This is a genomic window from Streptomyces sp. NPDC104106, from assembly GCF_055584345.1.
The window spans coordinates 173,015-287,096 of the sequence record NZ_JBVJMF010000012.1; the positions used below are offsets into that span (position 1 = coordinate 173,015).

A 114,082-nucleotide genomic window follows, 5' to 3' on the forward strand; every position below is an offset into this window, starting at 1 on the left:
GGTGCCGTCGGCGCCGGCGAGTTCGACGGCGGTGCCGAGCAGCGGGTGGTCGGCGGGCGGGCGCGGCAGGCCGGCGTCGGCGGTCATCCAGTAGCGGCCGCGCTGGAAGGCGTAGGTGGGCAGGTCCGAGCCGTCGCGGCCTGGCAGCAGTGCCGTCCAGTCGACGGCACCGCCGTGCACGTGCAGGGCGGCGAGCCCGGTGAGCAGGGCCTCGGTCTCCTCGCGGTCCTTGCGCAGCAGCGGTACGACGGCCGCGGCCCCCTCGGGCAGGCACTCGCCCGCGGCGGCGGTCAGCGCGCTGCCCGGGCCGACCTCCGCGAAGTGCCGTACGCCCGCCTCGTGCAGGGCGGTGACGGCGTCGGCGAAGCGGACGGCCTCGCGGGCGTGCCGTACCCAGTAATCGGGCGTGGACAGCTCGTCGGGGGCGGCCGGGGCGCCGGTGAGGGTGGACACCAGCGGGATGCGCAGGGTGCCGTAGGAGAGCGCGGCGGCGGTGGCGCGGAACTCCGCCAGCATCGGCTCCATCAGGGCCGAGTGGAAGGCGTGGCTGACGGCCAGCTCCTTGGTGCGCGGGAAGCGGGCGGCCAGCGCGCGGGCCGGTCCGGCCGGGCCGGAGACGACCACGGACGCCGGCCCGTTGACGGCGGCGATGCCGACGCCGTCGCCGAGCAGCGGTGCGACCTCGTCCTCGGAGGCCTGTACGGCGATCATCGCGCCGCCCTCGGGCAGGGCCTGCATCAGCCGGCCCCGGGCGGCGACGAGGGTGCATGCGTCCTTCAGGTCGAGCACGCCCGCGACATGGGCGGCGGCGAACTCGCCGACGGAGTGCCCGGCGAGCAGGTCGGGCCGGACGCCGAGGGACTCCAGCAGCCGGAAGAGGGCCACTTCGACGGCGAACAGCGCGGGCTGGGTGTACTCCGTGCGCTCCAGCAGCTCGGCGGAGTCCAGGACGTCGGCGAGCGGCCGGTCCAGCAGCGGGTCGAGGTGGGCGCGGACCTCGTCGAAGGCCTCGGCGAAGGCGGGGAAGGCGGCCGCGAGGCGGGTGCCCATGCCCGGCAGCTGCGAGCCCTGGCCGGAGAACAGGAGGGCGAGGCGGCCGTCGGTGGCGGTGCCGCGCACGCCGGAGCGCGGGGTGCGGCCCTGCGCCAACGCCCGGAGGCCCTCGGCCAGTTCGTCGCGGGTGCGGCCGAGGACGGCGGCCCGGTGGCCGAGCCGGGTGCGGGCGTGGGCGAGCGCGCCGGCGAGATGGTGCGGGTCGGTGTCGGGCGCCGCGGCCAGGTGCTCCAGCAGGCGGGCCGCCTGGGCGCGCAGGGCGTCCGGGGTGTGGCCGGACAGCAGCCACGCCGCGGTGTCGACCGGCGGGGCCGGGGTCGGGACCGCCGGCTCCTCGGCGGGCGCGGCCTCGACGATCACATGGGCGTTGGTGCCGGAGATGCCGAAGGAGGAGACGCCGGCGCGGCGCGGGCGGCCAGGGTCGGGCCAGGGCCGGTTCTCGGTCAGCAGCCGGACGCCCGCGCCCTCCCACTCCACGTGCCGGGAGGGCCGGTCGACGCCGAGGCTGGCCGGCAGCGTCTCGTGCCGCATGGCCTGGACCATCTTGATGACCCCGGCGACACCGGCGGCGGCCTGGGTGTGTCCCAGGTTGGACTTGACCGAGCCGAGCCACAGCGGGCTGTCGTCGGTGTGCTCGGCGCCGTAGGTGGCGATCAGCGCCTGGGCCTCGATGGGGTCGCCGAGGGTGGTGCCGGTGCCGTGCGCCTCGACCACGTCGACCTCGGCCGGCGCCACGCCGGCCGCCGCCAGGGCGCGGCGGATGACGCGCTGCTGGGCGGGGCCGTTGGGGGCGCTGATGCCGTTGGAGGCGCCGTCCTGGTTGACGGCGGTGCCGCGCAGTACGGCGAGGACCTTCCGGCCGTTGCGGCGGGCGTCGGAGAGCCGCTCCAGCAGCAGCACGCCCGCGCCCTCGCCGAAGCCGGTGCCGTCCGCCGCGTCCGCGAAGGGCTTGCAGCGGCCGTCCCGGGCGAGGCCGCGGTGCCGGCTGAACTCCACGAAGGTGCCCGGGGTGGCCATGACGGTCACTCCCCCGGCCAGCGCCAGCGAGCAGTCCCCCTGTCGCAGCGACTGCGCGGCCAGGTGCAGCGCCACCAGTGACGAGGAGCAGGCCGTGTCGACGGAAAGGGTGGGACCCTCCAGGCCCAGGGTGTAGGCGACGCGCCCGGAGACGACGCTGCCGGAGCCGAAGCTGCCGAAGTAGTCGTGGTACATCACGCCCGCGAACACGCCGGTGTCCGAGCCGCGCAGGCCAGCCGGGTCGATGGAGGCGCGCTCCAGCGCCTCCCAGGAGGTCTCCAGCAGCAGCCGCTGCTGGGGATCGGTGACCAGGGCCTCCTCCTCGTCCATGGCGAAGAACGCCGGGTCGAAGTCGCCCGCGCCGTACAGGAAGGCGCCGTGCCGGGTGTAGCTGGTGCCGGGCCGGTCCAGGGTCGGGTCGTAGAGGGAATCGACGTCCCAGCCGCGGTCGTCCGGGAAGTCGCCGACGGCGTCCCGGCCTTCGGCGACCAGCCGCCACAGGTCCTCCGGTGAGCCGATGCCGCCGGGGAAGCGGCAGGCCATGCCGATGACGGCGATCGGTTCGTCGGCGCCGGCGCTCCGGGGGGTGGTGCGGACGGCCGCCTCGGCGAGGGTGCCGGTGAGTTCGCCGAGCAGATGGCGGGCGAGTTCGGCGGGCGTGGGGTGGTCGAAGACGAGGGTGGCCGGGAGCCGGAGTCCGGTCGCCGCGGTGAGCCGGTTGCGCAGTTCCACGGCCGCGAGGGAGTCGAAACCGAGTTCCCGGAAGGCCAGGGTGCGGCCGACGTCCTGGGCGGAGCGGTAGCCGAGGAGGGTGGCCACGTGGTTCTGGACGAGTTCGGTGAGGAGCGGTTCGCGCTCCCCCTCCAGCAGTCCGGCGAGCCGCTCCCGCAAGGCGTCGGCGCCACCGGTCGTGCTCTGCGCGGTGGCCGCGCCGGCCCGGCGCACGGGCACCAGGGCGCGGAACAGCGGGGACAGGCCCTCGCCCTGTGCGCGCAAGGAGGCCATGTCGAGCTTCACCGGCAGGACGGCGGGATCGGCGGCGCACAGCGCGGCGTCGAAGAGGGCGACGCCCTCCTCGGTCTCCAGCGGGGCGACACCGCCCCGCGCGATGCGGGTGAGGTCCGCCTCGTCGAGGGTGCCGGTCATGCCGCCGGCCTGCGCCCACAGCCCCCAGGCGAGGGAGTGCGCGGGCAGCCCGAGGGCCCGGCGGTGCACGGCGAGCGCGTCGAGGTAGGCGTTGGCGGCGGCGTAGTTGGCCTGACCCGGCGAGCCGAGCGTGGCGGCGGAGGAGGAGAACAGCACGAACGCCGTCAGGTCCAGGTCCGCGGTGAGTTCGTGCAGGTTCCAGGCGGCCTCGACCTTGGGCCGGAACACCGTGTCGATCCGCTCCGGGGTCAGGGAGCCGAGGACGCCGTCGGCGAGGACGCCGGCCGCGTGGATGACGGCCGTCAGCGGACGGTCGGCCGGTACGGCGGCCAGTACGGCGGCGAGCGCGTCCCGGTCGGCGACGTCACCGGCGATGTCCGTCAACTCGGCGCCCAGCGAGGTGAGTTCGGTGACGAGTTCGTCGGTGGCGCCGCTGCGGCTGAGCAGCAGCAGATGCCGTACGCCGTGTTCGGCGACCAGATGGCGGGCGACGACGCGGCCGAGGGCGCCGGTGGCGCCGGTGAGCAGGACGGTGCCGGCGCTCAGGTCCGGCGTCCCGCCGGGTGCCGGCCGGTGGTCGGTGGCGCGGGCCAGCCGCGGTGCCAGCAAGGCGCCGTCGCGGAAGGCCAGGTGCGGCTCGCCCGTGGCCATGGCCTCGGCGAGGCGCTCGGCGTCCGGCCCCTGCTCCGCCTCGGTCTCGATCAGCACGATGCGGCCGGGGTTCTCCGACTGGGCCGAGCGGACCAGGCCGCCGACGGCGGCGCCCGCCGGATCGGTGCCGGTGACGACGGCGAACGCGGCCCCCTCGTCGTCGGCGAGCCGGGTGCGCAGCTCGTCCAGGACGCTGTCGACGGCCGCCCGGGTCTCGGCGGCGCTCACTCCGGCCGGGGCGCGCACCACGTCCGGCGCGTCGGCCGTGGCGGTGGCGGACGTGGCCGGCACCCACTCGACCCGGTACAGCGCGCCCGCGCGGGCCGAGCGGGCCGCGGTGGCCAGCGCCTCGGCCCTCAGGGGGCGCAGGGTGAGGGAGTCGACGGTGGCGACGGGCTCGCCGGCGGGGTCGGCGAGGGTGAGGGAGACGGTGCCCTCGCCGGTGGGCCGGACGCGGACGCGCAGGGCGGTCGCCCCGGTGGTGTGCAGCCGTACCCCGGACCAGGCGAACGGCAGCAGGGCCTCCTCGCCTGCGGCGCCGGTGAGGCCGACGGTGTGCAGGGCGGCGTCGGACAGGGCCGGGTGCAGCCCGAAGCCGTCGGGGGCGGCGTCGGTGGCGACCTCCGCGTACAGGCCGTCCTCGGCGCGCCAGGCGGTGCGCAGGCCCTGGAACAGGGGCCCGTAGCCGAGGCCGAGTGCGGCGAGTTCGTCGTACAGGCCGTCCAGGCCGATGGGCTCGGCGCCCTGCGGGGGCCAGGCGGTGAGCGGCTCGGCGGGGACCGGGAGGCTGCCGGTGGGGGCGAGCAGGCCGTCGGCGTGCCGGGTCCACGGCAGGTCCTCGTCGGGGCTCTCCGGGCGCGACCAGATGGCGACCGGGCGGGTCCGTCCCTCGGGCGCGCCGACGACGACCTGGAGCTGCACGGCTCCGTGCTCGGGCAGGACCAGCGGCGCGTGCAGGGTGAGTTCGGCGATGTCGCCGCAGCCGACCTGGTCACCGGCGCGCAGCGCCAGCTCCAGGTGCCCGGTGCCGGGGAACAGCAGCCGGCCGCCGACCCGGTGGTCCGCCAGCCAGGGCTGGACGCCGGGCGAGAGGCGGCCGGTGAGGACGGCGCCCTCGCTGTCGGCGCGGACCATGGCGGCGCCGAGCAGCGCGTGGTCGGTCGGGGCGAGGCCGGCGGAGGTGACGTCGGCGCCGCTCGCGGTGCTGTCGAGCCAGTACCACTCGCGCTGGAAGGCGTAGCCGGGCAGCGGGACACGGCGCGGGCGGCGGCCCTCGGCGACGGCGGCCCAGTCGACGCCGGCGCCGTGGGTGAACGCGGCGCCCAGCGCGCTCAGCAGCCGGTCCCGGCCGCCCTCGTCGCGGCGCAGGGAGCCCACGGCGGCCACGGCGTCGTCGGTCTCCTGGATGCCGACGGTCAGCACCGGGTGCGGGCTGGACTCGATGAACAGCTGGTGCCCGTCGGCGACGGCGGCACGCACGGCGTCCTCGAACAGCACGGTGCCGCGCAGGTTGGTGAACCAGTACCCGGCGTCCAGCTCCGTGGTGTCGATCGGGCCGCCGGTGACGGTCGAGTAGAAGGGCACCTGGGCGGGGCGGGGCTCGATGCCGTCGAGGACGTCCGCCAGCCGTTCGCGCAGGGTCTCCACGTGGGCGCTGTGGGAGGCGTAGTCCACGGGCAGCCGTTTGGCGCGGACCTTCTCCGCCCGGAGCCGGGCGAGGAGTTCGTCGAGGGCGTCGGGGTCGCCGGACACCACCGTGGATGCGGCCCCGTTGACGGCGGCGACCGAGAGCCGGCCGCCGACGGAGGTGAGCCGGGCGCGGACCGCGTCGGCGCCCTCGCCCACGGACATCATGCCGCCCGAGCCGGACAGCAGCTCGGCGATGGCCTGGGAGCGCAGGGCGACGACGCGGGCGCCGTCCTGGAGCGACAGGGCGCCGACCGCGCAGGCGGCCGCGATCTCGCCCTGGGAGTGCCCGATGACGGCGGCCGGGGCGACGCCGTACGCGCTCCAGGTGTGGGCAAGGGACACCATGACCGCCCACAGCAGCGGCTGGACGACGTCGACCCGGTCGAGGTCGCCGCGCAGCTCGGTGTGGAAGTCCCAGTCGGTGTACGGCGCGAGGGCGGCGGCGCACTCGGCCATGCGGGCGGCGAACACCGGGGACTCGTCGAGGAGCTGGGTGCCCATGCCGGACCACTGGGAGCCCTGGCCGGGGAAGACGAACACGGGCCGGGCGCGACCGGGGGCGGTGGCCTCGACCAGGGTGCGGGCGGTGGTGCCGTCGGCCAGCGCGGCGAGCGCGCCGCGCAGTTCGGCGGTGTCGGCTCCGGTGATCGCGGCCCGGTGCGGGAAGCGGGCGCGGGTGGTGGCGAGGGTCCAGCCGACGGCGGACGGGTCGAGGCCGGGGTGGGTGTCGAGGTGGCCGAGGAGCGTGGCGGCCTGCCCGGCGAGCGCGGCGGGCGTCTTCGCGGAGAGCAGCCACGGGACGGCGAGGCCCTGGGGTCCGCTGGGCTCGGGTTCCGCGGGGGCGGGTGGGGCCTGTTCGAGGATGACGTGGGCGTTGGTGCCGGAGATGCCGAACGAGGACACCCCGGCCCGGCGCGGACGGCCCTGCTCGGGCCACTCGCGCTGCTGCGTCAGCAGCCGTACCTGTCCGGCGTCCCAGTCGACCTTCGTGGACGGCCGGTCCACGTGCAGCGTGCGGGGCAGCACCCCGTGCCGCATGGCCATCACCATCTTGATGACCCCGGCGACGCCGGCCGCGGCCTGGGTGTGTCCGATGTTGGACTTGACGGACCCGAGCCACAGCGGCGTGTCCGCGTCGCGGCCCTGGCCGTACGTGGCCAGCAGGGCCTGCGCCTCGATCGGGTCGCCCAGCGTCGTGCCCGTGCCGTGCGCCTCCACGACGTCCACGTCGGCGGTGGTGAGGCGGGCGTTGTCCAGGGCTTCGAGGATGACGCGTTCCTGGGAGGGCCCGTTGGGGGCGGTGAGGCCGTTGGAGGCGCCGTCCTGGTTGACGGCGGTGCCGCGGACGACGGCCAGGATCTCGTGCCCGTTGCGCCGGGCGTCGGAGAGCCGTTCGACGACCAGGACGCCCACGCCCTCGCCCCACACGGTGCCGCCCGCCGCGTCGGCGAAGGCACGGGTACGGGCGTCGGGGGCGAGCGCGCCCTGGCGGCTGAACTCGATGAAGGTCTCCGGGGTGGCCATGACGGCGACGCCGCCGACGAGCGCGAGGCTGGACTCGCCCTGCCGGAGCGACTGGGCGGCCAGGTGCAGCGCGACCAGGGAGGAGGAGCAGGCGGTGTCGACGGACAGCGACGGGCCCTCCAGGCCCAGGGTGTAGGCGATGCGGCCGGAGATGATGCTGCCGGAGCCGAAGCTGCCGAAGTAGTCGTGGTACTGGACGCCGGCGAACACGCCGGTGCGGCTGCCCTTGAGGGTGTGCGGGTCGATGCCCGCGCTCTCCAGCGCCTGCCAGGACGCCTCCAGCAGCAGCCGCTGCTGCGGGTCCATGACGAGGGCTTCCTTGGGGCTGATGCCGAAGAACGCGGCGTCGAACTCGCCCGCGTCGTGCAGGAAACCGCCCTCGCCGACGTAGGACGTGTCGGGCCGCTGCCGGCCGGGGTCGACGATGCGGTCCACGTCCCAGCCGCGGTTCGCGGGGAACGCGGTGATGGCGTCGGTGCCGTCGGCGACCAGCCGCCACAGGTCCTCGGGGCCGCGCACGTCGCCGGGGTAGCGGCAGGCCAGGCCGACGATCGCCAGCGGCTCGTCCGCCCGCGCCGTGACGGTACGGCGGTCCCGGCGCGCCGTGCCGCGGGCGCCGCCGACCAGGGTGGCCAGGTGCGCGGCGAGCGCTTCGGGGGACGGATGGTCGAAGACGAGGGTGGCGGACAGCCGCCGGCCCAGCTCGGCGGACAGGGAGTTGCGCAGCTCGATCGCGGCGAGCGAGTCGAAACCGAGGTCCTTGAAGGCCCGGTCGGTCTCCACGCTGCCGGGGTCGGCGTGCCCGAGCACGGCGGCGACATGGGCGCGGACCGTGCCGAGCAGTGCCTCGGCACGTTCCTCGTCGCCCAGGGCCGCCATGCGCTCGGCGAAGCCGGTGCCGGCGTCCTCGGCGGCCGCCTCCCGGCGCACCGGCCGGCCGGCGAGCGCGCGGAAGACGGGCGCGAGGGCGCTGCCCTGGGCGCGCAGCGCCGGCAGGCTGAGCCGCACCGGGGCCAGGGCGGGCCGGCCGGTGCGGACGGCCAGGTCGAACAGGGCGGTGCCCTCCTCGGCCGACAGGGCGGTCATGCCACCGCGGGCGATGCGGGCCCGGTCCCCGTCGTCCAGGGAGCTGGTCATACCGCCGGAGGGGGCCCACGGTCCCCACGCCAGCGACAGGGCGGGCGCGCCCTGGGCCCGCCGGTGCGCCGCGAGGGCGTCCAGCAGGGCGTTGGCGGCGGCGTAGTTGCCCTGGCCCGGGGCGCCGACCGTACCGGCGACGGAGGAGAACAGCACGAACGCCCGCAGGCCGCCGGTCAGTTCGTGCAGGTGCAGGGCGCCGAGGGCCTTCGGGGCGAGGACCGTGTCGATCCGCTCGGCGGTGAGCGAGGAGACCACGCCGTCGTCGAGGACGCCGGCCGCGTGCACGACCGCGGTGAGGGGGTGCTCGGCGGGGATGCCGGCCAGGACGGCGGCGAGCGCGTCCCGGTCGGCGACGTCGCAGGCGTGGGCGGTCGCGGTGGCGCCCAGCTCGGCGAGTTCGGCGATCAGCTCGCCGGCGTCGCCCGAGCGGCTGAGCAGCGCGAGGTGGCGTACGCCGTGCGCGGTGACCAGGTGGCGGGCGAGCACCGGGCCGAGGCCGCCGGTGGCGCCGGTCAGCAGGACCGTTCCCGCGGGGTCGAGGGCCGACTCCGGGGAGTCGGCGGGGACTTGCGCACGCACCAGCCGGGCGGCGCGGGCGGTGCCGGCGCGCAGCGCGACCTGCGGTTCACCGGAGGCGAGGACGGCGGGCAGGACGGAGGCGGCGTCCGTGCCCGGTTCGAGGTCGAGCAGCACGAACCGGTCCGGGTTCTCCGACTGCGCGGAGCGCACCAGGCCCCATACGGCGGCGCCGGCCAGGTCGGGCACGTCCTCGTCCCCGACGGCGACGGCGCCGTGGGTGACGACGGCCAGCGGGCGGGGGTCGTCGTCCTTCAGGGCCGCGAGCGCGGTGTGCAGGGCCGCGCGTACGGCGGCGGCGTCGGCGCCCGCAGTGCTGTGCAGGACCCGGTGCTCGGTGTCGGGGGCGTCGGTCTCCAGGGGCAGTGGCTGCCAGTCGAGGGCGAACAGGGCGTCGGCGGTGGTGTCGCGGGCGGCGCGCAGGTGGGTGAGCGGGCGTGCGGCGAGGGAGGTGACCGTGGCGACCGGGGCGCCGGTGGCGTCGGCGAGGTCGACGGCGAAGGCGTCCGGCCCCGTGGGCACGAGGCGGGCGCGCAGCACGCAGGCTCCGACGGCGTGCAGGGTGACCCCCGCGAACATGAAGGGCAGCCGGGCCGTGTCGTCGGCGGATCCGTCGCCGAGCAGGGCCAGGGAGTGCAGGGCGGCGTCGAAGGCGGCCGGGTGGAGGCCGAAGCGGGGCGCGTCGGCGGCGGGCCGCTCCGGCAGCCGTACCTCGGCGAACACCTCGTCGCCGCGCCGCCAGGCGGCCGTCAGCGCCTGGAAGACGGGGCCGTACTCCAGGCCGGCGGCCGCGTGGCGCTCGTACAGGCCGGCCGTGTCGAGGCGTTCGGCGTCCTCGGGGGGCCAGACGTCCAGGCGGGTGCCGGGGGTACCGGTCCGCGTGGCGAGGAGGCCGGAGGCGTGCTGTGTCCACGGCTCGTCGGCGGGCAGGCTCTCGGCGCGGGCGTACACCTGGACCGTGCGCGCGCCGGCGGCGTCGGGCGCCCCGACGGCGACCTGGACGCGCACGCCGTCGTCCGGGGGCAGCACCAGCGGTGTCTCCAGGGCGAGTTCGTCCAGGTGACCGCAGCCGACCTGGTCGCCGGCGCGGACGGCGAGTTCGACCATGGCGGTGCCGGGGACGACGACCGAGCCGCCGACGACGTGGTCGGCGAGCCAGGGATGGGTGCGCACGGAGAGCCGGCCGGTGAGCACGGCGCCGTCGGAGTCGGCGAGGACGGTGGCGGCGCCGAGCAGCGGGTGGTCGGCGGCGTCGAGTCCGGCGGAGCCGACGTCGCCGACGGTGCCGGCCGTCTCGGGCCAGAACCGCTCGCGCTGGAAGGCGGTGGTGGGCAGGTCGACGGTGCGGGCGCCGGTGAACAGCGCGGTCCAGTCGACGGCCGCCCCGCCGGTGAACATCCGGGCCACGGCGGTGAGCAGGGTCTCGGTCTCGTCGCGCTCGCGGCGGGAGGCGGCGGCGAGCACGGCTTGGGTGTCCGTGCCGTCGGCGGCCAGGCATTCGCGGGCCATGGCGGTCAGCACGGCGTCCGGACCGATTTCGAGGAAGCGGCTGACGCCCTCGGCGGCGAGGGCGCGGATGCCGTCGTGGAAGCGGACGGCCTCGCGGACGTGCCGCACCCAGTAGTCGGGGGTGGCGAGGTCCTGGCCGGCGAGGGCGCCGGTGACGTTGGAGACGACGGGCACGGTGGGCCGGTGGTAGGTCAGGGACGCGGCGACCGCCCGGAACTCGGCCAGCATCGGCTCCATGAGCGGCGAGTGGAAGGCGTGCGAGACCTTCAGGCGCCGGCTCTTGTCGAAGTGGGCCGCGACCGCCCCGGCCTCGTCGGCGTCGCCGGAGATCACCACGGAGCCGGGCCCGTTGACGGCGGCGATGCCGATCCGCCCGGTGAGCAGCGGGCGGACCTCGTCCTCGGTGGCGCGTACGGCGATCATGGCGCCGCCCTCGGGCAGCTCCTGCATGAGCCGGCCGCGCGCGGCCACCAGGGTGGTCGCGTCCTTCAGGTCCAGCACGCCCGCCACGTGGGCGGCGGCGATCTCGCCGACGGAGTGCCCGGCGAGGTAGTCGGGGGTGAGCCCCCAGGACTCGACCAGCCGGTACAGCGCGACCTCGAAGGTGAACAGCGCGGTCTGGGTGCGGGCGGTGCGGTGCAGCGGCTCGGGGTCGTCGCCGAACATCAGGTCCCGCAGGTCGTCGCCGAACAGCGCGCAGATCCCGTCGACGGCGCGGGCGAAGACCGGGAAGTGCGCGTACAACTCCCGCCCCATCCCCGCCCGTTGTGAGCCTTGCCCGGTGAACAGGAAGGCGGTCTGCCCCTTGCGGACCCGGCCGGCGGCGGCGCCCCGGCCGCCGTCGGCGACCAGGGTCATGGCCGCGGTGAGCGTGTCGCGGTCGGGGCCCAGCACCACCGCGCGGTACTGGTGCGCGGTGCGGGTGGCGGCCAGGGAGTGCGCCACGTCCACCGGGTCCAGCGCACCGGCGGCGGCGACCAGGCGGGCGGCCTGCTCGCGCAGGGCGCGCTCGGTGCGGCCGGAGACCACCCACGGCACCAGGGGCGGCGCCGTACGCGGTGCGGGCTCGGCCGGCTCCTCGGCGGGCGCCTCCTCCAGGATGGTGTGTGCGTTGGTGCCGCTGGCGCCGAAGGAGGAGACGGCGGCCCGGCGCGGGCGGCCGGGATCGGTCCAGGGCCGGTTCTCGGTCAGCAGCCGGACCTGCCCCTGGCCCCAGTCGACCTTGCCGGACGGCTCGTCGGCGTGCAGCGACCTGGGCAGGACCCGGTGCCGTATCGCCATGACGGCCTTGATGATGCCGGCGACGCCGGCCGCGGCCTGGGTGTGCCCGATGTTGGACTTGACCGAGCCGAGCCACAGCGGGGTCCGCGCGGGCCGGTCCTGGCCGTAGGTGGCGAGCAGGGCCTGGGCCTCGATGGGGTCGCCGAGGGTGGTGCCGGTGCCGTGTGCCTCCAGCAGGTCGACGTCGGCGGGGCCGAGCCGCGCCCCGGCCAGCGCGGCCCGGATGACGCGTTGCTGGGACGGCCCGTTGGGCGCGGTCAGGCCGTTGGAGGCGCCGTCCTGGTTGACGGCGGAACCACGGACGACCGCGAGCACCTCGTGCCCGTTGCGGCGGGCGTCGGAGAGCCGTTCCAGGACGAGCATCCCGGCGCCCTCGCTCCAGCCGGTGCCGTCCGCCGTGTCGGCGAAGGACTTGCAGCGGCCGTCCGGGGCGAGTCCGCGCTGGCGCGAGAAGGCGATGAAGTTGCCCGGCGTGGACATCACGGTGGCGCCGCCCGCGAGCGCGAGGGTGCACTCCTTGTTGCGCAGGGCCTGTACCGCGAGGTGCACCGCGACGAGCGCCGAGGAGCAGGCGGTGTCGATGGTGACGGCCGGGCCTTCCAGGCCGAGGGTGTAGGAGACGCGCCCGGAGATGACGGCGGCCAGTACGCCGGTGCCGAGCGCCGCCTCGCTGTCCTGCGGCGTCTTCGCGAGCAGGTCCTTGTAGTCCTGGCCGTTGGTGCCCGCGAACACCCCGATCCGGGCGCCGTGCGCCGAGCCGGGGGCGATCCGGGCGCGTTCCAGGGCTTCCCACGACACCTCCAGCAGCAGCCGCTGCTGGGGGTCCATCGCGACCGCCTCGCGGGGGCTGATGCCGAAGAAGTCCGGCTCGAACCCGGCCGCGTCGGTGAGGAAGCCGCCGCGCCTGACGTAGGTCTTGCCGGTGGCGTCCGGGTCGGGGTCGTAGAGCGCGTCGACGTCCCAGCCGCGGTCCTCGGGGAAGTCGCCGATGGCGTCGGTGCCGTCGTGGACGAGCCGCCAGAACTCCTCCGGGCTGCTCACGCCGCCGGGAAAGCGGCAGCTCATCCCGACGATGGCGATGGGTTCCCGGTCCTGGGTCTCCACCTCGCGCAGCCGCTGACGGGTCTGGGCCAGGTCGGCGGAGACCCGCTTGAGGTAGGAGAGCAGCTTTTCGTCGTTGGTCATCGGGTGTCGCCACTCCTGTGCGAAGAGGTGGACCGTGGTGGGGCCGGGGTGTCGTGGGGGGACCGCCTCACGGGCGGGTCCGTGAGGCGGGCCGGGCTCGGGTCAGGCCGAGCCGAGTTCGTTGTCGATGAAGGCGAAGACGTCGTCGGCGGAGGCCTCCTCCAGCCGCCCGGCGACGGCGGCCGCGTCCTGGCCGAGCGTCTTGTTCAGCTCGCCGAGCAGGGACTGCAGGCGGGTGGTGATCCGGCCCTGCTCGATGTCCTCGGCGGTGAGGCCGCCGAGCCGGGCCGCGACGCGTTCCAGTTCGGCGACGACGGAGTCGACGGAGGTGTCGGCGCCCGCGAGTTCCGTTCCCAGGTGCTTGGCGAGGGCGGCCGGGGTGGCGTAGTCGAAGATGAGCGTGGCCGGCAGCGGCACCCCGGCGGCGCCGCTGATCCGGTTGCGCAGGTCGACGGAGGTCAGCGAGTCGAAGCCGAGGTCGCGGAAGGCGGTGGTCGGTTCCACCGCGTCGGCACCGGCGTAGCCGAGGACGGCGGCGGCCTGCCCGCACACCAGTTCCTGCAGGGCACGCTCGCGTTCGCCGCCGGTGAGGCCGGCGAGCTTCTCGGCGAAGCCGTCGGCCGCGCCCGCCCCGGCGGCGCCGGCCGCAGCGCGCCGGACCTCGGGCAGCGCGGACAGCAGGGCGCTGGGGCGGCTGGAGGTGAACGCGGGCGCGAACACCGTCCAGTCGACGTCGGCGACGGTGACGGTGGTGTCGCCGCCGTCCAGGGCGCGTCGCAGGGCGATGAGGGCGCGCTCGGGGTCGAGGAGGGACATGCCCATCGCGCGGGCGGCGGAGCGGACCGTGCCGTGGGCGGCCATGCCGTCGCCGCCCCAGGGTCCCCAGGCCACCGAGGTGGCGGGCAGTCCGACGGCGCGCCGGTGCTCGGCGAGGGCGTCGAGGCAGGCGTTGGCGGCGGCGTAGTTGGCCTGTCCGGCGCCGCCGACGGTGGCGGTCAGGGACGAGAACAGCACGAACGCCGACAGGTCCCGGTCCGCGGTCAGTTCGTGCAGGTGGCGGGCGGAGTCGGCCTTGGCGGCCAGCACGCCGGCGAACCGCTCGGGGGTGAGCGCGTCCAGGACGCCGTCGTCGAGGACGCCGGCCAGGTGCATGACGGCGGTGAGCGGGTGCTCCTCGGGGACGGAGTCCAGCAGCGCGGCCAGCGCCTCGCGGTCGGCGACGTCACAGGCGGCGAGGGTCACCTGGGCACCCGTGCGGGTGAGTTCGGCGACGAGGTCGGCGGCCCCGGGCGCGTCCGTGCCGCGCCGGGAGGTCAGCAGCAGGTGGTCGGCGCCCTGCGCGGCGAGCCACCGGGCGACGGCCGTACCGACAGCGCCCGTCGCCCCGGTGACCAGGACCGTGCCGGACGGCTTCCAGGGAGCGCCGGCGCGGGCCGGGGCGTGCTCCAGACGGCGGCCGTAGGAGCCGGAGGCGCGGATGACGACCTGGTCCTCGCCGCCGGCGTCCCCGAGCAGCGCGGCCAGCCGGGCGACGGTCTGCGGGCCGATCTCGGCGGGCAGGTCGACCAGGCCGCCCCACCGGTCGGGGTGCTCCAGTGCGGCGACCCGGCCGAGGCCCCACACCTGGGCCTGGGCGAACCCGGTGACGGTGGCGGCCGCCCCGTGGGCGACGGCGTCGCGGGTGACGCACCACAGCGGGGCCGTGACCGCGGCGTCCCCAAGTGCCTGGACCAGGGCGGCCGTCGAGGCCGGCTCGGTGACCGGAGCCAGGAGGGACAGCACGCCGTCGACGCCGCCTCGGCCGGCGAGCAGCCCGGCCAGTTCGGTGCGGTCGGCCGCCTCCGGGACCCTGAGGGTGTCGAGGGTGAGGCCCCGGTCGGCGAGCCCGGTCAGGACCGCGAGCGTCCACGGGTCGTCGGCGGCGGGGACGACGGCCAGCCAGTTGCCGCCGGGCGCCGGGGTGGCGGCGGGGGCCAGCGGCTCCCAGGCGACCCGGTAACGCCAGCCGTCCGCGGCGGCGTTGGCCCGGCGCTGCTCGTGCCAGGCGGCCAGGGCCGGTACGACGGCGGCGACGGACGTCTCGTCGGCGACGCCGAGCGTGGCCGCGACGGCGGTCACGTCCTGGTCCCGGACCAGCTCCCAGAAGGGGTCGTTCGCGTCCCCGCCCGCGCGGGCCGCCGCCGAGCGCTCGGCCTGCAGGATGGGGGCGTCCTCCCAGTGCCGGTCGCGGCGGAAGGGGTAGGTGGGCAGGTCGACCTTGCGGCCCCCGGGGAACACGGCCCGCCAGTCGGGTCCGGTGCCGGTCAGGTGCAGCCGGCAGACGGCCTCGACGAGCGCGGTGTCCTCGTCCCGGTCGCGGCGCTGGGTGCCGATGACGTCGGGCACCACGTCCTGGGCCATGTTGGTGAGGACCGCGTCGGGGCCGACCTCCAGGAAGCGGGTGACGCCCTCGGCGGCGAGCGTGGTGACGCCGTCGTGGAAGCGGACGGCCTCGCGGACGTGCCGTACCCAGTAGTCGGGCGAGGCGAGTTCGCCGGCCAGGTGCCCGGTGACGTTGGAGACGACCGGCAGGGCGGGCTCGTGGAAGGTGAGCCCGGCCAGCACCTCGCGGAAGGCGTCGAGCATGGGGTCCATGCGGCGGGAGTGGAAGGCGTGCGACACCTTCAGCCGGGTGGTCTTCTCCACCCGTGCGGCGACCGCGAGCACGGCGTCCTCGTCGCCGGAGACCACCACCGAGCGCGGGCCGTTGACGGCCGCGATGTCGACGCCGTCGGTGAGCAGCGGGACGACGTCGGCCTCGGCGGCGAGCAGGGACACCATCGCGCCGCCGGCCGGCAGGTCCTGCATCAGCCGGCCGCGGGCGGCGACCAGGGTGACCGCGTCCTGCAGGTCCAGGACACCGGCCACGTGCGCGGCGACGACCTCGCCGATGGAGTGCCCGGCGAGCAGGTCGGGGCGGACACCCCAGTGCGCCAGCAGCCGGTACAGGGCGGTCTCGAAGGTGAACAGGGCGGCCTGGGTGTAGACGGTCTGGTGGAGCGGCGAGGCGGCCGGGTCGTCGGTCTCCTCGAACATCACCTCGCGCAGCGGCCGCTCCAGGTGGGCGTCGAAGGCGGCGCAGACCTCGTCGAAGGCGGCGGCGAACACCGGGAACGCGGCGTGCAGGGTGCGGCCCATGCCGGGCCGCTGGGAGCCCTGCCCGGAGAACAGCACGGCGAGCCGGCCGGGTTCGGGGGTGACGACGGCCGCCCGGCTGCCGTCGGCGACGGCGCGCAGAGAGGCCAGCAGCTCGCCTCGGTCCCGGCCGGTGACGGCGGCGCCGTGGGTGAACCGGGCGCGGGTGGTGGTGAGCGAGTACCCGACGTCGTACGGGTCGAGGTCGCCGGCGACGGCGAGCAGCCGCTCCGCCTGGCGCTGGACGGCGTCGGCGCCCTTGCCGGACAGCACCCACGGGACGACGGGCAGGGCGGCGCGCTCGGCGGCGGGTTCCGCGGTCCCGGCGCGGGGTGCCTCCTCCAGGATGGTGTGCGCGTTGGTGCCGGAGATGCCGAAGGAGGACACGCCGGCGCGGCGGGGGCGGCCGTCGGGGGTGTCCCAGGGCTGCGGTTCGGTGAGCAGCTGGACGTCGCCCGCGCTCCAGTCGACGGCGGTGCTGGGCTTCGCCACGTGCAGGGTGCGCGGCAGGGTGCCGTGGCGCATCGCCATGACCATCTTGATGACGGCGCCGACGCCGGCCGCGGCCTGCGGGTGGCCCATGTTGGACTTGATGGAGCCGAGCCGGATCGGCCGCCCTTCCGGCCGGTCCTGTCCGTAGGCGGCGATGACGGCCTGGGCCTCGATGGGGTCGCCGAGGGTGGTGCCGGTGCCGTGCGCCTCGACGGCGTCGATGTGGTGCGGGGCGAGCTGGGCGTCGGCGAGGGCCTGCCGGATGACGCGGATCTGTGCCGGGCCACTGGGGGCGGTCAGTCCGTTGGAGGCGCCGTCCTGGTTGACGGCGCTGCCCCGGACCACGGCGAGCACCTCGTGCCCGTTGCGGCGGGCGTCGGAGAGCCGCTCCACGAGCAGCATGCCGGCGCCCTCGGCCCAGGCGGCGCCCGCGGCGTCGTCGGAGAAGGAGTGGCAGCGGCCGTCGGGGGACAGCGCGCGGCGCTCGCTGAACTCGATGAACATCTCGGGGCTGGCCATGACGGCGGCGCCGCCGGCGAGCGCCAGGGAGCACTCGCCCTTGCGCAGCGACTGGATGGCCGAGTGCAGCGCCACGAGGGAGGAGGAGCAGGCGGTGTCCATGGTGACCGCGGGGCCCTCCAGGCCCAGGGTGTAGGCGATGCGGCCGGAGACGATGCTGCCGGAGATGGTGCCGCCGACGTAGTCGTGGTGCATCAGGCCGACGAAGACACCCGTCGAGGAGCCCTTGACCGTGGCCGGGTCGATGCCGGCGCGTTCGAAGGCCTCCCAGGTGACCTCCAGCAGCAGCCGCTGCTGCGGGTCGGTGCCGGGCGCGTCCTTGGGGCTGATGCCGAAGAAGGCGGGGTCGCACTCGGCGGCGTCGTGCAGGAAGCCGCCGTGGCGGACGTAGGACTTGCCGGGGGCGCCGGGCTCGGGGTCGTAGATCGCCTCGACGTCCCAGCCGCGGTCGGTGGGGAACTCGGTGACGACGTCGATGCCCTCGTCGACGACACGCCACAGGTCTTCCGGGGTGCGCACGCCGCCGGGGTAGCGGCAGCCCATGCCGATGATGGCGACGGGCTCGCGGTCCTGCTCCTCCAGCTCCCGTACGCGGCGGCGGCTGCGCTCCAGCTCGGTCGTGGCCCGCTTGAGGTACTCGCGGAGCTTGCCGGCCGTGGCCGAGTCTTCCATCACTGGGCTCCCAGTTCGTTGTCGATCCTGGCGAAGAGTTCTTCGTCGCTGGCTTCCCGGAAGTCCTCCGGTGCCGCGGGCACGCTGTGGCGTCCGTGCGTGTCCTGCCAGCCGCGCAGCAGCGCTTCGAGGCGGGTGGCGACGCGGGCGTGGCTGCCGCCCTCGTCGGGCAGGTCGTGCAGGGCGGCTTCGAGGCGGTCCAGCTCGGCGAGCGCGGACCGGGTCAGGTCGGCCGGTCCGGGCACGAGCGCGCCCTTGAGGTGGGCGGCGAGGGTCGTGGGGGTGGGCTGGTCGAAGACGAGCGTGGCGGGCAGGGTCAGTCCGGTGGCGCTCGCGAGGAGGTTGCGCAGTTCGACGGCGGCGAGCGAGTCGAAGCCCATCTCCTGGAAGGCGCGCCCCGGGTCGACCGACTCGGGCGAGGGGTGGCCGAGTACACCGGCGACGTGGGTGCGGACCAGCTCCAGCAGGGCGCGGTCGCGTTCGGCGTCGGGCAGCGGGGCCAGCCGGTCGCGCCAGGAGCCTGCGGGGGCGCCCGCGGCGGACTCGGCTCCGTGCCGCCGGGCGGGCCGGACCAGGCCGCGCAGCAGTGCCGGTACGCCGTCCGGCCGGGCGCGCAGTGCGGCGGCGTCCAGCCGTACGGGCACCAGCACGGCGTCCTCGGCGGTGAGCCCGGCGTCGAAGGCGCGCAGTCCTTGGGCAGGGGTCAGCGGTGGCAGTCCGAGCCGGCGCAGCCGCTCCAGGTCGGCGGCGTCGATGTCCGCGCTCATGCCGCCGGACCCGGACCACAGGCCGTAGGCGAGGGAGACGGCGGGCAGGCCGAGCGCGTGGCGGTGGGCGGCGAGGCCGTCGAGGAAGGTGTTGGCGGCGGCGTAGTTGGCCTGGCCGGCGCCGACCAGCAGACCGGCGGTGGAGGACAGCAGGACGAAGGCGCTCAGCTCCTTGTCGCGGGTCAGTTCGTGCAGGTTCCAGGCGGCGTCCGCCTTGGGCCGCAGCACCCGGTCGACCCGGTCGGCGTCGAGGGTGGCCAGCACGCCGTTGTCGACGACACCGGCGGCGTGCACCACGGCCCGTACGTCGTGTGCGTCCAGCAGTGCGGCCAGGTCCGCACGGTCGGCGGCGTCGCACCGGGCGAGGATCACCTCGGCGCCCAACCCGCCCAGCTCGTCGCGCAGTTCGACGGCGCCGGGGGCGTCGGCGCCGCGCCGCCCGGCCAGCAGCAGGCGCCGTACGCCGTGTTCGGTGACCAGGTGGCGGGCGAGCTGCGCGCCGAGGCCGCCGGTGCCGCCGGTGATCAGTACGGTGCCGTCCGGGTCCCAGGCGAGCGGGCCGCCGGGCTTGGCGCGGGTCAGCCGGGGCAGCCGTACCTCACCGTCGCGCACCGCGACCTCCGGCTCGTCGGAGGCGAGCGCGGTGGCGAGGGCGGCGTCCGGGGCGGCGCTGCCGTCGCTGTCGATCAGCAGGAACCGGCCGGGGTTCTCGGCCTGGGCCGCGCGGACGAGGCCGTACAGCGGGGCGTGTCCGAGGTCGCCGGTGCGCAGGAGCACGGCGAGGCGCCGGTCGGCGCACCGCGCGTCGTCCAGCCAGGTGCGCAGGGTGTCCAGGGCCGCGTTCACCCGGTCCCGTACGAGCGCGGGCGGGTCCGCCACGGTGTCGGGCGCGCCGGTCACGGTCAGGACCACCAGGTCGGGCACCGGTCCTGCGGCGAGGAGCGTGCTCAGATCGGGGTGCCGGGGAGCGTCGAGACCGGCGTCGCCGCCACCGCAGACGGCCGTCTCGGGTACGGTCACCGTCCCCGGACCGGGCGCGGGGACGAGGTCGATCCGGTACAGCGGGTCGTCGCCGTCCCCGGCGAGTTGCTCGGCGGAGACGGGGCGGGCCACCAGGCTGCGCACGGTGGCGACGGGCGCGCCGCCGGCGTCGGCGAGGGTGAGGGTGACGGCGTCGGGGCCGGACGGTGCCAGGCGCAGGCGCAGGGTGTCGGCGCCCGGCGCGTGCAGCGTGACACCGCCCCAGGCGAACGGCAGTACGGCCTGTCCGCCGGGCAGGTCCAGCAGGTTGACGTGCAAGGCGGCGTCGAGCAGGGCCGGGTGCAGGCCGTACGCCGCGGCCGTGGCGCGGGCGCTCTCCGGCAGGGCGGCCTCGCCGAAGAGTTCGTCACCGCGGCGCCACATGGCGCGCAGGCCCTGGAAGACCCCGCCGTAGCCGTAGCCGGTGCCGGCCAGCGCGGGGTAGAGGCCGTCGAGGTCGACCGGTTCGGCGCCCTCGGGCGGCCAGGCCGCCGGCTCGGCCGGGCGTGCCGCGTCGGCGGGCGTGGCGCCGAGTACACCGGCGGCGTTGCGCGTCCACGGGGCGTCCGGGCTGTCGGCGCGCCGGGACCAGATGGTCAGCTCCCGCCGCCCGTCCCGTTCGCCGCCGACGGCCACCTGGACGGCGACGGCGCCCTGCTCGGGCAGGGTCAGCGGGGCGTGCAGGGTGAGTTCGTCGACGGTGGCGCAGCCGGTGCGCTCTGCGGCCTGCAGCGCCATCTCGACGAAGCCGGTGCCGGGCAGCAGCACGGTGCCGTGCACCGCGTGGTCGGCGAGCCACGGCTGCGCGGCGCGGGAGAGCCGGCCGGTGAGCACCGCTCCCCCGGTGTCGGGCAGGTCGGTCGCGGCGCCGAGCAGCGGGTGCCCGGTGGTGCTCTGCCCCAGCCCGGTGGCGTCGCCGCCGGCCGTGCCCGCCTCCAGCCAGAGGCGCTCGCGCTGGAAGGCGTAGGTGGGCAGCGGGGCCGGCCGGGCTCCGTGCGGGGCGAAGAACGCGGCCCAGTCCACGGCGGTTCCGGCCGCGTGCAGCCGGGCGACGGCGGTGACCAGGTCGCGCTCCTCGTCGCCGTCGCGGCGCAGCCCGGCGACGGTCACGCTGTCCTCGGGCACGCAGTCCGCGGCGAGGGCGGTGAGGGCGGCGTCGGGGCCGACTTCGAGGAACACGCGGACGCCCAGCTCGTGCAGGGCGGTCATGGCGGGGGCGAAGCGGACGGGACGGCGGACGTGGTCGGCCCAGTAGCCGGGAGTGGTCAGCAGGCCGGGGCCGGCGAGGGCGCCGGTGAGCGTGGAGACGATGGGGATGCGGGGCTCCTCGAAGGCGCAGTCGGCGGCGACCTCGGCGAAGCCGGCCAGCATCGGCTCCATCAGCGGCGAGTGGAAGGCGTGCGACACCGTGAGCCGCTTGCTCTTCCCGAAGCGCGCGGCAAGGGCCTCGACGGCGTCCTCGGCGCCCGAGATCACCACGGACCGGGGCCCGTTGACGGCGGCGAGGCCGACCCGGTCGTCCAGGTGGGGGGCGACCTCGTCCTCGGTGGCGCGCAGCGCGGCCATGGCGCCGCCCGCGGGCAGCGCCGCCATCAGGGCGCCGCGCGCGACGACGAGGCGGACGGCGTCCGGCAGGGAGAGGACGCCGGCGACGTGGGCGGCGGCGATCTCACCGACGGAGTGCCCGGCCAGGTAGTCGGGGGTCACGCCCCAGGACTCCAGGAGGCGGTAGAGGGCCACTTCGGTGGCGAAGAGGGCGATCTGCGCGTAGTCGGTGCGGGTGAGCAGGCCGGCGTCGGTGTCGATGACGTCGGCGAGCGGCCGCTCGAGGCTCCGGTCGGCGAGGGCGCACACCGCGTCGAAGGCCTCCGCGTACACCGGGAAGGTCCGGCGCAGGGACCGGCCCATGCCGACCCGCTGCGCCCCCTGACCGGTGAAGAGGAAGGCGGTCCTGCCGCCGGCCGGCGTGAGCGGGGTGGCGGCGGCGAGCCGGTCGAGCAGTTCGCCGGTGGTACGGCCGACGGCGACGGAGCGGTGCGCGAAGTGGCCGCGGGTGGTGGCCAGTGCCAGGCCGGTGTCCGCGGGGCGTGTGCCGGGGTGCGCGCCGAGGTGCTCGCGCAGCCGCGCGATCTGGGCGGCGAGGGCGCGCGGGGTGCGCCCGGTCACCGTCCAGGGAACCCACCTCCCTTCTCGTGCCTGCGGGTCGTCCCTGTCCGCGTTCTCGTCGTCGGCCGGGGGCGCGTCGGCGGGCGCCTGTTCCAGCACGACGTGCGCGTTGGTGCCACTGATACCGAAGGAGGAGACGGCGGCGCGACGGGGCCGTCCGGCGTCAGGCCAGGGGCGGCGCTCCAGGGCCAGTTGGACGGCGCCCGCGCTCCAGTCGACCTGGTCGGTGGGGGCGTCGACGTGGAGGGTGGGCGGCACCTCGCCGTGCCGCATGGCCAGCACCATCTTGATGACACCGGCGACGCCCGCGGCGGCCTGGGTGTGCCCGAGGTTGGACTTGACCGAGCCCAGCAGCAGCGGCCGGTCGGCGGGGCGTTCCCTGCCGTACGTGGCGAGCAGGGCCTGTGCCTCGATGGGGTCGCCGAGGGAGGTGCCGGTGCCGTGCGCCTCGACCACGTCGACGTCGGCGGTGGTGAGTCCGGCGCCGGCCAGCGCCTGGCGGATGACCCGCTGCTGGGAGGGGCCGTTGGGGGCGGTCAACCGGCTGCTGGCGCCGTCGGAGTTGACCGCGCTGCCCCGGATGACGGCGAGCACCGGGTGGCCGTGGCGCTGGGCGTCGGCGAGCCGTTCCAGCAGCAGCATGCCGGCGCCCTCGCCCCAGCCGGTGCCGTCGGCCGCCGCCGCGAACGCCTTGCAGCGGCCGTCCGGGGCGAGGCCGCGCTGCCGGCTGAAGTCGACGAACGTCTCCGGTGTGGACATCACGGTGACGCCGCCGGCCAGGGCGAGCGAGCACTCGTCCGCCTGCAGGGCCCGCACCGCCCAGTGCAGGGCGACCAGCGAGGAGGAGCAGGCGGTGTCGACCGTGACCACCGGGCCTTCGAGCCCGAAGGTGTAGGCGACGCGTCCGGAGGCGATGCTGGCGGCGCTTCCGTTGGCGAGGTAGCCGTCGAGATCGTCGGGGACGGAGGTGAGCCGGGTCGCGTAGTCGTTGTACATCACCCCGGCGAACACACCGGTACGGCTGCCGCGCAGCGAGGCCGGGACGATGCCCGCCCGTTCGAAGGCCTCGTGGGAGGTCTCCAGCAGCAGCCGCTGCTGGGGGTCCATGGCGAGGGCCTCGCGGGGACTGATGCCGAAGAAGTCGTGGTCGAAGTCGGCGGCGTCGTGGAGGAATCCGCCGGTGCGGGCGTAGGTCTTGCCGGTGGCGTCCGGGTCGGGGTCGTACAGGGCGTCCACGTCCCAGCCGCGGTCGGCCGGGAACTCCGACACCGCGTCGGTCCCGGAGGCGACCAGGTCCCACAGCTCCTCGGGTGTGGTGACGCCGCCCGGGTAGCGGCACCCGATGCCGACGACGGCGACCGGGCCGTGTGCGCGTTGCTCGTTCTCGCGCAGCCGCCGCCGCGCCTCCCGCAGGTCCGCGGTCGTCCGCCTGAGATAGTCGAGCAGTTGCTCTTCGTTAGTCACCAGCGCGCCATCCGATCGAGATCGACGTGAGGGCTCGGCCGTGCGGACAGCCTCCGGACGGTCTGGGGTCCGCTTCCCCCTCCGCTGTCGGAGGCTAGGCAGGGGGCCCTGACGCAGGACACCCCTACGGGCCCCAGGGGCCCCTGCCGGGGGTAAGGGGGTCCGCACGGCAAGGCAGGCGCGCGGCCCCGGCCCACGGCGCGGCGACGCCGGTGCGCGGCCAGGGAACCGCGGCTCGGCGGGGAGCGTCCTGGGGGCGTGAGGACTACTCAGGTGTTCCTGCGCACCGCGCGGCCCGACGACGTCGGCGCCCTCACCGACCTGCACACGCGGGCCCGCGCGGCGTACTACAGGGCGGGTGGGGTGCCGGAGGCCGACCTCACGTCCGCCGAGGCGCGCGCGAGCCGCCGGCAGGCATGGGCACGGGCGGTCGGCTCCCCGGACCGGACCGTGCTGTGCGCGTGGCGCGGGGGCGAGCCCGCCGGAGTCCTGGCGATGGGCACCTGCTACGCACCCGACGTCGACGCGTCCGTCGGCCAGTTGCACCAGATCCATGTCCGGCCGGACCTGTGGGGACAGGGCATCGGCGGCCGGCTGCACGCGGCCTTCGTCCAGTTCCTCCACGGCGCCTCCCTGCGGGAAGGCGTCCTGGAGGCGTGGCAACGCAACGGCCGGGCCCTGGCCTTCTACACCCGGTACGGCTGGACCCCGGACGGGCACCGGCGGCCCGGACCGGGCGGCGCCGACTACGTCCGCATGCGCCTCGCTGTCGCGGACACCGGCGTGAGGGCTCCAGGGTGCGGTGTGCGCACCGAGCGCCCGTGACCGGAGCACCGCCGGGCGGTCTGCGCCACCGGCCGGCTGAGCCGGACCGGTGGCCAGGCCCTGCGCCGCCCGCCCCTTCCGGTACCCCGGCACGCGCCCGGCGCCCGGCCCCGCTGCGCGTCCGGCTCGCGGGCGGCGGCTGTCAGCCCTGGCGCGTGCGGCGGCCGCGGGCCGGCGTACTCGGCGTCGGTGACGTGCTCCAGCCAGGTGACGTCGTCGGTCTCCACAGGGCGATGCGGGTCAACGGACCGCCGTGGGCCCCGCGGGCGCCGTCTTGCGCGGGCACGGGCCGTTCACTCGGTGCGCAGCACCCGGGCGATGGTCTGCCGTGCCGCCGCGCGTGCCGGTATCACCGCGCCCACCGCGGCGATCGCCACGCCGGCCTGCCTCGGTGCCGGCCTCGGCTGATGGGCGAGGGGATCATCCCGGCCGACCGGAGACGGCCTTCGCCCAGCCCCGGGCGACCGTTCCCTTCGCGCTCTCCAGTTGCGCGTCTGTCGGGAACCGCGGCGTTCCCTCGACCGTCGGCAGCCGTGCAGCGGCCGCCCTGTCGAGGGTGCCGTCCTGCCCCATGGCGTCCATGAGTACCGGGCGGGCGTAGGCGCGCAGCCGGAGGTTCTGTCCCTCCGGGCTGAAGAGATACTCCTGCCACAGGCGCGCAGCGGCCGGGTGGGGGGCGTTCTTGTTGACCGCCAGCGCGTAGTACTGGGCGAAGCTGCCGTCGAAGGGGATCGCGACCTGCCAGTTCACTCCCTTGTCGCGTAGCTGGTCGGCGTAGTCGAGATTGATGTAGTCCCAGTTGATGCTGATCGGGGTCCGGCCGCTCGCGACCGTCGCCGAGTCGGACTCGAGAGGGTTGAGGTTGCCGCGCTTGTCGAGTTCGGCGAAGAAGTCGAGACCGGGCTGGATGTCGTCGAACGACCCGTTGTTCGCCAGCGCGGCCGCATAGACACTTGCGAAGGCGGTGGCCGACCGACGCGGGTCGCCTTCGAGCGCGACCTTGTAACCGGGCTTCAGGAGATCCGCGAAGGTCCCCGGGCAGGGCCTGACCCGCTTTGCGTCGCAGCCGATGGAGATGTAGCCCCCGTAGTTGTTGGACCAGCGGGCCTGCGAATCCTTCTGATTGTCGGGGATCGAGTCGTAAGCGGCGACCTTGTACGGTGCCAGGAGATTCTGCGCCGCCGCTTTCCGTGCGAACGTGTCCCCCACATCGATCACGTCGGGCGCTGTCGGCCGATGCCCCCTCTTCCTGAGGGCGTCGACCTCGTCCTCGCTGTGGCCCAGCGGATTCTCGACGGTGACCTTGATCCCGTACTTCTTCTGGAAGCCGTTGATCAGGCCGCCGTAGTTGGCCCAGTCACGCGGCAGCGCGATCGCTCTGAGGGTGCCCTCGCGTTTCGCCGCGGCGATCAGTGCGCGCATGCCGCCCATGCTCTCGGCGGACATGGCCGCCGACGGCTTCGCGGTGCCGGCGGGCGGTGCGTTCTCGCAAGCGCTCAGGCCTACTGCCGCGAGAGCGAAGCAGCCGAGGACCACCGTTGCTCGGGCACACGATGTGGTCACGGCTGCTCCCGTACGCGCCTCCGGGCTTCCTCGGCTCCGTGGCGCCGACGAAGAGGTCATCTAGGCCAGGGTACCCGGCGGCGTCGATCGTGGAATGTCGCCCGGAAGGCCCGCGATCACCGTCTGTCCCCGGTACCCGGCTTCCGCGTACGCCTCACAGAGCGGTGTCGTCCCACTGGTCGAGCAGGAGCTCGTCGAGCCCTTCAGTCTCCGGTGCGGTGTCGTGGTGCAGCAACTGTTCGGCCCAGATGACCTTGCCGGTGGTCGTGTAGCGGGTCCCCCAGCGTTCGGCGAAGCGTGCGACCAGGAAGAGTCCGCGGCCGCCTTCGTCGGTGTTCTTCGCCCGGCGCAGCCGCGGTGAGGTGCTGCTGCCGTCGGCGACCTCGAAGATCAGGCTGCCCGCATCGGGGCTGTCGGTCGGCTGAGTGCGCAGCAGCCGGACGGCGATGGGCTCGGCGCCGTAGCGGATGGCGTTGGTGATCAGCTCGCTGAGGATGAGTTCGGCGGTGAAAGCGGCCTGCTCCAGCCCCCACTCCGCCAGCCGACGGGCGCAGGCGGTGCGCACGGGGGCCACCGCCGCCGGGTCACGGGGCACGTCCCACTCCGCGACCTGATCCGGTCCCAGCCGGCACGTGCGGGCCACCAGCAGCGCGATGTCATCCCGGGGGCGGTCGGACAGCATGGCCTCCATCACCGCCGCGCAGGTGGCCTCCGGTGTGCGACCCGGGCCTGTCAGAGCGTCGCGCAGGGCATCCAGGCCGGCGCCCAGGTCCCGGGCACGGCCCTCGAGCAGCCCGTCGGTGTAGAGCACCAGCCGGGAGTCCTCGGGCACGGTGAACTCGGCGGTCTCGACAGGCAGACCGGCTCCGAGTCCCAGGGGCGGGGAGACGGGCAGCTGAGGGAAGTCGACGGTCCCGTCGGGCCGGACCAACGCCGGTCCCGGGTGGCCGGCGGTGGCGATGACCAGTCGCCCGGAGGTGGGGTCGTAGACGGCGTACTGGCAGGTCGCTCCTGTGATCATCTCCTGCCAGTGCTCCGCTGCGGTGACCTCCTCGGCGTCGATCTGCGCCACCAGCTCGTCCAGTCGGGCCAGCAGCTCCTCCACGGGCATGTCCAGGCCGGCGAAGTTGTGCACGGCGGTGCGCAGCCGGCCCATCGTCGCCGCGGCGTGCAGACCGTGGCCGACGACATCGCCCACGACCAGCGCCACCCGGGTACCGGACAGCGGGATGACGTCGAACCAGTCCCCGCCCACCCCGGCCTGGGCCGGCAGATAGCGGTAGGCGATCTCGAGGGCGGACTGCGCGGGCAGCGCGCGGGGCAGCAGGCGGTGCTGCAGGGCGACGGCCATCGAGTGTTCGCGGGTGTAGCGGCGGGCGTTGTCGATGCACACCGCTGCACGGGCGGCCAGCTCCTCGGCGAAGGACATGTCCTCGTCGTCGAACGGCGGGGTGTCCCTCGTGCGCCAGAAGCCCACCACGCCCAGCACCGCGCCGCGGGCGCGAAGGGGGGCCACGAGCATGGATTGGATGCCGTGAGCGAGGATCCGCAGGGCGGCTTCGCGCTGCTGGGCCCGCCAGGCCTCCGAGCGGCTCAGGTCCCCGACCAGAACCGGACGGCCCTCGGCCATCGCCGCAGAGACGGGATGGGCCGGGACGAGCCGGACCAGCTCGCGGACGGGGTGGAGGGGATGGCCCGCGTCGAGGCCGGCCACGGCGGTGCGGCGCAGCTCGGTGATCCCGGCGGGCGCGCCGGAGGTCTCCTCGCCGCGCAGGACCGGCTCCAGCAGATCGACGGTGACGACGTCGGCGAACCGGGTGACCGCCACCTCGGCCAGCTCCTCGGCCGTGCGCTTCACATCGAGCGTGGTGCCGATCCGCAGTCCGGCGTCGTAGAGCGACTGCAACCGTTCGCGTGCCACCTCCGCCCGGCCGGACAGTGCCCGCAGCTCGGTGGTGTCCCGCAGGGTGACCACGCTGCCGACCGGTCCGTGAGGTGCGGTGAGCCGCTTGCTGACGGCGAGCAGCCGGTCGGCCGCCAGGTACACCTCGTCGGTGGCGGGGCGGTCGGAGACCAGCAGCCCGGCGAGGTCCTCGTCCAGTCCCAGATCGGTGACGGGCCGCCGCTCCGCGTCCGCCGGTAGGCCCAGCAACCGTCGCGCCTCGTCGTTGGCCAGCAGCAGCCGGCCGTCATCGCCGACGATCAGCACTCCTTCCCGCACCGCGTGCAGCACCGCGTCGTGGTGCTCGTACATCCGGGTCATCTCGGTCGGTCCCAGGCCGTGGGTCTGCCGCCGCAACCGCCGGCTCACCAGACCCGACCCGCCGGCGGCGACGAGCAGGGCCGTGGCGGCGCCGCCGAGGAGGACGGGCAGCTGCCGGTTCACCCGGTGCTGCACCCTCTCGACCGTGACGGGCACGGAGACGATGGCCCTGACCGAACCGTCGGGACGCCTGACGGGCACCGCCGAGACCACGGAGAGCCCCAGTGAGCCCTTGAACGTACTTGTGAACGGCTTGCCGGTCGCCGCTGCCGCGTAGGGCCCGATGACACGTTTCCCCACCTGACCCGGGTCGCTGTGGGCGAGGGTGATGCCGTCCAGCCCGTAGACGATGACGGCGTCGACGCCTGCGGCCTTCCGGGCCGCCTCGGCGTCCGGCTGCAGCGCCGCGGTCGGGTTCGTGCTGTCCAGCGCCGCCACCACCCCCGGGGAGTTCGCGAAGGTCTGCGCCACGGCGAGCGTACGGTGGCGGGCGTCCGCCGTCACGTCACGTTGAGCCTGCACGACGAGCGCCACCAGGGCGGCGGCGACGAGCAGCATCACGACCGCCAGTTGGAGCAGGAAGACCTGGCCTGCGAGGCTGTGCACGCTCAGCAGCGAACGCGAGCGCCATGCCCCTCCCGCGTGACGTGGCCGACCGGGTCGATGAGTCCTCATGGACGCATCAGGCACGTCATGCCCAGATTGACCAGAAACTCCGCCCATATACCCTTTCTATCGTTTCTTGGTGTCCGACCACGAAGTGACCGGGCGGACTGCTCCACTCAGGTGCGGCGACCGGCTCGCGGGTCATGCCCGGTGCCCGCGGCGGGAAGCTCCGCGATCCGGTTCCGGGGCCGGAGCAGACCCCGGGGTGCGACGTCGGCCGGGCTGCGCCCGCTCGTCTCCTCGGCCCCGGCCGCCGCCGTCAGCGGGCCGAGGAGAGCGAGGGCGGCCCACGTCACGAAGACCGTGCCGAGCACACCGCCCGCGTAGCCCGTCCCCACCAGATCGGGCCGCGGATCACGCCCAGGCGGTTCATGGCGCCGTCCACGCCGGCGCAACACGGCGGTCCTGGCGTCGCTCTCCCGCACGAGCAGGCCGTCCTTCCACGAGCCGGTCCAGGCGCATGGGCACCCCGCCGAGGAGATCAGCCCCGAGGCGGCGGGCCACCCGGCGGTGAGCCGGTACCGGTGCACCGGTCCGGCGCAGCAACTGAGCACGTCGATGGACCGAGCCTCATTGATCACACAGATCGTGGTCCGGGCGAGGAGTTCGGACCGGCGGGGCGGTCCCGGTCGATGCCCTGGCCCCGGGGACCGCCCTCGCCCCGCGAGGCGGTCAGGCGCCGCGTGCTCAGACGGCGCTCAGCCCTCCGTCGACCACCAGGCTCTGTCCGGTGATGCAGGAGGCGCGGTCGGAGAGCAGGAAGGCGACGGCTTCGGCCGCCTCCCAGGCGGTGCCCTGGCGCCCGAGCGGTATGCGCGTGAACGAGGTGGTACGCGACGCCCGCCGGGCCGATGCCTCGCGGCCCACCGGTGTCCTCCATGTTCTCCATGGGTACTTTGACCCAGGCGCCCGGCCACCCCGGGCGGCGCGGGGTGCTCCGTGCCGGTCACGCCCGGGAGGCGAGGCGCCGCCATTCGTTCCATGTGTGGAGCCGCTCCCGGTAGGCCGCCTCGACCACCGGATAGGGGTAGGTGCCGAGGAAGAGCCGCAGGGGTGGTGCGTCGGTGTCGACGAGTTCGAGGACAACGGCGGCGGTGCCTCGCGCGTCCTGGGGGGTGCGGGCGGAGGCACCGGCCCGGCGCGCGGCGCGGACGCGTTCGTAGGCGGGCAGCGGCTCGGTGTGCACTGCGGAGGCCCCGGACCAGTCGGTGCCGTAGGGGCCGGGTTCAACGAGGGTCACGTGGATTCCGAAGGGGGCGATCTCCTGGGCCAGGGCCTCGCTCATCCCCTCCATGGCCCACTTGGAGGCGTTGTACAGCCCGAGCGTGGGGAAGGCGGCGAGACCACCGAGGCTGGAGACCTGCAGGATGTGACCACTGCCCTGGGCCCGCAGGTACGGCAGGGCCGCCTGCGTCACCCACAGCGCGCCGAACAGGTTGGTGTCGAGCTGGGCGCGGGCCTGTTCCTCGGTGGTTTCCTCGACCATGCCGAACAGGCCGTAGCCCGCGTTGTTGACGACCACGTCCAGGCGACCGAAGGTCTCGGCGGCCCGCCGCACCGCAGCGGTAACGGCGGTGCGGTCGGTCACGTCGAGTCTCATGGGGAGGACATCGTCCCCGTGGGCGTCCAGGAGAGGCCGCAGCGTCTCGGGATCGCGTGCCGTGGCGGCGACGCGGTCGCCGCGGTCGAGAGCGGCTTCGGCCCAGATACGGCCGAAGCCGCGGGAGGCGCCGGTGATGAACCAGGTCTTCATGGCATCGAGCCTGCGTCGTTTGCACCTCGGCAGCCAGCACCCTTGCAGGGTTACCCTCGCGGCATGGTGGCCGACAATCTTCTGGGAGATTTCCTCAAGGCCCGGCGCGGACGGGTCGCTCCGGCGGACGTGGCGGTGCCCGCCGGCGGGCGTCGCCGGGTGGCAGGACTGCGCCGGGAGGAACTGGCCCGGCTCGCCGGAATCAGCGAGCCGTACCTGGTCCGACTCGAACAGGGCGTCGACCGGCACCCTTCGCCCCAGGTGCTGCGCTCCCTCGCGCGGGCACTGAAGCTGGACGCCGACGCCTCCGCCCACCTGCACGCCCTCGCCGGTCCCGCCCCCGGGCCGCCGTCCCGGACCGAGGTCTCCGCGGACGTGCACCGGCTGCTCGACGCGTGGACGGACCGCCCTGCGTACGTGCGAAACCGATACTTCGACGTGCTCGCGGCGAACAAGCAGGCCCGTGCGCTCGCCCCGATGTACGAGCCCGGGAGCAACCTGGTCCGAGCGGTGTTCCTCGACCCGGCGTCCCGCCGGCTCTTCCCCGACTGGGCGGAGATAGCCGCGCAGACCGCAGCAGCCCTGCGTGCCGAAGCAGACCCACGCGACCCCAAAGCCGTCCGCCTCGTAGCCGAGTTGGAGGCGGATGAGGAGTTCCGTCGTCTGTGGATGCGGCACGAGACGCGGCCCGCCCGTGACGAACTCAAGCGCTTCGCGCACCCGGTCGTCGGCAGCCTCGCCCTGCGAAGGCAGGCGCTCACCGTCGGCGGCGCCGAGCAACAGGTGATCATCGTGTATCAGGCGACGGCCGGCAGCCCGTCCGAAGCAGCCCTGGCGCGTCTTCCAACGGTCGCTGACCCGGCCGCCGCGAGGAACGCGTCGTGAGCAGTGTGAGAGACGTGCGGTACGGCGGGCGTTCGCGCAGGCGGTGGGTGGCCGCGGGCGGCCTCGTCGTTCCGCCGGGACTGTACGGCGATGCCGCCGAGGACGAATTGCCAGGCGGCATCCGCGACAACGTCGGCGAAGCCGCCTCGGCCGTCATGCCGGCACCCGCCTGGCGCCGCGCCGCACCCCGGCGCGTCAGGGCCGCGTTGCCCACCGCCCGCCGACTCATGTCCGGCAGCCGCGACGAGCGCCACGCATCCGGCCCCGGACCTCTTCGACCCGCGCCGCGCCCAGGGTGGCCATCCGGCCTTCTCCCAGGGCAATCCACCTGTGGCGGAGGCACCACTGGCCAGGCGTTCGGCGTACCACAGCAGGCCGTCCAGCAGGCCGTCGGCCGGTTCAACGTAGCGCCGACCGTGCTGCGCGCCAGGGGACGCCACCGCAGCCCCGGCTTCGGGTACGCCCGTCGTCGTTGGCAAGTTCGCTCCACAGCCACAGACCGGGTCGTCCGGTGTGCGCACTTCTGCCGGACGGAGCATGACGACCGGGCAAGCAAAAGCGAAGTTTGTGGACTTCGGCGGAAAAAGGGGTGTGCAGCAACCGGGCAGCCCGGAAACCTTGTGGAACGCCGGCCGGCGCCAGAGAGAGAGCTTCGCCGTTCCGGTCGGCCACCCACTACACGCACAGGCACGAAGGGAACCCACATGTCCAAGCCCACCGCCCGGACGTCTCTACGGCAGCTTCTCGTGGCCGCTGGGGTGCTCATCGCCGTGGCGCTGTCCACAGCCCCTTCCCACGCAGCGCAGCCGTCCTTACGGTCCGCGCCGGCCGACTGCCCCAAGGGCTACTTCTGCGGCTACAAGAAGTCCAACTTCCAGTCGCTCGGGTTCCGGTACAAGGACTGTTACCAGCAGGAGATTCCCGACGGCATGGGCAGTGGAGGCTCCTGGTACAACAACCAGACCGCGGGCACGCAGACAGGGATGTACGGGAAGGACGGGGGATGGCTCTACACGACTCCCGGCGCCCCCTCCTCGGACCCCTACGCCAGCTGGGGCCCTGTCTGGTCTGTCTGGAACTACTGCTGAGGCACGTAACCGCTCGCCAGCCGAAGCGGCTGCGCACCACCATCGCCCAGCGAGGTGACTGAGACGCAAGGCCAGCGGCGCACCACACCTCGGCCCGGGCCACCGCACGGCGCCCGGGCCGTCTCTCTTCGCTCAGCGGTCGCGCAGACAGGGCGGCCGCTCATGGTCGGCGTTGGGGGCGTACATCCCAGCGGTGGGTGGCCCACGCCCGGCGGACCAGGCGACGCACGGTGATAATGGTATCGGCGAGGTCGAAGAAGGCTTCGATGACCGTGCTCCGGCGTTCGCAACAGCGGGCGAGCCGGTGGAAGGCGTTCTGCCAGGCGTGGGCGCGCCCGAATTGGTCCGAGAGCGGTTCGATCAGCCATGGAGGCAGGGCAGTCACAGAGTTCTGCAGTGCTCGCAGAGCATCTCAATTCCCTGATCACGGCAGCTGGGTCTGTCCCGTTCACGCCCAGTCTCCCCGCCACTTCAAAGCGTCGACCACACCGTTCAGCCGATCCGCGTGCGCAGGTGCTCCAGCGCCGCTTTCAGCGCGTCCCCGGCCGCGACTGCCAGGTCGGGCTCACCACCGACGCCTTCCCAGTTGGTGCCGGTGATCGGGTTGATCGAGCGGGCGGCGGGAACGGTCACGGTGACGTGCGGGGTGACCGGAATACGGTCCGTGGGGTGGGCGCCACCGCTGGTGGTCTGGCCGACCAAGGTGGCGCTCCCCCGCACCTTCAGGTTGTGCACCGGTTCCTCTCCGCCGGAGAAGGTGAGGTCACTGGTCAGTACGGTGACCGGGCGGTCCAGGTAGCGCGGTACGGCGAGGTGCCCGAGGGTCCAGTACTGAAGTGGTCGCGCGGACCGCGTGGCGCGTTGCAGTCCACCTGGCTCCGTCCTTCGCAGGCGACGCCGGCGCGGTCGGCCCGCCGGGGCGAGCCGCGCGGAGGGCGCGTGCGGAGACCGGCCAAATATCTGCGGGTACCCGGTTCAACATCCGCTATTCCTGTCCAATATGGATGAACCCCACGATCGTCGGAGGGGTGTCCGATTGCTTTGTGTGAGCCCGGCAGGCTGGGTTAGCCTGCGGCGTATTTTCTCATCGGGCGGATCCGTGAACTGCGGTGACGCCTACGCCGATCGCCGGGTCAGGCCGCGTGCCCGGCGCGGGTTCCGAGTCCTCCGCGTGAGGGCTCAAGGGGAGCGGAACGAGGGTGCGCATGACTGGCAAAGCGACCGCGACGACTCGCGCGGTCCACGGTGACGAGGAACTGAGAAGGCTGCTCGCGGGGCTGACAGCGGTGCGGGACGGGGACTTCGGCACCCGGCTGCCGGAAGAATCCCCGGGGCTCCTGGGCGACATCGCCACCGTCTTCAACGGTATGGTCGACCAGTTGTCCGTTTTCACCTCCGAGGTGACCCGCGTGGCGCGCGAGGTCGGCACCGAGGGCACCCTGGGCGGCCAGGCTCAAGTACCCGGCGTCTCCGGCACCTGGGCCGATCTCACCGACTCCGTCAACGCGATGGCGGGCAACCTCACCACCCAGGTCCGGGACATCGCCCAGGTGGCCACCGCGGTGGCCAAGGGAGATCTGTCGCAGAAGATCGACGTGCCGGCGCACGGTGAGATCCTTCAGTTGAAGGAGACCGTCAACACGATGGTCGACCAGCTCTCCGCCTTCGCCGACGAGGTCACGCGGGTGGCACGCGAGGTCGGCACCGAGGGCAGGCTCGGTGGCCAGGCCCAGGTACCGGGCGTTGCGGGTGTCTGGCGGGACTTGACGGATTCGGTCAATTTCATGGCCGGGAATCTGACCGCTCAGGTGCGCAATGTCGCCCAGGTGACGACGGCGGTGGCGCAGGGTGATCTCTCGCAGAAGATCACGGTGGACGCCAGGGGTGAGATCCTCGAACTGAAGAACACCATCAACACGATGGTGGACCAGTTGTCGGCGTTCGCCGACGAGGTCACGCGGGTGGCACGCGAGGTCGGCACCGACGGCCGGCTCGGCGGCCAGGCGGACGTCAAGGGCGTCAAGGGCACCTGGCGGGACTTGACGGATTCGGTCAATTTCATGGCCGGGAATCTGACCGCTCAGGTGCGCAATGTCGCCCAGGTGGCCACGGCGGTGGCGCAGGGTGATCTCTCGCAGAAGATCACGGTGGACGCCAGGGGTGAGATCCTCGAACTGAAGAACACCATCAACACGATGGTGGACCAGTTGTCGGCGTTCGCCGACGAGGTCACGCGGGTGGCACGCGAGGTCGGCACCGAGGGCCGGCTCGGCGGCCAGGCCCAGGTGCGCGGGGTCGCCGGCACCTGGAAGGACCTCACGGACAACGTCAACGTGATGGCCTCCAACCTCACCGGCCAGGTGCGCTCCATCGCCGAGGTCGCCGAGGCCGTCGCCAGGGGTGATCTCTCGCAGAAGATCACTGTGGAGGCCAAGGGCGAGGTCGCCGCGCTCGCCGACGTCATCAACACCATGGTCGACACCCTGTCGGCGTTCGCGGGCGAGGTCACGCGCGTGGCCCGCGAAGTGGGCACCGAGGGGCGGCTCGGCGGCCAGGCGCATGTGCCCAACGTGGCCGGCACCTGGAAGGACCTCACCGACAACGTCAACTCCATGGCCAACAACCTCACCGGCCAGGTGCGCAACATCGCCCTGGTCACGACAGCCGTGGCCAAGGGCGACCTGTCGAAGAAGATCGACGTCGACGCGCGCGGCGAGATCCTCGAACTGAAGACGACCATCAACACGATGGTGGATCAGCTGTCGGCGTTCGCGGACGAGGTCACGCGGGTGGCCCGCGAGGTCGGCACCGAGGGCCGGCTCGGCGGGCAGGCCGAGGTCGAAGGGGTCTCCGGCACCTGGAAACGGCTCACCGAGAACGTCAACGAACTCGCCGGGAACCTGACCCGGCAGGTCCGTGCGATCGCCGACGTGGCCAGCGCCGTCGCCAAGGGCGATCTGACCCGTTCCATCACCGTGGAGGCCTCCGGCGAGGTCGCAGACCTCAAGGACAACATCAATTCCATGGTGGAGTCGCTGCGCGAGAGCACTCTGGCCAACCAGGAACAAGACTGGCTCAAGACCAACCTCGCCCTGATCTCCGGCCTGATGCAGGGCCACCGTGACCTGTCCGTCGTAGCCGAGCTGATCATGGACGAGCTGGTGCCCCAGGTTTCCGCGCAGTACGGTGCCTTCTACCTCGCCGAGGACGGCGAGGCGGGACCCGAGCTGCGGCTCGTCGGCTCCTACGGCCGCCCCGAGGGGGACGACCGGCCGGACCGGATCCCCTTCGGCCGCTCCCTGGTCGGCCAGGCCGCGCGCAGCCGCCGTACGATCGCCGTGGACGAGCTGCCGGCCGGATACATCACCATCTCGTCCGGACTGGGGCAGACCCAACCCACCGCGCTGTTGCTGCTGCCCATCCTCTTCGAAGAGCAGGTGCTCGGCGTCATCGAACTGGCCTCCGTCACCCGGTTCACGGCGATCCAGCGGGACTTCCTCCAGCAGCTCGTCGACACCATCGGCGTCAACGTCAACACGATCGTCGCCAACGCCCGCACCGACGAACTCCTCGAAGAGTCCCAGCGGCTCACCAGCGAACTTCAGGCCCGCTCGGCCGAGTTGCAGATCCGGCAGGAGGAGCTGCAGCAGTCCAACGCGGAACTGGAGGAGAAGGCCTCGCTGCTCGCCGAGCAGAACCGCGACATCGAAGCGAAGAACCTGCAGATCGAGCAAGCCCGGCAGGAACTGGAGGCGCGCGCCCAGCAGTTGTCTCTGGCCTCGAAGTACAAATCCGAGTTCCTGGCCAACATGAGCCACGAGCTGCGCACTCCGCTCAACAGCCTGCTCATCCTCGCCCAGTTGCTCGCTCAGAACCCCTCCCGCAACCTCACCCCGAAGCAGGTCGAGTACGCGGGCATCATCCACTCGGCGGGCTCCGACCTGCTCCAGCTGATCAACGACATCCTGGACTTGTCCAAGGTCGAGGCCGGCAAGATGGACGTGACGCCCGAGCGCGTCTCGCTGCGTCGGCTCATCGAGTACGTCGAGGCCACGTTCCGGCCGATGACCTCGCAGAAGAGCCTCGAGTTCACCGTCACCACATCAGCGGGCGCACCCGCCGACCTCCTCACCGACGACTCCCGGCTCCGCCAGATCCTGCGCAATCTGCTGTCCAACGCGGTGAAGTTCACCGAACAGGGCGCGGTCGAACTGCGTGTCGAACCCGTCGGCGACGACGAGGTGCCCGCGGGCGTGGTGCGCGGCGGCGCGGTGGTCGCGTTCCGGGTGAAGGACACCGGCATCGGCATCCCGGAGCAGCAGCTGGAGACGATCTTCGGTGCGTTCCAGCAGGCGGACGGCACCACCAGCCGCAAATACGGCGGCACCGGACTCGGCCTCTCCATCACCCGGGAGATCGCCCACCTGCTCGGCGGCGCCGTCACCGTCGACAGCACCCCGGGCAAGGGCAGCACCTTCACGCTGTTCCTGCCCGTGGCCCGCCCCGACTTCGACGAACACCTCCGCGGCGCGCGTGACACCGCCACGTCGGCCGAACAGGACCGGGAGGACGGCACGACCTCGTCCACACCGCCCGGAGCCGCAACCCCCGTGCTGTCGAGAGGACAGCGAGCGCGCAGGCTGCTCGTCGTGGAGGAACGCCCGCGCGGTCTGTTGACCCTCGTCGCGGAGAGTGTCGTCGGCGACCTGGAACACGGCCACGGCGACGGCACGCCCGTCGACATCATCACCGCGATCGGCGCCCAGGAAGCGGCCGGCGCCCTCGCCGCCGAGCCCTGCCACTGCGTCGTCGTGGAACTCGGCCGGCCCGACGGGGAGTCGGCACGGTTCCTGGACGCGCTGCGCGGCGACTCCGCTCTCGCCGGCGTCCCCGTGCTGGTGCACAGCTCGCGCGGGGGGCACCACGAGACCGAACCGGGCGGCTCGCTGGAGTACCTGTCCAGCCTGGACGAGCTGCGGGAGCGAATCGCCCTGCACCTGTCCGCCGAGGAGCCCGGCGAGGTGCTCGCCCTGGTCCGCGGCGACGAAGTCCCGCACACGTCACAAGCCCCGGCAGGACGGTACGGCCGCGGCCGTACCGTCCTGGTCGTGGATGACGACGCGCGGAACCTGTTCGCGCTCAGCGGCATCCTCGAACTGCACGGCTTCCGCGTCCTGCACGCGGAGAACGGCCGCAAGGGCATCGAGACGCTGATGAGCAACCCGGATGTCGAACTGGTCCTGATGGACGTGATGATGCCCGAGATGGACGGGTACGCGGCCACCGCCGAGATCCGCAGCCTGCCGCAGTACGCCGACCTGCCGGTGATCGCCGTGACGGCCAAGGCGATGCAGGGCGACCGGGAGAAGAGCCTCACCTCCGGGGCCAGCGACTACGTCACGAAGCCGGTGGACACCGATGACCTCATCGCCTGCGTCCGACGCTGGTTGCCCGCATGACGACGGCCACGGCATCGCGCATCCGACCGACCGCAGGCCGAGGAGCAGCCATCCGATGACCACCCACGAACCGCCCGCCGAACCGGCCACGCCGAACGCCGTGCCCGGCCCGCGCCCGGCGGTGGACGCCACGTCGGCCGAGATGCCCGAGATCCCTCCGGTGGGCAGGCTCGCCGCCACCGTGGACCGGTTGCGCCGAGAGGTACGGGCCGCACAGGCGGAGGCCGAGGGCCGGGCCCTGATCGAACTGGCCAAGGGCATCCTGGTCGAGCGGCTGGGCTGCGGCCCCGCCCAGGCCGCCCGGCAGCTCGCCGAACTGACCGAGCAGGCGCAGGTGACACCACTGGAACTCGCCGTGGACATCATCAACCAGGCGGCCAAGGACCGGGTCGCGGAGGTGACCGAGGCGTTCCTGGCCGCGACCGCCGACCACTCCGGCCCCGTCGAGGCCTCCGCCGCCGTACGGTTGCGCGCGGCCGAGAGCGGCGTCCTGGCCGCCCCCGACACCCAGGCGATGGCCGACTCGCTACTCGAGCACGCCCTGCGCCCGCTCGGTGCCGTCGCCGTGGCCATCTGGGCGGCCGGCTCGGAGGGCTCGCTCGTCCTCGCCGGCAACGCCGGTTTCCCCCCGGCCGAGGCGACCCGCTGGCGCTACGTCCCGCCTGACGTGGTCACGGTGGCCCGGCGCGGACTGACCGAGCCCGGCGGGCAGTGGCTGCCCTCGCTCGCCGCCTCCGGACTTCCGACGATCGGCCGGCGCGACTACGCCGACGGCGCCCGGATCGCCGTGCCCGCCGGAGCGGGGGGACGGATCCACGGCGTCCTGGAGATCGCCTGGCCCAAGCCCCAGAGCCCGCTGCCGCGCCCGGTGATACGGCAGGTGGAGACTCTCGCCGAACTGTGTGCGCACACCCTGGAGGCCTTCGTGTCCTCCGTCGGGGCCGCGCACGAATCCCGGGCGGTGCCGGAGCTGATCGACCTGGCGGACGGCCTGCACGATCCGGCCCTGGTCCTCGTGCCGCACCTCGACGAGGCCGGGCGACTCGTCGACTTCCGGATCCAGCACGTCAACAGCCGCTTCCGTGACCCGGCGGGCCGACCGCGGGCCGTTGTCAGCGGCGCACTGCTGCTGGAGGCCTACCCGATGGCCGCCGACGTCAGCGACCTGTTCCAGCGCGTCGAGCGGGTCTACGCCACCGGAGAGCCGTTCCGCGCCCAGCGCATGCGGCTCACCGCCCTCGTCGACCAGGTTCCGCTCTGCGCGGTCGCCGACATCAGCATCAGCCGCCACGGCTCCTGCGTGCTGCTCATCTGGCGCATCGAGGACGAGACAGCCCGCCTGGCCAGTCTCCTCCAGCACGCCCAGCGGCTCGGCCGGATCGGCGGTTTCGAGGAGAACCTGCTGACCGGCGAGATCACCTGGAACAGCCAGCTGTTCAGCCTCTACGGTCGTCCGCCCACGAGCCTCCCTGTCGCCCTGGAAGACCTGCCCGCGTACTCCCACCCGGACGACACCGTATCGATCGGACGGTTCCTGCGCACGCTGCTGCACCACCGCAGGCCGGCGTCGGCCGCCTTTCGGCTGCAGCGCCCGGACGGGGTGACCCGGCACATGCGCGTGGTTGCCGAACCGCTCCTCGACACAGAGGGTCAGCTGTGCGGCGTCCGCGGCGCCTACCAGGACATCTCCGCTCAGCATTGGACCGAGGTGGCGCTCGCCGCGACCCGCGACCAGCTCGCTCACACCGAACAGCAGGCCGTCGAGCGCAACCGGCTCGCCCTCCAGCTCCAGCACGCGATCATGCCTCCCGCCCAGGCTCCGCTGCGCGTGCCCGGCCTGCAGGTGGCAGTGCGCTACCGGCCGGCCGAGACGGAGCATCTGGTCGGCGGTGACTGGTACGACGCCGTCGTGCTGCCCTCAGGACTGGTACTGCTGTGCGTCGGAGACGTCGCCGGACACGGGATCGACGCGGCCACCAACATGGTCGTACTGCGCAACGCGCTCCGTGGTCTCGCCGTCACGGGAGCCGGCCCGGGGCAGCTGCTGTCCTGGCTGAACATCGTCGCCCACCATCTGACGGGCGCCGTCACCGCGACCGCCGTGTGCGGGCTGTACGACGGTGAACGGCGAATCCTGCGCTGGGCGCGAGCCGGGCATCCGCCGCCGGTGCTGGTGCGCCAGGCCGAGGCCACCGTGCTGCCCACCCTCAGGGGTCTGCTGCTGGGTGCCCTGCCGGAGGCGGTGTACGAGGAGACGGAGATGCAACTGGCCGAGGGAGACACCCTCCTTATGTACACCGACGGGCTGATCGAGCGCCGGGACCGCTCGGTGGAGGAATCCCTGGCCCATCTGCTGGACACGGCGCGTCCGGGGTCCGGGACCCTGGACCAGCAACTCGACCGGCTGCTCACCTACAGCAGGTCGGACACCGACGACGACACCTGCATCGTGGGCATCAGGGTCGACTGACCTTCGCTTCGTGGCGAAGACCTCTCGATCGCAGAAGAGTTTCCGGCGCCGGCCCATCGCACGGTCCGGACCGCCGTCGCAGGGCCGCGTGCGGGCGCGGGCGTCCGCTCTGCATGCCGCGCCGCAACCATCCCGTCTTCCGCCGGTGACGGTTCTTCGAGGACGTCCGGCTCACGGCAGCCCCAGCGAGGCGAAGGACATCGCCTGGTTCACCCCCGCCGGACGGGAGATGACCGACACCGACTGGGACACGGGCTTCGCCAGGTCCCTGATGGTCCACCTCAACGGCAAGGCCATCACGGAACCGGACCTGAGGGGCCTGCCCGCGGTGGACGGCTCGTTCCTTCTCCTCTTCAACGCCCACAGCCAGCCGCTTGCCTTCACCGTCCCCGAGGAGCTCGGCCCATGGTGGGCGGTGGAGGTGGACACGGCCATCCCCTGCGCCGAGTACCGGCCGCTGATCAACAGCGGCAGCGAGGTGGAGGTGGAGGCGCGCTCCATGCTCGTGCTCCGCGCTCACCGGGACGGCTGACTTCAGCCGGCGCTGAACCGCTGCTGGTAGGGCAGCGGTTCATGGTGCCCGGCCGGCATTCTCCCCCCGGTTGGGCTCAGTTCGGCTCTCCATGGCTGCGTACGACCTCTTTGACCTTGGCCAGTGCGAATCCCCAGCCCTGCTCGACGGTCGGCTTGGCCGGGACGGCGATCTCGTCGGGGTTGGTGAGGACGTCGAGCAGGACCGGGCCCGGGGCCTGGAGAGCGCGGCGCACGGCGCCCTCCACCTCGGCCGGGTCCGTCACGCGGATGCCGGTGATGCCCATGGCCTCGGCGACGGCGGCGAAGTCGGGATTGTCGAGCACGGTGCCGAACTCGGGCAGTCCTGCCTGCTCCTGTTCGAGTTTCACCATGCCCAGCCGGCGGTTGTCGAAGACGACGAGCTTGACGGGCAGGCAGTACGTCTTCAGGGTCATGAGGTCGCCGAGGAGCATGCTCAGTCCGCCGTCGCCGCAGAAGGCCACCACCTGGCGTTCACGGTCCAGGCACTGGGCGCCCAGTGCCTGCGGCATCGCGTTGGCCATCGAGCCGAGGTTGTAGGAGCCGATCAGAAGCCGGTCGCCGCGCATGTCGACGAAGCGCGAGAGCCACACGGTGGCCATGCCCGTGTCGGAGGTGAAGACGGCGTCGTCGGCCGCGATCCGGTCGACGGCCGCGGCCAGCGCCTCGGGCCGGATGGCGTGGTGGCGGTTGTCCAGCGCAGAGCGGACGCGGCCCACGAGGCCCTTGTCGTGGGCGGGGTCGGCGAGCCGGGCCTGCCCGGCCCGCCACTGGTCGAAGTGCTCACGCGCCTTCTCCAGGTGGGAGCGGTCGCGTGCGCCCTCGGCACCCGCGGGTGGGGCGGTGAGATGGTCCAGCAGGTCGCGTACGGTGGCGCCGGTGTCCCCCACGAGGCCGACGTCGACCGGTACGCGGCGTCCGATGTGGGTGGCCTCGGTGTCCACCTGAATCACGGTCCGGCCCTCGGGATACCAGTCCCGGTAGGGGAAGTCGGTGCCGAGCAGGAGAAGGGTGTCCGCGTCCTGGAGGGCCACCGCGGCGGCGGGGTTGCCGATCAGGCCCGTCTGGCCGACCTGGAAGGGGTTGGCCTCGCCCTCGAAGCCCGCCTTGGCCTTCAGGGTGAGCACCATCGGTGCGGCCAGGCGGTGGGCGAGGGCGAGGACGTCGTCGCGGGCGGCGCGGGCGCCCGCCCCGACCAGCAGGGTGGTCCGTTCGGAGCGGTCGAGGAGTTCCGCGGCGCGGCGTACGGCCGGCTCATCCGGCCGGCTCACCGGAGGGTTCAGGGAGAACCGGGCGGGCCGGTCAGCGGTCAGCTCCCGATCGCCCAGGTCGCCCGGCACGGTGAGGACGGCGACGCCCCTGCGGCCCCGTGCGTGGCGCACCGCCGTCTCCAGCATCTGCGGCAGCTGGTCGGGCGAGGTGACGGTAGCGCGGAAGACGGCCACGTCGCTGAAGAGTGCGTCGTTGTCGACTTCCTGGAAGTAGTCGCTGCCGAGTTCGGCGAGCGGTACCTGGCCGGCGATGGCCAGGACCGGAGCGTGGCTCTTGGCCGCGTCGTACAGGCCGTTGAGGAGGTGGACGGAACCGGGTCCGACGGTGCCCATGCACACGCCGAGGATCCCGGTGAGCTGCGACTGGGCGCTCGCGGCGAAGGCCGCCGCCTCCTCGTGCCGGCACCCCACCCATTCCAGGCCCTCGGTGGTGCGGATGGCGTCGGTCAGGGGGTTGAGCGCGTCTCCCACGACGCCGAACACCTGGCGTACGCCGAGCTCGCTCAGCGCGTCCACGATGACGCGGGCAACAGTACGGGCCACGTGATTCCTCCAGGTCACACGGTGAATCGGTCGGGGTCGGCGGCCTTCCAGTCGGCCGCCCAGGAGTCCGGCGGCTCGGCGAGCAGCTGCCCGGGCTCAAGCCACTCGTACAGCTCCTCGTAGGAGCGTTCGGTGAAGGGGTCCACGCGCCGGCGGAGCATGTGCGGACGCAGCTGCGCGGGGTCGGTGACGCCCATCGACGCCATGAGCTGCAAGGCGCTGGCCACCGTCGCCTGTTGGAAGCGCTGGACGCGCGCGGTCTTGCCGGGGACGTCGAGGGCGCGGGCGCGGCGGGGGTCCTGGGTGGTGACGCCGGTGGGGCAGGTGTTGGTGTGGCACCGCTGGGCCTGGATGCAGCCGACGGCGAACATCATGGCCCGTGCGGCGTTGCCGTAGTCGGCGCCCTGCACCATGCGCTTTACGAGGTCGGTGCCGGTGGCGATCTTGCCGCTGGCGCCGATCCTGATCCGGTCGCGCAGGCCAGTTCCCACGAGGGAGTTGTGCACGGTGAGCAGGCCTTCGGTGAGTGGGGTCCCCACGTGGTCGGCGAACTCCAGCGGCGCCGCGCCGGTTCCGCCCTCGGCGCCGTCCACCACGATGAAGTCGGGTGCCGTGCCCTCCTCCAGCATGGCCTTGCACACGGCCAGGAACTGCCGTCGCGAGCCCACGCACAGCTTGAACCCGGCGGGCTTGCCACCGGACAGCTCGCGCATGCGGGCGATGAAGCGGACCAGTTCGCGCGGGGTGGAGAAGACGCGGTGGTACGGCGGGGAGACGACGGTCCGTCCTTCGGGCACGTCGCGGACCCGGGCGATCTCGGCGTTCACCTTGGCTCCCGGCAGGACACCGCCGATGCCGGGCTTGGCGCCTTGCGACAGTTTCAGGGACACGCACTTGACGTGGTCGTGCGCGGCCTTGTCGGCGAACTCGGCCGCGTCGAAGTCCCCGTCGCGGGTGCGGCAGCCGAAGTACCCGGTGCCGATCTCCCACACGAGGTCGCCCCCGGGCCGCAGGTGGTACTCGGACAGTCCGCCCTCACCGGTGTCCTGGGCGAAACCCCCAGCCGCGGCACCCCCGTTGAGCGCGAGGACGGCGTTGGCGGACAGCGAGCCGAAGCTCATCGCCGACACGTTCAGCAGAGCCATGTCGTAGGGGCGGGTGCAGTCCGGGCCGCCGATCCGTACGCGCGGCGCGGTCTCGGGCACGGGGCACGGCGCCATCGAGGGGACCAGATACTCGTAACCGGGCTGGTACACGTCCCGTTCCGTGCCGTACGGCTCCTCCGCGTCCGTGCCCTTGGCGCGCTCGTAGACGATGCTGCGTACGTCCCGGTCGAAGGGGCGCCCGTCGTAGTTCCGCTCGATGAAGTACTGCTGCAGCTCCGGGCGGATCCTCTCCATGAGGAAGCGGAGATGGCCGAGGACGGGGTAGTTGCGGAGCACCGAGTGCCGGCGCTGCAGCAGGTCCCGGGCGCCGAGCGCGCCCAGGAACGTCAGCGGCAGGGCCACGAACCACCAGGCGGGTGAGCCGGCGACCGCCACGGCGAGGGAGCCGAGAGCGGCCAGCAGAGTCAGGACGATGATGACGATGCGTGTCACAGTGTCGCGCATTACCCGGTTGCCGCCTGACATGCACGCCGGGACGGCACCAGCCTCCCTCACCGATGTCTGGGCCCGGCCGGGGGCCGGGCAGGAAGCCCGCCGCCCGGGGCGCCGAACCGGGCCGACAGTGCGGCAGGCGTGCAACGCCCTTGCCAGGGGCAACCGGATAGCCAGGGACATGCACACCGCGCGACGGCCCGGGTCACGAGGAATGCGAGGAGGTCGGCGATGGAATGTAATGGACCAGGACCAGCAGGGCGGGCCTGGGTGCCAGGTGGTCGGGCACGTAGAGGTACGTGTTGAGGTGGGTGGGGTTGTTCCCGAAACCGGTGATCTGGGTCAGGCTCGCCGCGGCCGCGGGTTGGGGCAGCAGGAACGTGAAGGCTGCGGCCAGTGGCAGCAGCACCATCGCCAACCGCGCGCAGAGTGCGTCTCACGAATGAAGCTCGTTTCCGGTGATCGGTATGGGCTTGTGGTACGCCGCCGGCCCTGGCCCCCGGGGACGCCGGGCGGGCGCCGCAGGGTCCGGCGCCCGTCCGGGACGGGTGGTCAGCCGATGGCTGTGGCGAAGATGTGCATGGCCACTTGGCCCGACACGGCGTCGGAGCCTGCGTTCGGCAGGGTCAGGTAGGCAACGGTCTTGCCTGCCTGGAGCGGCACGGTGGCGGCGTACACGCTGACTTTCTGCTGGACCTTGCCGCTGCTGCCGTTGATGTAGTCGGTGGTGGCGAGGATGTCGCTGCCGTCGGCCGCACTGTTGCTCCACCAGTCGGCGAAGGCCAGGGTGTAGCTCTGGGTGGTGCCGTCGGTGTAGGTGATCAGGCCGGTGCCGGAGGCGTTGCCGTAGTCGGCGGTGCCGAGGAAGCCGAGCTTGGTGCCGATTGCGGTGAAGGGGACGGTCTGGCCGCCGGCCACGATGTTGTCCGGCTTGCCGGTGCCGGTGGTCGGCCAGGTGAAGGTCAGTCCGTCGTGGGTGATGGTGCCGCCGGACGTGATCCCCTGGGCGGCGAGGGCTTGCTGGGACAGGCTCTGACCACCGCCGTCGAGATCGCCGCCGCCGGGCGTGGCATCGTCGCTGATGCCGATGTTCTTGGTGATGTCGCTGATGGAGGAGTAGGGGACGAAGAGTTGGCCCGCCGCGTCGTCGCTGGCCCGGGCGCCGCGGTAGTCGGCCGACGCGGCGAGGGTGTAGGTGCCGGGCTTGACGCCGGCCGGCGGCGTGACCATCCAGGTGGTCTTGACCGAGACGCCGGCCGGGATGCTCCGGAAGGTGGCCGGTGAGGTCGGGGCGGCCCTCCAGCGGTCGGGCACGTGCAGAGTGACCGAGGCGTTCGGCAGGGCGGTCGGGCCGGTGTTGGTGTAGGTGGTGGTCGCCGCGAGGGAGGCGCCGGACTTGACGATCGGTGCGGCGGAGAGGGCCAGGGTGTGGTGGACGCGGATCACCGCGGAACCGGTGACGCCGTGCACGGTCGCACGAATGGTGGCCACGCCGTTGCCCACTGCGGTGACCAGCCCCTTACTGCTGACGGTGGCGACGGAGGGGTCGCTGCTGCTGTAGCGGACCTTGGTCCTGGACAGGTCCAGGAAGGAGCCGTCGTCGTTGACCGCCTCCACGACGTGCTCGGCGGTGACCTTCAGGTTGCGCCCGGGCTGGGCCGTGCGGTCGGTGTCGTCCTTGATCCACCGGTTGCGGGCGGTGAGGTCCATGGTGTCGCCCGCACGGTAGACCACGGCCTCGGGCTGTACGGTCACGTACTTCACATGCGGGGTGAGACTGCCGTGCACGGTGACCCGGGCGGATCCGGCGGTGGCGGCGGAGTCGGCGCCCACCTCGAAGCGGTAGGTGCCGTCGTGGACGACCTGCCTGGCCTTCCGGCCGTCGTGGAAGGCGAGGTCGGGGACCCGGACGCGCAGGGTGACGTGCTGGGTGGCGCCGGGCCGGAGGACCTGGGTCTTCTTGAAGCCGACGAGGCGCTTCCTCGGCAGTTCGCGGTCCCTGACCGTGAAGTCGGTGGCCGCGTAGAGCTGGGCGACGGTGGTCCCGGGCACGGTGCCGGTGTTGGTGACGTCGAAGCGGACGTTGACCGTCCCGTCGGCGTTCACGGAGGAGCGGTCGGCGCGGATGTGGGAGTAGGCGAAGGTGGTGTAGCTCAGGCCGTAGCCGAAGGGGTAGGTCGGCTTGCCCGTGAAGTACTGGTAGGTGCGGCCCAGACCGCCGGTCGCGCTGGGCTCGAGGTCGTAGTCGGAGATGGCGGGCAGCTGGGAGTCGTCCTTGTACCAGGTGAAGTTCAGGTGCCCGCCCGGGTTCTGCTTGCCGAACAGGACGTCGGCGAGGGCGTCGCCCTGGCTCTCGCCGTTGTAGCCGGCGAAGACGATCGAGGACACCTTGGCGCGGTAGGGCTCGATGGCGACCGGCCCGTCGGACTGGATGTCCAGCACCGTCTTCGGGTTGCCCAGGGCGGTGACCTGGTCGATGAGGCTGCCGTAGTTGCCGGGCAGGACCAGCCCCCCGCGGTCCTTCCCCTCGCCTGCCGTGGCGTCGTCGGTGCCGACCGCGACGACCACCAGGTCGGCACTCTTGATGTCGGCCTGGGTCCGGGCGCTCAGCGTCGCCGCACCGGTCGCGGTGCTGGAGGTGCCGGCGGCGTCGTGGACGACCTGCGCGTCGGGGTTGGCCGCCTTGACCTGGGCCGTGATGCCCTGGACGGCGTCCACCTTCCTGGTGGGATCGCCCGAGTAGCCGCCGAGAGTAACCTTCCCGGCCTGGTCGCCGACGATGACCACCTTGTTCAGCTTGGCCGGGTCGGCGGGCAACAGCGGCCTGCCGGTGGCCGCGACCTTCTTGTTCTGCAGCAGGACGAGGGCGTTGTCGGCGACGGTCCGTGCCAGGGCCTGGTGGGCCGGTGACTCGATGACGTCTTTGGTGATCTTCGTGTACGGCTGCCGGTCCACCGGGTCGAACTCACCGGTTCGCATCCGGACGGTGAACAGGTGCACCAGCGCGCTGTCGATGACGCCTTCGCTGAGGACACCGGCCTTGATCGCCTGCTCGAGGTTGGGTGAGGTGGCCTCCGCACCCGTGCAGTTGACGTTGGTTCCCGCGCGCAGGGCGTAGGCCTGGCCGCCGGCCGCCCCGGACACCTTCTGACCGGTCGCGGTATTGGTCCAGGTCGAGTTGGCGCCGTTGTGGTCGGTGCTCCAGCCGGGCGGCGCCCAGTCGTGGCCGGCGGGGAAGGACTGGTACGTGGTGCCGACCGCGCCGCAGTCGGAGGTGATGTACCCGCCGAAGCCGTACGTGCGCTGCGCGATCTGGTTGGTGGTGTACGTGTTGGCCGCCGACGGTGTGCCGTTGATCGCGTTGTACGACGTCATCAGGCCCGCGACATGCGACTTCTCGATCAGGCTCTTGAACTGTGCGGTGTAGTAGTCGTACAGGTCGTCGTCCGGGACGTTCGAACTGATGCCGGTGCGGTCCTGCTCGACGTTGTTGAGCGCGTAGTGCTTCGCGGTCGAGGCGACCTTCAGGTACGTGCTCTGCGGGCTGCCGTCGGGATTCTGGCCCTGGTAGCCGTTCACGAACGCGTCCGCCATCTGCCCCGTGAGGTACGGGTCCTCGCCGAACGCCTCGTCGGTGCGGCCCCACCGCGGGTCACGGTCGAGGTTGACCGTCGGCGCCCAGTAGGTGAGCATTCCGTAGTCGTCCTTCGAGGGCCCGAGGTTGTTCTGCCCGGTTCCCCACAGCGACTTGTCCAGCAGTCCTCGGGCCTCGTCCGAGATCGCCGTCGTCTCCCTGTACATCAGGTCCTCGTCCCAGGACATGGATGCGGCGAAGTTGGTGGGGAAGCTGGTGGCGTGCACGCCGCCGGTCACCGAGCCGTGGTGGGTGTTGGCGAACAGGGCGTTGATGCCGTGCTGTCCCTCGCTCCAGTACGTGTACTGCTGCACGCCGAGCCGTGGGACGGCCGGCGCGCTGTTGGTGTGCAGCTGCTGGATCTTCTCGTCCAGCGACATCCGCGAGACCAGGTCCGCGGCCCGCTCCGGGAACGAGTAGGAGGTGTCGAGATAGATGGGCGGGGATGCCCGGACCGCGGACCGCGGACCGGCATGGGCCGTGTCGCCGACCGCGCCGAGCAGGCCGAGGGAGCACACGGCCGCCATCGCCGCGCGTAGTAAGGGTGTGTGGGTTCTGGGCATCGCACTCTCCTTGCGCCTCGTCGGGGAGCAGCCGCTCGGAGCCGCGCCCCGAGGGGGCGGCTCCGAGCGGCTGCGGTTGGCACTTCGGTTCGTCTGCGGGGCCAGGCCCGCACGGTGCCGTGCGTGGCCCCGGTGTGTCAGTTCTGCAGGTGCCAGTGCTGGTTGGCTCCGCCCGTGCAGGTCCACAGCTGGACCTTCGTCCCGTTGCCGGTCCCCTGGCCGTCGGCGTCCAGACAGAGCCCCGACTGCACCGCTGTGATCGTGCCGTCGGGATTGACGTTCCATTGCTGGTCCGCCTGCCCGCTGCAGTCCCAGATCGCCGCCGGGGTGCCGCTGCCGGCGGACTGGCCGACGCCCAGGCACTTGTTGCCGTAGACCACCAGTTGCTTGCCGGCGGAGTAGGTCCACCGCTGGTTGGAGCCGCCGTTGCAGTCCCACAGTTGTGCCTGTGTGCCGTTGGCGGTCGTGGAGTTGTTGATGTCGAGGCAGCGCCCCGACTGCTGGCCGACGATCTCCTGGTTGCCGGAGGGCGGTGGCGGTGGCGGCGGCTGGTTCGAGTCGAACTGGGTGAAGAACTGCCACACCGCTGCCGACGTCCAGGTGCGCCAGCCGTCACCGGTGGAGCCGTCGATGGGACCGGGGTCGTGGCCCGCTCCGTCGAACGCGGCCCAGACGACCGGGTAGCCGGACCTGCATCCGGAGTAGGTGGTGATGATGTGCGTCAGGCTTCCGTAGGCCGGCTCGGGCGGGTTCTGGGGGGTGCAGCCGTTGTTCCGGACGAAGGTGTCGCGCAGTTGCCGTCCCGACGAGATGGGCAGCACGTTGTCCCTGATGCCGTGCAGACCCATGTAGGCGATGGGCTGAGAGCCGCCGCTGCACCCGCTGAGGTTCGCGCCGGAGTAGACCGCGACGGCGCGGAAGACCGTCGCCCGGGAGCAGGCGAGGGCGTACGACATCGCGCCCCCGTAACTGAAACCGGCCGAGAACAACTGGGTCGTGTCGACGCACAGACCTGCCTCGATCTGGCTGACCATGGCGTCCACGAAGGCCACGTCCTGGCCGCCGGGGTTGGCCCAGCCGTTGCCATTGCCCTGGGGAGCGACGAAGATCGTGCCGTTGTTCGCGTCCGCCAGGCGCCGCAGCCCGTAGTAGGACCAGTTGTACCCGTCCGTTCCGCCCGAGTCGACGTCGCCCGCCGTGCCACCCCGCCAGTGGAAACCGAAGACCAGCCGGTAGGGGTGGTTGTTGTCGTAGCCGGCAGGGACCCGGAGGATGTAACTGCGGGTCTGGCCGCCGCTCTGAATCGTGTGGGTGCCGCTCGTCAGTGCCGGCGCCTTGCCGCATCCGGCGGTCGCCGCCGCGGCGGTCTTCGTGGCGGCGGTCTTCGTGGCGGCGGTCTTCGTGGCCGGCGCGGGCGTGGCACGACCACTGCTGAACGAGGTGCCCGCAGCTGACAGGACGAGAAGCAGCGCAGCCGCGATCGACATTAAGAGTGGTTTGTGTTTCATACACTCCTTCTTCCGTGAGGGGGGTGGACACGAAGTACCGGTCGCCGCCCGGTTCAGACGCCGGTGATGGTCCATTCGTTGTTGGTGCTGGAGTTCGGCGTCCACATCACGGTGGTGGAGCCGACCGTGGTGCTGCCGCTGCCGTCGAGGGCGGTGCCGGTGCCCCGGTTGATGATCTGGTAGCGGTTGTCACCGAGGCTGCTCAGCGACCACTGCTGGTTGTTGCCGCCGTTCCACGCTTCTTGCCGGGCGGGCGCGCCGTTGGCGGAGTTGCCCCAGCTGTCGACGGCCATGCCGTTGGTGCGGTTCACGATGCGGTAGTAGCCGTTGCCGAGGTCGATGAGCTGCCACTGGAGGTTGGTGCTCCCGTCGTAGTTCCACTGCTTGAGGTTGGAGCCGGAGGCGACGTTGCCCCCGCTGTCGAGCACCAGCCCGCTCGTCACGTTGGCGATCTTGACCCAGGTGGTGGAGCCGCCCGGTGCGCCCAGGACGGGGATCGCACCGGAGAAGGTGAGCTTGACTGTGTACGCCAGCGCGCTGAACGGCGCGTTGGACGAGGGCATGGCTATGTGCAGGCCGGAAGCGTCCTGGACCGGTGCGGGCAGGTCGATGTAGGTGCCGGCGGTGTTGTCCAGCAGTTTGGCGTTCGTCAGGCTGCTGAGGTTGATCTGGTTCGAGTTGAGCGTCGTGATGGTCATGGTTCCGCCCTGCCAGCCCAGCGCGGTGGCATAGAGGACCTTGTTGTCCTGGCTGCGGGTGAAGCGGATGTCCTTGGGTGTGCCGGCGACCGGTCCGCTGAACGCGCCTCCGCCCATCTTGGTGGGGCCCTCGCCGTAGCTGCTCCAGGAGCGGGTGGCGTAGATCGCCTCTCCGAAGCGGCCGAGCCAGTCGCCCATGCCGAGCAGGATCGACTGCTGCCCGGAGGGGATGGTGCCGTCGGCCATCGGGGCGATGTTCAGCAGCATGCTGCCGCCCTTGCTCACCCGGTCGATCAGCGAGTGCAGCAGTGCCTGCGTCGAGTAGTAGCCGATGCCCACCGTGTAGCACCAGCTGGAGGAGGAGATGCTGTCGTCGGTCAGCCAGTAGGGGGTGAGCAGCCCTGCCGGGCCGCCGCGCTCGAAGTCGAAGACCTCGCCCTTGTTGTCGAGGCCGTCCTTGTAGGTCGCGACCACGTCCTTGTTCCAGGAGACCGCCTGGTTGTAGTAGTGCGCGAGGAACTGGAGGCGGTAGGACTCCTGCACCAGGCCCAGGTCGAAGTCCTGCCACACCAGGTCCGGCTGGTAGCCGTCGATGACCTCGATGAGCTTGTCGTACCAGAGCTGGTTCTCGGCGGCCGAGCCCTGCTGGCCGAAGAGGATGCGCAGCGTCGGGTCCGACTGGTAGGGCACGTGGTCGTAGTAGCCGTTGAAGTGGTAGGCGTGGTGCAGCGAGGCCATGAACTTCAGCCCCTGCCCGCGGATGGCCTGCGCGTGCAGTCCCACGAGGTCGAGTCTGGGACCGCGTTGGACCGAGTTCCACGGGTTGGAGCGGCTGTTCCACATGGAGAAGCCGTCGTGGTGTTCGGCGACCGGGCCGGCGAACCTCGCGCCGGCGGCCTTGAACAGCCGTGCCCAGGCGTTCGGGTCCCAGTTGCCGCCCTGGGAGGCGAGTTTCGGGGCGAACTGCACGTGGTTGCCGGCCTTGTCGCGGGCGCCGTCGATGAAGTTGTCGTACGGCCATACCGAGGGATCGCCGTAGGTGGCGATGTGGTGCTGGTTCTCGGCCGAGCCGCCGATGTACATGTTGCGCGGATACCACTCGTTGCCGAACGCGGGGACGCTGAAGACGCCCCAGTGGTAGTAGATGCCGAACTTGGCATCCTGGAACCAGGCCGGAGCCGGGGGGTGCTGATCCACGGACGGCCAGCTCGCGGTGTAGCTGCCGGGCCCGTCGGTCGCGGCGGCTTCCGGGGCGAACCGCAGCAGGCCGACGGCCGTGGCCGCGCCGGCCGCCGCGAGCAGGCGGCGCCGGCTGATCGGGAGGGAGGAGGAAGTCATGTGCGGGGCCTCTCAGAGGAATTGACGGGGTGGCTCGGGAGGACGGTCAGCCGGTCACCTGATCAACTGCGGGTCCACTGCTGGTTGGTGTTGCCGTTGCAGGCCCACAGCTCCAGCAGGGTGCCGTTGGCCGTTCCCGCGCCGGTGGCGTCCAGGCACAGGCCGGACTGGACACCGGTGATCGTGCCGTCGGCGTTGGTCTTCCACTGCTGGTTGCTGCCGCCGTCGCAGGTCCGGATGTCCACCTTGGTACCGGGGCTGGTGCCGCTGCCCGCGGCGTCCAGGCAGTCGCCGCCGTAGACCCGCAGCTCACCGGCCGAGGTACTGGTCCACTGCTGGTTGGTGCCGCCGTTGCAGTCCCACAGCTCCACCTGGGTGCCGGCTGTCTGCGACTGGTTCGGCACGTCCACGCACCGGCCGGAGCCGATCCCGACGATCGCACCGATCGTGCCGCCGCCGCTTCCGCCGCTGCCAGGCGTGATGGACAGGTTGTCGAACTGCGCCGTCTCACCCTGGCTGGTCGCGTAGCCGACCTGGCCACCGGCCCAGGTGCGGTCGTTCACGGAACCGACCGTGGAACCGTCGATGACGGCGCTGACGGTCGTGCCGGAGAAGGTGAGGGCCAGGGAGTGCCACCGGTTGGTGCCCAGCGCCGCGGTCGTGCCGTGGGCGAGCGCGGAGACGTTTCCGTTGGTGCCGGAGCTCAGGATCGACCAGGCTCCGGTGTCGCTCACCCGCAGGTGGTAGGCGTTCAGGCCGCCGGTGCTGCCGTAGTCCTGGGCGTTGGCGCGGCCGAGCAGCTCGGCGTATCCCGGCTGTTCGAGCATGACGTCGGACGAGACGGTGTAGTTGCTCCAGCTCACATCGCCGAGCAGGGCGTGCGGATCGGACAGCGCGTCCCAGGTGATCGGTTTCTGCGGGCTCATCTGGCGCACGCACGTGCCGCTGCGGCCGCCGCCGCAGCGCACCGCCTCGAAGGCGCCCTGCCAGTCCATGAGGTACTTCGCCTCGGTGCCGGTGGCGTAGCCGTCGAAGGAGTCGCGGTACGGCAGGCTCATCGTGCCCTGGGCGGGACCGGTGGCGGTGCCCTTGCCCTGTCCGGTCGTGGTGGTCAGGGTGTAGACGCGGTGGGGCTGCACGGTGAGGCTGAAGCCGCCGCCGGACGGGGTGATGTCCGTGGTGTGCACGAGGTAGTCGGCCGGGTTGCCGGAGTTGACGTCGGTCGACCAGACGTGGACGGTTCCGCCGGACAGCCCTCCGGTGACGTCGAAGTTCAGCGTCTGGGCACTGCCGGCGTCCATCGTCTCGATGACCGTGGAGTAGTCGGAGTTGTTCGTGGACTTCAGCGAGACGTAGCTGCCGTTGTTCCGGTTGCCGCCGATGTAGCCGCTGGAGGCGTCGAGGTAATGCCAACCCGGGGCGGTGAACTGGCTGGTCTGTGCCATCACCCAGGCGTTCTTGCCGATCGCGTAGTGCCCGGACCACGGCTGCGAGGCCAGGGCGAGCCCCATGGTGGGGTACGGCAGGTTCGGTGTGATCGCGGCGACCACCGGCCAGTTGAGGTACGCCGTCATCCGGCCGTCGATGTATCCGCGGTTGATACCGCGGGCCACGGCCGGCGCTCCCGCGTTGTAGTCGTCCGAGCCGTTCTCACTTGCCCACAGCTGCTTGCCGGACGACGTGGCGGCCGACGGCACCGAGCAGGTGGACTGGGACGAACGGTAGCCGCAGGGGTAGTGGGTGCCGATGACGTTCACCGCTGCGGCGAACGCCGGGTTGGAGTCGACGTCGTTCGCCACGGACCAGTCGGAGTCGGCCGCGACGATCTTGACGTTGCCGTAGCCGTTGCTGTTGAGCGCGCTGCGCAACTGCTCGTACCAGGAGACGTTGTAGCCCCGCTCGTTCCACCCGCCGAGGTAGTCGATGCTCAGCCCGTGCTGTTTGGCGCAACCGAGCCACGAGAGCAGGTAGTTGACCATGTCGGTGGACCAGAAGCTCCCGCCGCCGATCCAGCCGGGTGCGCCCCACGCGAGCCCGTACAGCTTGATGTCCGGGTTGCGCGCTTTGGCCTGCTCCATCAGCCACCATTCATAGCCCCGATTGCAGTTCAGGTCGGACCGGGTGTGCTGGTGACTGGGCTCGGCCCCCGAGGTGGAGTTGGTGTCACCGCCGATCTCGGCCTTGAGGATCTGCAGGGAGGCGCCGTAGCCGGGCGTGAACAGGTAGTCCAGGATCTGGCCGCGTTGCGGCTCGGGGTAGTCGATCAGGAGTCTGCTGTTGCCGCCGCCGCCGCTGATCGCTCCGACACCGTCGAAGGTGCGGCCGCCGGACGCGCCGTTGATCGTGATGGAGGTGGCGGCATGGGCCGGAACGGCGCCCGCGCCGACAAGCCCGCCCGCGGCCAGGACGAGGCCCGTGAGCACGGCCGTCGAGGCACGCAGGCGCCGGAATAACCGGCTGAATGCTGACACGGTGGGGTTCCTTTCGCAGGTCGGAGGGGCCCGTGGCCGGTGTGACGGATCCGGCCACAGGACCTGGTGGCGGTGCGGTCAGCGCAGGACGAAGTCCTGGTTGGTACCGGGAGCGTTCTTGCACGGCCACTGGTCCAGTTGCTGGCCTGTGTTGCTGCCGGCGCCGTGCACGTCCAGGCACAGACCGCTGTTCCGGTTCTGGAACGAGTAGGAGCCGTCGGACTGGCGCACGGGCAGCCACAGGGCGTTGGTGGCTGTGCCGGGGGCCTGCTGGACGATGTCCGGCGTGCCAGCCGTCGTGGAGCTGCCGGCGACCGCCACGTCCTGCCCGGAGTTCTGGGCCCGCAGTTCGCCGTAGCCGCCCGAGGCCGGGACGAACTGGAACCGCTGGTTGCCCTGCCCGTTGCAGGTCCACTGGTCGATCGCGGCGCCGGCGCTGCCGGAGTTGCCGTACACGTCCAGGCACAGGTTGTCGCCGGCCACCACGAGCTGGTGGTAGCCGTCCGGGAAGCCCCCGCCACCCCCACCGTCGGACGAGGCCGGTGTCAGATGGACGGAGAACGCGTCGTGCGCGCCCTGGAACGTGAACGGCACGGTGATCGAGCCGCCCGAAGCACTCACGTTCTGGTCGTACACGGTCTGCGGGGCGGCGAGCGGCGCCTGGTCCGGGATGCGGTGCACGGTGACGTGAACGCTGCCGGCGTTCGCCAGCCAGGGCACGGACGACAGTCCGTCGAAGGTGACGGACGCGGCGCCGGTGTACCCGTCGGAGTCACCGATGACGGCCACCGCGCGCTTGGCGGAGGAGTCCTCGGAGGCCGACACCGCCGTCGAGCCGACCTGGCCGGAGGTGTCCACGAGGGTGCCGGTCATGTCGGCGTAGTCCCGAAGCGCCCACCAGTTGCCGGTCGGCTGCCAACTGCCCCCGCTCTGGGTCAGGACCCCCGTCAGGTTCGGGGTGACGCAGCAGACCCAGTTGCCGCGCATCGCGTTGGCGTACCCGGACTGCGCGAACCGGGCCAGGTACCAGGCCGTCACCCCGGCGGTCTGCCGGTCGGCCGGCTGGTACTCGTTCGCGGACAGCGGCAGCGGACCGATGCCCGCCGCGGTCAGGGCGCTGTTCAGGCTCTGCGCGACGGTGACCGGGTCGTCGACGTCGCCCTCGTCGTGGTTGGTGATCATGTCCGGCACCGTCCCGGCCGCCTTCACGTGCGCGAGCCAGGTCCGCCATTCACCCGGGTTGCCCTGCGGGGTGAAAGCGAGTGAAGGCCCCACGATCTGCGCCCCGGGGGCGATGCGCCGGATCTCCCGGTAGGCGGTGTCCCACATCTGGAAGTACTGGGCGCTGTTCACACCCCGGGTCCAGAAGACGGAGATGTCCGGCTCGTTCCAGATGTCGTAGGCGAACGTCAGCCCCGAAGCCTGCAGCGCTCCCACCGTGGAGTCGATGAAGCTGATCCAGTTCGAGCAGTCGCCGTGGTCGCACGGGTACGTCGTGTTCGACGGCTGGCCGCCGTTCGCGCCGTAGATGTCGCTGACCAGCACCTGGTACTGCGCGTGGTAGGGCGGCCGGGTGAGCCGTTTCGCCTGCGCGGTGATCGAGTCGACGTCGGCCCGGGTGGCGGAGCCGTACCGGTAGCCGTCCCTGATCCAGCCGCCGGAGAACCATCCGCCGCCGCGGAACGCGTTGATCCCCAGCGGCTGGAGGAACTGGTCCGCCGGCTGGCTGCCGTCCTCGGTGATCCCGTAGAGGAACCCCTCCCCCACGCCGGTCGACGGCCCCCGCGTCGACGCGAGGTGCACGCTCAGTGACTTGACCGGGGCGGCGTGGCCGACGGCCGCCGACAGCAGCGGCAGCACGAGTGCCAGCACGATGCCGGCCACCAGTGCCGGACGGCCGGGTCTCGCTCTCGTCCTCATCCGATCCTCCTGCGGTTGGGCGCCGCTGTGCTGCGGCGCGCGTGCTGGACGGGGGCCGGCTCCCGTAGTGGGCGGTAGGGGTACAGGGCACGGCGACGTGCCGGGGCGGCGACGGAATGCCGCCCCGGAGTCGAGCGCGGGTGCCTCACCTGGTCAGCTCAGCGACCATTGCTGGTTGGACTGGCCGTTGCAGGTCCACAGTTCAACGGGGGTGCCGTTGGCGGTGGCGGCGCCCGTGACGTCCAGGCACAGGCCGGACTGGGCGCTGGTGACGGTGCCGTCGGCGTTGAGGTTCCACTGCTGGTTGCTCTGGCCGTTGCAGGTCCAGACGATGGCCTTGGTGCCGGGGCTGGTGCCCTGGTTCGAGGCGTCCAGGCACAGGCGGCTGCCGCCGGAGTACACGGTGAGCTCCTGGGACGCGGTCCGGGACCAGGTCTGGTTCGCCGCGCCGGAGCAGTCCCGGATCTGCGTCTGCGTCCCCGGCGTCGTGGCGGCACCCGGCACCTCCAGACACCTGCCCGCACCCACCGCCCGCAGCGCGCCCGTCGTGCTCGGGCCGCCACCGCTTCCCACCCCGTAGCCGGCGGCGGTGATGCTGGCCTGCACGGCGTTCTCGGTGGCGTCGGAGGGATAGCCCGCTGTCATCGCGCCTTCGAAGAACTCGCCTTGTCCCGAGTTGCTGTTGTCGCCCCCGGTGCCGAGCAGGACCGAGCTGTCGACCTTCATCGGTGAGTAGCCGTTCGGCAGGGGGCCGGAGAAGGTGGTGGTCAGGCCGCCGCTGGTGCCGTTGCCGTATTTGAGGGTGAAGTTGCTGGTGCCGTTGTTCTTCTCCCAGGCGCTGACGAAGGGGTAGTGGACACCGGGGTTGCCCGGATCGTGGTTGGAGCCCGTGTTGGTGTGGTACATGCCGTTCTCCAGGTCGGCCTCGACCCACGGACCGCTGCCGGTACATCCGTTGAACCAGCAGGCGTTGCCCCAGTAGACGGCGTTCATGGTGGCGTTGCCGGTGTCGGTGTGGGAGTTCTCCCCGCTGCCGTAGTCGAAGCAGCACCACTGGTTGGTGTAGTTCGACGATGTCACCATGTAGATGCCCTCGGGCTGGGATCCGGTGGCCACGCCGCTCGCGTGGTCGAGCCGGTAGCCGACGCCGGGAGTGACCTTGACGCCGAAGACCTGGTGGCCGGCCGCGGTCACCGGCAGGGCCATGGCGTTCGCCCCGACGTCGGATCCGTTGGGTCCTGGGCCCTTCCAGAAGCCGCCCCAGGAGACCGGCAGGTCGTTGTGCCTGGCGGTCTGGTCGTAGATCTTCGTGATGGTGCACGACGTGCCCGAGCAGAAGGAGATCTGGGACGCGGCGTCGGCGTACCCGCCGGCGCTGAGCAGTCCTATGTCGCGGTAGCTGTGGTCGGAGGCCCGCTGGATCTGGTACAGCGGCCCGTTGTACGACGCGAAGAGCGCCCTGGTCGTGGAGTGCGCCGTCACGCACGGCGTACCGCCCGCGGCGTAGATGTCGCACGGGAGCGACGCGTCGGCCGCGGCAGCCGCTGAGGCGCTCGCCGGCCGGGCCGCCGGATGGGCGGCAGCGGTCGTGGCGGGCGGCGGGGATGCGGCGAACGCCGGTACGCCGAACGCGGCCACGACCATCGACAGGACGAGCAGGAGCATGGCTGGGAATCGCCCGCGCGGGCGCGCGGTTGCTGATCTGAGCATGGAGATCTCCTCTGGGGCGGCGCCGCGCGGCGGCGCCGAAGCTGCCGGTGACCGATGGGAGGGGCTCAGCCCAGCGTCCACCGCTGGCCGCTGCCGCCGTTGCAGGTCCACAGCTCGGCGAGGGTTCCGTCAGCCGTGGCTCCTCCGGTGACGTCCAGGCACAGGCCCGACTGGACGCCGGTGATCGTGCCGTCGGCGTTCAGCGTCCACTGCTGGTTGGTCTGGCCGTTGCACGGCCAGATCTCCACCTTCGTCCCGGGGGTCGTCTGGTTGTCGTAGGCGTCCAGGCACATCTGGCCGCTGCCGGAGTAGACCGTGAGCTGGTCGGAGGCGGAGTGCGTCCAGGTCTGGTTGACCCCGCCGTTGCAGCTCCAGATCTCCACCTGGGCACCCGCGGTCGTGGTCGAGTTCGGTACGTCCAGGCACTTGCCCGCACCCACCGCGTGCAGCTCCCCGGTCGCGCCGGTGCCGCCGCCGCTGCTTGTGCCGCCCGCGACCCGGTACATCACCGTGCCGTGCGCCGGTACCGAGGCGCTGATGGTGCCGGAGGTGGTCGAGGACGCCCCCGACCACAGCTCGGTCAGGGTGTAGGCGGACGCCCCGGTCTTCCCGATCGCGGCCGCGGTGGTGGTAATGGTCGCCGTCGAGCCCGTCTCGTTGAACAGTGCCACCGACACGTCCCCGTTCGCGAGCGGCTTGGCCAGCACGTCCAGGCCGCCCGAGGACGACACCATGGTGCCCTGCCTGCCCAGGGGGTCCTGGTCGACCGCGATCACCCGGGAGTTGGTCAGGATGGACAACGTGCCCGCACTGGCCGAGGGTATGTTGGTGCCCGCGATCAGCGGCGCGGCCATCTCCGCCCACAGACTGAACTCGCTGCGGCTCTCGGTGGCGGTCAGCGAGCCGTTGCCGACCTCCAGCATGTCGGGGTCGTTCCAGTGGCCGGGGCCGGCGTAGGAGGCCAGTGCCACGTTGCTGTGGAAGATCGACAGCATGCTTGAGAAGCTCGCGTTGATGTCCCCGGTGGTCCGCCAGCTGTTGCCCACGCCCGCGCCCCAGGTCCACACGTCCTCCTGGCCCCAGTTGCACAGGCTGAACAGGATCGGCCGGCCGGTGGCCGCCAGGGCGTCCCGCATCGCGGTGTACCGGGTCCGCGCCGGAACCCCGGTGTTGTTGCAGTTGTCGTACTTCAGGTAGTCGACGCCCCACGACGCGAACGACTGCGCGTCCGTGGTCTCGTGCCCCAGGCTGCCCGGGTATCCCGCACAGGTCGCGGTGCCCGCGTCCTCGTAGATACCCAGCTTCAGCCCCAGCGAGTGCACGTAGTCCGCGGTGCCCTTGATCCCGTCGGGGAACTTGGCCGGATCCGGCACCAGGTGGCCGCCGGAGTCGCGGCTGTGCGTCATCCAGCAGTCGTCGATGTTGACGTACGAGTAGCCCGCCGCCTGCATGCCGTTGGTGTGCATCGCCTGCGCGGTGGACTTGATCAGCGACTCGGAGACGTCGCAGCCGTACGCGTTCCAGTCGTTGAAGCCCATCTGCGGGGTCGGTGCGAGGCCGTTGCCGAGCGCGGCGGCGGACTGCGCCGTGGCGAGGGAGAGGAGGGGGACGGTCACGGCGAGCAGCACGGCCGAGAACATGAGCGCCAGGGTCCTGCGCAGGGACGGCAACGGGGGCAGCGGCCGAAGGCGCTTGGCTCTCGCGGTGGTCGTGGGCATAGGTCATCTACTCCTGGGCCGAGTCGGGAGGAGCTGGGACGTTTCAGCGATAGCCGGCGGCAGTGATGTCGGCCTGCACCGCGTTGTCGGTCGCGTCGGAGGGGTAGCCGGCGACGACGGCTCCTTCATAGAAGGTGCCGGCGCTCAGATTGGCGCCGCCGCCGGGCTTGCAGCAGTCGCCGCCGCTCCCCAGGACGATGGCTCCCTGCTTCTTCATAGGGCTGTATCCGCCGGGAAGCCCGCCGTCCCAGAGGGTGGTCAGGCCGCCGGACTGCGCGTTGCCGCCCTTCAGGGCGAACCTCGACGTGCCGTTGTTCTTCAGCATCGCGGTGACGAACGTGCCGGGGAAAGCCCGCTGGCTGGTGTTCCAGGCCTGGCTGCCGCCGGAGTACAGGCCCCATTCGAGGTCGGCCTGCACCCAGGGACCGCTCCCGGAGCAGCCGCCGAACCAGCACTCGGTACCGAAGTTGATCGCGTCCATCGCCCCGGCGGCGTCGGCCTTCCGGTCCGTCTCGCTGTTGCCGTAGTCGAAGCAGCAGCCGCCGTTGACGTGGGTGCCGCTGGTCACCATGTACGCCCCTTCGGGTGCGGCACCCGTCGGCACGCCGGTCAGGTGGCCGTCCCGCCAATAGCTGTTCCCTGGGTTGATGTACAGCGCGTAGGCCTTGGTGCCCCCGGCGGTCAGCGACTCCGAGGTCGCCTTCGCGGGGCTGCTCTGACCGGATCCGGGGACCTGGGCCGATCCCTGGTACCAGAGGTCGTTGCCGTGCCCGGACTGGTCACGGACGACCGTGATCACGCAGGAGGTACCCGCGCAGAACGCGTCTTGCGTCGCCGCGTCGGCGAAGCCGCCCGGTGCCAGCACGCCGATGTCCCTGGTCGCGTTGTCCGAGGAGCGCCTGACCTGGTACAGGGAGCCGTTGTACGAACGGTAGAGCGCCCGCACCGTGCTGTGCGCGGCCACGCACGGCGTACCGCCCGCGGCGTAGATGTCGCACGGGCCCGATCCGCCCGGCGGAGGCGGAGCCGCCGGTGTGCTCCACTTCTGGTTGCTCTGGCCGTTGCAGGTCCACAGGATGACCGCGGTGCCGTTGGCCGTTCCCGCTCCGTTGACGTCCAGGCAGAATCCGGACGCGACGCCGGTGACGGACCCGTCGGAGTTGCGTCGCCACACCTGGCTCGGCCGCCCGTCGCACGACCGGATGACCGCCGGGGCTCCCGGAGCCGTCCGGTTGTCGTAGGCGTCCACGCACCGGGTGCCGTTCATGGTCCTCAGCTCACCCTCCGAGGTGAACGCGAACGCCTGGTTGACCTGGCCGTTGCAGTCCCAGATCTCCAGGGTCGTTCCCGGCGTGTCGACGTTGCCCCTGACGTCCAGGCACCGCCCCGACACCGAGCTGACCAGAGGTCCCGCCGACACCGATGCCGACCAGGTCGGCGCGGTCGCCAGCAACATGGTCAGCAGTGCCATCACGCATATGGCGGCGGCCGCCGGTAACCGGGATCCTTGGGCCGAGGTGCTCCGGAGCGAAACAGATGGAGGCTGCATCCTGTTCCTTGCATGTGTGGAGGAAGGGGACAGAGAGTGCCGTGCCTGTTCGAAGGGGCTCACACGGGGCGTCGACCGCTCCCGTCAGAGTGCCCGAGGGCACCCACAGAGAACACTCAGACATCCCATGTCGCATAGTGATCCCATAGGCCTGATGCTCTGTCAATAGATCCGCTGCCCCGACTCTGCGGCCTATCCATCCCATGTCTCGCCCGACTCAGTCCGCTGCGACGGCATGCCGAAACCCGCGTCCGGCGACGGCCGCCGTGCCGGGCGCGGGTGTTCGTTCGGGTACTCGGAAGCGATCCGAGGGCAGCGGCGTGCGCTGGGCGCCGATCACCTCACCTGAGGCTCCAGTGCTGGTTGGCGCCGCCGCCTGCGTCCCAGACCTGGACCGGGGCCCCGTTGCCACTCTGCCCGTCGGGGATCTCCAGCGCCCGGCCGGAAGCGACGTTGGTCAAGGTGTACGAACCATCACCGTTACGGCTCGCCCGCCAGTGCTGGTTCGCACCGCCATTGGCGTCCCAGATCTCCATCCGCGTGCCATTGCCCGTCTGACCACCCGGCTCGTCCAGAACCCGCCCACTGCCGACATTGGTCAGCGTGTACGACCCGTCACTGTTCTGACTCGCCCGCCACTGCTGGTTCGCGGCACCACCGTTGGCGTCCCAGACCTGCAAAGGCGTGCCGTTCCCCGTCTGACCGCCGGGCACGTCCAGCACCCGCCCCGCAGCGACGTCGCTCAGCGAGTACACCGCGCCCGAGACGATGCCTCCGGGGCCCCCCGGGTTCCCCGCGCTGCCGCCCAGCGCAGACAGGGCCGCGTCGTAGGCCGGCTTCTTGTTGCCGTTGCGGTCGAACAGCAGCGGATTGTCCCCGCTGCGCCAGGAGTCGCTGTCCCTGATCCCCCACACCGTCATGCCGGTGCAGCGGGCCACGTTCATGCACGCCTGGACTGTGTTGGCGTACGCCGTCGGCGGCGCCTGGGCGATGTCGAGTTCGGTGATCTGGACGTCCACGCCGAGGGCGGCGAAGTTCGACAGCGTCGTCTGGAAGCCGGCCGGCGGGCCGGCGGTGCCGAAGTGGCTCTGGAAGCCGACGCAGTCGATGGGCACACCGCGCGACTTGAAGTCGCGCACCATGTTGTAGACGCCCTGGGTCTTCGCGTCGGTCCAGTTCTCGATGTTGTAGTCGTTGTAGCAGAGTTTGGCCGAGGGGTCGGCGGCCCGTGCTGTGCGGAAGGCCTCCTCGATGAAGCCGTTGCCCAGCACGTCCTGAAACACCGAGCTGCGGTGCTGGGAGGAGCCGTCGGCGAAGGCTTCGTTGACCACGTCCCACGCGTAGATCTTGCCCTTGTAGTGGTTCATCTCGGTGGTGATGTGGTTGTCCATCACGCTGCGCAGCGTGTTGGCGTCCCTGATTCCGCCCACCCAGCCGGGCAGTTGGGAGTGCCACACCAGCGTGTGGCCGCGCATCCGCTGCCCGTGCGCGGTGGCGTGGCTGACGATCTGGTCGGCGGGGCCGAAGTTGAAACTGCCGCGGGACGGTTCGGTGGTGTCCCACTTCATCTCGTTCTCCGGGGTGATCATGTTGAACTCCCGGTCGAGAATCGTGGAGTACGTCGGGTCGCCGAGCTTCCCGGCAGCCACGGCCGTGCCGAAATAGCGGCCGCTGCCGGCCGCGGCCGAGCCCAACGTGCCGGAAGCCGCATGGGCGGCGGGGGACGCCGTCCCGGTCAGGACCAGTACCGTGCCGGCTGTCAGTCCGGTGGCCAGGGCCAGGGCCTTGCGGAGGCGGGGCTGCTCGTTGTGCGAGGACATCAAGGATCGGTCTCCTTGTGGTGGGGGGTGGGGCACCGATTGCGAGTCGATGCTGCGGTGGGGTCGGATCACGGAGCCGAGGTGACCGGCAGAGCGGTCCACTGCTGGTTGGCGCCGCTGTTGCAGTCCCACAGGACCAGTTGCGTACCGTCGGTGGTGGACGCGCCGGGGTCGTCCAGGCAGCGGCCGGAGACCGGGTTGCGGTAACCGCCGTTGTACGCCTGCCACTGCTGGTTGGCGCCGCCGTTGCAGTCCCAGATCTCGATCTTCGTGCCGTTGGCGGTACCACGGCCGGTGGCGTCGAGGCACTTGCCGAGGGCCCGCAGGGTGCCATCGGAATGTGCGGACCACTGCTGCGCTTCGGAGCCGTTGCAGGACCAGACGTCCGCGGCGGACCCGTCGGCGCTGCTGCCGCCCTTCACGTCCAGGCACTTGCCCGCGACCTCGGAGCGCACCTGCCCGCCCGGGGAAACCGGCGGCTTGATCCAGCCCGCCGCGTCCGCGGCCTGGACCCCGGCGTTGAAGGCGTCCGCCATCTTGCGGAAGCCGTTGTCGTTGGGGTGCAGGGAGTCGGACAGATCCGCGGTGGTCAGAGCGCTCAGGTCCACCAGGCGTACGTGTTTGCCGGCAGCCTGCTCGGCCTGGACGATCCCGGGGAGCTTGGCGTTGAACGCGGGCCGGTTCGCCTCCTCGGTGCCGCTGGTGGAGATGATCAGGGTGCCGACGAGGACGGTAGCGTCGGGGGCGTCTCGGGTGATCTGGTCGATGAGCGCATGGAGCCGGTCGGTGGCGGTGGGGACCTCGTAGTTGCCGTTCAGGTCGTTGGTGCCGATCTCCAGGGTGACCACGTTCGGGCGGTAACGGGCCAGCACGTCGTCCGCGATGCCGGCGATCTGGTCGATCCGCCAGCCGGAGTGGCCCTCGTTGTCCGGGTCGGACATGGTGCCGTTCCGGCCCGAGCCGACGAAGTCCGGGGCGTGCCCCTCGGCCGACAGCTGGTTCCACAGAAAGCCCCGGTAGCCGTTCCCGGACGGGCTGCCGACGCCCCAGGTGATCGAGTCGCCCAACGGCATCAGGCGCAAGGCGGCGGGCACGGCGGCGGCCCGCACGGCGGACGGTGGCGCCTCGGTACCGGTGGCGGCAGCCGCGGGCGACGCGAAGCCCACGCCCAGCGCGGCCGTCAGCGCCGCGGTCAAGGGGGCCGAGTACTTCTTCATCAGCGTTCCTCACTGGTGCGGGACAGTGGGTGGGGTGAACGAGCCCGCGAGCGGTCAGCGGGGGGTGAAGTCCTGGTTGCTGCCGGCCGTGTTCTTGCAGGGCCACTGGTCGAGCTGCTGGCCGAGGTTGCTGCCGCCGCCGTGGACATCCAGGCACAGGCCGCTGTTCTTGTTCTGGAAGGCGTAGGAGCCGTCGGACTGCTGCACCGGAAGCCACAGACCGCCGGCCGCTCCGTCCGGGGCCTGCTGCACGATGTCGGGGGTACCGGCGGCTGTGGAGCCGCCCGACACCGCGACGACCAGCCCGGAGTTCTGCGCCTGCAACTGCCCGTAACCGTTCGAGACCGGCACGAACCGGAACTGCTGGTTGCTCTGCCCGTTGCAGGTCCACTGCTCGACCGCGGCACCCGCGCTGCCGGAGTTGCCGTACACGTCCAGGCACAGGTTGTCGCTTCCGATCACCATCTGGCGGTAGCCGGTGGGGAAGCCGTCGCCACCGCCGCCCGACGACCTGACGCCTGCCTGCTGGATGACCTGCCTGGCGCCCAGCGGCCAGTCGGTGCCGCTCACCTGGACGTTGCCGGTGAGGACGTTGTTGTGCGGAGGACCGGTGGCCACGTAGGTGTTGCCGCCGTTGTACCAGTTGCCGGAGAAGGTGCTGTCGTCGGTGTGGTTGTTCCCGTTGGCGTTGGTCAGGGCCCAGTTACCGGCGTCCTGCACCACGTTGTTCGACACCGTCAGATACCGGGAGCCCTCATCGAGGTACAGGGCGGTGGTGTGCCTGTTGTCGTACATGTAGTTGTCGGAGATCACCGAGCCGGGGTTCGCGGACAGGCTGTAGATGCTCCCGCCGTCGAACATCGCGTTCTTGGTGTCGAAGACCAGGTTGTGGGAGACGGTGTTGTTCTTCAGCGTCGTGGGAGTGCTGTAGACGGGCTGGTAGGTGTACGTGCCCCGGTTGACGTAGTCCTGGCTTCCGCCCGGGTCGTTGACGCCCCAGCCCCAGCCGATGTCGATCCCGTCGTAGGGCAGGTGGTCGCACTGGTTGTGGGTGATCGTCGCGTTCGTGACGTAGGTGGACAGGATGGCCGCGGTCTCCTTGTAGTCCGTGCCCACTCCGCTGACCCGGTTGTCGCTGATGACGATGTTCTGGTTGGTCATCTGCGGATTGCCAGGGTGGTGCGCGTCGGGCTGGATGCCCCCGACCTGGATGCCGCTCCCGGCGTCGTCGGTGAAGGTGTTGCCGTTGATGGTGATGCCGCTCGCGCCGAGGCCGGTGCCCGAGGCCGTGGCGACGCCGTCGTTCCCCACGCCCAGCCCCGCCTGCCCGAGTTCGGAGAACGTGTCGCCGGAGAACGTGATGCCGGTGGCGGCGGACACCTGTACGGCCGCGGGCATCTGCGCCCAGTGGTTACGGGTGGCCTCGAACTGCGTGCACCCCGACTTGCAGGTGCTCAGCCAGTTGGCGGGCATCGTGTAGGCGCCGGTGATGTGGGCGCCGCTCTGCTGGTCCGCGTAGCCGTCGGGTCCGCTCGGACCGAGCCAGGAGGTGCCCGTGAACCGGATGCCGGTGAAGCTCAGGCCGGCCGCCGGTGAGCCGTAGCTGCCGCTGATGTCGAGGAGGCTCTGCAACCGGGGCAGTTCGATGTCGAGGCTGCCGGGCTTCTGCCCCGGCTGGGCCCGGTAGTACAGGTCACCGGTGGACGAGTCCAGATACCACTGTCCGGCCTGCTGCAGGAACGCGTAGTTGTTCTCCAGGTACATCGTCCCGCCGGCGAACGGCGCGTTGACGGTGTCGTAGCCCCAGGAGTTGTTGTTCCACGCGGGCTGCTGCATGGTGATGGTCCTGCCGCTGATCGACTGGACCGGCGCGTAGCGGTCGGTGAAGGAGTTGACGCTCTCGACTTCCATGTGGTTCTGGTCCGAGAGGCCGGCCAGGTAGTCGAGGGAGGAGTCGGTGACGGTCAGGCCGGTCTGGGTGAAGGTGAAGCCGGAGCGGGGCACCTGGATCGCCGCCCGCGGCGCCTCCTTGCCGTTCACGTACAACTGGCGCGTGGTCACGCCCGTGCCGACGTGGACCGACCAGATGTTCTCGCTTTGATCATGCACCTGCCAGCCCGTTACCTGCTGCGCGCCGGTCACGACCGGCTGCTGCCCGGGCACGGCCTGGTAGGTGATGGTGTGGCCGTTCTGGCCGCCGTCGCCGGAACCGAAGGTCAGCGGCTTGGACAACCGGTAGGTGCCACCGGCGAGGTAGACCACGACGTCGGAATCGGCCGAGAGCCGGTGCGCGGGCTGCTGCACCTGGTCGAGGGTGGCGAACGGCTGATCGGCGGTGCCGTTCCCGCCGGGAGCCGCATCCGGCGCCACGTACAGGGCGGCGGCCGCTTGGCTTCGGGTAGGTACGGCACCTGCGGGCCCGGCCGTGGTCACGCTTGCGGCCAGTAAGGCGAGCAGGGCCACCGGGGCGGCCCAGAGGCCGCGGAGCACTCTGGCTCTGGACATCGTCATCCTCCAGTGGGTGGCGCGTGTGGCCCGGTGGTGCCGGGGCGGTGTGGCGGGCTTCGCCGTCGATGTCTCCCGCACGAGGCGCCCGCCCGGGGCGAGCCCCCAGGGAGGCCGGGTGGTGCGGCCGGACGGTCGGACGATCCCGGGGCTGTCCGACGGGCGCCGGATACGCGGCGGCCTGCGTCCGGCGGCGAGCGGCCCGTGGCCGACGTCGAGTCGACCACGGGCAGTACCGTTCAGGTCAGTTGAGGCTCCATCGCTGGTTGGTTCCACCGTTGCACGGCCACAGTTCGGCCAAGGCCCCGTTGGCCGTGGAGGCCCCGGTGACGTCGAGGCAGAGTCCGGACTGAGTGCCGGTGACGGTGCCGTCGGAGTTCAGCTGCCACTGCTGGTTGGCGCCGCCGTTGCACGGCCAGGTCTCCACCTTGGTGCCGGCGGAGGTCTGGTTGTCGTACGCGTCCAGACACATCCGGCTGCTGCCGCTGTACACGGTCAGCTCGCCCGAGGACGTGTGGGTCCAGGTCTGGTTGGCCCCGCCACTGCAGTCCCAGATCTGCAGTTGGGTGCCGGCCGTCGTGGACGCGTTCGGCACGTCCAGGCACTTGCCCGCGCCCACCGCGTGCAGCGCACCGGTGCTCGTCCCGCCGGAGGAGTCGCTGTAGCCGGCCGCGGTGATGTTGGCCTGGACCGCGTTCTCGGTGGCGTCCGACGGGTAGCCCGAGGTCATCACGCCTTCGTAGAAGGTGCCTTGGGCGCCCTTGCTGTTGTCACCACCGGTGCCGAGGATGATGGCGCCCTGCTTGCGCATCGGGTTGTAGCCCTGCACGTTGGGACGCGGCCCCTCGAAGAAGGTGGACAGGTTGCCGGACTGCGCGTTGCCGCCGCGGATCGCCCAGTGGTTGGGTCCGCCCTTGACGATGGCGGTCGTGTACCGGTAGTTGATGGTCGGATCGCCCGCGTTGTAGTGCTGGTTGACCCCGGAGAACAGGCCGTTCTCCAGGTCGGCCATGATCCACGGACCGTTGCCCGAACCATAGCCCCACACCCTGATGTTGCCGAAGTAGATGGCCTCCATGGTGCCGTTGCCGTCGTCGTTGCTGTTCGTCTCGGCGTTGCCGTAGTCGAAGCAGCATCCACCGTTGTAGTGCGTGCCGTCGAAGATCGCGTACATGCCCTCGGGGCTGTCTCCGGTCGCGATGCCGCTGGTGCGGTTGTCGCGGTACCCCGTGCCGGGCGCCACGAAGACGCCGTAGGCCTTGTGACCGCCCACCATGGTGGGCGCGGCGGTCGCGTTCGCGAGGTTGTCGGGCCCGCCCGCAGCACCCCCCGGGGGCGCCTGGGTGAGGTTGTTCCCTCGGCCGGACTGGTCGTAGATGATCGTGATCAGACAGCTCGTCCCCGAACAGAACGAGTCCTGCGCGGCGGCGTCGGCATAACCGCCCGCGCCCAGGACGCCGATGTCCCGGGTGGTGTTGTCCGAGGCACGCCGTACCTGGTAAAGCGGCCCGTCGTACGAGCCGTACAGCGCTCGCGTCGTGCTGTGGGCCGCCACACACGGCGTACCGCCCGCCGCATAGATGTCACACGGCCCGGAGGCCGCGGCCCCGGCTGTGCCGGCCGTGGCCGTGGCACCGATCAGAGTCCCGGCGACGAGCGCGGCCGCGGCCCCCGCCCGGGCGAGCACGGTCCGCCCGGAGCGGGGCGAGCGCGCCGGCGGAGGAACGTGTGCCTGCTCCGGCACGGTGTCCCGCCGGTCGCGGCGTCGCACCGCCGCGAGGAACAGCCGCACGCCACCGCGGCCGGACAGCAGGTGGCGTCTTGCACGTATGGTGCCCATCTGGTCTCCCCACCGTGCCGGCGCAACCCGGTCGGGTTGGTGGCGCCGGCGATCCGGAAGCGCTTGAACGAGCTGTCTTTGCAGCGAGATTGCAGAGAGGTTTCGGGGGGAGACGGTGCTCCCGATTCCGCGGGCCGTCAAGAGTAAGGAGCCCCCTGTTGCGCATGTTGTCGCGGAATCGATTCGAAGGCTGAATCCTGCGGTTCCAAGCGCCCGGGGCGGCCGAGACGCTGCGGTGCGACGGCAGGCGGACGGCGGCGTGGCCCGCCGTCGCGCGGGCTCGGCGGCCCGTACGAGTGTGCGCCGACCAGGCGCGGGTGATCCGCCACCATGCCGATGAGCAGGGAGGAAGGGCGCCGATCCGGGACGACGGAAGGCCGGTGAGGAAGACACTGGCCCACCCGGCGGTGCCTCGAGCCGCGCGTGGGTGCCGCATCCGCCTCGCGGCACGCCATTGACCCCGCACACCGCCGGTCGTAGCATCCCGTCGAAGCGCTTGCGCCGAATCGATTCGCACGACGCATTCCGGCAGTCATGAGACGCGGAACGCGTGACGGTTTCGGCGTCCGGACACCGTTCCCCGCGGACTCATGGCCCTCGGACATCCTGCGTCCTTCGTCCGCCCGGGCCTGCCACGGCGCGCAGCCGTCTGCGCGGCGCCGCGGGGCACCCGGCGCTCGTCCGGCTCCAGCCACGACGAGCCCTTCGGGCGGCTGCAACGTGGTACATGCGGCTCTCCGCCGGGGACTCATCACCCATGCGCCACACGGTCGCAGCGAGGTGGCGCCGAAGCCGAGGAAGGCTCGATGAGACGAAACCCGGCCGCCCGGCCACGGCTGTCACAACTCCGTCAGCGAGCGCGGTCGTGCTGACCCGTCTGCGCGGGGCGAGGCGGTCACGCGCCGGAGGCCGGATCGACGACCGGCACCGTGGCGCCTCCGGCGCCCGGACGGATGTGGAAGGGGTCCCGTGTTCCGTCCGGCCCGGTCCCGGCCCGGCCGCTCCGCCAGGCGTACCAGGCGATCGCGGCCGTGCAAGGGCGCACGGCGCTCCCGTGCCCTCGGCCCTCACGGCCACGGCAACCGCTCCCCCTGCCTTGTCCACTCGGCCGCGGACACGCCCCCGGCCTCCGGGCTCGCGCTCGGAGCCGACTGCCGCAGGAGGACGGACTCATCGAGTCCGTCACCGGCACCCCGGCCCGCATCCCGCCCAAACGATCCGCCGGCACCGACGTCACAACCCTGGAGACCGGCAAGGAGGTCACGGATGACGAGAAGCTCCCTACCTTGTTCGCGGTGGGTCGGTCCCGGTCATTCGTAGGATCGCGGAGACCCCAGGGGTCTGGGTGTGGGCCCAAAAGCTCATGCCGAAGATCGTGGCTTTCAGTGATTGGCCGCCCTGACGCCGCGACGACACGGCCACTGATTGGGATGCGCGAGCAGTCGCTTCGTAGGGACACGTCGGCGTGGTCGTCTGCGGGAACACAACGACGCGAGCTACTAGAGGCCCAGGTTGGCTGAGCTGTGGGCGGGGACGGACGCGGGGAAGGCCGAGCACCACTGCGCGGTCATCGACATGAGCGGGACGAAGCTGCTGTCGCGGCGGGTGCCCGACAACGAGGGGCGCATCATGCGCAGCGCTCTGCCTGGGAAGGCATGTGGCACCTCTACTGCTGGGCGGCGGCACCGCGCCCTTGGCCATGCGCGCGCGCAGCGCTGGGCGTCCTGCGCTTCCTGGCGAAAGGACGAAGGGGGCTTGGAGCGGAACCGACGGGAGGTGCAGCGGCAACAGGACTCCGCTGGGCCTGGGTTCGTCCGGCCTCGGCGAATCCACGTCCGGCCTCGCCTGAGCACTTAAGCACCTTGAGCGCAGGAGAGCACTCGGCTGCTGGCCAATTCGTCGCCAGTCCCGAGGAAGTCGACGGCCTGGAGAGATGGACGCTCCACCGGCTTCGCCAGACCCATGCGCTGGAGCTGGCCTCCCGTCCCGGTCGCGTTCTCGCGGCCAAGAAGCTCACGGGGTTCCGTATCCGGGCGCTGGCCGGTTCCCCAGCCCGCGGAGCCGAAAGGGCGCGTTATATCGTGAGCGCGCCGCTCATGCGCGCTTTGCTCTGGCGTTCGGTCAGCCGGGAGCCGGACTCGCGGCGGGCGGCGCGGCGCAGCAGCGGGACGGCGAGCAGGAAGCCGACGACGGCCCAGCCAGCCAGCACCAGCGCAACCGTCGGCAGTTGCCAGGAGCCGGACGGCTCTGCGGCCTGCGCGGCGTCCGGCAGCAGGGCCGAGCGCACGCCCTGCGCCATCCACCGGAGCGGGAAGACGGACGCCACGTCCTGAACCACCACCGGCAGCCGGCCGATCGGGAACATCGCCCCCGAGGTGACCAGCAGCGCCATTGCGGGCAGCATGATGACCGCCAGCGCTTCGCGGGCGTTGGGCAGCACGGCGCCGATGGCCGCGCCCAGCGGTACGACGGCGAGCAGACCGAGGCCGATGACCCATATAAGCGTCAGCCAGCCGCCGGGGCTATGCGGCAGCGGCCCGTTCACGAGCAACGCGGCGGCGCCCAACAGGACGGTGATGATGCCCATCGCCATGGTGACGATCAGCACGGACTTGGCGATGAGATAGGCCGGTATGCCGCCAGGCGTGGCCCGCAGCCGCAGCAAGGTGCCGTCGTCGCGCTCGGTCACCAGGATCTGCGGGAGGTTGATCAGCCCGACCTGGAACAGCAGATACGCGGTGAACCCGGCAATCGTCAGATGCGCGGCGGGGATATGGGTGCCAGGCAGGTCGTCATGGATGAAGGAGGCGACCATGAGGGCGATCACTACATTGCTGAGGCAGCCGACGAACTCCTTGCGGTCGCGCAGGAGGTGTCGCACCTCGATACCGCCGCGCCGCAGCCCGGCCTGCCATGGGAGCAGCCGCCGACGGCGGGCGCGGGCCGGTCCCGAGGCGCCGCTGGTCCTGTCGTCACCCCCGTCCGGCGCGCTGGTCCCGCCCCGCGCGGTCCTGTGCCGCACCGCTGTCATGTTCGTCTCCCTCATGTGAAACGTTCCTCCCCTGTCCCGGCGCCTACCAGGGCTGTGTTGTCAGCGGGCCCGGCGTCAGCGTCGCTCCCGCCCGTGGCGCCGCCAGCGTGCTCGTGCACCATGTGCAGATAGGTGTCTTCCAGCGTCGGGCGGCGGACTTCCAGGTCTGCGATCGGCCCATCGGCCACGCGGTGCAGTTCCCAGACCAGCAGTGAGGGGTCCGCGGTGCGCTCGCGGCGTGGCGCGCCGTCCGGTGCTGTCCAGCGGACCTCCGCCTGGGCCGCGGCCCGCCGGGCGAGCTCGGCGGGTGTGCCGCAGACCCGGATACGGCCGTTGACCAGCATCGCTATCCGGTCGGCGAGACGCTCGGCCTCGGCTAGGTCATGGGTGGTCAGCAGGATGGTGACGCCCTCGTCGCGGGCCAGTCGCTCGACCAGGTCGTGGAACTCGCGCCGCGCCTCGGGGTCGAAGCCAGTGGTGGGTTCGTCCAGGAAGAGGAGCTCGGGGCGGCCGATGATGCCGAGCGCGACGTCGACCCGCCTGCGCTGGCCGCCGGACAGTTGGTCGACTCGGTGCCGGGCTCGGTGGGTGAGGCCGACCAGCTCCAGCAGCTCTTCCGGCTCGCGCGGATCGGAGTAGTAGGTCGCGAAGTGCCGCAGCAGTTCGGCAACCTGCCAGCGGCGGTGGTCGCGCCACGATTGGAGCACCAGGCCGATCCGGCCGCGCCAGGCGTCGTCGGCGTGCGCAGGGTCCTTGCCGAGGACCCGGACCTCGCCGGCGGAGCGCTGCCGGAAGCCCTCCAGGATTTCGACGGTGGTGGTCTTCCCCGCGCCGTTGGGGCCGAGTAGAGCGAAGATCTCTCCGCGGTGGATGTCCAGTTCGACGCCTTGAAGCACCTCGGTGCTGCCGTACGACATCCGCAGCTCGCGTGCGAAGACGACCGGTTGGCGGGAACCGGCGGCTGTGGTGGGGGTGCTGGTCATCGGCTCGCCTCCGCGTGCTGCTGTTCGGGTGCCGTCTGCTGCGCCACCGCGGGACCCGCGCCCTCGACGATGGCGCGGAGAGCGGCGACATGGCCTTCGAAGGCGGTGCGCCCGCGGGCTGTCAGCCGTACCTTGGTGCGGCGTTTGCGCCCGCCGCCTTCCTTGCGGATCTCCAGATACTCGGCCTCTTCCAGGGTGTGCAGTTGCTTGGAGAGCGCGGAGTCGCTGAGCGAGAGGCTGTCGCGGATGAACGGGAAGTCGGCCCATTCTGTGGCGAACAGCAGGGCTACCACCGACAACCGCGTGGAGGGATGGATCAGTTCGTCGAAGCCCGTGGGGGTGCTCATGGGCCCGCCTCCTCGTGAGTGGCTTGTGTGGCGTGGCCGCGCAGCGCCCGTTCGCGGAGGGGGCTGACCGCCCAGCGGTTCGCCGGTCCCGTGAAGAGGACGAACACGGCCGCTGCGGCAGTGGCCGTGATCAGGCTGGGGCATGGCAGGGCGAGTGAGTCCGCCAGGTGGTCGGCAAGCAGGATCGTGCCGCCGGTGAGGCACCCGCCCGCGATGAACGTGGCGAGGCTGCGCCAGCTGTACCGGGAGCGGTGCAGCCGAATCCGGGTGCGGCGGCTGTGGACGACGGCCAAGGTACCCAGGACGCCGACATAGGCTGCGAGCGTCAGCCACAGGCCCCACGCCGGGAGCTTGAGCCCCATGCTGGCGAGGAAGACCCACATGACCGCGGCCGTGATGTAGGTCGCCTTGGGATCACCGTGCGCGCATCGCTCGATCTCGTCGTACACCCGCTCCTGCGGCACCCGGATCCGCTGGAGATCCTGCCAGGCCTGCTCGGCATCCACCGGTGTGGTCATGCCATCGCCTCCCCGAAGACGTTGCTGGACCGCCGGGGCGCGCTGGACCGGGTCAGGCCGGACCGCCCCCGCGTTTACTTGCCTACTGGGAAAGTTATCTCGAACTTTCCTGCTAGGCAAGTCGAATGGCCCCGTCGCGCCCCTGCTGGTCAGAAGCTCTTGGGCAAGGACAGCGACCTGACCGGCCTAACTGGGATTCCGGGCCGCGTTCCCGGCCTGCCCTGTTGCCGCAGTCGCAGGAGGCACCGGTGACGGGTTGGATGAGGACGTCGTGGTCGCGGACGTAGGCGGCGACCACGAGGGTGACCCGGTACTCGCCGGTCGCGGCGGAGGACTGGAGCCTTTCGAAGCAGGGAACGGCGTCGCCGGCCAGCTCACCCCGGGCGACCTGGTGGCGGACGCGGGCGCACACACCGCCTACTTCACAGCGCCGGCCTCCCGCCTCGTCGGGCCTGGCGGCCGGGCCGTCGCCATCGAGCCGTCCCCCGTCTTCCACCGGGCCCTGACGGGGAACATCCGCGGCCAACGGGCGCTGCGGCAACGTTCGCACCGTCAACGCCGCAGTCTCCCGACTCCCCGGGGTGGATGGCCTTCTACCCGGAGCACTCCACCGAACTCGGCGGCACCACCGCCGTCCGCCCGCGCGCCGTGGAAGCCTCCTTCGAGGCCGACGTGGCACCGCTGTCGCACCTGCTCACCGAGGAGAACCTCGCCGCCGTCCGCCTGATCAAGCTCGACGCCGAGGGCGGCGAGGCCGCGGCCGTGCGCGGGCTCGCCCGGCCCTGCCCCGGCTACGCGACGACGCCGAGTCGGTCATCGAAGTCCCCCCGCAGGCCGCTGACCAAGCAGGGCCGGGCCGTTGCACCGTGTACATCGTCTACGGACCCGCACCCCCGCGGTCCCTGGCGCGGGCCCCCGGCTGTGACCGCGCTGCCCGGCGGCCGGGCCGCGGCAGCCGCTCTCGCCGCTGCTGGAGGTGTCCGGGTCGGAGTGTGAACCGGAGGTCATTCACGCAGCCGCATGTATCGCCCGGCCGTGTGGTCTGCGGGGTCAGGATGGCTTGAGGTCGGTGCGCGGGTCGATGGCCCAGTGGTTGCTTCGTAGGACTCGGTCCGCGAACGTGACGTCTTGCTCGGTGATGAAGCGGAAGCCGAGGGATCGGCAGATGCCGTTCGAGGCCCCGTTGCTCGTTGCCGGGAACGCGTGCACGACGCCCCAACGGTCTTCGTCCCGGGCCCGTTGGAGAAGGGTTCGGGTCGCACGCTTGCCCAGGCCACGGCCCTGGAATTGCGGCAGGATCATCCATCCGATCTCCGAGATGGGCCCTTCGCCGGTGTCATGAGACCAGATGGTCACCGCCCCGGCCACCACGTCGGGAGTGTCCGGATCGGGAATGATCATCTTGATCCAGGAGACGTCAGCGGCCGCCTCAATGGCGTCTCGACGCACCTTGTCGGGCATGCGTTCACATGGCAGTGGGCCGCCGAGATCGGCCATCATGACCGGGTCACACCGCAGCCGGACGTAGGCGTCGACGTCGTCCGGTGTGACGTTGCGCAACTGCACGGAGTCCTCCTTGCCGCTGTACTCGGAACGGTCACATGATGCGAGGCGGCGGTCATCAGCGGTCTGGATCCCGCTTACTTGGCCTGAACCGGACCTTCCTCAATCGAGGATCTCAGCGACGGCGGACTGGGCGGTTTTCTCGTCGACGAGGGACTTGCCGCCGGCGAACGTGGCGACGAGGGACGGCGGGCAGAGGTTGTCGACCGCGCGGGGGAAGCCGCGCGAGGTGGTGTGGATCAGGGTGATGGCGTCCTCGGTGAACGGTTGGTCGCTGCGGCCGGCCAGGGCCGAGATGGTGCCTGATGTAGCTGGCCGTCTCGGTGTCAGCTCATGCCGGGCATCGTGTAGCGCAGGGCGGTTCCCTGCGCAGTGTCCTGGTCGCGACCGGCACCTCCCGTCCCGCGACGAGCACCTCGTCGCTCTGGAGAAGTGGATCGCTGCGACGGTCCACGCCCGCAGCGACCTCGCCGAACGCCGCATCCTGCACTGCTTCGCGGTCTGGCACCACCCGCGCCGATTCCGGCGCCGCCTCGGCGAAGAGCCCGCCACCCGGCTCCAGGACCTTGAACGTGCGCTGCCACGTCACCGCGGCGAACAACTTCCTCGACTGGCTCACCGGTGAAGGGCTCACGCTGGGGACTTGCACCCAGACGGACCTGGAAAGCTGGGTGGCCGACTCCAAGGTCGGCTACCGCGACGAGACCGGCCACTTCGTACGCTGGTCGGTACAGCACCGGCCTGCCCACGGTCTGAACCTACGGCACCGTCCGCTGGACCGGTCCGCTCGGCACCATCGACAGCGAGACACGCTGGGCCGACGCCCGCCGTCTCCTTCAGGGGTCTGCTCATCACATGGACTGTCGCACCCAGGGCGGTTCTGCCCCCTCCGCGGGCTGAGGGGGCGACTGGTGGCCGTGGTTCAGTGGGAGGACGGGGCCGATGAACTCACGACCGGGGCGGCGACGGGTTGGTCAGTGGATCCGTCGATGAGCCGGCGTCCGTCCAGCGGCCGCGTCAGTGTTGCATGGGCCGGCACGAGTGCGGCGTTGGCGGGACATCCCTGTCCGGACTTCTCACGGGTCACGACCTCGATCGTCAGGGTCACGGTTCGAGGCGCCTCTCGGGCCGAAAGACTGTCGGTCTGGCAGCCGCCCCCCACCGCCTCGACGGAAAGAACGCGTCCGTCATGGCTGACGGAGATGGGACGCCCGGACGAGAAAGGCTGTGTGCCGCTCTGAACAAACGGAGCAGTCGGAGGGCCGCCCTGCTTGACGGCCTGGTCCGCCTTGCCGCACGCGCTCAGCACTGTGGAGGCGGCAATCACGAGGAACACCGCGACGGTTCGTCTCATCATGCTCCTTGGACGGACCGAAGCTCTGCCAGGTTCAGTGGCAGGGCAGGAATATCGCGTGAGCGCACGAAGGGGGCCGGTCCCGCCGTGCCCGTCCTGTGATCCGCTCCCGTCAGCGATGCTTTTCCGGTGCGGCCGAGGAGCGTCGACGGTGCCCTTCACGACGGCGAGGCCGGCAGGGATCGCGGCGACGGCCGCCGACTGGAGTGTGGACAGGGCGACGATGCCGGTCGTGCCGGCGGCGAGGAGGAGGCCGAGGAACGCCTCTGTGTACGTGAGGACCTGCGCTCGACGATGTCGGCGAGGAGCCTCGAAGTGCCGTCGGTGGCCGGACTCCCTCACATGGTTGACCTCACATGGTTGACCTCACATGATTGACCTCACATGGTTGACCTCGCATGCCCGTTCAGCGGCGACACGCCACTGCCGCGTCCGGAGACGGGAGAACCCGAGGCGCAAGGCTCCCTCCCCCGTAGCAACGACCGCGCCTCACGCGTCCCCAGGCGCTGGGCGGACGCGAGCACCTGATGCTCGTCGCCCACCCTTCCCGGGGCCCGGGCGAGGGATCGCGTCGCCGTTGTCGGCGGTCGGCTCCGATGACGGTGCGCTTCACCTCCCGGTTCGGGTCCCGGTCACCGCCGGTTCACGAGCCCCCTGAACCATTGCAGGATCTTCGGGTAGGAGACCAGCGCCGAGCCCGTGTGGTCTACGTTTCCGGCGTTGACGATCGGCGCGTCGACTCCGTTGGCCGCCAGAGCGTGCCGGCAGGACAGCGTGTTGGCGAGAGCGACGTCGGTGTCCAGGTTGCCGTCGTAGAGGCGGACGGGGGCGTGCGGCGTCCAGTCGGTGCACACGGCGTCATCGGTGCGCAGGATCCGTGCGAGCACGCCCTTGGGGTGCTTCAGACGCTCGATGAAGTGAGGGGTGAGCAGTTCCTCCGGGGTGCCCGGGAGCCTGCCCGCGATCTCCTGGTCAGGGTGGCTGCCGTCGAAGAGGGCGGTCACGGTGCTGGCGTAAGGAGGGCGGAAGGCCTCGGCGGGCGAGCTGTAGAGGGGGTGGAGCCGGTTCCAGGCGGTGATCACGTACGCGAGGTAGAAGGTCGCGGTCCGTGGTGCCAGCCGGCCGTCGAACGCGGCGGGGATCTCGGCGCCGCTGAGGTCGTACGGTCCGCTCACGGGCGCAAGCGCCGTCAGCCGCAGGCCCGGGACGGCGTTGCGCTGCAGGGCCCGGCCCAGGCCCATGGCGGTGGTGGCTCCCTGGGAGAAGCCGGTGACCATGACCTTTCCGTCCGCGATCACCCCCTTCTCGGCCTCGAAGGCCCGCGCGGCCTTCAGCATGTCGACCGAGGCCGTGGTCTCCGAACCGATGTCCATGTAGGGGTGCGGTCCGGTGCCGAGTCCCAGGCCCAGGTAGTCCGGGGCGACGGCGGCGAAGCCCGCGCCGGCGAACATCACCGTCACCGCGCGGTCCGCGCCGTCGGTGACCGACCCGGCGCCGCCCCGGTAGGCGAGGGTGCCATGGGTGTACGAGACGGTAGTGAGCTGTCGCGGGCCGTGGCCGGATGCGGCACGCGGCAGCGTGACCAGGCCGCTGGCGACGGTCGGTCGACCGGTCGCGGTGATCGTCCGGTAGGTGATGCGGTAGACATCGGCACCGTTCTTCGCGGCGGCTGGGGCCACGAAGCCGCTCTCCTTGACGTATGCGGTGGCCTGGGCGGCGTTCATTCCCTCCAGTTCGACGGCGGAGACCAGCGTTCCGCGCTGCGGTCCCGCGACGCGCGCAGGCCCGGCGGCCAGGGCCGGGGCCGCGGTGCCGGCCGCGACGGACAGGCAGATCGCGGCGCCCAGAGCCGCACGGCCGCGGCTGCGGCGTGGGCGCCGGAAGGGGCGGGTGGGCTGGGTCGAGACGTCTCGCCGGCTGGGTGCCATCGCTTGGTCCGTTCTCTGGAGAAGGGCTGTTGACAGAGCAGCACTCTTCCGTTCCCGGCTTCCTGAGCCCATGAGGTTGCTCCCCCGACCGGGGTGGGGGGAGCAGGGTGGGGTACTCCCCAGGGGCGCCGTTGGTCAGGATCGACCGGCAATGGATCACTGGAGGCGTCGGGCGGCGGCACGGAGGTGGGGTGGCGCCGGTTCCAGGCGGTGATCACGTACGCGAGGTAGGAGGTCGCGGTCCGTGGTGCCAGCCGGCCTTCGAAGGCGGCGGGGATCTCGGCGCCGCTGAGGTCGTACGGTCCGCTCACGGGGCCAAGCGCCGTCAGCCGCAGGCCCGGGACGGCGTCCGGCAGCAGGGCTTGCAGCTCCTGAAGGTGCTTCGGCGGCGGTTGTGCCGCGTTCGGCCAGGCTGCGCGGCTCTGAAGCAGTGGCAGGTACAGGTTCGGCGCAGGCGCTCAACGCGGTGTACCCGGGCAGGAGCGGGCGGCCCGCTTTCACGTCTTCTGCTCAGGCTCCTTGTCCGCGCTGTTCTGGATCTGGGCGAGCACGGTGGCGAGGTCGTGCACCTTCCGCTCGGGCTCGGCTCGAGTCGCGTGCGGAGCTCAGCGAACGGGGCGACCGGGACGAGTCGCGGCTCCGGCATCTCCCGCCGCGGCACCCTGGTCGAAAGGGGCTCCGTTCGACCGCGGCGGCCTCCTGAGGCCGTGGCGCGGACAGGACCTCGCCGACATGCTGCCGCGCAATCAGCCACTCCTGCGCATCCGTCTTCGTGTCTGCGAGCGCGGCCGGCAGTCGATCGGCTTCCTCCGGCTGCCCGGCCAACCTCCGTTCTGCTTCCAGCAAGACCACGACCGTCGCCTGGGCAGCGGCGGGACCGGGACGGGTCCCAGGCACCCGAAATCGCCGGGCTGTGCACCCCGTGGCGCCGAGCAAGCGCGCGGGCGCCTTGTCGTCTGTGGCTGGAAGCGCCGCGTCAGCCGAGCTGTCCTGTCGGCCGCATGGTGATGTGGTTGATGTCCACGCCCGCGGGCTGGTTGACGGCGAAGACGATCGTGTCAGCGATCTGCTCGGCGGTCAGCGCCGGCGACGCCTCGGGGATGCCGCCGCGCTTGTCCCAGAACGGGCTGTCCACCACCCCGGGGGCGATGACGGTCACGCCGATCCCGTCCTGGCCGACCAGCAGCCGGGTGTTCTCGGCCAGGGCGTGCGCGGCCCACTTGGTGACCGAGTACAGGTTGCCAGGCGTGTTGCGCACCCCGGCGACCGAACCGATGATCACGATCCGGCCCTTGGACTCCCGTAGATGCGGCAGGCTCTCCCGCACCAGTAGGGCCGGCCCCAGGACGTTGGTGAGGACCATGGCGCGCATGTCCTCGGGGGCGTGACTCTCCAGGTTGCCGGGAAGCGAGAAACCGGCGTTGGCGATGACGTTGTCCAGCCTGCCCCACGCGTCCACCACGCGGCGCACAGCTGAGGCGACATCCTCCGCGTCGCCGGCGTCGCCCGTGAGCGTCAGCAGCCGCTTGCCCGCTCCGGCCGAAGTGGCGAAGGCGGCCAGCTTGTCAGCGTCCCGCCCGGTGACGGCCACGCGGTGGCCCTGCTTGAGCAGGGTGCGGGCCGTGGTGGCTCCTATTCCGGTCGATCCGCCGGTGATCAGCGTGACGGGTTCCATGTGACGGCCTCCTCAGGGATGTGGTCATCGGTGCTACAGCAGAGGACCGGATGTCGGATGACCGCGAAGTGGCGCGTGAGGTCGACCGACCCGGGTCTCAGGCTCCGAGACGCACGCACTCTACCCAGAGATCATTACGCCGCGCTGTGCACCATCGCCGACCGACCACGCTGCCGTTCCAACCGACCGAACCAGCACTGAGAGTTCCGTGCCGGGCCCAGCACGGCAGGCAGACTCTGCCTGCGCAACGCACCGCAATCCCCTCCCCCGGCGGGCATGGTGCCGGGGGCCGCCCGGAAGCCCGGGGCCATAACGGCGGAGGGGGCGACGCTGGCCAAGAGTGCGGTCGCCTACGACGCGGGCACTCTCAACCGGGCACGGGAGGCCGGCGCCCTCTCACGGGCTGGTACCAGGCGTACATCACCTTCGCCGACTATCCGACCGCGGCTCGGGCCTTCCGTGCCGGGGTGCAGGCTTGCAAGACACCATCGAGCACACGACGCAGGCACTTGACTCGGCCGTGTCCTGGGGAGTCGTGAAGGAAGGGCAGCCGACCCTGTATGAGCCCGAGGCCAGCGCCTTTGGCGGCCTGGAAGGTACGGCGATCAGCCACCGAATCCTGCATACCGACAGTCTCGGAGTGCGCTGGATTACGACCGTTTGCCGACGATCACGTGGAAGCGCTTCTCGACGCCGAGGCCACGTCCCTGCTCGTGCTCTCGATCTTCCTACGCGCCGCCGGGCGTGGAGGGGGGTGACAGGGTGATGTGTGGGGACAGATCGAGGAGCGGCGACTACTGCCCGCTGACGTAGCTCTGGACAAACTGAGCGCCATGGTGGAGCCGATGGGCAAGCTCCTCGCGCTGGACGCTGGCTCCGCTCTCTGGCGATGGACCGCTCCGGCACTTGCGCGGCTGGACGGCCTGCATGGAGCGCAGTGGTCAGGCTCTCGAGGAGGCAGCGACTGCGGGCCGTCTCGGGCTCGGCTTACGCGGCATTGTGGCCAGGCATGTCGTGTTTCACCGGAACCACATGGGGTTCAGCATCCGCCAGCAGGCCATCTGGCCCCGCGGAGCGCGTGAAGCACTGCTCGGTCAGTGACCGAACGCCGCTGTCCGCGCGGGCGCCTACGCTCGAACGCATGAGCAGCCCCATCTCGCTGGCCGCCCTCGAACCGGTGTTGCCGCTCCCGCGCCACCTCGCTGGCCGGTATACCTTGTCACTTACGCTGGCGCGGCCTGTCGGGCAGCACCACCTATGTCCCGGCGACGAACAGTCGCCACGCATGCCGACGACGTCTCCCGCCTGCTCACCGCCTTCACCTCAAAGTCCGCACTCGGCTACGGCACCAGTCTCGGGGCCCTGATGTCGTCGGAGGTGACCGTCAGGCACCACGGGCAGGGATACGGGGAAAAAGTCCAGGGCAGCGGACGGCCGCGCGCTGCTACGGTCGGGCACCATGAGCTGGCTTCCCGATGACTTCGTCCACCCTGTCCTGGTACCGCTGCCGGGCGGTGGGCATCACCTGCGGCCGATCCGGGAGGCGGACACCCCGCTCGACTATCCGGCTGTGATGGGTTCGCGCGAGCGGCTGTGGACCATCTTCGGCCCGGCCTGGGGCTGGCCGGCGGCTACCATGACCTACGAGGCAGACCAGGCCGACCTGTTGCGGCACGAGAAGGAGATCGCCGCACATCTGTCCTTCAACTACGCGCTGTTCGACGCGGCGGAGACAGCTCTGCTCGGCTGCGTATACATCGACCCGCCGGAGAAGGCCGGCGCGGACGGCGAGATCTCCTGGTGGGTGGTGGACGAGCTGGTGGGCAGCAAGGTCGAGCAGGCCCTCGACGCGCTGGTGCCGCAGTGGATCGCCGCCGACTGGCCGTTCGAGCAGCCGCGCTTCCTCGGCCGCGAGATCTCCTGGTCGGACTGGCTCGCCCTGCCGAAGCATCCCGACGCGTAAGTGGTTGTTGGCCCTACCGGCCTTGCGGGCTGCCGATCGAACGGGATCCTGACGGAGGGCAGCTGATGAACCCCCACATGCACCTGCCGTAGACGGCTACGCCGACACCACCCCAGCCTCCGGCAGCGGCTGGGGCACCGCCACGTCCGACTTGATCCACTCCCCCGCCGGCGCCGACCAGGTCGCCATCGACGCCCCGACCACTGTGTACGCCTGCATCACCCTCGCATCGTCTGTGGCCGCTCGGCGCTTTGCACGTTCTCGAAGCTGACGGCCCTGCCTCGCTGCTGGAGGTGGAAAGCCGCATGGCCTTGGTCCCCCGGACGCCTGGGACGACCCGAGAGACATCCAGCTGACCCAGCTCGGTGACGACGCCGTCCTGGCCGAACCGGTTGAGCCGGGACGATCTCGACGCCCGCTTCCCCGGGCTCCTGGACCTCGCGATCCCGCAGGGCCGCGAGGCGATCGCCGGCTGGTGACCCCGGCCCGGCGGCGGACCTCGGCGCCCGGCGCTCCGCGGCCGGCCTGTGCGGTCGCCCGCGCGGCCGGTGACGACACGTCAGCCCGTCGGCATGCCGACGCCCTCGCGCTCCAACGCGGCGCGCAGCAGCGCGAGCGCCTGCGCGGTGGCCGACGTCAGGCAGGGGTCGAGGGTGCCCTCGACCAGCTCCGCGAGCCGCTCGGTGAAGGTCCGCTCGGCGGCGTCGGCCAGGCGCGTGCCGTCGTCGGTCAGCACCAGCAGGGACGAGCGGCGGTCGGCCGGATTCGGCTGCCGGGCCACCCACCCGTGCCGTTCCAGGCGGTCGACGCTCTTGCTCGTCGCCCCGATCCCGACCGCGAACTCGGCGGCGAGGTCGGCCACGCGTGACCGGGGGTGGTCCCGCACGTGGCGCAGGAACTCGAACTGCGAGGTGACGATCCCGTGCCGTTCACGCAGCCGGTCGTTGAGCGCGTTGTACAGCCGCGTCTCACAGCGGACCAGGCCGGCGAAGAACGCCTGGAGATCGGGAGCGGAGCCACTTGATTTATATGCCACGGCATATACTGTAACGGCATCCACTTGCAGAGGTCCAACGGCGGAGGGACACCCATGAGCAGGGAACAGCGCGCGCGGCTCGACGCGATGGTGCGCACACCACGGCCCGAGGGCCCCCGGTCGGTCGAGGAGATCCGATCGGGCTTCGCGGCGCTGATGGCGACGATGATCGTGCCGGACGGGATCCGGACCACGGAAGTGACGCTCGCCTCCCGGCGGACCCTGCTGGTCGAGCCGGCGGCCCGCCCACGCCCCGGGACGATCCTGTACTTCCACGGCGGCGGCTTCGTGTTCGGCTCCCCCGAGACCGCGCTGTCGCTGACGGGGAACCTGGTGGCCAGGACCGGCTTCAGGGCCTTCTCGCTCGACTACCGGCTCGCCCCCGAGCACCCGTTCCCCGCGGCCATCGAGGACGCGCTCGGTGCCTACCGCGCACTGCTCGACACCGGCGAGGACCCGTCGAGCGTCGTCTTCGCCGGGGACTCCGCGGGCGGCGGCCTCACGGTGACGACCTGCCTGGCGGCCCGCTCCGCGGGAGTGCCGCTGCCGGCGGCGATCGTCGCCTTCTCCCCCGGGCTCGACGGCACCCGGACCGGCGAGAGCATGGACGGCAAGGCCGGCGCCGACCCCTTCTTCACCCGCGAGGGCCTGCAGCACACGGGGGCGATGTACCTCGCGGGTCAGGACCCGCACCAGGAACTGATCAGCCCCGCGCTCCTCGCCGACCTGACCGGTTTCCCGCCGATGCTGCTCCAGGTGGGCACCAACGAGGTGCTGCTGGACGACTCCACGCGGATGGCCGCGCGCGCGAGGGACGCCGGGGTGGACGTGATCCTCGACGTCACCGCCGATGTGCCGCACGTCTTCCAGTCGTTCACCGGCCGGCTCGACGAGGCGGACCAGGCGCTCGACCGGGCGGCCCTCTTCCTCACCCAGCACCTGCGCGCGCCCGGAAAGCCGGCCGTGCCGGCGTCGTAGCGCGGGCCGTGCTTCTCGTCCGGCCGTACATCCATTGTGCGCCGAACGGCCCCCGGCCTGCCTCCTCCTGGCGGATGATCATGGGCACGCCGACAGGCTCTACGGTGAGGGCGGCGAAGGACGTACCCGACCGAGACGGAGCGCCGCATCATGCCCACCCCACCCCCGCACGAGCGATACGTCAGCCGGGGCGGACTGGACCTGGCCGTGCACGACCACGGCGGGGACGGTCCGCCGCTGCTCCTGCTGCACGGCGCCGGACGCACCCTGGCCGACTGGGCCGCCGTGGCACCGCGGTTGACGCGGCGGCACCGGGTCGTCGCCCTGGACCTGCGGGCGCACGGCCGCTCGGGGTCGGGTCCGTGGACGTTCTCCGCCGTCCTGGACGACGTGGCCGCGGTCCTGGACGCCCTCGCCCTCCCGCACGCCGTCCCCGTCGGTCATTCGCTCGGTGGAATGGTCGCCGTCCTGTACGCGGTGGCCCACCCCGAGACGCCCGCCGCGATCACCCTCGACGGCCACGGATACGGCCGGCCCGAGCAGTACGTCGGGCTGGACCCCGCGTACGTCGGCCGCAGACTCGACGAGGTCCGGGGATTCGCCGCCCAGGCGGCGGGCCGGGCACTTCCGGCGCGGGACATGGAGGCCGTGCTCGGCGCGCAGACGGCGATGGCCGAGAGCCTCGGCATTCAGCGCGCGCTGTTCGACGCGGGACTGCGCAGGGCGCTGGCCGAAGGCGAGGACGGGACGCGGTGGTTGCGGCCCGAGCGCGAGCCGGCGCTGCAGATGCTCGCGGCCATGGACGACCTCGACCTGTTCGCCCTCTACCGCCGCACGCGCCGCCCCCTGCTGATCTGCCGGGCGGCACGGCCCAACCCGCCCACACCCGGCCTGCCGTGGTTCGACGAACTCATGGCCGCCTACGGCGAGGGGCTGACGCGGGACCTGCGCGAACTGGCGGGGAGCCGGCTTCATGTCACGGTCGAGGACATCGACGCCACGCACGCCATGCTCCTGGAACGGCCCGATGAGGTGGCGGCACGGATCCTCGCGTTCACCGAGCTTCACCACCGGGCCCGGGACTAGGGTCCCGGCAGCAACGTTTGCCCGTCGAGGAACGGCGTCCGGTGCGTGCTGTCGGCGTGCCGGCCGGAAGTCCTCGTACTGGGCGTACTTGGGGCTTTCGGCCGGTGCGGCGAGTGGGGGCACCTCCCGCGCAGCGGGGGAGCGTGCCGGGCGTCGCGACGGGGCGAACGTCGCCTGCCCGGGCACCAGGGCCGGTCGGCGAGCTGCGGAAGCCGTGCGGCCGGCGCTGCGGGAGCGCGGCGTAGGACTCCGGCGCGGTGTCGGTGACCGGGTCCGTCCGCAGGGCCCCGCGGCGCGGCGTCTCGCGGACCGGTGCGCGGCCGATGCCTTGGCGACGGCGGTCGCGGGCCCTGGCGGTGCGCGTGCCGGTGCGACGACCGCCTGTGAGGAGGGCGCGGTGCTCAGTCGTGCCGGGCCGTCGCTCTGGTCAGTACCTTCAGCGCGACCACGGGATGGAACAGCGCCGCCGGCGGGGCGAGCATGTTCACCACGCGGACGAAACTCGCCCACACGGCGGGATCCCGCACCGCCACCTGGAAGAGGCGGGGTTGTACCAGTGGGCGAAGCGGACTGCGGGGGTCCGGCCGTCCGGGTGCCACATGAGGTCCGCGGTGGCGGACAACGTCCAGGGGCCGCGCAGCAGGCGGCCCAGCTTCTTCTGGAACGTCCCGGCCAGTCCGTCCGGCCGGCCGGAGGCCGCGCGCCGGGCCAGCATGCGCTGGAGGAGTTCCGCCTCCAGCGCCGCGACCGTCTGTCCTTGCGCGTAGAGGGGGTTGAAGGCACAGACGGCGTCGCCGAGCGCGACGAGCCGGTCCGGCCAGTCGCCCACCGCGTGGTACAGCCGCCACTGGTTGCCGGTGGTGCTGTGGCGGCGGGTGGGCTCCTGGGCGGTGCGGCGGCCGATGTGATCGGCGGGCGAGCCGCCGACCGCGACCGCGACCGGGCCCTGCGCCTCGCCCTGCTCGGACTCACCGTCACCCTGGCCGTGTTCGGGCTGCTGGCCCGCAGCGCCACCGCCTCGGTGATCCTCGTGTTCCTGATGGGGGTGGCCGGATTCGCCGGCGTCCCCGGCATGATCACGCGCGTCACCGACTTCGCCGGCGGCGCGGCACTGGCCGCCAGCGCCAACGTCTCCGCCTCCAACATCGGCAACGCGCTCGGCGCCTGGCTCGGCGGACTGACCATCACCGCGGGCCTCGGCAACACCGCCCCGCTGTACGTCGGCGCCGGCATCACCCTGGCCTCCGTCGTCATCACGGCCCTCGCCGCGCACGGAGCCAGGTCGTCGGCCCGCCGGACCCGCCCGGCCACGCCGCTCTGACCGCCGACACCCCGGCGGCCCGCCCGCGCGACCGGCGTCCTCGCCCCGCGCCGGCGGGCGTCGGCGCCTACGCGGAGCCGCTACGAGGGGCGGGGCCATCAGGGTGTTTCCATGGGGTGTCGGGGAGGCGGTGGGAGCGCGCTTGGACATGCTGGGCCGACAGTGGCGCTCATCTTCACCGCGACAAGGAGCACGGTATGGCCTCGGACTCGGTCGAACGCTTTCTGACGGCCCTGGACCCGGAACACCGGGACGCGGTCCGCGACAGGCCTCGGCAGGAGCAGGAAGACCTGGCGGCGGCCTGGGAGCGGGAGCTGGCGTCGGACGACGAACTGGACACGCTGGACGAGCTGTCCCCGTCGGCGGCGGAGGCCGAGGCGGCCCGCCGCGTACTGGAGCGTGAGACCGACTAGTTCCCCGGCAGACAGCGTCTGCCTGCCGGGGAGCGGCCTCCGGTGCGGGCCGTCGGCGTGCCGTCGGAAGTCATCGCACCGGGCGCACATGGGCTTTCGGCCGGTGCGGCGAGGGAGCGTGCCGGGCGTCGCGACGGGGCGAACGTTGCCTGCCCGGGCGCTAGCCCCCGGCGGGTACCGCCCGCAGCACCTGCTCCAGCGTGGTGGCCGGATGGCCGGTCAGGTCCTCGATCGCGCTGGTCACTCGGGCGAGGGAGCCGTCGGCGATCGCGGTGTAGGTGGAGACCCAGGCGTCGAGCTGCCAGTCGGGAGCGCCGTGTCCGGCGCGGGAGGCGTAGGCCTCCTCGACGGTCTCCGGTACGTAGGAGACCGGGCGCCCGGTGACCGCCGTGAGCGTCGACGCCACCTCCGCGAGGCTGAGCGCCGCGGGGCCGGTCAGCTCGTAGGCGCGGCCGGCGTGCGGGGCCGGATCGCGCAGGACCGCGACCACCGCGTCCGCGATGTCGTCCTGTGCGACGACGGCGGCCCGACCGTCACCGGCGGGGCCTCGGATCACCCCGTCGTCGCCCACGAGGCCGGGCATGAAGTCGGCGTAGAGGTTGTCCCGGAGGAAGGTGAACGGCACGCCGCTGGCCCGGATGTGCTGCTCGGTGTGCCAGTGGTCCCGGGCGAGGGTGAAGGTCGCGTCGGCGGCGGCGCCGTAGAAGGAGATGTAGACCAGGTGCGCGACGCCCGCCTCGGCCGCGGCGTCGACGAAGGTGCGGTGCTGGAGGAGCCGGTCCGGGGACTCCGAGGCGGAGACCATCAGGACGCGGTCGGTGCCGCGCAGGCCGCGCAGGAGGGCTTCGCGGTCGCCGTACGCTCCGGCCGCGACGGCCGCGCCGGGCAGCCGCGGTGCGCGGGCCGGGGTGCGGCACAGGAGGGTCTGTGGGGTGCCGGCGGCTGCCAGGCGGCGGGCGACCCGTCCGCCGAGGCGGCCCGTCGAGCCGGTGACGGCGTAGGTGGCGTCGGTGCTGGCCATCGTCGTTCTCCTCGGTGCGGTTCCGGACGCGTTGTCGCCTGTTGCGGCAGAGTAGTCGCCGGATGCGGCCGGACCCGGCACCGCACCGCGGCCACGGGGATCAGGGCGGATGACGTGAGGACCGAGGAGGCCCTGCGCCGGGCACTCGTCTTCCACCGCCTGATCGACGAAGCCGGGGCCTTCGCGGCCGGACTCCTTCCCCACGGCCGGTACCCGCCACGCCGATGCGGGTCGCGGTCACGACGACGGCGGTTCGAGGCGGGCGGCGTCGGCGGCCAGCTCCTCCGCGGCGGCATGCTCGCCGACGGCGTGCAGTGCCGCGACCATGATCCGGCGTGCGCCGACGAGCTGGACGGTGCACACGGCCCTGCGCGCCCGCCGGCATCGGCTGGCTCCGCCCGTCGACCTGGTGACCAAGGTCTCCGACTTCCACGACCGGGCCCGGGGAGCCGCCGTACTCGCCATCCAGGTACTCGTCCTGGGAGCGGCGGAGGGATGAACGCGGGGGCGACGGGGGTCGCGGGGGACGAGGTCGTCGACACGGCCGTCCGTGGCAGCCACGCCGGCAGGTGTCCCGCGCACGCAGGGCCGCCCCCGGTCGGCGGGGGCGGTCCTGCGTCATGCCTGCGTCACTGTCCGCCGTACTTCCGGCTCATGCTCTCGTACACCGCCTTCGCCTCCTGCCCCAGCGGCGGGCCCGCCAGCCAGGAGTGGTCCGCCGGGCCGATCGAGGTGTTCGACACCAGTACGGTCCTGCCGTTCACCACCCGGAACCAGCCGCCGCCCGACGAACCGCCGGTCATGGTGCAGCCGATGCGGTACATGTCCGGCAGTCCCGGGCCCATGGCGAGCCGGCCGGGCCGATCGAGGCACTTGAACATCTGCAGTCCGTCGTACGGCGGCGCCGCCGGGTAACCCCAGGCACCCAGCTCGGCGATCTGGTTCGCCGAGGGCGCGGAGAAGTCCACGTCGAGCGCCGCGCCGACGGTTTCCTCCAGCGACTTGCCGCCGCCGTTCTCCGGCTTCACGTGCAGGATCGAATAGTCGTACGGGGACCCGTCGTTGCCCACCTCGGCGCCCCGCTGGATCCATTCGTTCGAGGTGGAGACCCAGTCCGCCCACCATGTGCCGTAGGGGGCGACCTCGGTGGCGCCGGCGGTGCGCATCTGCGCCGCGGAGTCGCCGTCGTCGTTGTACGACGGCACGAAGGCGATGTTGCGGTACCAGCCGCCGTCGCGCCCGGCGTGCACACAGTGGCCGGCGGTCCACACGAGGTTGGACCGGCCCGGGTGGTTGACGTCCTTGATGACCGTGCCGGAACAGACCATCGGGCCTCGGGGCGAGTCGAAGAAGACCTTGCCGACCGGGGCGGAGTACTTGTGGTAGGGGGTCTTCTCGGCCACGGCCCGCACGGGCCGCGGGGCCGGATCGCTCAGGCCCTGGCCGGCGTAGGCGTCCTTGGTGGAGACCGTCTTGTCGGCCTCCCGCGCCGACTGCATCCGCTCCGGCTTCCACAAACCCTTGATCACCGGGTTGACGAAGTCCTTGGCGTCCCTGAGCCACGTGGACCTGTCCCAGTTCTTCCAGCCGCCGTTCTCCCACTGGGAGACGTCGATGCCGTGCTCCTTGAGCTTGTTCGCGAGGCCGGCCGGCACCTGGGCCCTGCCCCCGGAACTGTCGCCGGACTGGGAGGCGGTGGCACCGGAGGCGCTGTTCGCCGTGTGCGAGCCGGTGCCGCCGCAAGCGGTCGCGGTGAGTGCCAGGGCCGCCACGAGCCCGGTGGCGGCGAGAACGGTGCGGTGCCGTTCAGGCCGGCGCGCGCCGGGCACGGATATGGAACGCATGGTGCGATAACCCCCGTTGAAACGTGTACTTGGTCGGCCGCGTCGGCACGGGCCGTTGCTGAGCGCGGTCACGCGCGGTGCGCGCACGTCCGGAAGGAGCACCTCTTCACGGGTCCTCTTTCGCGCGCCACCCCACTATGCCCGTGGAGTCGAGGGCGAACGGAGGTGAGATGGTGAAGGTTCCCGGCAGGCGTGGGCGACACGGCGTCGGGCGATCGGCGGACTGACGCCCGAGGACCGGCTGATGCACCGGGCCGGGGGCGGCGGCCGATGTGTGAGGGGCGGGGCAGGAGCCGGGGCACGGGCGCAGCGGGCGTGGGACCGGCGGATCACGCCCACGGGTCGGGGGAGCCACCCCGGTGACGGCGTTCCTGACGTTCTCGCTGAAGCCGCCGACGGACGAGGCCATGAGCACGGTGGTGCGGCTCGGGTCGCGGGCGTAGTGTGCGCGCAGCCGTGCTTCCCACGGGCCGCCTAGGCCCAGCAGGACGGCCAGGGGCAGTGCCCGCTCGTAGAACTCCAGCGCTTCCTGGTCCGGCGGCAGTGGATCCTCCGCCGCGAGCAGCGTGTCCATGGCGGAGCCGAATTCCCTGGCGCGCTCGGCCAGTTCCCGTCCGAGCGCGGTCGGCTCCGGCCTTTTCCCGCCGACGAGAGACCGGACGAATCCGAGGACCATCCCGGCCGGAAGGACCACCAGCCCCGCGGCCAGCACGGCGGCAGACGGCTTCACCAGGGCACCGAGGAGAAGGAGTCCGGTCAGGACGAGCGCGCAGAGGGTGACGAGTGTCCAGCGCCGCAGCCGCCGGTTCGGTGCGCGCCACGCGGCGGTCCTGCCCGTCTCACCCAGCCGCCGCCGTACGGCATCCGATACCGGAGACCGCGGACGCTTCCGGCCGGCCCGTTGCATGGTGCCCCGCATGCGGGGGCAGAAGTCCGCGATCAGACGTTCCTCGCCGTCCGCGGGATCCCCCCGCATGAGGCTCCACAGGCAGGCCTCGTCCGGCGGCAGCGAGGGCACGCCGGTGCCCTGTGTCTGCCGCACCCATGGTCCTGGGCTGATCCGCACCCAGCCCCGCGTGGCCCATGTCATCACCTGGGCGCCGACGGTGCAGGCCACCGGCCGGCCCAGCAGAACGCCGTGCTCGAGAACACCGGCCTCAGCCAGAAGTCCGTCCAGCGCCTCCCGCAGAGGGCGGACAGGATGGCCGGTGGTCATGGAAGTCCCTTCTCGAACGATGCGGGGGAACTGTCGGGGTGGGCTCGCCTGCCGCGCCGTTCGTCCGCGGCGCGACGGGAGGCCGGTGGGGGGGGTCATGTCGTGCCCGGGCATGCGGTGGTGAGCAGGGCGGTGACGGCGTCGGCGCAGCCCCAGCCGAGGGTCACGCCGGCGCCGCCGTGGCCGTAGTTGTGGACGAGCCGGGTGCCGGGCAGGGAACGGGCGTCGGTCTCCAGGCGGACACCACCGCGGCGCGCCGGGCGCAGACCGGCTACGTGACCGACGACCTCCGCGTCACGCAGCTCGGGTACGAGTTCCGTGCAGCGGTGGAGGATGGCGCGGGCGGTGTCCGGGTCGGCGCGGGTGTCCCAGCTGTCCGCGTCGAAGGTGCCGCCGAGGACGACATCGGTGCCGCGCGGGTGGACGTAGGTGTACCCGGCGGGGTGGTCCTGGACGCGCAGGCAGCGGCGCAGGCCCGGGTTCCGGACCAGGACCAGCTGCCCGCGCACCGGGTACAGCGCCGCGTCGTCGCACAGCCGACGGGCGCCCAGCCCGGTGGCGTTGACCACGGCCGGCGCCCGGTCGCGTGCTTCGTCCAGGGAATGCAGCCGCTGACGGATCACGGTCCCTCCGCCGCGCCGGAACCGGTCGAGCAGCCAGGGCAGGTACACCGGCATCTCGACCAGAGGGGCGGTGAACTCCCAGCCGTCGGCGTACCCCGGCGCCAGTTCGGCCGCATCCAGGTGCCGCAGTCCGGGGACAGCCCCTGCCCACGACGGCACGGCCGCACTCGCCCGGCGGTACGACACCATCGACGTGGGGCGCATGGACACGCCGGGAACCCCGTCCGCGGCCTGGCGGGCCAGCTCGGTGAAGGTACTCGCGGCCCAGGCCACCGCCCGGCGGTCCGCGTCCATTCCGACCGGGTACCACACGGCCGCTGCCACGGCCGACACCGTCGACAGCACAGGGTCGGCGGACACCACGGCCACCCGCAGGCCCTCACGCTGCAGGCGCAGCGCACAGGTCAGTCCGATGATCCCGCCCCCGACAACCACCACGTCCATGTCCATGTCCATGTCCACCGCGAACTCCCCCTTCCACAGACCGTCCACCGTCATCACGGCTGAGTCCAGGCAAGCCGCCATGTGCGGCAGGTGTCCAAGACGAGTTCTCCCAGCTGCGATAAGTGCCACTTATCATCGGCGGATGGACCTGCGTCGAATGCGCTACTTCGCCGTACTCGCCGAGGAGTTGAACTTCACCCGGGCCGCACGGCGGCTGCACATCGCGCAGCCTGCGCTCAGTCAGCAGGTCAAGGCCCTGGAACGGCAGCTCGGCGCCCGGCTGATCGAGCGCGGCAACGCAGGCTGCACGCTGACCCCGGTCGGCCTCGTGGTGGCCGAGGAGGCGAACCGGGTGCTGGAGCAAGTGGCGGCGGCCGACGCACGGATCGCGGCGGTGGCCCAGGGACGTCGGGGGCGGCTCAGCCTGGCCTACACCCGTTCCGCGCGCGGTGGCGTGGCCGACGCGCTGATCGGTGCCTTCCGACGGCGCTGTCCCGACGTGGACGTCACCTTGCAGACGGGCTTCACCGCGTACAACGTCGCCGAACTCCTCGCCGGGCGGCTGGACGCGGCCTTCGTCCGCCCGCCGCTCGACATTCCGGAGCTGGCCTGCCGCGTCCTCGCCGAGGAAGAACTGCTCCTCGCCGTCCCCGCGGACCACCCCCTCGCCCGCACCTCGGCCAGGGTCAGCCGACGCCGGATCAGGGACGAACCAGTCGTCCTGTGGCCCCGGGAGAACGGCCCCGGCATGCACGGCCGGATCACCGGACAACTGTGGCCCGGTCACCAGCCCCGTATCGTGCGCGAGGAGCCCGATGACGAGCAGCTCCTGCTCGCCGTGGCGGCCGGTCACGGCATAGCGCCCATCCCCGAGGGCCGGGCCCGCACGTTCCGCATACCCGGCGTCCGCCTGCGCCACGTGACCGCCCCCACCCCCACCGTCACCCTCGGCCTGGCGCACAACCCGAGAACCGCCTCCCCGGCCGTTCAACTCCTGCTCGCCACGGCGCATCCGGCGGCATTCAGCGGTCCCCCGACCGAGACGACAGCCAGTCACACCAGTACGACGTGACGCCGGTCGCCGACCGCCCGGACCGGCGCCTCCGGTGCCGTGTGCGGATGCGGTGGACGCCCGGTGGCCATGTGCTCCTCAACGGCGATGACCCTCATGCCCGTCGCCCGCCGTCGACCGACATCGCGATCCCGGTGACATAGGACGCGGAGTCCGAACAGAGCCAGACCGCTGCCGCGGCGGCCTCCTCCGGGGTGGCCAGCCGGCCGAGGGGCGTGACCGCCTCCTGTCGCGCGATCATGTCGGTGCCGGCTGCCACCAGTTCGAACCCGGGAGTACGGGTCGGGCCGGGGCACACGGCGTTGACCCGGATGCCGTCCGGTGCGTAGTCGACCGCGGCGACCTTGGTGAGCCCGACGATGCCGTGCTTGGCGGCCACGTAGGCGGGGGCGGTCGGGATCGCGTACAGACCGCCGTTGGAGGCGACGTTGACGATCGCGCCGCCTCCGCGACGCCGCAGCGCGGGCAGTTCGTACTTCATGCACAGGAAGGTCCCCGTCAGGTTGACGCGGACCACGCGCTCGAACTCCGCCGGGTCCATCTGGTCGAGCCGACGGTGGTGCGAGGCCAGGCCGGCGTTGTTCACGGCGAAGTCGAGGCCGCCGTACACCGCGGCCGTGCGCTCCACGGCCGCCCGAACGGAGCGTTCGTCGGCGATGTCCACGGTCACGTCCAGGGCCTCCCCGCCGTCCTTCCTGATCATCTCGGTGGTCTCGGCCGCCTTGTCCGCGTCGATGTCGAGCACGGCCACCGCGGCGCCGCTCCGGGCGAACTCCAGCGCCGCCGCGCGGCCGATCCCGCTGCCGGCACCGGTGACCAGGCCCGCCTTTCGGCAGACGCCGCTCATGCCGGCGGCTCGTGGTTGGCCCAGCCGACCTTGTACGGGTGCCGCGCCTGCCAGTGGTCGATGACCTCGTGTATGCCGGGCGCGGTGAACGCCTTCGCCAGTGCCTCGGTGTCGGCCACGGTGACCTGCACGATCGCCGTCGCGATCAGTGCCTCGATAGCCTCCTCGCCGGGGACGGGAATGTGGCGCCGGGTCACGACCGACTGCACGAAACCGCTGTCGAGCATGACCCGTTCGATGTCCGCGAGATATTGATCGAGTTCGACGTCGGGCAGGTGCTGGTCGAAGGAAACTATCATCGTGTGGTTGATCATGCGTCGATTCTCGACGGCCCACACCGCCCGTGTCCAAGACCTGTTTGGCAACCAGCGATAACCTTCAGGCATGATCGACTTGGAGACCCGCGAGCTCGAGTACTTCATCGCGCTCGCCGACGAGCTGCACTTCGGGCGGGCCGCCGTCCGGCTCTCCATCGCCCAGCCGGCGCTGTCGAAGGCCATCCGGCGGATCGAGACCCGGCTCGGCGTCCCGCTCTTCGATCGCTCCAGCCGGCATGTCCGGCTCACCCCGGCCGGGAGGGCGTTGCAGGAACACGGCCGGCACGCGCTGAACGCGGTCAGCGCCGCCGTGAGGTACGCCCGGCGCGCCGGCGGCGCCCAGGCCCACCTGCGGCTCGTGCTCAAGCCCGGTGGCGACGCCGGCCTGCTGTCCGGGATCCTGGCCGCGTACGCGCACCAGCCCGCGGCCTGCCAGGTGGACATCCTCTTCAGCGGCCCCACCGACCGCGCCGACTTCCTGCGCGACGGACGGGCCGACGTCGGCCTGCTCTACGCGCCCTTCGACGACCTCGACGGCCTGGCCCACGAGACGCTCCACACCGAGGGCCGCGTGGTCATCGTCCCGTCGGGGCACCGGCTGTCGGAGCGCCCGTGCGTGCGCATGGCCGATCTGGAGGGTGAGACGCTGCCGCCCTGGAAGGGAGTACCGGGCGGCGACGGCACCGGTCCCGAGGTCGCCGACGTGGTCCAGACGCTGCAGATGATCAGGTTGGGCCGGATGATCGGGGTGCTGCCCCGCTCGCTGGTCGATCCGGTCCCGGCCGGCCTGGTCTGCGTCCCGGTGACCGACGCGCCGCCCAGTCGCCTGGTGCTCGCCTGGAACGAGCGGGACCGCCGGCCTCTGGTCGCCTCGTTCGTGGCCGCCGCCACGCAGGCCGCGCCGGCCCACGACCCGATCGCGCCTGGACGCACCTGACGCGCCGCCCCGTCCGGGCGACGGGCGCGCGTACCGCGGGGCGTCCGAAGACCGGGGCGGGCGTGCCGGCTTCGACAGTGGTGCCCACGACGGCCGGCAGCGTCACCGACCGCCCAGGCCCGGTGGCTCGCCCGGCACCTCGCGAGGCGGCCTCGGCGCCGTCATCGCCGGCTTCGGATCGTCGCGCGAGCGGGTTCGCTGCGCTCGACGAAAGAAGCAGGCCCAGCCGGAGAGGATCGTGCACCGGGTACGTCCCGGCGGGCCGGTGGCGCGCCGTCGCCGAGCCGCCGCTGACGCGCACGCGCTCGCTCACCGACTGCCCCGCCCCGGTCACCTCGCCTCATGGGTGAATCGCGCCAGCTGGTCCTTGACCCAAGGGTCGTACGCCGCAAGCCGCCGGGCGGCTGCCGGGTCGAACAGGGCCAGCTGGCCGGCGACCCAGGGATCGATGTGCCGGTGGGCGGCGGGCTGCCGGTCGGCCGTTACGGGGGTCTGCACGGAAAGGGACGCTGTCGGCTGCGGGGTGGCCGCTGCTGCCGGGCCACCGGTGCCGAGCAGTGCGCCTGCGACGATCATGAGGGGGACGCCCGTGATCGCAAGGCGCCGCATCGGCTTGCTCATGTCTGGCCTCCAGTTTCATGGGGCGGCGTATCCGAAATCGGAGTACGTCATTCCGGTCGGTGCGCTTACCCCGCCCGACGCGCGGCACACCCCGGCTGCCGCAGTGGGTGACTCAGCTCGGGCTCGCGGGCGCCGGGAAACCGTGAGGTCAGGCCGTGGCCTCGACCAGCCGCTTCATCCCCGGCTGGTCGGTCACGCAGCCCACCAGGCCGAGCGTCCGGGCCAGCGCCAGATCGCGTTCGTCGTTGACGGTCCAGGCCATCACGTCGATACCGGCGGCACCGCACTTGTCCACGATGGCCCGGTTCAGCTGGCGCAGCTCCACGCTGACCAGCGTGGAACCGACCTTCTGAGCGCGGCCGACGAAGGTGTCGCGGTGCGCGCTGGGGCCTGCCACCAGCACGGTGCGGGCCCGCGGCAGCAGGTGGTGGATCTCGATCAGCGCCACGTCGTGGAACGACAGCACCGAGACCCGGTCCAGGAGGTCACGGTCGGTGAGCACCTTGGCCAGCGACCGGGCGGCGGCCACGTCCTTGATCTCCGCCTGGATCGGCAGCGTCGGCCCGACGGCGTCCAGCACCTCCTCGAACGTGGGGATGCGCTCGCCGAGGCCGGCGTCGAGCTTCTTGAGCTTGCGCAGATTCTGGTCGGCGATCGGACCGGAACCATCCGTCGTACGGTCCAGGGTGTCGTCGTGCATGACGACCAGCTCACCGTCCTTGCTCAGGTGCAGGTCCAGTTCGATGCCGTCCAGACCCTCGCGTTCGGCCCGCAGGAAGGAGCGCAGGGTGTTCTCCGGCTCGGCGGCCATGACACCGCGGTGGCCGATGGTGAAGAAAGACACTCGGTTGCCGTCCTTGGGTGTGGTGATCCGGGGCAGCCGCACGAGGCCGTACCCCTCGCCGGGCGGCGGGCGACCGCCCGCCGCAGCGCCCAAGCCTAGTGGGCCGGTCCGGCCGCGGCTCGGCCCGCCCCGGCCCAGGCACGGTCGCCGAAGCGCCGCAGGCCCTCACCCCGCCCTGCGACACGACACCGGCCTCGGGCGCGCGGCTGGGACGAGGACGACCGGCGAAGGCGGCGGCGCGCCCGTCGACGGACAACCACGCGGATCGACAGCGCGTACACGCGTTGCAGCGGGGGTCGGCTCACAGCGTCCCCTCGTCAGGCCGCAGGAGCGCCCGGACCGTCCTGAAACGGGCATCCTCGGACAAGAAGCAGCTGACCTCCGCGCCCAGGAGGCGTGCGTACACCAGACCGCTTCCCTCCTCACCTGCGAGGGCCGCGTTGCCGAACCGCACGCCGCAGTGCGGGTCTTGCACGTCGATCACCAGTTCCTCGTCCTCGGTCACGGACAGCCGTAGCGTCATCCGCGACGGCGCCTCGTCAGCGGGCTGGGCGAGTCTGACGGAGTCGTGCGCGAGCCGGGACAGCACCTCGATCGCCGTGGCGATGTCACCGGGCCACCTCAGCAGGGTCAGGCGCATGCGGGCCTCGCACCGAAGCCGCCGCAGGCTCGCCGGGGTCATGGCATAGGACCGGGCCCACTCCCGGTCGACAGGCGCGCCGCGGCCCGGCTCCGGATCGGCTGCGAGCACGCCCGGGGCCGCCAGGGCCGGCTGCCGGGGCGCGCGGGGGCAGGCGGCGAATGCGGGGAGGCTCAGCAGCCACTCGCGCAGCGCCGTCTGCTCCGCACGGGTGGCCGCCACCTCGCGCTCGGTCGGCACGACCAGCCCGGCGGCCCGGCCCGTGGCGAGGAGCCGTTCAGCGGTGCACCAGCCCGTGCGCCGGCGGGCCGGGACACGCAGGGGTGCCAGGTCGTACACCTCGTACGCGACGGTCCAGCCCTGCCGTGCGGCGAAATCGCGGAGGGACGCGAGTGTTTGGTTGGCGATACGGGAGTTGGCGCCCGTCGTGTAGAGCACGACGTCGGTACGGGCCGCGGTGCCCTCCCAGCGGGTGTGGGAGCGCGCGGCGAGCGGGGTCCGGCGGGTCATGCCGTCAGCTCCAGAGCCTTCAGGTGATCGTTCGACGCGGTGCAGCCGAGGCGGTCCGGTCGCGGGTGGTGGCGGGACCGGCCCGGGCGACGGGGTGCCGGACGCGGCGCGTGCTCAGCGTCGGTGCCGCCCGAGGTGGCGGCTCCATGGCGGTGTCCTCTCCCGCCATGGAACCACGGCGCTCGTCCGTGGCCGTCGTACGCCGGTCCCGCACGAGCGGACTACCGCTTGATGGCCACGCCCGTCCACAGGCTGACCTGGGCGTCGGTGGGCGTGCCGTCACTGCCGGTTGCCGCGGGCCGCCAGCGGTGGCCGACGCTGACTCCCGGCTCGATCAGGTCCAGCCCGTCGAAGAAGCGGGCGACGTCCTTCTGCGCGCGGAACTGCACCGGAGTACCGGCGTTGGTGTAGATGGCGGTGACCTTCTCCCAGGTGGCGGGGTCGAAGTCGGGCGTGCAGTGGCTCAGGGCGAGGGCGCTGCCCGCCGGGAGGGCGTCGAGGAGCCGGCCGACGATGCCGTACGGGTCCTGCGCATCGGTGACGAAGTGCATCAGCGCGTTCAGGGACAGGGCGACCGGCCGGTCGAAATCGAGGACCTCCGACGCCTCCACTGCGGCCAGCAGCGAGTCGGGATCGTTGACGTCGGCCTCGATGTACGTCGTACGCCCCTGCGGTGTGCTGCGCATGAGGCGCTCGGCGTACTTGAGGACGAGCGGGTCGTTGTCGGCGTACACGACCCGGGCCTCGGGCACCACGGACTGGGCCACCTGGTGCAGGTTCGGCTCGGTCGGGATGCCGGTGCCGATGTCGAGCCACTGCCGGATCCCGTACTCCTGCGCCAGGACACGGGTGGCCCGGTGCATGAACGCGCGGTTCTCGCGGGCGCACACGAAGATGCCGGGATAGGCGTCGGCGACGGCCAGGGCGGCCTGCTCGTCGACTTCGAAGTGGTCCTTGCCGCCGAGGTAGTAGTCGTACATCCGGGCTGAGTGCGGCCTGCTCGTGTCGAGGTCCCGGCCAGCCTGCCTGGTGGTCATTCTCTCCCCTTCAAAGGTGTGCGTCCGTCTGCCCGTGGGCCGGGAACGGGACCGTTGCGGCCCCTCCCGCTCGTCGTCGGTTCATCCGGCCGTCAGATGATCGGCCAAGCCCTGTTTGACCCCGCGGACGAAAGCGGTGATCTCCTCGGGCGTGTAGATCAACGCCGGTCCGGCCGGGTCGGTCGACTGCCGTACGGCCACGCGGCCGTCGGCGAGCTGCTTCGTCTCCACGCACTGACCGCCGTTGGGTCCGCTCCACGGACGTTCCCAGCCGTGCTCCCCCAGCTCGCAGGCCGGCATCCCGTTGTAGACGCGCTCGTCGTTGGTGGTCATGAGTACTCCTTGCGCATGCGGTTCAAGAGCGCCTTGCTGTCCTCGGACGACGTCAGCAGCGACATGCGGGAGTGCGCCTCGAGATGGGCAGCGACGTCCGCCCGCTCGTCCAGGTAGACGGAGGCGGACAGGAGTTCGCTGTAGACGACGTCGGGCAGCTCCGGCTCCTCGAACCGGAAATAGGTGAAGGGGGCACACGCCCCGACATGGGCACCCGCGGAGAAGGGCACGACGTCGAGGCTGACGTGGTCCAGCTCGGACACTTCAAGGAGACGGTCGATCTGCTCCCGCATCACCTGGGGGCCGCCGACCGCCCGGTGCAGGACGGCTTCCTCCATGACCACCCACAAGGTGGGGGCGTCCGCCCTGTCCAGCAGGCTCTGGCGACGCAGCCGCAGTTCCACGCGCCGCTCCAGCTCCTCCTCGTTGCCGTTCGGGAACCCGCCGCGCAGGACTCCGCGCGCGTAGTCGCGGGTCTGCAGCAGGCCGGTGACGTAGTGGGGCTCGTAGGTGCGCAAGGTCTTGGCGCTGGTTTCCAGGCTGACGTACGCGGTGAACCAGCTGGGAACGACGTCGCGGTAGGCGTGCCACCAGCCGGGCTCGTTGGCCCGTTCGGCCAGGGCGACGAACTCGTCGATCTCCTGCCGGTCCGCGCCGTACGTCTCCAGGAGCTTCTCGACGTAGAGAGGCTTCAGCGCGACCTCGGCCTTCTCCAGCCGGCGGATCGTCAGGGGCTTCACGCGCAGCGCCCTGGCCGCGTCCTCCAGCGAGGCGCCCGCGTTCTGCCGCATGTCCTGCAACCGGCGGCCGAGGATCATGCGCAGAACCGTGGGTGCGCTGACGCCGGAACGGGCTTCACTCACGCCCAACCTCCTGATGTTCTGTCACCGGAGCGATTGTGACAGCGACTTGATGAACAAGCCAGGCCGATACGGTCCCGGTGAAATTATCAGGGAGCCGGTTGCAGCATGACCGCGAGCACGAGCATAGTTGACCCCGTGAGCGGCAACGTCGCGGTCGTGATGTGGCACCAACCTCGCCTCGCCCGAGCGAAGTTGGCGCCGCCCGTCGGTTTCCCCGCCACGGACTTCCGGGTGACCCCCCGCTCCCCCCACCGCGCCCGTCCCCCTTGGAAGGCGACATCCGTGACCCTCCGCACGACCGCAGCCCAGGCCGTGGCCGCCACCGCGCAGCGCCGGGAGTACTGGTTCGGCCTGCCCGCCCTGCGCACCAGCGTCAAAGCCGCCCGCGACACCGTGCGCGACCGACTCTGCGCCTGGCACGTTCCCGGCGACCTCTGCTGCGACGCCGTGCTGCTCGTCTCCGAGCTGATCACGAACGTCGTGATCCACACACACAGCGGCCACGTCCTGTGCGGCCTCACCCTGAGCGAGGGCGAACGCCTGCGCATCGAACTCCACGACGACGGCCGCACCCCGGTCCGGCCGTCGAACCGCCGGGCCGGCCCTGACGAGGAGAGCGGGCGAGGCCTGCTCCTCGTCCAGCAGATCGCGGACCACTGGGGTTGCGCCCGCTCGACTCGCGCCCAAGGCAACGTCGTCTGGGCCGAGTTGGCGGCTCCCGCCTGACGTCACCGACGCCGGGCAGGGCCTGGCCTACCGGAGTGCCCAGCGGGAAGGGTGACGGGCGCGGTGCGCGAGCAGCGTCCGCTCGGCGTCCGCCTCTCGCAGGGGACCCGCATGACGCACCCGATCCCGCCCCGGCGCCCACCTGCCACCCGGAGGCGGCCCGTGTCCCGTCATCCGGCGCCTGGTCCCGGTTGCCCGATGTTGATGTCACCGTAGATGTCGCGGGTCTGGATGACGGTCTGCTGCCGACCGCCCGAGACCTCGTTGTCCACGTTGCCGGAGCCGGTCCGCACCGCGCCATGGGCGTCCTGCCGCCAGGCCCGCAGCGCGTCGGCGAACGCGGCGTCCTGCCGGGCCCGTTCGGCCAGCACCTGCGCCAACCGCTCGGCGCGTGCGGCACGGTCCGCCCTGCCGACGGCCGTGGCGAGGGCACTCAGTTCGCCCTCGCCGTACGGTTCCCCGTCCGTCGTCCCGCGCCGGACCAGGTCGCGCAGGGACCCCCATATCTGCTGCCCGGCGGCACCGGCCGTGCCGCTCGCGAGTGCCATCAGCAGTTCCGGCGCTATCGGTTCCATGAACACCTCTCGCGCTCGCCCGGACCCGCCTCCGGAGCAAGCGTAGGGCAACGGCCGCAGGGTGAGCGACACTTGATGAGGAGGCGACTACTCGAACGGGTGGGCCGGTGCCGCGTCCAGGGCGGCGTCCACTCGCCGCCAGAACTCCTGGAAGTCCTCGGGCCCGTCGCTCCCGCGTGAGTAGCCCACGGAGAGTTTCTTCAGCAGGGCCATGCACTCGGGCGTGGTGAGGACCATGAACTCCCAGCGCTCCCCGCCTCCCGATGCCGCCGGAACCGCGCGGTCGCGCCCTTCCGCCAGGGCGCGACCGAGCATGTTGAGGTCGAGCAGGTTCTCCAGATGCCTCTCGTCGGGCCGCTTCTCGCTCCGCATGCTCTCGATGGCCTGGTCGATGCACCACTGGAGCGAGTCGTAGTCCTGTATATCCAATTCGATCGCGTACGTGAATTCCTGGGTACTGACCCGGTTGTCCCGTACTTTCCGGAGCCAGACGGGCGCGTACTTCCCCGCCGGCGCCACCGAGCGGGGGTCGGTGCGCAGCTTCGTCGCGAGTGCCCGCAGATTTCCGTCGCCCACGCTCTCCTGGTACTCGAAGGCGACCGCCGGAAGTGTGACCTGGGTGGGGTGCAGCGTGCTGAAGTGCTGGAGGACGGCCGCCTGCGCACCCTCATCGAGGGTGCCCCACTCCCCGTAACTGCCGCCGAACGCCTCCGCCAGTGCCCACAGGCACGCGGCCATGGCGCTGGCCTCGCTGCCGCGCCACGCGTCGTTCAGCCATTGTCCGTAAGCGTCTCGTGACGTCATCGCATCCCCTACGGTCGCCTGTACCCGCCCGGTCGGCTGTGCGTGCTTCTCCCCGAACTCCCGGCCTCCTGCCAGCGGACCAAGCCCGAGGAGCAATCTCTTGCGCAGCCCCTCGTACCGTGCCCGCCCCGCGTCATGACCGCCGTGGGCTGCCTTCTCGTACCACCTCAGGGCCTCCGCCGGATCGCCGAGCCGCTCCTCGTAGAGGCGCCCCAGATACAGGGCGCCGAAGGCGCTTCCGCGCGTCGCGGACCTGGTGTACCAGCCTTTGGCCGTCCCGATGTCCTCGGCGGACGGCTCCCTGGGCTCTGTGCCCCGCATCAGGCTCGGCAGCCGGCCCTCTGCGATGAGGCCCACACGCGCCATCGCGTCGGCGTTGCCCGCCTCGGCGGCCGCGCGGTGCAGGAGTTCGATTCTGTCCCGGTCATCGTCGGTGCGCTCGTCCCAGCCGAACTCGAGCTCGCACGCGGCTCGATAAGCCTCGTCGGCCTGCTCGCGGCTGAGCAGCGGCGCTGCGGCATCGAACAGGGCGGGCGGGGGCGGCCCCGGCGGGCGGTCCGCCAGATCGTCCGGGAAGTGGAAGTGGATCCCGCCGAGGATGACACCGGCCTGGATGATCGAGGTCGCCTCGGAATGCGACACGTCGTTGTGCACGGAACGCGGGTCCGGTAACCCCGCCCCTCGTGCCGCATCGCCCATGTGCCACCTCACGACAGCGGATCTCTCTCACGGTATGTCGTGGGAGTGCTCCCCACTGCGACGGCAGGGAAACCGCTCGTGTCATCCGGATCCTCGGGCGCACACGTTCCGCGTCCCGCCTCGACGGCCCGCCGGCCAAGTAGCCTCGCGCAACGGCCGGTTGCGGCCGTCTGGGACCGGCCGGGGCGCGGACGTGCGGAGGCTACCGGCTGTTCGCGCTTCGTGCGGCCGGGCGCCGGCCCCACGGTTTGAAGACGGACAGGACGACGTTGGCGAGGTACAGCAGGAGCGCGACGGAGGGGACGATCACCATGTTGTAGCGGATGAATCCGAGGTTCATGGCGGAGACGGGACCCACCGGGTGCCGGGCCACGGCGGCCACCGCGTCGTGCAGCCGGGCGGTGAGGGCGAAGATCGAGGCCGCCGTGGCCGCCAGGGTCAGCCAGAACTTCGTGGCGACCCAGGGGTACCGGAACAGGCCCCACGGCGTGCCGAGCGCCAGCACCACACCGCTGACCAGCGTGAGCAGGCTCAGGGGGATGATCAGGGCGTCCCCCAGCATGCTCATCGCCCGGTAGGCGGTCCGCACGGTGTCGGCGTCGTGCGTGGCCAGCGCCGTGGTACCGAGGGTCAGCAGGCAGAGCATCAGGGCCAGCCAGCTGACGGAGACGACCACGTGGACGACGACGACGCTCTTGCGCGCCCTGGGCGGCAGCAGGCGGCGCGGATGTCGCTGCGTGCCGTGCCGGGCCGGTGTCACCACAGCCGGTGGCGGAGGCGGCGGCGACGTTTCGGCGGAGGGGGGCATGCCTACCTCGATCAGGTCAGGGAGTGCGGGTGCACGTCCCAGGTTGGGGTGTCCCGGCCGTGCGGGGCGTCCGCCGGCGGAAGTAACCCCGGCTGCTCCGCGGCGAGTACGGTGCCGGCCGCCCCCGTGCTGCCGGCGTTCGTCCCGTGCCCGATCGCGTCCGTGCGCAGGCACGGCAGCCAGGTCCGGGCCGGCGTGACGTCGGGCAGCAGCCGCCATGCGGAGCGGATCCGCTCGGCCGGCAGCCGGGGCTCGACGCCGGGCAGCGCCTCCCGTCCGGGCACGGGGACGCCGGCGGCCACGACCAGGAAGGGCCCCTCGGCCGGCAGGCCGAGCGCGTCGGCGGCTTCCCACAGGGTGGTGCGGACGGTGAGCACGCCCGTGAACAGCGCCTCGACCAGCACGGAGCGTTCGCGGTCGCGTTGGAGGAGCAGTTCGGACGCCGTCTCCCAACGCCACGTACGGGGACACGCTCACCGACGCTGGGCCACGACAGCTGTTCCGCCGCGCCCTGGATCGAGGGGCTGCTGCCGGCCTCGCCCACGCTGTCGCTCCACCCGAACGCCACGGGTGAGCGCGTCATGGCGGACGCCGTGCTGGGCGTTCTCGGCCGCTGACGCCGCCGGTCCGGGCCGTGCCGCACGGGCCGGGCCCGCAGCCGCCCGACGGCATGTCGCGGTACTTCCAGTGGCTCGCTCAGCGCCGCCGGTGCGCGAAGAGGAACGCCCGGGGAGAACTCTTGTCGAGGTCGACGTCCATCCGGACGTCGACGCCGAACCCCGCGTCGCGCAGCCGGGCCGCCACCCGCTCGGGCCGGCGGCGATGGACGTGGACCCGCATCGGGTGACCGCCGTAGCCCTCCGTCTTCAGCGTCGATCCGTCGCCGGCGTGGAAGCCGAGCAGCAGGGGGGGGCGCCGGGGCGCAGCACGCGCCGGAAGTGGCCGAAGACCGTGGGCACGGCGTCGTCGGGAACGTGGATGAGCGACCAGAAGGCGAGCAGGCCGGTGACCGGGTCGTCGGCGAGTGCGAGGTCGGTCATCGAGCCCACCTCGAAGCGCAGGCCGGGGTGGTCCTGCCGGGCCAGGTCGATCATCGCGGGGGAAAGGTCGATGCCGAAGGCGTCCACTCCCAGCTCCCTCAGGTGGGCGGTCACGTGGCCGGGGCCGCAGCCCACGTCCGCCACCGGTCCGCCGCCGGCGGCGCGCACCGCGCCGGCGAACAGCGTCAGGGCGGTCCGGAGGTAGGGCGCCTTGGCCAGCGCCTCGCGCACCAGGTCGGCGTAACCGGCCGCGACCGTGTCGTAGGAGGTCCGGGTGTCCGCCAGCCAGTTGTCCGTGTCCGCGCCGGGTCACGGTAGTGGAGCGATCGGAGGCGGGCGCGGGGCACGGGCCTTCGTCTCAGGTGTCCCGGTGCTGGCTGCGAATCCTGGCGGCCACGTCGTTCTGCTCCGTCTCCCACCACGGGCGTACCCGCTCGGCGGACGCGGCGGGAGCCGGGGCCTGCTGGGGGTGGTCGAAGGCCGGTGCCGGCAGGACGGCCGGGGCGAGTTCGGCGTCCAGACGGCGGTCCAGCGCGGCGTTCTGGGCCCGCTCCGCGCGTGCCCACTGGTAGAGCAGGGCCAGCAGGAAGGGCAGGGCGACCAGTTCGGCGATGCTGAGCATCGCGCCACCGCCGATCTGCTGGTCGTGCCGGACGTCCCGGGACCAGGTCGGCGCGTGGTGCAGGTACCAGGCGCCGGCGATCAGCGTGCCGTGCGTCATCACCACCACGCCCGGGACCGCGTCCACGATGCCGTCCAGGAAGACCAGGGCCGCGCGGACCGGGTGGGTGCACCAGCGCGGCAGTGTCTGCTCGTGGGTCAGCATCGGTACGACGAAGAGGCAGCCCGCCACGAGCAGGTGCAGATACATCACCTCGTGCAGCCAGCCCACGCGCAGCGCGGTGGCGAAGTACGGCGTGAAGTACACCGTCAGCTCCGTGACGAGCACCAGGGCCGTGCTGACGAACGGGAACGTCAGCGCCCGCACCAGCCTGCCCGTCATGGCCCGGCGCATCCGCCCGGCGGCGCTCTCCGGCAGGGCCTCGACGGCGAGCCGCAGCGGGTCGCCGAGGGCGAGGCCCAGGGGGGCGACGAGGTCCAGGAGGATGTTCTGCACGGCGGCCGGCCAGAACAGCACGTGGTCGTAGACGGCGAGCGCGGACATCGTGGCCACCACCAGCGCGCCCAGGCCGAGCAGCGTGAAGGCGGCCACGCGGACCGCCGGCCACGGCTCGCCCCGTGCGCGCAGCCGCGCCAGGCCCCAGCCGTAGAGCGCGCCCAGGGCGATGACCAGCAGCAGCGCGGGGACGTCGAGCTGCCACGTGGACAGCAGACGTCCTGTGGTCAGCTCCGGAAGCTGACCGGCCGACAGTGCGGTCAGCGCGTGGCCATCCATGCGGTTCGTCCTCCTTCGACTCGGTACGCGGGGCTCGGCGCGGAAGAGTCCGGCTCGGGTCCACCACGGGACGGTAGTCCCCGGCGGCCCGCGGTCCGGCAGCGGGGTGCGGCGCGCCGGGGTGAACGGCGCGGATCAGCCGAGACCGAACCAGCCCAGGACCGTCTGGACGAGGAGGATCGTCGACATGGCCGCGACGCCGACGACCACGGCGGTGGCGGCCACGCGGTAGCGCGGGCCGTTGGCGGCGTCGCCGAGAACCGAGCGGCGGTTGGTCAGGACCAGGAGGTAGACCAGGACGATCGGGCTGATCAGGCCCTGGAGGACCTGGGTGCCGATGAGCAGCTGGATGACGTCGACCGGGGTCATCGCCACCGCGGCGCCGAGGGCGATCTGGGCGGTGAACAGGCCGAGGAAGAGCGGGGCGTCGCGGAAGCTGCGGGAGACCGAGCGCTCCACGCCGGCGGCCTCTCCGATGGCGTAGCTGGCCGAGAGCGGGACGACGGCGCCGGCGAGGGCGGAGGCACCGAGCAGGCCCAGGGCGAACAGCAGCTCGGCGCCCTGGCCCGCGACCGGCTTCAGCGCCTCGGCGGCCTGGGCGGCCGAGTCCAGCGGGCCGGTGCCGCCGATGGCCGCGGCCGTGGCGACGATGATCGTCAGGCTGATGACGCAGGCGAAGACGGCGCCGAGGATGGCGTCGGCGCGGATGAGCGGGTAGTCGGCGGGCTTGGCGCCCCGGTCCACGACGCCCGCGGCGGCGTAGAACTGCATGTACGGGCTGACCGTCGTGCCGATCAGGGCGACCGCGAGCAGGATGAAGGCCTTGTTCGGCTCCATGTGCGGGATGACGAGGTTGTGGCCGACCTTTCCCCAGTCGGGGTGGCCGAGGATCATCGCGACCGGGTAGGCGAAGAAGGCCAGCGACATGATCAGGAAGATGCGCTCGGCCCAGTGGTAGGAGCCGAACAGCACCAGCGCCCACAGCAGGACCGCCGCCGGCGGGATCACCGCCCACTTGGGGACACCCAGCAGGTCGAAGGCGGCACCGATGCCCGCGAACTCGGAGACGACCAGACCGGTGTTGGCGAGCAGGAGACAGCCGACGGCGAGCGCGGTCAGGCGCAGGCTGAACTGTTCGCGGATCAGGGCGCCGAGGCCCTTGCCGGTGTGGGCGCCGAGCCGGACGGCCATCTCCTGCACCATCACCAGGGCGATGGTGACGAGCACCATGAAGAACAGGGTGCCGTAGGTGAACTGGGAGCCGGCCGAGGCGTAGGTGGCGATGCCGGCGGCGTCGTTACCCGCGTTCGCGGCGACCAGTCCGGGCCCGGCGACCGCCGCGATCATGGTGAGGCGCCGCCAGCCGGTCCAGCGCGCGGGCGCGGGGGCCTGCGCGGGGGCGGTGGCGGTGTCGAGGTCGCGGGTCACTGGAGGAACCTCCGGAAGTGCAGTCGGCCGCGTTCGGGCAGCAGGGCGTCGAGCAGGTCGTCGGCCAGGATCCGGCCGATCGGGCGGGCGGAGTCGTCGACCACGAGGAGCGAGGAGGCGCGGGCCGCGACCAGCTGGTCGGCGGCGTCCGCGAGGGAGGTGTCGGCGTGGACGGTGTCCGGGGGTCCGAACTGGGCCCGCCAGGTCACCAGGTCGGAGATGGGGGTGGTGTCCTCGGCCACCGCCAGGTCGAACAACGGTATGTCGGACAGCAGCCGGTCCGTACCGTCCACGACGGCGACCGCGTCGATCTCGGTCCGGTGCTCGTGCTGCTCGGCCAGCCGGCCGCGCACCTCGGCAACCGTCTCGTCCGGCCGGGCGGTGATCAGCAGGGTGGTCATGGCACCGCCCGCGGTGCCCTCCCGGTGGGTCAGCAGGCGGCGCAGTTCCGCCGCCTCGTCCTTGGGCATCCGGGTCAGCAGGGCCTCGCGCTCGTCGCGGGTGAGGTCGCGCAGGGCGTCGGTGGCCTCGTCGGGCTCCATCTCGTCCACCAGGCGGGCGGCGTGCTCCGGCTGGGCCTCGCGCAGCAGGTTCTGCAGCTCGGCCGGTTCCATCTCCTCCAGCGCGTCGGCGGCCTGCTCCGGCTCCAGCCAGCCGAGCAGCTGCTGGCGCTCGGCGCGGCCGAGGTCTTCGAGGATGTCGGCGAGGTCGGCCGGGCGCAGCCGGTGCAGCGCGGCCCGGGAGGCGCGCAGGCGCACCTCGGCCGGGCCCTCGGTGGCCTGCTCGGCGAAGGGGGCGACGGCCTGCCAGTCCAGCACGCGCTCCGGGGTGGGCCGGGCCTGCCAGCGGCGCGGGCCGAGCCGGCGCAGCAGGGTGGGCAGCGAGACGTCCACGCCGACGAGGACGATCTGGTCGACCAGGGGTGCCAGGTACAGGTCGGCGGCCCGGGTGACCTGGACGCCGTCGACGTCGACCAGCTGGTGGTCGAGCACGTCCTTGGCCAGCAGCACCTCGCCGGGGCGGCGGACGAAGTCGCGCAGGTCCACGCGGGCGGTACGCAGCCGTACGTGCCCGGCGTGCACCTTGCCGACGGCGTGGGCGGGCAGGAAGGTGCGGCGGCGCCCGATGCGCAGGATGAGTCCGGTGACCGGCGGGTAGGAGTCGGTGCCGTAGAGCCGGGCGACGACGTCGACGATGCGGCCGACCTCGTCGCCGGACTGGTTGGTGGCCGGCCCGCCGATCAGCCCGGCGAGGGAGACCAGCGAGGTGCGGACCGCCTTGGACGCGGTGGCACGGCGCTCCAGGTTGACCCGGCGGTCTCGCAGACGGGCTGAGGTGGACATGAACAGAGTGTGGGCAGCCAAGGTGAACACCCCCTTGCCCCGGCATGACGGGGCTACGGGCGGCCCGTGGCAACGCGCCTCCTGCCCGGCCACGGGCACCGGGCGCACCGGGCACACGCCATCGCGCGGCCGGTCAGGCCGGTGAACCGGAGGTCCGGTCGGGGTTCAGGGAAGGAAAGGCTGCTGCGGGCCGCGGAAGGACGGCGCGGACAACACGGGGAGGGGCCGACTATGGCCCGGACTACTGTCCATGTCGCCTCCTCCCGGTCACGGCCGCGCTGAGAGTGTCGCGGTCCTGTGGCGGAGGGCAGCCAGAGCCGGCCCGGCCCGGCACACCCCTTCTCGTCAGAGCTTTGGCACTCCACGGCGTGATCCCCGGCGCGGGGAAGCCACCTGGGGTCACCCCTTGTGCCGGGGAGACCTGTCCTGATCCGGAGCGTCTCTCGACGGGTGGGATCAGTGGCCTGTGTCCGTGAAGACGCCTCACCGAACGAGGTGCCTTTGTTCGTCGGCACCAACGATACGCGTACCGCAACCCGCCTTCCGCACCCATGACCTGCCCTTGACCTGTGCGCTACGGAACGGAGACCGACCGTTGAGACGTCCGCGCACCCCGGAGCGGACACCCGGACCGGCGCCGTGGGCCGCCAGCTCACGCCAACTTCCCAGTGAATGAAGGGAGTTGGGATGTAGAGCGAGGGGGCGTCCACTCGACAACGACCCGATGGTCCTGGCCCCCGCCCGGGCGCCGCTCCACTCGGCTCCGACATGCCCTGGGCCCACGCCGCCGACCGCGACCGGGCGTGCTCCGTCATCAGGCTGCTGATGGACGCCCTGCCGGCCGGCCCGGTGTCACCGCCCCGGAGATCGTCGCCGAGCAGGGCGGTCTCCCGCGCACACCGCGACCGCCGGCGGGCGGCCGTCTCGGAGCGGCCCGGCTCAGTAGACGTCCCGCACATACCGCTTGTCGGCGGCGAGCTGCTTGACGTAGGCGGCGGCCTCCGCCTCGTCCAGCCCGCCGTGCACGACGGCGATCTCGCGCAGGGCCCGGTCGACGTCCTTGGCCATGCGTGAGGCGTCGCCGCAGACGTAGAAGTGGGCTCCGTCCTGGAGCCAGGACCACAGCAGCGGTCCGTGTTCGCGCATGCGGTCCTGGACGTAGACCTTGGCGCGCTGGTCGCGGGAGAAGGCGGTGTCCAGCCGGGTGAGCGTGCCGTCGGCGAGGAACCCGGTCAGTTCCGCCTCGTAGTAGAAGTCGGTCGCCCGGTGCTGTTCGCCGAAGAACAGCCAGTTCGGGGCGTGGTGACCGCGCGCCCGGCGCTCCTGGAGGAAGCCCATGAACGGCGCGACGCCGGTGCCGGGGCCCACCATGACCGCCGGGGTGGCGGGGTCGGCGGGCGGCCGGAAGTGCGGGGCCCGCTGGACGCGGACCGGCACCGGGGTGCCGGGCTCCGCGTCGGCGAGGAAGGGCGAGCACACGCCCTGGCGGGGACGGCCGCCCAGGTTCTCGTACCGGACGACGGAGACCGTCAGGGACACGAGGTGGGGGTCGGTCAGGGGGCTGGACGATATGGAGTACAGCCGGGGCTGCAGGCGGCCCAGTACGCCGGCCCACTCCTGCGCGCCGGCCCGGATGCCGAACTCGGCCACCACGTCGACGGCTTGGCGGCCCCAGGTCCACCGGGCCAGCTCGCCCCTGTTGTCCGGCCGGAGCAGCTTGCGCAGCTCACGCGGGTCGCGGGTGCGGTCGGCGACGAAGCGCAGCAGCTCGGGGGTGACACGCGTGATGTCCAGGTGCCGGAGCAGGGCCTCGGCGAACGGCACCTCCCCGGCGCTCCTGACCTGTACGGCCGCATCCGCGTCGACGCCGGTGACGGCGAGCCATTCGGTCACCAGCTCCGGCCGGTTGACCGGCTGCACGGACAGGGCGTCCCCGGCCTCGTAGCCGAGCGGGGCGGCGTTGTCCCGGGTGTCGAAGGTGAAGCGGCGGACCTCCTTGCCGGCGCCGGGCAGGCTGAGCAGGCGATTGCCGGTGAGGCGGGCGGTGACGGGTGCCGGGCGGCTCGGCCGGGGGGCGGCGGCCTGCGGGGCGGCGGGGGCCGGCGCGGATGCCGGCTGCTCGGTGCCGGTCAGCGCGGTGCGTATCCGGTCCAGCCAGGCTCCGGCCGCGCTCTCGTAGTCCGGTTCGCAGTCGGTGCGCGGGGCCAGCGGTATCGCGTCCAGTTCCGCCATGCGCCGGTCGAGCCGGCGGCCGTGGCCGCAGAAGTCGTCGTAGGAGGAGTCGCCGAAGGCCAGGACGGCGTACCGCCTGCCGTTCAGGCGCGGTGCGTCGGGCGAGGCGAGGGCGTCCCAGAAGCCGGTGCCGTTGTCCGGGGCGTCGCCGTCGCCGAAGGTGCTCGTGATCAGCAGCAGATCGGCGTCGGACGGCAGCGCGGCGGGGTCCGCCTCCGCCATGGGCATCAGGGCGGCGCGGTGGCCGTCCGCGGTGAGCCGCTGCGCCGCCGCGGCCGCGAACTCCTCCGCGTTCCCGGTCTGCGACGCCCAGAGCACCACCACCTGGCGGCGGGTGTCCCCGGAGCCGCCGTTCCCGGACGCGGGCACCGCCTCGGTCCCGGAGGTACGGGAGTACATCCCGGCCAGGAAGCCGTTGACCCACAGGGCGTGCTCCGCGCGGAACGGGGCGTCGGGCGGCAGGACCGGTACGCCCGGGGCGCCGGACGGGATCCCGGCCAGGAAGCCGGTCAGATACCGGCGTTCGTGTTCGGCCAGGACCGGTGGCGGCGCGGGTTCCAGGCCGAGGGCGGCGCTCACGGACACGGCGGACGGCGCGGGCGGCGGCGCGGGGACGGGGGCCATGGCGCCCGCGGCCACCGGCACGGAGGCCCGCACCGTCACGGGCGTGGCCACCTTGGTCAGCGACACGGCGCACACCTTGAACTCGGGCTGGAACGACAGCGGGTCGACGGCGTCGCTGGTCACCGCGTTGACACTGAGGTACTCGCCGAACAGGTCGTTCCAGTGGAACGGCGCGAAGCAACAGCCCGGCCGCACGCGGTCGGTGACGAGCGCCGGCAGCACGGCCCGCCCGCGCCGCGAGGCGACCTCCACGGAATCCCCGTCGGCGAGGCCGAGCCGGTCGGCGTCCTCGGGGTGCACCTCCGCGAAGGGGCCGGGGTTGAGCTTGTTCAGCTTGGCCACCTTCGCCGTCTTGGTCAGGGTGTGCCACTGGTGCGGGAGCCGGCCGGTGTTGAGCACGAACGGGTAGTCGTCGTCGGGCATCTCCGCGGCCGGGATGTGCGGCCGGGCGTGGAAGACCGCGCGGCCGCTCGCGGTCGGGAACAGGGGTGAACCGTGCTCGCCGACGTAGCGGACCGGATTGCGGTCGGGCCCCTCGGGGGCCGCGGGCCACTGCACGGGCGTGGTCCGCAGCCGCTCGTAGCTCACCCCGCGCAGGTCCCAGCCGGTCACCGGGTTCCAGGCCCGCTTGATCTCCTCGAAGACCTCCTCGGCGCTGTCGTGGGCGAACCCCTTGTCGTATCCCATCTCGCGGGCCACGGCGGCGATGATCCGCCAGTCCGCCGTCGCCTCTCCGGGCGGGTCGGCGGCCGGGCGGGCGAGGGTGAGGTTGCGCTCGCTGTTGACCAGGACGCCCTCGGTCTCGGTCCACAGCGCGCCGGGCAGGACGATGTCGGCGTACGCGTTCGTCTCCGTCTCGGCGAACACGTCCTGGGTGACGACGAGTTCGGCGGCTTCCAGCCCCTCGATGACGGTCTTGCGGTGGGCGACGGAGGCGACCGGGTTGGTGCAGATGATCCAGCACGCCTTGATGTCCCCGTCGGCCATCTTCCGGAACATCTCCACGGTGCCCCTGCCCACCCCGTCGGCCCGCAGGGTGCCCGGCTCCAGCTCCCACAGTTCCTCGACGAAGGCCCGGTCGGCGGCGGCGAGCACGGACCGCTGGCCGGGCAGTCCCGGCCCCATGTAGCCCATCTCCCGGCCGCCCATGGCGTTGGGCTGGCCGGTCAGCGAGAAGGGACCGGAGCCCGGCCGGCAGATCGCGCCGGTGGCGAGATGGAGGTTGACCAGGGCGTTGGTGTTCCAGGTGCCGTGCGTGGACTGGTTCAGGCCCATCGTCCAGCAGCTCGTCCACTCCCCCGCCTCGCCGATCAGCCGTGCGGCCTGCCGGATGTCCTCCTCCGGGATGCCGGTGATCGCGGCGACGGTGGCGGGCGGGTAGTCGGCGAGTAAGGCGGGCATCTCCTCCCAGCCCTCGGTGTGCGCGGCGATGAACCCGGGGTCGGTGTGCCCGTTCTCGTGCAGCAGGTGCAGCAGCCCGTTGAGCAGCGCGAGGTCGGTGCCGGGCTTGATCTGGAGGAACAGGTCGGCCTTGGCCGCGGTGGCGGTGCGCCGGGGGTCGACGACGATCAGTTCGGCGCCCGCCGACTTCACCCGGTCCATCATCCGCAGGAAGAGGATGGGGTGGCAGTCGGCCATGTTGGAGCCGATGACGAGGAAGACGTCGGCCTTGTCGAAGTCCTGGTAGGAGCCGGGCGGCCCGTCCGCGCCCAGGGACAGCTTGTAGCCGGTGCCGGCGCTGGCCATGCACAGCCGGGAGTTGGACTCGATCTGGTTGGTGCCGATGAATCCCTTGGCCAGCTTGTTCGCCAGGTACTGCGCCTCCAGGCTCATCTGCCCGGAGACGTAGAGAGCGACCGCGTCGGGCCCGTGCTCGTCGATGATCGCGCGCAGCCGGCGGGCGGTCTCGGTGACGGCGGCCGCGAGGGGGGCGGGGCGGGGTTCCGCTCCGCGTTCGGGCCGCACGAGGGCGGTGGCCAGCCGGCCGGGTGCGGCGAGCATGTCGGCCGTGGTCGCACCCTTGGTGCACAGCCGTCCGGCGTTCGCCGGGTGCTCCTTGTCCCCGCTCGCCCTCAGGACCGTACGCCGTCCGTCCGGTCCCGTGCCCACGTCGAGGACGATGCCGCAGCCCACTCCGCAGTACGAGCACACCGTCCGCACCTTCGTCGTGCCCTCGCTCCGCGAGCCCGGCGCGGCCACGGGCGCCTCCCTGTCCAGTGCTCGACCTGATCTCACCCTTCGTGACCGTACGAACCGCTCATTACGCCGGTGTCTCGGCGCCCGATCATGAGGGGTTACGCCTGCCGCACAGGGGCCGGGAGCCGGCTGTGAGCCGGGTCCGGGCCCGGCCGTGGACGGATGGACGGGCCTCGCTGTGCGGCTCGGTCCACCGGGGCGCCTGCCACGGTGGCACGGGCCGCCGCAGGCGCACCGGAGGCGGACTCTCCCCCCTCCCGGGCCCCGGCGGGGGGGGGGCCCCGCCGGGGGCGGGGGGGGGGGGGGGGGGGGGGGGGGGGGGGGGGGGGGGGGGGGGGGGGGGGGGGGGGGGGGGGGGGGGGGCGCGCCCCCCC

The 114,082-nt window shown here is 72.2% G+C and carries 72 protein-coding genes, 4 pseudogenes and 1 riboswitch (1 of these 77 only partly in view); of the genes and pseudogenes, 17 read left to right on the forward strand and 59 right to left on the reverse strand.

Annotated elements, in window-relative coordinates; translation table 11 throughout:
* From ACZ60X_RS26965 to ACZ60X_RS26975, 3 genes are all read right to left on the reverse strand, one after another.
* Window positions 1–12,753 carry the 5' portion of an SDR family NAD(P)-dependent oxidoreductase gene (locus tag ACZ60X_RS26965; RefSeq protein WP_469603664.1) on the reverse strand. 2,622 nt of this gene lie to the left of the window's left edge, so the window shows 12,753 of its 15,375 coding nt (coding positions 1–12,753); its start codon is at window positions 12,751–12,753; its stop codon lies off the left edge, out of view.
* Between the two features lie 120 nt (window positions 12,754–12,873).
* On the reverse strand, window positions 12,874–17,628 hold the full coding sequence (locus ACZ60X_RS26970; RefSeq protein ID WP_469603436.1) for a type I polyketide synthase: 4,755 nt from the start codon (window positions 17,626–17,628) through the stop codon (window positions 12,874–12,876).
* Window positions 17,628–23,045: a type I polyketide synthase gene (locus ACZ60X_RS26975; protein ID WP_469603440.1), complete on the reverse strand. Its 5,418-nt coding sequence runs from the start codon at window positions 23,043–23,045 to the stop codon at window positions 17,628–17,630. Before ACZ60X_RS26975 ends, ACZ60X_RS26970 begins: the two co-directional genes overlap by 1 nt.
* A gap of 258 nt (window positions 23,046–23,303) precedes the next feature.
* On the opposite strand from ACZ60X_RS26975, the gene ACZ60X_RS26980 reads away from it, so the two are divergent.
* A complete protein-coding gene (locus ACZ60X_RS26980) occupies window positions 23,304–23,870 on the forward strand; it encodes a GNAT family N-acetyltransferase (RefSeq protein ID WP_469603442.1) in 567 nt (188 codons plus the stop codon).
* 420 nt (window positions 23,871–24,290) lie between these two features.
* On the opposite strand, the gene ACZ60X_RS26985 is transcribed toward ACZ60X_RS26980, so the two are convergent.
* The 5 genes from ACZ60X_RS26985 to ACZ60X_RS27005 all read right to left on the reverse strand — a co-directional run bounded on the left by ACZ60X_RS26985 (window position 24,291) and on the right by ACZ60X_RS27005 (window position 30,115).
* Complete coding sequence (locus ACZ60X_RS26985; protein WP_469603445.1) at window positions 24,291–25,433, reverse strand: ABC transporter substrate-binding protein; 1,143 nt, start codon at window positions 25,431–25,433, stop codon at window positions 24,291–24,293.
* A 154-nt stretch (window positions 25,434–25,587) separates the two neighbouring features.
* Window positions 25,588–28,371 carry a SpoIIE family protein phosphatase gene (locus ACZ60X_RS26990; protein WP_469603449.1) on the reverse strand — a complete coding sequence of 928 codons (2,784 nt, stop codon included), beginning with the start codon at window positions 28,369–28,371 and terminating at the stop codon, window positions 25,588–25,590.
* Between the two features lie 107 nt (window positions 28,372–28,478).
* Window positions 28,479–28,943 carry a hypothetical protein gene (locus tag ACZ60X_RS26995; RefSeq protein WP_469603452.1) on the reverse strand — a complete coding sequence of 155 codons (465 nt, stop codon included), beginning with the start codon at window positions 28,941–28,943 and terminating at the stop codon, window positions 28,479–28,481.
* Between the two features lie 106 nt (window positions 28,944–29,049).
* A complete protein-coding gene (locus ACZ60X_RS27000; RefSeq protein WP_469603455.1) occupies window positions 29,050–29,229 on the reverse strand; it encodes an SDR family oxidoreductase in 180 nt (59 codons plus the stop codon).
* Window positions 29,230–29,308: 79 nt separating this feature from the next.
* Entirely contained in the window at window positions 29,309–30,115 is an 807-nt protein-coding gene (locus ACZ60X_RS27005) for an SDR family NAD(P)-dependent oxidoreductase (protein ID WP_469603458.1), read from the reverse strand.
* Window positions 30,116–30,178: 63 nt separating this feature from the next.
* Here ACZ60X_RS27005 and ACZ60X_RS27010 point away from each other — a divergent pair, with 63 nt between their 5' ends.
* Together ACZ60X_RS27010 and ACZ60X_RS27015 are read left to right on the forward strand one after the other, a co-directional pair.
* A complete protein-coding gene (locus ACZ60X_RS27010) occupies window positions 30,179–31,000 on the forward strand; it encodes a helix-turn-helix domain-containing protein (protein WP_469603460.1) in 822 nt (273 codons plus the stop codon).
* Between the two features lie 704 nt (window positions 31,001–31,704).
* The gene (locus ACZ60X_RS27015; protein WP_469603463.1) at window positions 31,705–32,088 is read left to right on the forward strand and encodes a hypothetical protein; all 384 of its coding nucleotides are present in this window, start codon (window positions 31,705–31,707) and stop codon (window positions 32,086–32,088) included.
* A gap of 160 nt (window positions 32,089–32,248) precedes the next feature.
* Here the strand turns inward: ACZ60X_RS27015 and ACZ60X_RS27020 are convergent.
* Window positions 32,249–32,497: pseudogene (locus ACZ60X_RS27020) on the reverse strand (IS5/IS1182 family transposase); the annotation flags it as partial.
* Between the two features lie 83 nt (window positions 32,498–32,580).
* Window positions 32,581–33,048: a S41 family peptidase gene (locus ACZ60X_RS27025; protein ID WP_469603667.1), complete on the reverse strand. Its 468-nt coding sequence runs from the start codon at window positions 33,046–33,048 to the stop codon at window positions 32,581–32,583.
* A 245-nt stretch (window positions 33,049–33,293) separates the two neighbouring features.
* On the opposite strand from ACZ60X_RS27025, the gene ACZ60X_RS27030 reads away from it, so the two are divergent.
* The 3 genes from ACZ60X_RS27030 (at window position 33,294) to ACZ60X_RS27040 (ending at window position 40,549) form a co-directional block, all read left to right on the forward strand.
* Complete coding sequence (locus tag ACZ60X_RS27030) at window positions 33,294–37,547, forward strand: HAMP domain-containing protein (RefSeq protein WP_469603467.1); 4,254 nt, start codon at window positions 33,294–33,296, stop codon at window positions 37,545–37,547.
* A 55-nt stretch (window positions 37,548–37,602) separates the two neighbouring features.
* Window positions 37,603–40,017, forward strand: a complete 2,415-nt coding sequence (locus ACZ60X_RS27035) for a SpoIIE family protein phosphatase (RefSeq protein WP_469603469.1) — start codon at window positions 37,603–37,605, stop codon at window positions 40,015–40,017.
* A gap of 145 nt (window positions 40,018–40,162) precedes the next feature.
* Complete coding sequence (locus ACZ60X_RS27040; RefSeq protein ID WP_469603472.1) at window positions 40,163–40,549, forward strand: hypothetical protein; 387 nt, start codon at window positions 40,163–40,165, stop codon at window positions 40,547–40,549.
* A 76-nt stretch (window positions 40,550–40,625) separates the two neighbouring features.
* On the opposite strand, the gene ACZ60X_RS27045 is transcribed toward ACZ60X_RS27040, so the two are convergent.
* The 19 genes and pseudogenes from ACZ60X_RS27045 to ACZ60X_RS27135 all read right to left on the reverse strand — a co-directional run bounded on the left by ACZ60X_RS27045 (window position 40,626) and on the right by ACZ60X_RS27135 (window position 73,351).
* Window positions 40,626–42,383, reverse strand: a complete 1,758-nt coding sequence (locus ACZ60X_RS27045) for a thiamine pyrophosphate-dependent enzyme (protein WP_469603475.1) — start codon at window positions 42,381–42,383, stop codon at window positions 40,626–40,628.
* A gap of 14 nt (window positions 42,384–42,397) precedes the next feature.
* Window positions 42,398–43,981 (reverse strand): FMN-binding glutamate synthase family protein, encoded by a 1,584-nt coding sequence (locus ACZ60X_RS27050; protein ID WP_469603477.1) that lies wholly within the window; start codon window positions 43,979–43,981, stop codon window positions 42,398–42,400.
* A gap of 205 nt (window positions 43,982–44,186) precedes the next feature.
* Window positions 44,187–44,393: a hypothetical protein gene (locus tag ACZ60X_RS27055; protein WP_469603479.1), complete on the reverse strand. Its 207-nt coding sequence runs from the start codon at window positions 44,391–44,393 to the stop codon at window positions 44,187–44,189.
* 140 nt (window positions 44,394–44,533) lie between these two features.
* Window positions 44,534–48,142: a glycoside hydrolase family 3 C-terminal domain-containing protein gene (locus ACZ60X_RS27060; RefSeq protein ID WP_469603482.1), complete on the reverse strand. Its 3,609-nt coding sequence runs from the start codon at window positions 48,140–48,142 to the stop codon at window positions 44,534–44,536.
* Between the two features lie 173 nt (window positions 48,143–48,315).
* Window positions 48,316–49,665: a ricin-type beta-trefoil lectin domain protein gene (locus ACZ60X_RS27065; protein ID WP_469603485.1), complete on the reverse strand. Its 1,350-nt coding sequence runs from the start codon at window positions 49,663–49,665 to the stop codon at window positions 48,316–48,318.
* A 74-nt stretch (window positions 49,666–49,739) separates the two neighbouring features.
* A complete protein-coding gene (locus tag ACZ60X_RS27070) occupies window positions 49,740–51,722 on the reverse strand; it encodes an alpha-L-fucosidase (protein WP_469603487.1) in 1,983 nt (660 codons plus the stop codon).
* Between the two features lie 62 nt (window positions 51,723–51,784).
* On the reverse strand, window positions 51,785–54,193 hold the full coding sequence (locus tag ACZ60X_RS27075) for a ricin-type beta-trefoil lectin domain protein (RefSeq protein ID WP_469603489.1): 2,409 nt from the start codon (window positions 54,191–54,193) through the stop codon (window positions 51,785–51,787).
* Window positions 54,194–54,271: 78 nt separating this feature from the next.
* Window positions 54,272–56,113: an RICIN domain-containing protein gene (locus tag ACZ60X_RS27080; RefSeq protein WP_469603491.1), complete on the reverse strand. Its 1,842-nt coding sequence runs from the start codon at window positions 56,111–56,113 to the stop codon at window positions 54,272–54,274.
* Window positions 56,114–56,266: 153 nt separating this feature from the next.
* On the reverse strand, window positions 56,267–57,823 hold the full coding sequence (locus ACZ60X_RS27085) for an arabinofuranosidase catalytic domain-containing protein (protein WP_469603494.1): 1,557 nt from the start codon (window positions 57,821–57,823) through the stop codon (window positions 56,267–56,269).
* A 65-nt stretch (window positions 57,824–57,888) separates the two neighbouring features.
* A complete protein-coding gene (locus ACZ60X_RS27090) occupies window positions 57,889–59,541 on the reverse strand; it encodes a glycoside hydrolase family 27 protein (protein ID WP_469603497.1) in 1,653 nt (550 codons plus the stop codon).
* A 43-nt stretch (window positions 59,542–59,584) separates the two neighbouring features.
* Window positions 59,585–61,012 (reverse strand): arabinofuranosidase catalytic domain-containing protein, encoded by a 1,428-nt coding sequence (locus ACZ60X_RS27095; RefSeq protein ID WP_469603500.1) that lies wholly within the window; start codon window positions 61,010–61,012, stop codon window positions 59,585–59,587.
* Between the two features lie 422 nt (window positions 61,013–61,434).
* Window positions 61,435–62,910 (reverse strand): annotated as a pseudogene (locus ACZ60X_RS27100) (glycoside hydrolase family 10 protein); the annotation flags it as partial.
* Between the two features lie 68 nt (window positions 62,911–62,978).
* Window positions 62,979–64,127: a ricin-type beta-trefoil lectin domain protein gene (locus ACZ60X_RS27105; protein ID WP_469603503.1), complete on the reverse strand. Its 1,149-nt coding sequence runs from the start codon at window positions 64,125–64,127 to the stop codon at window positions 62,979–62,981.
* A gap of 54 nt (window positions 64,128–64,181) precedes the next feature.
* Window positions 64,182–66,632, reverse strand: coding sequence for an RICIN domain-containing protein (locus ACZ60X_RS27110; protein WP_469603506.1), 2,451 nt, complete (start codon window positions 66,630–66,632; stop codon window positions 64,182–64,184).
* A gap of 244 nt (window positions 66,633–66,876) precedes the next feature.
* Window positions 66,877–68,472: an arabinofuranosidase catalytic domain-containing protein gene (locus ACZ60X_RS27115; protein WP_469603508.1), complete on the reverse strand. Its 1,596-nt coding sequence runs from the start codon at window positions 68,470–68,472 to the stop codon at window positions 66,877–66,879.
* A 2,074-nt stretch (window positions 68,473–70,546) separates the two neighbouring features.
* On the reverse strand, window positions 70,547–71,518 hold the full coding sequence (locus tag ACZ60X_RS27120) for an ABC transporter permease (protein WP_469603511.1): 972 nt from the start codon (window positions 71,516–71,518) through the stop codon (window positions 70,547–70,549).
* On the reverse strand, window positions 71,515–72,486 hold the full coding sequence (locus ACZ60X_RS27125; RefSeq protein ID WP_469603514.1) for an ABC transporter ATP-binding protein: 972 nt from the start codon (window positions 72,484–72,486) through the stop codon (window positions 71,515–71,517). Before ACZ60X_RS27125 ends, ACZ60X_RS27120 begins: the two co-directional genes overlap by 4 nt.
* Complete coding sequence (locus tag ACZ60X_RS27130) at window positions 72,483–72,833, reverse strand: transcriptional regulator (protein WP_469603517.1); 351 nt, start codon at window positions 72,831–72,833, stop codon at window positions 72,483–72,485. Before ACZ60X_RS27130 ends, ACZ60X_RS27125 begins: the two co-directional genes overlap by 4 nt.
* Entirely contained in the window at window positions 72,830–73,351 is a 522-nt protein-coding gene (locus tag ACZ60X_RS27135) for a hypothetical protein (protein ID WP_469603520.1), read from the reverse strand. The genes ACZ60X_RS27130 and ACZ60X_RS27135 overlap by 4 nt, the downstream gene beginning before the upstream one ends.
* A 585-nt stretch (window positions 73,352–73,936) precedes the next feature.
* Between ACZ60X_RS27135 and ACZ60X_RS27140 the strand changes: the two genes are divergently transcribed.
* Window positions 73,937–74,347, forward strand: coding sequence for a class I SAM-dependent methyltransferase (locus ACZ60X_RS27140; RefSeq protein ID WP_469603522.1), 411 nt, complete (start codon window positions 73,937–73,939; stop codon window positions 74,345–74,347).
* A gap of 54 nt (window positions 74,348–74,401) precedes the next feature.
* Here the strand turns inward: ACZ60X_RS27140 and ACZ60X_RS27145 are convergent, their stop codons facing one another.
* A complete protein-coding gene (locus ACZ60X_RS27145; RefSeq protein ID WP_469603525.1) occupies window positions 74,402–74,917 on the reverse strand; it encodes a GNAT family N-acetyltransferase in 516 nt (171 codons plus the stop codon).
* Window positions 74,918–75,245: 328 nt separating this feature from the next.
* Window positions 75,246–75,533, reverse strand: a complete 288-nt coding sequence (locus ACZ60X_RS27150) for a hypothetical protein (RefSeq protein WP_469603527.1) — start codon at window positions 75,531–75,533, stop codon at window positions 75,246–75,248.
* Between the two features lie 864 nt (window positions 75,534–76,397).
* Between ACZ60X_RS27150 and ACZ60X_RS27155 the strand changes: the two genes are divergently transcribed.
* On the forward strand, window positions 76,398–76,646 hold the full coding sequence (locus ACZ60X_RS27155; RefSeq protein WP_469603530.1) for a hypothetical protein: 249 nt from the start codon (window positions 76,398–76,400) through the stop codon (window positions 76,644–76,646).
* Window positions 76,647–76,900: 254 nt separating this feature from the next.
* Here ACZ60X_RS27155 and ACZ60X_RS27160 read toward each other — a convergent pair whose 3' ends face one another.
* Both ACZ60X_RS27160 and ACZ60X_RS27165 read right to left on the reverse strand, forming a co-directional pair.
* The gene (locus tag ACZ60X_RS27160; protein ID WP_469603533.1) at window positions 76,901–78,196 is read right to left on the reverse strand and encodes an alpha/beta hydrolase family protein; all 1,296 of its coding nucleotides are present in this window, start codon (window positions 78,194–78,196) and stop codon (window positions 76,901–76,903) included.
* 976 nt (window positions 78,197–79,172) lie between these two features.
* The gene (locus ACZ60X_RS27165) at window positions 79,173–79,871 is read right to left on the reverse strand and encodes an SDR family oxidoreductase (RefSeq protein ID WP_469603536.1); all 699 of its coding nucleotides are present in this window, start codon (window positions 79,869–79,871) and stop codon (window positions 79,173–79,175) included.
* A 1,459-nt stretch (window positions 79,872–81,330) separates the two neighbouring features.
* On the opposite strand from ACZ60X_RS27165, the gene ACZ60X_RS27170 reads away from it, so the two are divergent.
* A complete protein-coding gene (locus tag ACZ60X_RS27170) occupies window positions 81,331–81,834 on the forward strand; it encodes a GNAT family N-acetyltransferase (RefSeq protein ID WP_469603539.1) in 504 nt (167 codons plus the stop codon).
* 96 nt (window positions 81,835–81,930) lie between these two features.
* On the opposite strand, the gene ACZ60X_RS27175 is transcribed toward ACZ60X_RS27170, so the two are convergent.
* Window positions 81,931–82,056, reverse strand: coding sequence for a hypothetical protein (locus ACZ60X_RS27175; RefSeq protein WP_469603542.1), 126 nt, complete (start codon window positions 82,054–82,056; stop codon window positions 81,931–81,933).
* A 337-nt stretch (window positions 82,057–82,393) separates the two neighbouring features.
* Window positions 82,394–82,870 (reverse strand): MarR family winged helix-turn-helix transcriptional regulator, encoded by a 477-nt coding sequence (locus ACZ60X_RS27180; protein ID WP_469603545.1) that lies wholly within the window; start codon window positions 82,868–82,870, stop codon window positions 82,394–82,396.
* A 54-nt stretch (window positions 82,871–82,924) separates the two neighbouring features.
* Between ACZ60X_RS27180 and ACZ60X_RS27185 the strand changes: the two genes are divergently transcribed.
* Window positions 82,925–83,848 carry an alpha/beta hydrolase gene (locus tag ACZ60X_RS27185; RefSeq protein WP_469603549.1) on the forward strand — a complete coding sequence of 308 codons (924 nt, stop codon included), beginning with the start codon at window positions 82,925–82,927 and terminating at the stop codon, window positions 83,846–83,848.
* 150 nt (window positions 83,849–83,998) lie between these two features.
* The gene (locus ACZ60X_RS27190; protein WP_469603552.1) at window positions 83,999–84,934 is read left to right on the forward strand and encodes an alpha/beta fold hydrolase; all 936 of its coding nucleotides are present in this window, start codon (window positions 83,999–84,001) and stop codon (window positions 84,932–84,934) included.
* A 484-nt stretch (window positions 84,935–85,418) separates the two neighbouring features.
* On the opposite strand, the gene ACZ60X_RS27195 is transcribed toward ACZ60X_RS27190, so the two are convergent.
* Complete coding sequence (locus tag ACZ60X_RS27195; protein ID WP_469603554.1) at window positions 85,419–85,763, reverse strand: hypothetical protein; 345 nt, start codon at window positions 85,761–85,763, stop codon at window positions 85,419–85,421.
* Between the two features lie 75 nt (window positions 85,764–85,838).
* On the opposite strand from ACZ60X_RS27195, the pseudogene ACZ60X_RS27200 reads away from it, so the two are divergent.
* A pseudogene (locus tag ACZ60X_RS27200) lies at window positions 85,839–86,255 on the forward strand (MFS transporter); the annotation flags it as partial.
* A gap of 197 nt (window positions 86,256–86,452) precedes the next feature.
* On the forward strand, window positions 86,453–86,668 hold the full coding sequence (locus ACZ60X_RS27205; protein WP_469603557.1) for a hypothetical protein: 216 nt from the start codon (window positions 86,453–86,455) through the stop codon (window positions 86,666–86,668).
* A gap of 160 nt (window positions 86,669–86,828) precedes the next feature.
* Here the strand turns inward: ACZ60X_RS27205 and ACZ60X_RS27210 are convergent, their stop codons facing one another.
* Together ACZ60X_RS27210 and ACZ60X_RS27215 are read right to left on the reverse strand one after the other, a co-directional pair.
* A complete protein-coding gene (locus tag ACZ60X_RS27210; RefSeq protein WP_469603559.1) occupies window positions 86,829–87,689 on the reverse strand; it encodes an SDR family oxidoreductase in 861 nt (286 codons plus the stop codon).
* Window positions 87,690–87,926: 237 nt separating this feature from the next.
* Window positions 87,927–88,052, reverse strand: coding sequence for a hypothetical protein (locus tag ACZ60X_RS27215; RefSeq protein ID WP_469603561.1), 126 nt, complete (start codon window positions 88,050–88,052; stop codon window positions 87,927–87,929).
* On the opposite strand from ACZ60X_RS27215, the pseudogene ACZ60X_RS27220 reads away from it, so the two are divergent.
* Window positions 88,045–88,188, forward strand: a pseudogene (locus ACZ60X_RS27220) (MarR family transcriptional regulator); the annotation flags it as partial. The gene ACZ60X_RS27215 and the pseudogene ACZ60X_RS27220 sit on opposite strands and share 8 nt — an antisense overlap.
* A 130-nt stretch (window positions 88,189–88,318) precedes the next feature.
* On the opposite strand, the gene ACZ60X_RS27225 reads toward ACZ60X_RS27220, so the two are convergent.
* The 3 genes from ACZ60X_RS27225 to ACZ60X_RS27235 form a co-directional block, all read right to left on the reverse strand.
* Entirely contained in the window at window positions 88,319–89,533 is a 1,215-nt protein-coding gene (locus ACZ60X_RS27225; protein ID WP_469603563.1) for a trypsin-like serine peptidase, read from the reverse strand.
* 106 nt (window positions 89,534–89,639) lie between these two features.
* Window positions 89,640–90,749: a hypothetical protein gene (locus tag ACZ60X_RS27230; RefSeq protein ID WP_469603565.1), complete on the reverse strand. Its 1,110-nt coding sequence runs from the start codon at window positions 90,747–90,749 to the stop codon at window positions 89,640–89,642.
* A 95-nt stretch (window positions 90,750–90,844) separates the two neighbouring features.
* Window positions 90,845–91,870 (reverse strand): FAD-dependent oxidoreductase, encoded by a 1,026-nt coding sequence (locus ACZ60X_RS27235; protein WP_469603567.1) that lies wholly within the window; start codon window positions 91,868–91,870, stop codon window positions 90,845–90,847.
* Window positions 91,871–91,958: 88 nt separating this feature from the next.
* Here ACZ60X_RS27235 and ACZ60X_RS27240 point away from each other — a divergent pair, with 88 nt between their 5' ends.
* Window positions 91,959–92,888: a LysR family transcriptional regulator gene (locus tag ACZ60X_RS27240; protein ID WP_469603569.1), complete on the forward strand. Its 930-nt coding sequence runs from the start codon at window positions 91,959–91,961 to the stop codon at window positions 92,886–92,888.
* A gap of 94 nt (window positions 92,889–92,982) precedes the next feature.
* Here ACZ60X_RS27240 and ACZ60X_RS27245 read toward each other — a convergent pair whose 3' ends face one another.
* Window positions 92,983–93,735 (reverse strand): SDR family NAD(P)-dependent oxidoreductase, encoded by a 753-nt coding sequence (locus ACZ60X_RS27245; RefSeq protein WP_469603571.1) that lies wholly within the window; start codon window positions 93,733–93,735, stop codon window positions 92,983–92,985.
* Window positions 93,732–94,049: a hypothetical protein gene (locus tag ACZ60X_RS27250; RefSeq protein ID WP_469603573.1), complete on the reverse strand. Its 318-nt coding sequence runs from the start codon at window positions 94,047–94,049 to the stop codon at window positions 93,732–93,734. Before ACZ60X_RS27250 ends, ACZ60X_RS27245 begins: the two co-directional genes overlap by 4 nt.
* Before the next feature lie 70 nt (window positions 94,050–94,119).
* On the opposite strand from ACZ60X_RS27250, the gene ACZ60X_RS27255 reads away from it, so the two are divergent.
* Complete coding sequence (locus ACZ60X_RS27255) at window positions 94,120–94,989, forward strand: LysR family transcriptional regulator (RefSeq protein WP_469603576.1); 870 nt, start codon at window positions 94,120–94,122, stop codon at window positions 94,987–94,989.
* Between the two features lie 330 nt (window positions 94,990–95,319).
* On the opposite strand, the gene ACZ60X_RS27260 is transcribed toward ACZ60X_RS27255, so the two are convergent.
* The 6 genes from ACZ60X_RS27260 to ACZ60X_RS27285 form a co-directional block, all read right to left on the reverse strand.
* Window positions 95,320–95,610, reverse strand: a complete 291-nt coding sequence (locus ACZ60X_RS27260) for a hypothetical protein (RefSeq protein WP_469603578.1) — start codon at window positions 95,608–95,610, stop codon at window positions 95,320–95,322.
* 148 nt (window positions 95,611–95,758) lie between these two features.
* Window positions 95,759–96,454, reverse strand: coding sequence for a glycerophosphodiester phosphodiesterase (locus ACZ60X_RS27265; RefSeq protein ID WP_469603581.1), 696 nt, complete (start codon window positions 96,452–96,454; stop codon window positions 95,759–95,761).
* Between the two features lie 301 nt (window positions 96,455–96,755).
* Entirely contained in the window at window positions 96,756–97,604 is an 849-nt protein-coding gene (locus tag ACZ60X_RS27270) for a hypothetical protein (protein WP_469603585.1), read from the reverse strand.
* Window positions 97,605–97,825: 221 nt separating this feature from the next.
* Window positions 97,826–98,641, reverse strand: coding sequence for an SAM-dependent methyltransferase (locus tag ACZ60X_RS27275; RefSeq protein ID WP_469603588.1), 816 nt, complete (start codon window positions 98,639–98,641; stop codon window positions 97,826–97,828).
* Window positions 98,642–98,722: 81 nt separating this feature from the next.
* Window positions 98,723–98,974, reverse strand: coding sequence for a DUF397 domain-containing protein (locus ACZ60X_RS27280; RefSeq protein ID WP_469603590.1), 252 nt, complete (start codon window positions 98,972–98,974; stop codon window positions 98,723–98,725).
* Window positions 98,971–99,837 carry a helix-turn-helix domain-containing protein gene (locus ACZ60X_RS27285; protein ID WP_469603592.1) on the reverse strand — a complete coding sequence of 289 codons (867 nt, stop codon included), beginning with the start codon at window positions 99,835–99,837 and terminating at the stop codon, window positions 98,971–98,973. The genes ACZ60X_RS27280 and ACZ60X_RS27285 overlap by 4 nt, the downstream gene beginning before the upstream one ends.
* 282 nt (window positions 99,838–100,119) lie before the next feature.
* On the opposite strand from ACZ60X_RS27285, the gene ACZ60X_RS27290 reads away from it, so the two are divergent.
* On the forward strand, window positions 100,120–100,563 hold the full coding sequence (locus ACZ60X_RS27290; RefSeq protein WP_469603595.1) for an ATP-binding protein: 444 nt from the start codon (window positions 100,120–100,122) through the stop codon (window positions 100,561–100,563).
* 170 nt (window positions 100,564–100,733) lie between these two features.
* On the opposite strand, the gene ACZ60X_RS27295 is transcribed toward ACZ60X_RS27290, so the two are convergent.
* From ACZ60X_RS27295 to ACZ60X_RS27340, 10 genes are all read right to left on the reverse strand, one after another.
* Window positions 100,734–101,138, reverse strand: a complete 405-nt coding sequence (locus ACZ60X_RS27295) for a hypothetical protein (RefSeq protein WP_469603598.1) — start codon at window positions 101,136–101,138, stop codon at window positions 100,734–100,736.
* Window positions 101,139–101,225: 87 nt separating this feature from the next.
* Window positions 101,226–102,584: a hypothetical protein gene (locus ACZ60X_RS27300; RefSeq protein ID WP_469603600.1), complete on the reverse strand. Its 1,359-nt coding sequence runs from the start codon at window positions 102,582–102,584 to the stop codon at window positions 101,226–101,228.
* A gap of 259 nt (window positions 102,585–102,843) precedes the next feature.
* Window positions 102,844–103,404 (reverse strand): DUF2269 domain-containing protein, encoded by a 561-nt coding sequence (locus tag ACZ60X_RS27305; protein WP_469603604.1) that lies wholly within the window; start codon window positions 103,402–103,404, stop codon window positions 102,844–102,846.
* Window positions 103,405–103,460: 56 nt separating this feature from the next.
* Window positions 103,461–103,853, reverse strand: coding sequence for a hypothetical protein (locus ACZ60X_RS27310; protein ID WP_469603607.1), 393 nt, complete (start codon window positions 103,851–103,853; stop codon window positions 103,461–103,463).
* 292 nt (window positions 103,854–104,145) lie between these two features.
* Window positions 104,146–104,289, reverse strand: a complete 144-nt coding sequence (locus ACZ60X_RS27315; protein ID WP_469603610.1) for a hypothetical protein — start codon at window positions 104,287–104,289, stop codon at window positions 104,146–104,148.
* A 26-nt stretch (window positions 104,290–104,315) separates the two neighbouring features.
* Window positions 104,316–104,720 carry a class I SAM-dependent methyltransferase gene (locus tag ACZ60X_RS27320; protein ID WP_469603613.1) on the reverse strand — a complete coding sequence of 135 codons (405 nt, stop codon included), beginning with the start codon at window positions 104,718–104,720 and terminating at the stop codon, window positions 104,316–104,318.
* Between the two features lie 127 nt (window positions 104,721–104,847).
* Window positions 104,848–105,885 carry a cytochrome c oxidase assembly protein gene (locus tag ACZ60X_RS27325; RefSeq protein WP_469603616.1) on the reverse strand — a complete coding sequence of 346 codons (1,038 nt, stop codon included), beginning with the start codon at window positions 105,883–105,885 and terminating at the stop codon, window positions 104,848–104,850.
* Window positions 105,886–106,020: 135 nt separating this feature from the next.
* Entirely contained in the window at window positions 106,021–107,313 is a 1,293-nt protein-coding gene (locus tag ACZ60X_RS27330; protein WP_469603619.1) for an NRAMP family divalent metal transporter, read from the reverse strand.
* Window positions 107,310–108,656 (reverse strand): magnesium transporter MgtE N-terminal domain-containing protein, encoded by a 1,347-nt coding sequence (locus tag ACZ60X_RS27335; RefSeq protein WP_469603623.1) that lies wholly within the window; start codon window positions 108,654–108,656, stop codon window positions 107,310–107,312. The genes ACZ60X_RS27330 and ACZ60X_RS27335 overlap by 4 nt, the downstream gene beginning before the upstream one ends.
* Window positions 108,657–108,985: 329 nt before the next feature.
* Window positions 108,986–109,158: riboswitch (M-box (ykoK) riboswitch) on the reverse strand.
* Between the two features lie 437 nt (window positions 109,159–109,595).
* Entirely contained in the window at window positions 109,596–113,711 is a 4,116-nt protein-coding gene (locus tag ACZ60X_RS27340) for a molybdopterin-dependent oxidoreductase (RefSeq protein ID WP_469603626.1), read from the reverse strand.
* Window positions 113,712–114,082 lie beyond the last annotated feature (371 nt).

Excerpts from the sequence above, each read along its gene's own strand:
- ACZ60X_RS27130 (WP_469603517.1), bottom strand. The coding sequence starts at position 72,833 with ATGAGCACCCCCACGGGCTTCGACGAACTGATCCATCCCTCCACGCGG.
- ACZ60X_RS27190 (WP_469603552.1), top strand. The coding sequence starts at position 83,999 with ATGCCCACCCCACCCCCGCACGAGCGATACGTCAGCCGGGGCGGACTG.
- ACZ60X_RS27135 (WP_469603520.1), bottom strand. The coding sequence starts at position 73,351 with ATGACCACACCGGTGGATGCCGAGCAGGCCTGGCAGGATCTCCAGCGG.
- ACZ60X_RS27185 (WP_469603549.1), top strand. The coding sequence starts at position 82,925 with ATGAGCAGGGAACAGCGCGCGCGGCTCGACGCGATGGTGCGCACACCA.
- ACZ60X_RS27060 (WP_469603482.1), bottom strand. The coding sequence starts at position 48,142 with ATGGCGGCCGTGTGCTCCCTCGGCCTGCTCGGCGCGGTCGGCGACACG.
- ACZ60X_RS27240 (WP_469603569.1), top strand. The coding sequence starts at position 91,959 with ATGGACCTGCGTCGAATGCGCTACTTCGCCGTACTCGCCGAGGAGTTG.
- ACZ60X_RS27295 (WP_469603598.1), bottom strand. The coding sequence starts at position 101,138 with ATGGAACCGATAGCGCCGGAACTGCTGATGGCACTCGCGAGCGGCACG.
- ACZ60X_RS27315 (WP_469603610.1), bottom strand. The coding sequence starts at position 104,289 with ATGCGGGTCCACGTCCATCGCCGCCGGCCCGAGCGGGTGGCGGCCCGG.
- ACZ60X_RS27325 (WP_469603616.1), bottom strand. The coding sequence starts at position 105,885 with ATGGATGGCCACGCGCTGACCGCACTGTCGGCCGGTCAGCTTCCGGAG.
- ACZ60X_RS27055 (WP_469603479.1), bottom strand. The coding sequence starts at position 44,393 with ATGGTGCTGCTGCCACTGGCCGCAGCCTTCACGTTCCTGCTGCCCCAA.
- ACZ60X_RS27120 (WP_469603511.1), bottom strand. The coding sequence starts at position 71,518 with ATGAGGGAGACGAACATGACAGCGGTGCGGCACAGGACCGCGCGGGGC.
- ACZ60X_RS27070 (WP_469603487.1), bottom strand. The coding sequence starts at position 51,722 with ATGACTTCCTCCTCCCTCCCGATCAGCCGGCGCCGCCTGCTCGCGGCG.
- ACZ60X_RS27165 (WP_469603536.1), bottom strand. The coding sequence starts at position 79,871 with ATGGAACCCGTCACGCTGATCACCGGCGGATCGACCGGAATAGGAGCC.
- ACZ60X_RS27255 (WP_469603576.1), top strand. The coding sequence starts at position 94,120 with ATGATCGACTTGGAGACCCGCGAGCTCGAGTACTTCATCGCGCTCGCC.
- ACZ60X_RS27280 (WP_469603590.1), bottom strand. The coding sequence starts at position 98,974 with ATGACCACCAACGACGAGCGCGTCTACAACGGGATGCCGGCCTGCGAG.
- ACZ60X_RS27225 (WP_469603563.1), bottom strand. The coding sequence starts at position 89,533 with ATGCGTTCCATATCCGTGCCCGGCGCGCGCCGGCCTGAACGGCACCGC.
- ACZ60X_RS27015 (WP_469603463.1), top strand. The coding sequence starts at position 31,705 with ATGTCCAAGCCCACCGCCCGGACGTCTCTACGGCAGCTTCTCGTGGCC.
- ACZ60X_RS27170 (WP_469603539.1), top strand. The coding sequence starts at position 81,331 with ATGAGCTGGCTTCCCGATGACTTCGTCCACCCTGTCCTGGTACCGCTG.
- ACZ60X_RS27110 (WP_469603506.1), bottom strand. The coding sequence starts at position 66,632 with ATGTCCAGAGCCAGAGTGCTCCGCGGCCTCTGGGCCGCCCCGGTGGCC.
- ACZ60X_RS27065 (WP_469603485.1), bottom strand. The coding sequence starts at position 49,665 with ATGTCGATCGCGGCTGCGCTGCTTCTCGTCCTGTCAGCTGCGGGCACC.
- ACZ60X_RS27245 (WP_469603571.1), bottom strand. The coding sequence starts at position 93,735 with ATGAGCGGCGTCTGCCGAAAGGCGGGCCTGGTCACCGGTGCCGGCAGC.
- ACZ60X_RS27030 (WP_469603467.1), top strand. The coding sequence starts at position 33,294 with ATGACTGGCAAAGCGACCGCGACGACTCGCGCGGTCCACGGTGACGAG.
- ACZ60X_RS27260 (WP_469603578.1), bottom strand. The coding sequence starts at position 95,610 with ATGAGCAAGCCGATGCGGCGCCTTGCGATCACGGGCGTCCCCCTCATG.
- ACZ60X_RS27085 (WP_469603494.1), bottom strand. The coding sequence starts at position 57,823 with ATGCTCAGATCAGCAACCGCGCGCCCGCGCGGGCGATTCCCAGCCATG.
- ACZ60X_RS27230 (WP_469603565.1), bottom strand. The coding sequence starts at position 90,749 with ATGACCACCGGCCATCCTGTCCGCCCTCTGCGGGAGGCGCTGGACGGA.
- ACZ60X_RS27105 (WP_469603503.1), bottom strand. The coding sequence starts at position 64,127 with ATGAAGAAGTACTCGGCCCCCTTGACCGCGGCGCTGACGGCCGCGCTG.
- ACZ60X_RS27160 (WP_469603533.1), bottom strand. The coding sequence starts at position 78,196 with ATGGCACCCAGCCGGCGAGACGTCTCGACCCAGCCCACCCGCCCCTTC.
- ACZ60X_RS27275 (WP_469603588.1), bottom strand. The coding sequence starts at position 98,641 with ATGACCACCAGGCAGGCTGGCCGGGACCTCGACACGAGCAGGCCGCAC.
- ACZ60X_RS27090 (WP_469603497.1), bottom strand. The coding sequence starts at position 59,541 with ATGCCCACGACCACCGCGAGAGCCAAGCGCCTTCGGCCGCTGCCCCCG.
- ACZ60X_RS27010 (WP_469603460.1), top strand. The coding sequence starts at position 30,179 with ATGGTGGCCGACAATCTTCTGGGAGATTTCCTCAAGGCCCGGCGCGGA.
- ACZ60X_RS27140 (WP_469603522.1), top strand. The coding sequence starts at position 73,937 with ATGGCCTTCTACCCGGAGCACTCCACCGAACTCGGCGGCACCACCGCC.
- ACZ60X_RS27035 (WP_469603469.1), top strand. The coding sequence starts at position 37,603 with ATGACCACCCACGAACCGCCCGCCGAACCGGCCACGCCGAACGCCGTG.
- ACZ60X_RS26970 (WP_469603436.1), bottom strand. The coding sequence starts at position 17,628 with ATGGAAGACTCGGCCACGGCCGGCAAGCTCCGCGAGTACCTCAAGCGG.
- ACZ60X_RS27005 (WP_469603458.1), bottom strand. The coding sequence starts at position 30,115 with ATGAAGACCTGGTTCATCACCGGCGCCTCCCGCGGCTTCGGCCGTATC.
- ACZ60X_RS27210 (WP_469603559.1), bottom strand. The coding sequence starts at position 87,689 with ATGGCCAGCACCGACGCCACCTACGCCGTCACCGGCTCGACGGGCCGC.
- ACZ60X_RS27125 (WP_469603514.1), bottom strand. The coding sequence starts at position 72,486 with ATGACCAGCACCCCCACCACAGCCGCCGGTTCCCGCCAACCGGTCGTC.
- ACZ60X_RS27095 (WP_469603500.1), bottom strand. The coding sequence starts at position 61,012 with ATGGCACTGCTGACCATGTTGCTGGCGACCGCGCCGACCTGGTCGGCA.
- ACZ60X_RS27080 (WP_469603491.1), bottom strand. The coding sequence starts at position 56,113 with ATGAGGACGAGAGCGAGACCCGGCCGTCCGGCACTGGTGGCCGGCATC.
- ACZ60X_RS27235 (WP_469603567.1), bottom strand. The coding sequence starts at position 91,870 with ATGACGGTGGACGGTCTGTGGAAGGGGGAGTTCGCGGTGGACATGGAC.
- ACZ60X_RS27250 (WP_469603573.1), bottom strand. The coding sequence starts at position 94,049 with ATGATCAACCACACGATGATAGTTTCCTTCGACCAGCACCTGCCCGAC.
- ACZ60X_RS27115 (WP_469603508.1), bottom strand. The coding sequence starts at position 68,472 with ATGGGCACCATACGTGCAAGACGCCACCTGCTGTCCGGCCGCGGTGGC.
- ACZ60X_RS27205 (WP_469603557.1), top strand. The coding sequence starts at position 86,453 with ATGGCCTCGGACTCGGTCGAACGCTTTCTGACGGCCCTGGACCCGGAA.
- ACZ60X_RS26990 (WP_469603449.1), bottom strand. The coding sequence starts at position 28,371 with ATGAGGACTCATCGACCCGGTCGGCCACGTCACGCGGGAGGGGCATGG.
- ACZ60X_RS27270 (WP_469603585.1), bottom strand. The coding sequence starts at position 97,604 with ATGACCCGCCGGACCCCGCTCGCCGCGCGCTCCCACACCCGCTGGGAG.
- ACZ60X_RS27335 (WP_469603623.1), bottom strand. The coding sequence starts at position 108,656 with ATGTCCACCTCAGCCCGTCTGCGAGACCGCCGGGTCAACCTGGAGCGC.